This window comes from Mycobacterium zoologicum (genome assembly GCF_020181635.2).
Classification (GTDB): Bacteria; Actinomycetota; Actinomycetes; order Mycobacteriales; family Mycobacteriaceae; genus Mycobacterium; species Mycobacterium zoologicum.
In genome coordinates, this window is the sequence record NZ_JAYJJS010000016.1 from 1 (window position 1) to 114,058 (window position 114,058).

Sequence of the window (114,058 nt, forward strand, 5' to 3'; positions counted from 1 at the left end):
CGGGAAACCGCCCTGAACAGCAGAAAAGCGCCCACGAAAACCCGTGGAGCGCCACTAGTGTTCGATTTGTGGGTAGGGATGCGTTCGGCGATCGGGACACCATCATGGGGTGCCTGGACGCGATGGAGGCGGTCCATGCCCGGTTGGCGCGGTGCTCGTTCGACGCGTTGAGTCCGCAGGAGTTGGTGGAGGTGCTGGCCCGCCGGGAGGCGCTGGCCCGGCAGGCCCCGGTCATCGATCACCAGATCGTGGCCCGCTTCGTGGCCGAGGGCCATTGCGAGGCGCTGGCGGGATGCTCACTGGCCAAGGCCCTGGGTGAGCGGTTGCGGATCAGCGCCACAGAAGCCCGCCGGCGCATCGATGAGGCCGCGGTACTGGGTCCGCGCACCGCGATCACCGGTGAGGCCCTCGCACCGGTGCTGCCCAGCCTGGCTGCCGCCCAAGCGGGCGGGCAGATCGGCCCCGAGCATGTGGCGATCGCGGTCAAAGCGATAGACAAGATCCCGGCCCGGATCGCGGCCGCCGATCGGGAGCGCGCCGAACGCGACCTGGCCGAAATGGCGACACAGTTCGCCCCGGAGACCTTCCGGCGCCTGGCGGTGCACCTGATCGCCGTATTGGATCAAGACGGCAAGGAACCCGACGACCGCCAACGCCACGCCCAGCGCGGCCTGCGACTCGGTCCGCAACGCCCCGACGGGATGAGCAGCCTGTCCGGCACGATCAGCGCGCAGCTGCGGGCCACCCTGGAACCGGTCCTGGCCAAGCTTGCCGCCCCGGGAATGTGCAACGCCACCGACGAGGCCCCCTGTGTCTCCGGCACCCCCAGCCAGGAGCAGATCGAGCACGATCACCGCACCCGCGACCAACGCCAGCACGACGCGCTGCTGGCCGCGCTACGGGCCACCCTGGCCAGTGGGGACCTCGGCCAACTCAACGGCCTGCCGGTCACCGTGATCGTGACGACCACCCTGACGCAATTGCAGGCCGCCACCGGCACCGCCCACACCGGCGGTGGCTCCCTGCTGCCAATGAGTGATCTGCTGCAGATGGCCTCACACGCCCACCAACTTGTTGAATCCATTCCTGGAGGGTCTGGTCTGCAGCCATGCTCTTCGAGGCGGTGGTCGGCTCCGCTCGATGCGTATCTGTCACCTGCGAGGGTTGACTCAGTAGTGACCTGCGTCCGTCCACCGCCGCACCGAGGAGTGGCTTGAGAGAGGCCTGCATAGCCGAAAGTTGATGTGCCCTCCTCGCTTCCAACGAATCGAGAAGGAGCCGCACACATGCAAGCACTATCCAGCATCGATCACCGGGTGGTAATCGCCATCGATCCGCACAAAGCATCGTGGACCGCCGCAGCTGTCGGCGAATCCCTGCAACCATTTGCCACGTTGCGAGTACCCGTGAGCCCAGAGGGCTACCGCTCCCTGCACCGCTTCGCCCGCACCTGGCAGGCCAACCTGTGGGCCATCGAAGGTGCCCATGGAATGGGTGCTCCGTTGACCGCACAGCTGGCCCGCGACGGTGTGGACGTGGTGGACGTGCCCGCCAAACTTGCTGCCCGCGTGCGGCTTCTGTCCACCGGCCACGGACGAAAGAACGACGACGCCGATGCTCTGTCGGTGGGCATCGCCGCACTCAACGCTGCCCAGCTCACCACCGTCACCGTCGATGACGCCGCCGCCGCACTACGGGCCATCGTCGAGCACCGCGAAGACTTGGTGAAGACCCGCACGCAAACCATCAACCGGCTCCACGTCGTCCTCACCCGATTGAGCCCCGGCGGAGCACCGGGCAATCTCACCGCCGACCGTGCCGCGACTCTGCTATCCACGCTCCGACCCCGCGACCCTGCCTTAAAGACCTTTCGCGCCTTGGCTACCGACCTTGTCAGCGAGATACGCCACCTCGATCGCCGCATCGCTAAGGCCGTCCGCGACATCAAATCCGCGGTCACCGCATCCAAGACCACCCTCACCGAACTGCACGGCATCGGAACACTCTCGGCTGCCAAAATCATCAGCCACGTCGGATCCATCGACCGATTCCGTTCAGCGGCCGCCTTCGCCACCTACACCGGGACAGCTCCCATCGAAGTGTCCTCCGGCGATGTCACCAGACACCGACTCTCCCGGGCCGGGAACCGTCAACTCAACTCCTGCCTGCACGTCATGGCACTGACCCAAGTCCGCAACCATCCACCAGCACAGGCCTACTACCAGCGCAAACGATCCGAAGGCAAAAGCAAGCGTGAAGCAATGCGCTGCCTCAAACGACGCCTATCCGACGCGGTCTACCGACAGCTCACCCGCGACGCCCGCCTACATGAGGCGGACCCGGGAGGACACCCGGGGGCGGCTCTATCGTCTCGCGCGGCCGGCTGACACCCCGCACACCGGCACTTCAGACAAGTCACTTCCCGGGCCCGCCAGACCAACCTACAACGCCCCCCTTGACACAGAGAGGCGTCACTACCTGAGCATCTTCGACGGCCACGGCCGAGCGCTGTGGCTGGGCCGGTCCAAACGCCTCGCCACCGCCGATCAGCGCATCGTGCTGCACGCCCGCGACCGCGGCTGCACCCGACCCGGCTGCACCGTCCCGGGATACCTGACCCAGGCCCACCACATGCGCGAGTGGGCCGATGACGGCCACACCGACATCGATGACCTGACCCTGGCCTGCGCCCCCGACAACCGGATGGCCACCGAACAGGGCTGGACCACCCACCTCGGTGACACCGGCCGCGTCGAATGGATCCCCCCACCCAAACTCAACCACGGCCAACCCCGCACCAACCCCTTCCACCTCATCGAAACCACCATCGACTACCACCGCGCCGCACCTGAGGTTGAGCCGCCCGACCCCCAACCACCACCACCGGGTTGGCCGGACCTCGACGAACCCCTACCCGGCGACCCCGGCTACGACGAAGCCTTCGAGGGGCTGCTCCGCAGCTACGAGGCCATGGACTACGACGCCCTCGCCAACCGATTCAGCCTCGCCGACGACTGGGAAGAAACCGGCTGACGAATCGGTGCTCAGCCGCCGTGGCAGCCGGTGCCGCTGCCGGGCCCGCCCGGGCCGCCGCCGCCGGGGTTGGGAACGCAGCCGCCACCACCGCCGGAGTGACTGCCGGGAGTGGTACCCGCGGCGCCCGCCGTTCCGTTGGAGCCGTTCATGCTGCCCGCACCGCCCACGCCGCCGGTTCCGCCCTGACCGCCGGGGGTATCGGGTCCCTTGATCCCGGCGTCGCCACCGTTGCCGTACCACGATCCGGCGTTGCCGCCCGCGCCGCCGGCGCCGCCGTTGCCACCGTTGCCGAACATGCTGCCGCCGTCACCACCGGCCCCGCCCGCCGCGCCGGCCACGCCGGCACCGCCGTCGCCACCGTTGCCGATCATGCCCGCCGAGCCGCCGGCCCAGCCGGCGCCGTCGTTCACGCCGGCCACACCGTCGGCCCCGGCCCCGCCGTTGCCGAACAGGAAGCCCCCGTCGCCGAGGTCGCCGTACAGGCCGGTGCTGCCCAGCAGCGAGGTGTTCGCGTCGGTGAAGTCGTCGACGCCATTGCCGATCAGGTCGCGACCGAACAGGTAGACGAACGGCGCGTTGAGCATTTCGGCCACCTGCGCGCCGGAGTCACTGGCCAGCCATACCTGCAGCGCGTCGTTGACCGACTGCCCGAAGTCGGACGGGTCCAGCGCCACGGCACTGCCGCTGAAATCGGTGAACGAGTCGGCGGCTGTCCCGCCGTCGAAGACGTTCACCAGCGGGTCGACGAACACGTCCCACAGGTCGGCGTGCGCGGTGGGGGCGGCGACCGATGTCATTCCCCCGGCCAGGAAGGCCGCGGCTGTGGCGCCTACGCCGATCATGCGCTTGCTGTGACTAGCCATCGTGCACCTCGTTCTACGGAATCCAGCCAGGTATTACTCAGATTGGTCACACTAATGCCTGAACCCGAAGATGCAAGTTGATCAGTCGCAATTACCCGCTCTTGCGGACAATATCCCGGCCCTTACCCGATGACGCGGTCCGGCCTGGTGTAGACGTTCATCGCGTCGCCGCGCAGAAACGCCACCAGCGTCAACCCGGCTTCGGCAGCCAGATCGACGGCCAGCGACGACGGGGCCGACACCGCGGCCAGCAGCGGCACCCCGGCCATCACCGCCTTCTGGGTCAGCTCGAACGACGCCCGCCCACTGACCAGCAGCACCGCCCCGGTCAGCGGTACCCGACCGTGTTCGAGCGCCCAGCCGATCACCTTGTCGACCGCATTGTGCCGTCCGACATCTTCGCGAACCACCAGCAGCGACCCGTCCGTGTCGAACAACGCGGCGCCGTGCAGTCCGCCGGTACGGGCGAACATGTCCTGGGCGGCCCGCAGTTGGTCGGGCATCGCCGTCAGGGCCGCCGCGCTGACCCGCACCGGATCGTCGCCGGGGCCGTAGCGGCTGGCCAACCGCACCGCTTCCAGAGATGCCTTGCCGCACACCCCGCACGACGAGCTGGTGTAGAAGTTGCGGGTCAGATCCACGTCCGGTCGCGGCACGTGCTCGGCCAGCGTCACCTCGAGCACGTTGTAGTCCTGCGGTGGGTTCTGCCCGGTGCCGCAGCAGTAGCGTGCCGTCACCACGTCGTCGCGGCCGGCGATGATCCCCTCGGTGAGCAGAAACCCCTGGACCAGTTCGACATCGGCTCCGGGGGTACGCATCGTGACGCTGAGCGGAGCGCCGTTCACTCGGATTTCCAGCGGCTCCTCGACGGCCAGAGTCTCCTCACGTTGCGTCGTCGTGCCGGCGCGAAGGTGCCGGGCGTTGCGGCGTATGACCCGACCCATGTTCCCCATCATGCTCGCCGGGGTGGTGCGCCGCGGTTAGGCTCGGACAATGAGTGAGCGAAAGTTCCTTGGCTGGCCGGTGATCCGGCAACTGCGCACCGGTGACCTGCTGGGCCGCGGCCCCGCGGTGACGTCCGAACACACCCGCGAGACCACTCCACGAACCGCGACCGCCGACCGGGTCGTGGCCAGCGTCTGCCCGTACTGTGCGGTGGGCTGCGGCCAACGCGTCTACGTCAAAGACGAGAAGGTCGTCGGCATCGAGGGCGATCCGGACTCGCCGATCTCCCGGGGCCGGTTGTGCCCGAAGGGTGCGGCCAGCGAGCAGCTGGTGAACTCCCCCGGCCGGCAGATCACCGTGCTCTACCGCGCGCCGCGGGCCACCGACTGGCAGCCGCTGGAGCTTGACACCGCGATCGACATGGTGGCCGACCGATTCATCGCCTCGCGGCGCGACACCTGGCAGGACGCCGACGAAAATGGGCGCGCACTGCGCCGCACCATGGGCATCGCCTCATTGGGCGGCGCCACGCTGGACAACGAAGAGAACTACGTCATCAAGAAACTCTTCACCGCCGCCGGCGTCATACAGATAGACAACCAAGCTCGTATTTGACACTCCGCCACGGTTCCCGGTCTGGGAGCCTCCTTCGGTCGCGGTGGGGCGACGCAATTCCTGCAAGACATGGCCAATGCCGACTGCATAGTCATCCAGGGTTCGAACATGGCCGAGTGCCACCCGGTGGGATTCCAGTGGGTGGCCGAGGCCAAAGCCCGCGGCGCGGTGGTGATCCACGTCGATCCGCGCTTCACCCGCACATCGGCTGTGTGCGACAAGCACATTCCGATCCGGGCCGGATCCGACGTGGTGCTGCTGGGTGCGCTGATCAACCACATCCTCACCGAGGGCCTGTGGTTCGGTGACTACGTGCTGGCCTACACCAACGCCGCGACGCTGGTCGGTGAGGACTTCCGCGACACCGAGGATCTGGGTGGGCTGTTCTCCGGGTTCGACCCGGCCACCGGCAGCTACGACAACGCGACATGGGCCTATCAACGAGACGAGGCCGGCTCGCCGGTGACCGACGTGACGCTGCAGCACCCGCGCACGGTGTTCCAGATCCTCAAGCGGCACTACGCCCGCTATACCCGCGACATGGTCCGCGAGGTCTGCGGCATCGACGGGGCAGCATTCGACTATCTGGCCGCCGCGGTGACATCCAATTCCGGGCGGGAGCGCACCACCTGCTTCGCCTACGCCGTCGGCTGGACCCAGCACACCCTGGGCGCCCAGTACATCCGCACCGCCGCGATCCTGCAGTTGCTGCTGGGCAATGTGGGCCGCCCGGGCGGCGGGATCATGGCGCTGCGCGGGCACGCCAGCATCCAGGGCTCCACCGATATCCCGACGCTGTTCGACATGCTGCCCGGCTATCTGCCGATGCCGCACGCCGGCAAGCACGACACCCTGGCGGACTACCTGGCCGCCGTCGCCTCCAAGCAGCAGAAGGGGTTCTGGGCCAACGCCGACGCCTACACTGTGAGCCTGCTCAAGGCGTGGTGGGGCAAGGCCGCGCATGCCGAAAACGACTGGGGCTTCGACTATCTGCCGCGGCTGACCGGCGCGCACGGCACCTATCAGACCGTCACCGGGATGCTGGACGACAAGGTGCAGGGCTACTTCCTGCTCGGCCAGAACCCGGCCGTCGGTTCGGCCAACGGCCGCCAGCAGCGCCTCGGCATGTCGCACCTGAAATGGCTGGTGGTCCGTGACCTCAACCTGATCGAGTCGGCCACCTGGTGGAAGGACGGACCCGAGATTGCCTCCGGCGAGCTGCGCGCGGAAGACATCGACACCGAGGTGTTCTTCCTGCCGGCTGCCAGCCACGTGGAGAAGGCCGGGACCTTCACCCAGACCCAGCGACTGCTGCAGTGGCGGCACAAGGCCGTCGAACCGCCGGGCGACGCCATCAGCGAGCTGGCGTTCTTCGTCGAGCTGGGCAACCGGATTCGCGCCAAGCTGGCCGGCTCCACCGATCCGGCCGACCGGCCGCTGCTGGATCTGGTCTGGGACTACCCCGTTGACGAACACGGCGATCCCGATCCGCAGTTCGTGCTGGCCGAGATCAACGGCCACCAACTGACCGGTGACGAGGCCGGCCGGTGCCTGTCGGGTTTCACCGAACTGCGCGCCGACGGTTCCACCGCCGCCGGCTGCTGGATCTACAGCGGCGTGTACGCCGACGGGGTCAATCAGGCCGCCCGTCGGGTGCACCGTGGCGGGCCGGGCCGCACCCAGTCGCAGTGGGGCTGGGCCTGGCCGGCCGATCGCCGGATCCTGTACAACCGGGCGTCTGCCGACCCGGGCGGCGTGCCCTGGAGCGAACGCAAGAAATACATCTGGTGGGACCCCGAGTTGGGCCGCTGGGTGGGCGATGACGTGCCTGACTTCGTGATCGACCGCGCCCCGGGATCGTCGGGTGATCCGGCGACCGGTGGACCGGCTGCGTTGGGCGGCGACGATCCGTTCGTGATGCAGCCCGACGGCAAGGGCTGGCTGTTCGCGCCCAAGGGCGTCGTCGACGGTCCACTGCCCACGCACTACGAACCGCAGGAATCCCCGGTGGTCAACGCGCTGCACGCTCAACAGCGCAACCCCGCCCGAATCACCTTCTCGCGCAAGGACAATCTGTCCGCCCCCAGCGCCGGGGAGCCGGGCGCCGACGTCTACCCCTACGTGTTCACCACCTATCGGCTGACCGAGCACCACACCGCTGGCGGGATGAGCCGCTGGCTGCCGTACCTGGCCGAGCTGCAGCCGGAGATGTTCTGCGAAGTGTCGCCGGCACTGGCCGCCGAACGGGGCCTGGAGAACTACGGCTGGGCCACCATCATCTCGCCGCGGGCGGCGATCGAGGCTCGCGTGCTGGTGACCGATCGGATGACGCCATTGGTGGTGGGCGGGCACACGGTGCACCAGATCGGGCTGCCGTACCACTGGGGAGTCGGTGGCGACGCGGTGGTCAGCGGGGACGCCGCCAACGACCTGCTCGGGGTGACACTGGATCCCAACGTGCAGATCCAGGAGTCCAAGGCCGGTTCGTGCGACATCCGGCCGGGCCGTCGGCCGCACGGCGAGGAGTTGTTGCGTCTGGTCGCCGAGTACCAAAGTCGTTCCGGCGCAACGCCAGAGACCGGAAACACCGATCCGGAGAGGCAGGACTGATGGGCCAACTGTCCGGACCTACCGACCCCGCCGCCGACGCCGGGTGGTCAGAGATACCCGGAAAGCGGCACCCGCGCAAGGGGTTCCTGACCGACACCTCGATCTGTATCGGCTGCAAGGCCTGCGAGGTGGCCTGCAAGGAGTGGAACCACAATCCGGCCGACGGTGACCTGGAGCTGCTCGGGTCGTCCTACGACAACACCGGCGCGCTGGGCGCCAACACCTGGCGGCACGTGGCGTTCATCGAGCAGGGCCGCGACGCCATCGCCGAGGCGCGGGAGAGCGGACGGCAGCTGATCGACCTGGGCATGCCGAAAATGCCCGGCGCGGCACCGGATCTCACTCCTCCCGACACCGATCAGTTCCGCTGGCTGATGTCCTCGGACGTCTGCAAGCACTGCACGCATGCCGGGTGCCTCGACGTCTGCCCGACGGGATCGTTGTTCCGCACCGAGTTCGGCACCGTGGTGGTACAGGACGACATCTGCAACGGCTGCGGCAACTGTGTGCCGGCGTGTCCGTTCGGCGTGATCGAGCGCCGACCCAACGGCACGGCGGGCGTATCGGCCGAACGCGCCGGTATCGCCCAGAAGTGCACCATGTGCTACGACCGGCTGGTCGACGACGAGATTCCGGCCTGCGCGAAAACCTGTCCGACCGAATCGATCAAGTTCGGCGACCACGACGATCTCGTCGCCGAGGGCCGGGAGCGGGTTGCCCGGCTGCACGCGCAGGGCCGCACCGAGGCCCGGCTCTACGGCGCCAATGCCAATGACGGTGTCGGCGGCACCGGGTCGGTCTTTTTGCTGCTCGACGAGCCGGAGGTGTACGGCCTGCCGCCCGACCCACGGGTGGGCACCGCGGACCTGCCGGAGATGTTCCGGCGGGCCGGACTGGCCGCCGCCGGGATGATCGGCGCGGTGGCGGTGGCGTTTCTGGGGAGGCGACGGTGAGCACCCAGCAGCAGCCCAGGCGGCGTCGGCGTCGCGGCGGTGGCGACGGCGGCCGCGAGATGCCGATGGTGCCCGACGTGACGTTCAGCTCCTACTACGGCCGGCCGGTGGTCAAGCCCGCGCCGTGGTCGCACGAGATCGCCGCGTATCTGTTCCTCGGCGGGGTTGCGGGCGGCTCCGGACTGCTGGCCGCCGGCGCCCAGTTGACCGGGCGAAAGGTGTTGCGGCGCAACTCCCGGCTGGCAGCGCTGGCAGCGGTGGCGCTGAGTGCGGCTGCGCTGATCAGCGACCTCGGCCGCCCGGAGCGGTTCGTCAACATGCTGCGCACCATCAAGCTCACCTCACCGATGAGCGTGGGGTCGTGGATCCTGTCGGCGTTCAGCACCGGTGCCGGGGTGGCCGCGGCCGCGGAGGTCGACCGGCTGACCGGCGAGCGGCTGCCGCTGGGTCCGCTGCGCGGTGTGCTGCGCGCGGTGGAGGGCCCGGCCGGATTGGAGGCGGCGGTGTTCGCGGCACCGCTGGCCGTATATACCGCAGTGCTGTTGGGCGACACCGCAACCCCGACCTGGCATGGCGCCCATCGGGACCTGCCGTTCGTGTTCGTCAGTTCGGCCGGCCTGGCCTCCGGCGGCCTGGCGATGCTGACCACGCCGGTGGCCGAGGCCGGGCCGGCGCGGCGCCTGGCGATGCTCGGCGTCCTCGGCGACGTGATCGCCACCCGGTTCATGGAGCAGCGGATGGACCCGGTGGCCGCCGAGCCGCTGCATGAGGGCCGGGCCGGGGCGATGCTGCGGGCCAGCGAACGCCTGGCGGTGGCCGGCGGTATCGGCACGCTGTTGGGCGGCCGGCACCGTGGGGTGGCGGCGCTGTCGGGGGCGGCGTTGCTGGCGGCGTCGGCACTCACCCGGTTCGGGGTGTTCGAGGCCGGGATCGCCTCGGCGAAGGATCCCCGCTACACCATCGAGCCGCAGAAGCGCAGGCTGGCGGCGCGCCGTGCCGCGGGGATCACCGACGATTCGATCACCACGGCGGGGTAGCCGACTAATCGGTCATCTTGTGCAGCGCCGATCCTTTGTGCATGGCGATGTGGTCGGTCTTGTCGCTTTTGATCTCGTACTGCGGGTCGTCCGGGCTGCAGTGCCGGCGATGCCCCTTGTAATCGGTGTCCGCGGTGTGGACCTCGGTGATCCGGCCGGTCACGTAACCGGCCTCGGAGTTCCACCGCACGTGATCACCCACGTTGAATTCACTCATCGCACCTCGATTCCGCTGCCCGCCACGGTATGCCCGATCACCGGATACCCGGGAAGCTCGCCGACCACCAGCAGGCCCCCGGAGGTCTGCGCGTCGGCCAGCAGTAGCAGGTCGTCCTCGGTCACCCCGGGTCCGGGGCGCAGGTGCGGGCGCACCCAGTCGAGGTTGCGTCGGGTACCGCCGGAGACGAATCCGTCGCGCAGCGCGTCGCGAGCGCCCTCGATCACCGGCACCGCCGCGCGGTCGATCACCGCGCCGATGCCGGAGGCCCGGCACAGCTTGTAGAGATGGCCGAGCAGCCCGAACCCGGTGACGTCGGTGGCGGCGCGCAACCCGGCCGACACCGCAGCCACCGCCGCGTCGCGGTTCAGCGCGATCATGGTGGCGATCGCCTCGCCGAACACCTCGCCGGTCGCCTTGTGCCGGTTGTTGAGCAGCCCCACCCCGATCGGTTTGGTCAACGTCAGCGGCTGGCCCGCTCGTGCGGCGTCGTTGCGCAGCAACCGATTCGGGTCCGCCACTCCGGTGACCGCCATGCCGTACTTCGGCTCCGGATCGTCGATGGAGTGTCCCCCGATCACCGGGCACCCCGCCTGCGCCGCCACCGCCAGCCCACCGCGCAGTACCTCGGTCATCAGTTCCATCGGCAACGTCTCCCGCGGCCAACCGACCAGATTGATCGCGACCACCGGCTCTCCGCCCATCGCGTAGACGTCCGACAGCGCGTTGGCGGCGGCGATTCGGCCCCAGTCGTAGGCGTCATCCACCACCGGGGTGAAGAAGTCCGCGGTGGACAGCACGGCCAGGTCGTCGCGCACCAATACCGCCGCGGCGTCGTCGCCGTCGTCGAGGCCGACCAGCACCCGGCCGCCGGATTGGCCGGTCAGGCCGCGCACCGCGTCTTCCAGCTCACCGGGCGGGATTTTGCACGCACAGCCGCCGCCATGTGCGTAGCCGGTCAATCGGATGCGCTGCGCCGAGCCCATCGGCTTAGGCTAGTCACCGCGTCGTCATCGACGCAGGGAGGCGTCTGAGTCCTGGTGGGCTCCCCGGTCTTCAAAACCGGTGAGGTCGAGCAACTCGGCCTGGCGGGTTCGATTCCCGTCCGCCTCCGCTCGTGTCGAGGAGGTGGGAGTGAACGAGGTGGACCCGCGGCGCGCGATTCCGCGCACCGACGCGCTGCTGATGCTGCCCAGCGTGGCCGCCGCCCGCACCCGACTCGGCGAACATGTGGTGCGCGGGCTTGTGCGCGACGCTCAGGACCTGGCGAGACGCGGTGAACTCGCACCTGATCAGGTGGAATACGCTGTGCTGAAACAGCTTTCAGAACACACCGGGAGCACTTTGCGTCCCGTGCTCAACGCGACCGGGGTGGTGGTGCACACCAACCTGGGCCGGGCGCCGTTGTCGGCCGCCGCGGTCGATGCCCTGGTGGCTGCCAGCGGTTACGTCGACGTCGAGTTGGACCTGGCCACCGGGGCCCGGTCGGCGCGTGGTGTCGCCGCGCGAGCGGCACTGCTGGCGGCATGCCCGCCCGCCGAGGACGCCCTGGTGGTCAACAACGGCGCCGCCGCCTTGGTTTTGGCGACCACCGCACTGGCCACCGGCAGGGAGGTGGTGGTCAGCCGTGGTGAGTTGATCGAGATCGGAGCCGGGTTCCGGTTGCCCGACCTGATCGCCTCCACGGGTGCCAGGTTGCGTGAGGTGGGTACCACCAATCGCACCCACCTGCGTGACTACGCCGAAGCCCTCGGCCCACAGACCGGCTGCATCCTGAAGGTCCATCCCAGCAACTTCGCCGTCCACGGATTCACCGCGGCGGTCGAACTACGCGAATTACGGCCGCTGGCAGCAGAATACGATGTGCCACTGGTGGCTGACCTGGGCAGCGGGCTCCTCGCGCCCGACGCACGGCTGCCCGGCGAGCCGGATGCGACCACAGCCCTGACCGATGGCGCAGACGTGATCACCGCCAGCGGGGACAAGCTGCTCGGCGGCCCACAGGCCGGCGTGGTGCTGGGCCGCGGCGAGATCGTGGCCCGGCTGGCCCGGCATCCGTTGGCCCGCGCGGTGCGCGCCGACAAGCTCACGCTCGCGGCACTGGAGGCGACGGTCTCCGGCGCGGCTCCCCCGGCCACCCGGGCCCTGCACGCCGACCCGGGCCGATTGCAGGCCCGCGCGCAACGGCTGGCCGATGCGGTCGGGGCCACCGTCGTCGCGCACGACGGCCGGGTCGGGGGTGGTGGTGCGCCGGGAGTCCCGCTGCCGGGCTGGGCGGTGCGATTGCCGGAAACGGTGGCCGCGCCACTGCGCCTCGGTGATCCCGCGGTGCTGCCCAGGGTGCATGACGGGGCCTGCCTGCTCGATCTGCGCTGCGTGGCCGAGCCCGACGACGAACGGCTGCTGGCCGCGGTGCGAGCCGCTCTCGACCGGATCAATTGAAGATGTTCGTCGTCGCCACCGCCGGCCACGTCGATCACGGCAAATCCACCCTGGTGCGCGCACTGACCGGAATGGAACCCGACCGGTGGGCCGAGGAACGCCGCCGCGGGCTCACCATCGACCTCGGATTCGCCTGGACCGCACTGCCGTCGGGTCAGCAGGTGGCCTTCGTCGATGTCCCGGGCCACGAACGCTTCCTGCCCAACACCCTGGCCGGCCTGGGGCCCGCCTCGGTCGTCTGCTTCGTGGTCGCCGCCGACGAAGGCTGGCAGGAACAATCGGGCGACCATCGCGACGCCCTTGCAGCCCTGGGCATTTCCCAAGGACTTGTGGTACTCACCCGAGCTGATCGGGCCGGCGCCGCACGCATCGACGAGGTGTCACACCAGGCCCGAAGCGAGCTCGCCCAGACCGGCCTGCACGATGCCCCGCTCGTCGTCGTGTCGGCAGCCGACGGCACCGGCCTGGACACGCTGCGGGCGGTTCTCGACGACATGCCGGCCCGGTCGCCGGCACCCCAAGCGGACGGACGGGTCCGGCTGTGGGTCGATCGATCGTTCAGCATCACCGGCGCGGGGACGGTGCTGACCGGCACCCTGACCGCCGGAACCCTGACCGTCGGTGATCACCTGCAGTTGGTGCATCGCGGACAGCCGCGCGACGTGGTGGTCCGCGGGTTGCAGAGCTGCGGCGAGCCGCACGCGGCGCTCGGCCCCACCGCCCGGGTGGCGGTCAACCTGCGGGGTGTGGCTGCCGGTGACGCCGGACGCGGCGACGTCCTGGTGACCCCCGACGCGTGGTTCACCACCGCTGTCGTCGACGTACGGCGTGACACCGGCGCATCGCTGAACGACGCCCCCGCGTGTCTCGTCGTCCACGCCGGCACCGCCGCGGTGCCCGCCCGACTGCGGTGTTTCGACGGCGAGCACGCCCGCCTGACGCTGGAATACCCTGTGCCGCTGTCCCTCCCGGACCGCCTGCTGCTACGAGATCCCGGAGCGCGCCGCATCCTGAGCGGAGTGACGGTGCTCGACGCCGACCCACCCACGCTGCGGCGTCGTGGCGATGCGGCCCGCCGAGCCACCGCGCTGGCAGGTTTCGATCCGAACGGTGACCCGGCCGCAGAGGTGAGCCGGCGCGGAGCCGTCCGTGAACGACTGCTGCGGACGCTGGGCTTCACCTGGCCGGCGGTACCCCCTGGCGTCCGGGCTCTCGGCGACTGGTGGGTCGATGAGTCCCACTATGCCGGATGGCGGCAACGTCTGATCGATACGGTGCAGCAGCTACAGCATCAAGATCCGTTGGCGGGCGGTCTTTCTCGTGGAGCAGCCGCGGGTCTGCTCACCCTGCCGGATCAGGGATTGCTGGCTGCGCTCATCACCGATGCCGCGCTGGAGGAGCACGCCGGGCGGATTCGGCTGCCGGATGCCGTCGGCGACCTCGGGCCGGCCGAGGCCGCGATAGCCGAGTTGGAAACCCGTCTTGCGGCAACCCCGTTCCATGCTCCGGAGGCCGACGACCTGACCGAACTGCGACTGGGGATACGCGAGCTGGCCGCGGCCGAGCGGGCCGGCCGGCTGCTACGACTGCGTGAGGAACTGGTGCTGCTGCCGAGTGCCCCGGCCCTGGCCATGCGCGAGCTGGCCCGGTTGGATCAGCCGTTCACCGCCAGCACCGCCCGCCAGGCCCTGAACACCACCCGGCGAGTCATGATCCCGCTGCTGGAGCACCTCGACACCCGAGGCTGGACCCGTCGGATCGATGCGGTCCACCGGGAAGTCGTGCACTGAATGGTGCCGGGAAACACGAAATGCCCCGGCGAACCGGGGCATTCTGATGTGCCCTGGGTTGCACGGAGTCGGTTTGCTTGACTTCTGGTCACGACGTCCACGAAGGAGCCGTGTCCGTGCCCAAGCGTTATCCCGAAGAGTTCCGCCGCAAGGTGCTCGACCTGGTGGCCGCTGGCCGTCCGATCGCGCAGATCGCAGCGGATCTGAATGTCAGCGACCAGACCATCTACGGCTGGCGAAAACAGGAACTCATCGACACCGGCCAGCTACCAGGGCTCAACCGCGCTGAGCTGGCCGAGCTCAACGCAGCCAACAGGCGCATCCGCGAGTTGGAAACTGAGGTGGCCGTCCTGAAAAGGGCACGTGAGCTGCTGCGGGAGCCGCACGACCCAAAAGGCGGTACGCGGCCATAGAGACTATGGCCGCAGAAGGACTCCCCGTACAGGTGGCCTGCCGGCTGTTGGAGGTCACCGAGTCGGGTTACTACGCATGGCGCAGCCGGGCGCCGTCGGCTCGGGAGGTCCGCCATGCGTGGCTGACCGAGCAGATCCGGGCAGTACACATAGCCTCGCGGGGTACCTACGGCGCCCGCCGGGTTCACGCCGAACTCACCCTCGGCCTGGGGCTGCAGGTCGGCCACAACCAGGTCGAGATGTTGATGGCTCGCGCGGGCATCAAGGGTCTGCCAGGTACTCGTCGTGCCCGGCCCCGTCACGAGACGCCCACCGCGACTGATCTGGTGGAGCGGATGTTCACCCGTGATGCTCCAAATCGGTTGTGGGTCACCGATATCACCGAACATCGCACCTACGAAGGCAAGGTGTATTGCGCGGTGGTACTGGACACGTTCTCCAGGCGGGTGGTCGGCTGGTCGATCGATTCGAGTCAGACCGCGGCGCTGGTCACCAACGCGCTCGGCATGGCGATCAGCAACCGCGACCCCCATGCCGGTGGGATCATCCATTCCGACCACGGCGTGCAATTCACCTCCTGGGCATTCACCGATCGGGCCAAGCGGTCGGGGTTGGTCCCGTCGATGGGTTCGATCGGCGATTGCTACGACAATGCAATGATCGAATCATTCTGGGGCAGAATGCAAACCGAGCTACTCAACCGCAAACGCTGGAAGACCAGAATCGAACTAGCAAACGCGATCTTCGACTACCTGGAGATCTTCCACAACCGCCAACGCCGCCACTCCGCCCTCGGCATGCGCACTCCGATAGAGTTCGAACTGTTACACCAATCCGCCAAACCCGTGGCCTGAAACCAAGTATGGCGACACCACCGAACCCAGGGCACATCATTCCGTGTTTGTTGCGCGACAGGTGCCGGTTACGGAGCTTCCGGGGTCAGCCCGAGGTCCAGCGCGCTGTACAGCCCGGCGTCGCTCAGATCAGCCAGGGGCGTAGCCGCGACGGCGTCCGAGTAGTCGGTTGGCGCGAACCACGACGCGAGCGACGAGATGTCGAAGTTGCCGAACGGGGTCTTCATGATGTCGATGACGTCCTTGCCGTCGCCGTCCGCGTCGTAGTAGAGGTTGGTGAAGCCCATACCCAGCTGGTTCTGGTTGTAGACGTCGCCGGCCTCGGTCACGAACAGGTTGTTGATGCCGCCACCGAACAGCGACTGCGTGAGGTAGTTCGTACCGGTGAGCTCCACGCCACCCCGGGTGAAGGTGGTGTCTTCCACCCGCCAGGTCTGCGAGAACGGGTCCTTGTCGGCCAGCAGCTGGGCAGCGCCATACGTCGGCGACCAATTCACGTCGGCCGGAGCATTCTTGTCCAGCCCGAGGTTCAGCGCGCTGTACAGACCGGCGTCCTTCAGCAACTCCGCCGGCGAGGCCTCGGTCAGCTTCGACATGTCGGCCGGAGCGAACGTCGACGCCATCGACGAGATGTCGAAGTTGCCGAACGGGGTCTTGATGATGTCGACGACATCCTTACCGTCGCCACCCTTGTCGTAATAGAGGTTGGTGAAACCCATACCCAGCTGGTTCTGGTTGTAGACGTCCTTGTTCTCATCGATGAACACGGTGTTGAACCCGCCGGCCGACGACGTGACGTAAGTGGTGCCGTCGAGGACGGTGGAGCCCTTGGTGAAGGTGGAGTCGACGGCCCAGGTGGTCGGCGAGTTGGCGCCCTGCAGGAGCTCCGCAGTGTCGATCGAGTAGTTCGGCGCCCACGTCGGCGCCGGCGTCGGCGTCACTTCAGCGTTGGCCGCCGCGGCCGTGAAGAACGCGGCCGCAACTGCCCCACCTGCCACAACACCTAGTGCAACAGATTTCATAATTCCCCCCTTGTGGAGTTGTTGAGTGGACGTTTGTCCCGACTGTGAAGTCACCGTTAACTTAGAGACCGGGGCATGGCCTGTCAAACGCAAATCACAGGATCAGCGTGAATTCGCCTTGGCTCGCCGTATCCGCCCGGGGCCGGTTTCGCCTGACCGCGCGACTAAAACCGCAGCTCGGACGATGAATCGGGGAGAGATTCGGGGCCCGATCACATCCGAACGCGCCCGACACACCTTGGGATACGGCAGTGGCGACTCTCAGCTACCGCGGCTCCCGGGCGTCACACCAGCGGGCGCCCTGTCCGCATCCGCCACCGCATGTCGGCCATCAGCGCGTTGAACGGGAACCGCCGCAGCGGCCCGGGAGTCAGTTTGTTGACCACCCGCAACGCAGCGATCAGGGCATCGAACTGTCGCTGCTTGGCCGAGTCCCAGGGCAGCCCCATCTCGTCGCGAAACCGCTGCGGAAGGAATCCGGTGGTGATGAACAGCGACGGCGCCTCCACCAGCTTGTGCAGTGGGCCCGGAAGCGTCACCCCGCGCGCCCGAACCGTCGCTATCCGGTAGAGGTACTTGCGCACCGGGGCGTCGATGGAGATGTTGGTGTCGAGCTGCTGCTGCCAGTACCGGTCGAACGCCTCCCGGTTCGGCGGCCACATCTCGGGGCGCATCTGCAGCGCGGTGCCGAAGATCTTGGCCTCCCGGTATTGCCGCTCGGCCTCGTCGTCATTCATCTCGCCGTAGAACATTCGATACAGGTCCACCGAGCCCTTGTAGAGGCAGGCCGCCACCCATAGCTGCAGGTCCGGGTCGAACGCGCTGTATTTCACCGGACTGTCCTCGGTGGAGCGGACCTGACGGTGCGACCCGTCGATCGCCTTCTTGAAGGCGAGCTGTTCGGTCTCGCTGCCCAGCGCGACCACCGCCAGGTAGCCGATCGTGGTGCGGGCCCGCTTGAACGGGTGCAGATCCGCGCGCCCGCTGTCGACGACGCTTTCCAGCACGCCGTAGCCCACCCCCGGGCGCGCCAGCTGCATGATCACGTTCGCCGTGCCGGCCATCAGCGAGAGTCCGAACAGCCCGTCGGAGAGCTCGCCGGCGTGGCTCGGCGGGGCGGCGCGACGACGCTTCGGGTCGACTGCCGCACTGACTGGCCGCTCTACCTGGTGCATCGCCGTGTTTGCCACTGTCTACCCGCCAATTCTGAAAACGTGCGTTTCCTGATATTGCTCCGCGTTCCAGCGCGATGTCAAGATGGTGAGTATGGTCACGGCCAACACGTCGGGCCCCCGCCCCTACGGCGGGGTGGATGCCGCAGATCGGCAGGCCTCACGCCGCGCACGGCTGTTGGCGGCCGGCCTCGACATGCTCGGCGCCGAGCCCGCCGAGATCGCCGAAGTGACGGTTCGGGGGATCTGCCGCGAGGCCGGCCTGACCGCCCGCTACTTCTATGAGAGCTTCGCCGACAAGGACGAGCTCGTCAGCGCGGTGTTCGACGCCGTCATCGCCGACCTGGCCGCCAAAACCCGGTCGGTGGTGGATTCCGCACCGGCGGATCAACAGACCCACGCCGGCATCTCCAACATCGTGCGGACCATCGCCGGGGACACCCGGATCGGACGGTTGCTGTTCGGCGCGCACCTGAGCAACGCGGTGGTGGTGCGCAAACGCGCGGAATCCAGTGCGCTGCTGGCGATGCTGTCCGGGCAACACGCCGGTGCGGTGCTGCGCCTGCCGGCCAACGACCGGATCAAGGCGGCCGGACACTTCGTGGTCGGCGGGGTCGCGCAGACCATCAGCGCATGGCTGACCGGCGAGGTGCAGTTCACACCGGAACGCCTGATCGAGCATCTGACGGCTCTGCTGGACAGGCTCGGCAATCCCAACCTGTATCGCGATTAGGTGGCTGCGCGCACTCGCCTGTCGGCCGCGGTCTTGGGCGTGACGTGTTCTACGTCGGCGGCGAAGTCCTTTGTCCAGCAGGCGAATTCCAGTGTGATTCCGTCGGGATCCTGGAAGTAGAACGACCGGACGTATACCCCGGGGTGCAGCGTCACGCTGGCCTGCCACTCGGACTCGTCGTGGTTGAGGATCGGGCCCACCCGCACGCCCTTGTCCTTCAGCCGCTGCCGGTAGGCGTCGAACTTCTCGGCCGGCACGTGGAAGGCCAGGTGGTTGAGTGTGCTTACCGCACTGGTGATCTCGCCGATACCGGGGATGGCGTCCGGCGACGAGATACCGGGTACCCGATCGGGGGCGTCGGGGAACCAGAAGAACGCGACGCAGGCCCCATTGCCGGCGTCGAAGAAGAAGTGCTGTCCGCCGTCGGCCGGCAGGTCCAGCGATTTGATCAGCGGCATCCCGAGGATGTTGCTGTAGAAGTCGACGGTGCGTTCCATGTCCGAGCACACCATCGCCACGTGGTTGATCCCGCTGATCTCGAACTCGGTGTTGACCCCGTGGGGTTTGATCATGGCTACTCCTCTGGTCAAGACCGTAATCTGAATCTAACATCAGATTCAGATTCGATCCAGACTCCCAGCGACAGGAATCCGGCTCCGTTGTCGATACCCTCCGAACAACCCGTGCGGCGTGCCCCGTTGCCCACCCACCGGGGTCGGCGCACCCAGGCCGCGATCGACGCGGCAGCGCGCACCGTGATCGCCCGAAAAGGCGTGTTGGCCACCACCATTGCCGATATCGCCGCCGAGGCAGGCCGGTCGGCCGCGTCGTTCTACAACTACTACGACTCCAAAGAGGCCATGGTCCGCGAGTGGGCCCTGCGATTCCGCGACGAGGCCGGCGAGCGGGCAGCCGGCGTGGTCCGCCACGGCCTGTCCAACCGAGAGCGGATCGAGCAGGCCACCGCAGCGCATTGGCACACCTACCGCAACCGCCTCGCGGAGATGGTCGGCGTCTCGCAACTGGCGACCGTCAACGACGACTTCGCCCGCTACTGGGCGGAGATCTGCGCGGTACCGGTCGGTCTCATCACCGACATGATCCGGCGCGCCCAGGCGGACGGGCATTGCCCCGGCGATGATCCGGAGTTGCTGGCGGTGGCAATCGTGTCGATGCTCAACCAGTTCTGCTACGCCCAGCTCGCCGGCGGCGCCGACCCCGACGACGAAGCCTGTATTCGCACCCTGTCCAATGTGTTCTACCGGGCGATCTACACCGGCAAGGACTGCTGACCGTGCGGGTTCTGGCGCACTTCATTCCCGGGCGCAAGGTCAGTGAATTCGTTGCACCCGAATCGGATTGGCTGGACATCCGCTGGTGCGCCGCCGATGACGACGTCACCTTCGCCGCTGAGATCGCCGACGCCGAGGTGCTCTGGCACGTGCTGCGCCCGTTGCCCGGCTCCGACCTGCGCAGTGGGCCGCGGCTGCGCCTGGTGCAGAAGTTCGGTGTCGGGATCAACACCGTGGACGTCGGCACCGCGACCGAACTCGGCATCGCGGTGGCGAACATGCCGGGTGCCAACGCGGCGTCAGTGGCCGAGGGCACGGTTCTGCTGATGCTCGCCGTGCTGCGCAGGCTGCTGCCACTGGATCACGCCACCCGGGCGGCCCGCGGATGGCCCACCGATCCCGAACTGGGCGAGCACTGCCGAGACATCGGCGGCTGCACCGTCGGGCTGGTCGGCAACGGCAGCATCGCGCAGCGGGTGGCCGGGATCGTCGCCGCGATGGGCGCCGAGGTGCTCCATACCAGCACCGGTGACGACGGGCGGCCCGGCTGGCGCCCGCTGCCGCAGCTGCTGGCCGAATCCGACGTCGTCTCCGTGCATGTGCCGCTGACCAGCAGCACCCATCACCTGCTGGACCGGGCCGCGCTGGCACGCATGAAGTCGGGCGCTGTACTGATCAACACCGCGCGCGGCGAAGTGGTCGACGAGCTTGCGCTGACCGAGGCGCTGGTCACCGGACGACTGGCCGGCGCCGGCCTGGACGTGTTCGCCGTCGAGCCGGTGCCCGCCGACAACCCCCTGCTGCGGCTGGACAACGTGGTGCTGACCCCACATGTCAGCTGGTACACCGCCGACACCATGGCGAGGTATCTGACCGTCGCCGTCGAGAACTGCCGGCGGCTGCGCGACGGGCAGCCGCTGACCCACGTAGTAAACCAACCGACTGGTTGTTAGATTCACTTCACGCATCCACTGAAAGGCGCAGCCATGCCGATAGCGATCACCTCTGAACATCAGGACCTGGCCGACTCGGTGCGGTCCCTGCTGGCACGCGCGGTGCCGTCGGAGATGCTGCACGCCGCGATGGACACCCCGATCACGAATCCACCGCCGTACTGGCAGGCCGCCGCCGAGCAGGGCCTGGCCGGGGTGCACCTGCCCGAGGGCGTGGGCGGGCAGGGCTTCGGGATCGTGGAGCTGGCCGTGGTGCTGGCCGAATTCGGTTACGGCGCAGTGCCGGGACCGTTCGTCCCGTCGGCGATCGCCAGCGCCCTGATCGCCGCCAACGATCCGGGTGCCGCCGAACTGAGCGGGCTGGCCGGCGGCGAGGTGATCGCCAGTTACACCCTCAATCCCGGCCTGACCGCCACCGCCGAGGGCTCGGGTCTGGTGATCCGGGGCGAGGCCCGTGCCGTAGCGGCGGCCGGCCAGGCCTCGCTGCTGGTGGTGCCGGTGGCGACCGACGGCGATGAGCACTGGGTGGTGCTGCGCGCCGACCAGCTCGAGATCGTTCCGGTGCAAAGCGTGGACCCGCTGCGCCCGATCGCCCACGTGCGTGCCGACGGGGTCGAGGTCGACGCCACCGCGGTGCTGAGCAACCTCACCGCGGCGCGCGCGCACGCACTGATCTCGACGCTGCTGTCCGCCGAGGCGGTCGGGGTGGCTCGCTGGGCCACCGACACCGCCGCGGAGTACGCCAAGATCCGCGAACAGTTCGGCCGGCCCATCGGCCAGTTCCAGGCGATCAAGCACAAGTGTGCGGAGATGATCGCCGACACCGAGCGTGCCACCGCCGCGGTGTGGGATGCCGCCCGCGCGATCGACGAGGCCGACGAGAGTGGTTGGGACGCCGCCGGTTCGACGGTGCAGTTCGCGACCGCCGTGTCGGCCACCCTGGCACCGAGCGCCGCGCAGCGCTGCGCCCAGGACTGCATCCAGGTGCACGGTGGGATCGGCTTCACCTGGGAGCACGACGCCGGTGTCTACTACCGCCGGGCGCTGATCCTCGCCGCGTCCTTCGGGGCCCGCGGAAAGTACCCGCAGCGCGTCGTCGACACCGCCACCGCCGGTGGGATGCGCAAGATCGACATCGATCTGGACCCCGACACCGAGAAACTGCGCGCCGAGATCCGCACCGACGTCACCGCACTCAAGGCCATGGAGCAGAACGAGCGAACAGTGGCGATCGCCGAGGGCGGCTGGGTGTTGCCGTATCTGCCCAAGCCGTGGGGTCGGGCCGCCGAGCCGATCGAGCAGATCATCATCGAGCAGGAGTTCGTGGCCGGCCGGGTGCGCCGCCAGGCGATGGGTATCGCCGCGTGGCTGATCCCGTCGATCGTGGCATTCGGCACCGATGAGCAGAAGCAGCGATTCCTCCCGCCGACATTCCGCGGTGAAATGATCTGGTGCCAACTGTTCTCCGAGCCCGGCGCCGGTTCGGACCTGGCCAGCCTGACCACCAAGGCCACCAAGGTCGACGGCGGCTGGCGGATCAGCGGCCAGAAGATCTGGACGTCGGCCGCGCAGTTCTCCTCGTGGGGAGCGCTGCTGGCGAGGACGGACTCCAGTGCCCCCAAACACGATGGCATCACCTACTTCCTGCTGGACATGAAGGCCGAAGGCGTGACGGTCAGTCCGTTGCGGGAGCTCACCGGCGGGGCGATGTTCAACACCGTCTACATCGACGACGTGTTCGTGCCGGACGAGTTGGTGCTCGGCGAGGTGAACCGGGGCTGGGAGGTCAGCCGCAACACCCTGACCGCCGAGCGGGTGTCGATCGGCGGCTCCGAGATGCCGTTCCTGGCCAGCCTCGACGGCTTCGTGGAGTTCATCGGCGACGGCGACTTCGATAATGGCGAACAGCGCCGGGCCGGCCAGTTGATCGCCGAAGGGCACGCGGCCAAGCTGCTCAACCTGCGCTCGACGCTGCTGACGCTGGCGGGCAAGGACCCGATGCCGGCTGCGGCGGTGTCCAAGCTGCTGTCGATGCGCACCGGCCAGGGTTACGCCGAGTTCGGAGTGGGCACCTTCGCCGGTGACGCCGCGATCGGCGACCCCGAGCAGCTGCCCGGCAAGTGGGCCGAGTACCTGTTGATGAGCCGTGCCACAACGATTTACGGCGGCACCTCGGAGGTGCAGCTCAACATCATCGCCGAGCGCCTGCTGGGCCTCCCCCGCGACCCGTAGGAGTCCCCGCCTTTGCCGCGAGCGTGCGTGTTTGCGCGCCGACACGCCGGTCCGTTGCGTACAACTGCGCACGCTCGCGCCGGAGATGGAGCCCCTGCTAGCGTCACGGCCGTGACCGACACACCGCCAGCACCCGGACGCCGCGGCATGGCTGCCTGCGGAGAACGTGAAACCCTGCAAGCTTTCCTGGATGACTTCCGGGACATTGTGGTGCGCAAGGCATCCGGGCTGTCCGATGCAGATGCGCGTCGTCATCTTGTGCCCTCCGCGACGACGGTCGGCGGCCTGGTCAAGCACCTGCGCTGGGCGGAGTACGGCTGGTTCGACCAGCTGCTGACCGAGCACCTGGACGACAACCGCCGGCCGCACGACCGCGAGTGGGAGTTCGTGCTCTCCGACGACGAACTGTTGCCGACGCTGGTCGCCGAATACCGCCAGCAGTGCGAGCAGTCCCGGCGGATCGCGGCGAACTATCCGCTGGACCACACGGTTGCGCACCGTCGGCTCGGCCCAGTCTCGCTGCGCTGGATCTACGTGCACATGATCGAAGAGACCGCCCGGCATTGCGGGCAGATCGACATTCTGCGTGAACAACTCGATGGTGCAACGGGTTTCGACTGACGGAACAGAACTCGTGCTGGCACCCTGCGCGAGCGTGCATTGTTGTACGCCAAAACCGGCGTGTCCTCGTACAGACACGCACGCTCGCCAGCCGGGAGGCACCCCCAGCTCGCGGTCGGAACTACAGGTCGCGGAGTTCGCGCTTGAGGATCTTGCCGGTGGGGTTGCGCGGCAGCTCCTCAAGGAAGACCACGTCGCGGGGCACCTTGTAACGGGCCAGGTGCTCCTTGACGTAGACCTTGATGGCGTCCTCGTCGACGTCGGAGCCTTCCTTGCGCACCACGAAGGCGCGCAACCGCGCGCCCCACTCCTTGTCGTCGACGCCCAGCGCGGTCGCCTCGACCACGTCCGGGTGTCCGCTGATCAGGTCTTCGACTTCGGCGGGGAACACGTTCTCACCGCCCGAGACGATCATCTCGTCGTCGCGTCCGGACACGTAGAGCAGGCCGCGCTCGTCGAAGTAGCCGACATCGCCCGACGACAGCAGCCCGTCGATGATCTGCTTGCCGCCGCCACCGGTGTAGCCCTCGAACGGGAAGAAGTTGCCGACGAAGATCCGCCCGACCTGACCCTGCGGCAGTTCGTTGCCGTTGTCGTCGAGGATGCGGACCTTCACGCCCTTGACCACCGGCCCCACCGTCGCGGGGTTGAACTGCAGGTCGGCCGGCCCGGCGATGGTCGCGAACGCGACCTCGGTGGAGCCGTACATGTTGTAGATGACCGGGCCGAGGTCCTTCATCGCCCGGGAGGCCAGCTCGGCACCGAGCTGCGAACCGGAGACGAAAACGATCCGCAGATTCGACAGGTCCGGCTTGTCGTCGGTCTTCTCCAGCTCGTCGAGGATCCGCGACAGCATGACCGGGACGACGACCATCCCGGTCACCTTGTGCTTCTCCAGGTCCTGCAGCACGGTGGCCGGCTTGAAGCGCCGCCGCAGCACCAGCGTCGAGCCGAAGAACATCGCCAGGGTGCCGTGCAGGTAGCCGAGTGCGTGGAACATCGGCGACGGCAGCGAGGTCACCTCACCGGCGCGGAACGGGACGTGCGACAGGATGCCGCCGATCGGGGCCAGCGTGGGCGGGGTGCTGCGGTTGGCGCCCTTGGGGGTACCGGTGGTGCCCGACGTCAGGATGATGATCGACGCATGCTTGGTGACCTTGGGTGCCGGCGCTTTGCTGCTGCGGGCGATCAGCTGCGCCAGCGTCTCGTCGGCGCTGCCGGACGGTTCGGCAACATCGGGGTTGACCCCCAGCGCCCGCAACTTGCCCAGCGGCGGGTCGGCCTGCGCGACGGCGGCGGTGTACTCGTCGTCGTAGATGATCACCTTGGCGCCTTCGCGCTCGGAGACGTCCTTGATCTGCGGGCCGGAGAATTCGCTGTTCAGCATGATCAGCCGGGCCCCGACCCGGGCGGCGCCGTAGTTGGCGATCAGGAACCAACGGTGGTTGCGGGCCAGGATCGCCACCCCGTCGCCGCCCCGCACACCCATGGCGATCAGGCCGTTGGCCACGGCGTTGGCGGCGTCGTCGAGTTCGGCGAAGGTGATGCTTCCGTCGTCGTCGATCACGGCGAGCCCGTTCGGATTGCGGCGGGCGTTGAGCGCGGGGATCATCCCCAGCTCGCCCCAGCGCGCCCCGTCGGCCAGCGCGCTGGCAAGGACCCGCGGCGATTCCAGCTTGAGCGCACCGGACTGGAAGATCTTGCGCAGATAGTGCAGCTCGGCATTGCCGCGTTCGAGATAGCCCCCGAGCCAGGCTGCCGCCTGGTTGGGCAGGTCAGTGAGCTTAGCCATAGAGCAACCTTATGTGACGTAGGTCGCCGACGGGCAGGGGATTCAACCTCTGGTCAGCATTGCGCCGTGGTCCAGCTCATTGTCCTTCTCCTCGCAGGTAGTTCTGGCGGCCGTAAGCGGCGAATTCGGCGTCCAGAGATTGCTTGTCGTCGTCGGTCATGCGGGTGTAGACGGGCGTACCCCTTCCGACCCAGCGGTATACCGGGTCGTCGGTGTGCCAGCGCTCGGCCTGAAGTTCCCGCTTGAGCACCTTGTTCGAGCCGGTGACGGGCAGGCCTGCCGAGATCCGCAGGAACCGCGGTGTGCCCTTGCTGCCCAGATCCGGCTGAGCGGCCAGGTACCCGGCGAACTCCGCCACGTCGAAGCCGGCGGGGTCGGCGACCTCGACCGCCCCCATCACCTGGTCGCCCGAGCGAGGGTCGGGCACCGCGTAGACGCCGGCACTGATGATCAGCGGATGCCGGCGCAGTACCTGTTCGATGGTCAGCGCGGAGGTGTTTTCGCCGTCGACCCGCACCCAGTCGCCGCGACGGCCGGCGAAGTACAGGAAACCCGCCTCGTCGAGGTAGCCGAGGTCGCCGGTCCAGTACCAGCCGTCACGGATCTTCTCCGAATCCGCGGTGTCGTTCTTGTAGTAGCCCTCGAAGTCGCGGGCCCCCGTCCGGTCGACGATCTCGCCTACCGCCTCGTCGGCGTTGGCCACCCGCCCGTGCTCGTCGAGAACCGCCACCGCGCACTCGGCGCGGGTAGCCGGGTCGACGACTGCGATGCCCGGATGCGCCGGGCGGCCCAATGCGCCGGCGGGCGCCGCCGGGTCGGGCAGCGCGGCGTTGCCGCCCTCGCTGGAGCCGTACCCCTCATGCAGGACGGCGCCGAACCGGCGCAGGAACACGGCCTGGTCCTGCGGCGAAGCCTCGGTGCCGAAGCCGCGGACCAGGGTGTTGTCGGCGTCGTCGGGACGTTCCTCGGTGGCCAGCAGGTAGCCCAGCGCCTTGCCCACGTAGGTGAAGAACGTCGCGCCGAAATACCGCACGTCGGCCAGGAACTGCGACGCGGAGAACTTCGGCGTCAGGCAGACCGTGGCTCCGTTGGCCAGCGCCGGCGCCCACAGCGCCATGATCGCGTTGCCGTGGAACAGCGGCATGCAGCAGTAGTCGACGTCTTCGCGCACATGGCCGAATTTGGCGGTGGCCATGTCGGCGATCCGGGCCAGCCGCCCCTGACTGCACTTGACCGCCTTGGAGGCCCCCGTCGTGCCGGAGGTGAACAGCAGCAACAACAACGACTCCGGGCCGACTCCTGCGGCGGCGGCCGGGTCCACCCGGTGTTGCTCGATCAGGGCGGCGTAGCCGGGGGTGTCGATCACCAGGAAGCGATCGGACTCCAAGCCCAGATCCAGGTCGCGCAGCCGGTCTGATCCGGCGGTGTCGGTGACGATCAGCTGACAGTCGGCGTGGCGGACCTCGGCGGCGAGTTCGGCGTCGCCACGGGTCGGGTTGATCCCGACGACGACCCCGCCCGCCAGCGCGCCGGCCCCGAGCCAGAACACGAAGTCCTCGACGTTGTCCAGCAGCACCCCGATGTGAAACGGCCCGTCCCGGCGCATCGCCGACGCCAGCGCGGCGCGCGCGGCCGACTCGCGTACCACCTCGTCCCAGGTCCAATCCCGTTGCCGGGTACGCAGTCCCGGATGCTGGTCACCGAGTCGGGCCAGCAGCATCGACGCGATGTCGGTCGGCCGGTCGACCGTGGCGGGCTGATTCATCAGCCGAGGCTATCGCGGATCCGCGGCGCAGTAGCCTCGTCGTTGTGACCTTCTACTTGGTTATCCGCGACTTCAACAATGCGACCCGCGAGGAAGGGCCGGAACTCGCCCGGGTGGAGCCGGCCGGGGTGAGTGCTGCTCTACAAGCCGTGCGGCCCGGCCAGGAAGCGGTACTGTCCCGACTGCAGCGGGCGCTGGACGACGCACCGCCCCGGGTGTTCGACATCGACGACCCGCAGATCCTGAAGTCCAAACAGCTGCTGCTTTTTGCCGACGACCTGTCGGTGCAGTTCAGCGCCTATGACGACGTGACGAAAGAGGAAGCGCGGTACGCGCATTTCGACCGTCCGGAGGATCCGATCCGGTTTTCCGACCTCAGTTGATCGTGACGCCGCCGTCGACCACGATGGTCTGTCCGGTGACGTAACCGCCGGCATCGGAGGCCAGCCACACCGCCGTGGCGGCGAGTTCTTCGGGATCGCCCATCCGGCCCAACACAATCCGGTGCGCGACGCTCTCCAGATAGCCCGGGCGGTACTGGTCGGTCATCTCAGACTGGAAGAAGCCCGGAGCGATCGCATTGACCCTGATCCCTTTTCGGCCACCCCACTGCTGCGCCAGGTCTCGCGTCAGCCCGATCAGCCCGGCCTTGCTGGCAGCGTAGGCCGCCTGCGGCAGACCGGCCGTGGTCAGGCCCAGGACGCTGGAGATGTTGACGATCGACGAACCGGGTCCCATCACCCGCCCGCAGGCCTGCGCCGCCCAGTACGCGCCGTTGAGGTTGATGTCGATCACCTCGCGGAACTGCTCGGGAGTTTCGCGGGTGGCGGGGTGCGCGGTGCCGACACCGGCATTGTTGATCAGCACATCGACCCGCCCGAACCGCTCCATGGCGGCCTGGACCATGGCCGTGGCCGCGTCCGGGTCGGCGACGTCGGTGGCCACCGGAAGAGCCGTTCGCCCCGTCGCGGCAACCAGTTCGGCGGCGCCGGCCAGCTTGTCCACCCGCCGGGCCGCCAGCACCACGTCGGCACCGGCCTCGGCGAAGGCCCGGGCGAAATACACCCCCAGACCCGAGGACGCCCCGGTCACCACTGCCACTCGCCCGTCCATCCGGAACTTGTCCAGTACGCCCACCCGACTCACCTTTCTCGAATTCGCACGGTCACGTCAATGCTTTTCGTGCTGCGGCAATGAATTCCGGCGCGGCCTGGGCGGCCCCGTCGGCGTGCAACACCTCGCCGGCGCCGTGCTGGGCGCGGTGGGTGATGCCTTCGGCGATGACGCCGATCTTGAAGTTGGCCAGCGCCAGATAGAAATTCCAGTCACCCAGGTCGCGGCCGGAGAGCCGCGCGTACTGCTCGGCGAGCGCGTCGGCGGACGGCAGACGCGGACTGGTCCACGCGGCGGGATGGCCGAAGACCAGGTCGAACGCCGGTGACCGGTACACGCACATCAGGGCGATGTCGGTGAGCGGGTCACCGACGGTGGACAGCTCCCAGTCCACCACCGCCCGGATCAGGTCTGCCTGCCCGGCATCGCAGATGGTGTTGTCGATGCGGAAGTCGCCGTGCACCACCGACGGCGCCGACGCCTGCGGTATGGCCTCGCCCAACGCGGCCGCCAGTTGGGACACGTCGGAGTTCTCGCGGGTCTTGACCAACTCCCACTGGCGGGCCCACAGCCGCACCTGACGCTCCAGGAAACCCTCTGGCCTGCCGAAGGATTCGAGCCCAGCGGCCCGGTAGTCGACGGCGTGCAGGTCCACCAGTGCCCGCACCAGCGCGGCGGCGTTGGCGGCGAGTTCGGCGTCCGAGAGGCCGGCAAGGTCATCGGTGTGCCGGAACACCCGGCCGGCCACGAATTCGGTGACCGTCAGCGGCGCACCGCACACCGTGCCGTCTGCGTCGAACGCGATGGGTTGGGCGATCGGTACGCCGGAGCCGTAAAGCCCCCGGGTGACGGCATATTCGCGACCGACATCGTGGGCCGACGGGGTGAGCCCACCCAGGGGAGGCCTGCGAACGACCCACGCCGATACGTCGTCGCTGACCTTGAAGGTGAGATTCGACCGGCCACCGGCGATCAGTTCGACCGCGAGTTCACCGCGAACCGGAACGTCGTGAGAGATCAGGAACTGCCGCAGGGCGGCCGGATCCAGGCCATCGGCCGTCACCGCGGGTTGTCTTTCAACGCTCGCCGGGTCGCGCCGATACGGCGTTTGGCGATGGCCCAGCGATGCACCTCCGAAGGACCGTCATAGATCCGGAACGGACGCACCTCCCGGGACAGTCGCGCCGGCGGCAGGTCCTCGGTGACGCCGAGCCCGCCGCACATCTGCACGCTGCGGTCGACGATCCGGAAGATGGCCTCGGCGGCGAAGGTCTTCGCGATCGATGTCGCGTCGCCGGCGTGGTCGCCCTGGTCCAGTTCCCAGCAGGCCCGCACCAGCAGCGACCGGGTGGCGGCGATGTCGATCTCGTTGTCGGCCACCATGTTCTGGATCATGCCCAGGTCGCCCAGCGGCGTCCCGAACGCCTGGCGCTGCACGACGTGGGCCAGGGCGGTGTCGTGACCGCGGAGTGCCGCGCCGAGCCAGCGCATCACATGCGTCATGCGGGCGGGCCCCAGCCGCACCTGGGCGTACTCGAACCCGCGGTCCACCTCACCGAGCACGGCGTCGTCGGGAACCCGGACGTCGTCGAAGTGCACCTCGCAGTGGCCGCCGACCATGGAGCGGTCCAGGGTCGGGATGTGGCGGCCGACGGTCAATCCCGGGGCATCGGCCGGAACCAGGAACATGGTGGCGCCGCCGCGCTGCCCGGCTTCCCCGGATGTCCTGGCCATGACGATGAAGAAGCCGGCGCCGTCGGCACCGGTGATGTACCACTTGTGGCCGGTGATGTACCAGTCGCCGGATCGGCGCTGCGCCGTGGTGCTCAGCGCCGACGGATCCGACCCCGCGCCCGGCGCCGGCTCGGTCATGGCGAAGGCGGACCGGATGTCACCGGCCGCCAACGGCGCGAGATAGCGGGCCTTCTGCTCCGGGCTGGCGACCTCGGCCAGCAGATGCACGTTGCCCTCATCGGGGGCGGCGATGTTGACCGCGGCGGGGCCGAACAGTGAGTAGCCGGCGGCTTCGAACACCGGTGCCCGATCGGACATGTTCAACCCCAGGCCGCCGTATTCGAGCGGCGCGTGCGGAGCGAACACCCCGGCGTCGCGGGCCGCCGCCTGCAGTTCCCGTACCGCGGTGTCACCGCCCGCGGCGGCGATGTCCCCACCGTGCCGGTCCTCGACCGGCAGCACCACTTCGTCGATGAACGCTCGCGTCTTCTCGACGAGCGCCGACACCTGCGGCGAGTAACCCAATTCGATCGCCACGACACCCCGATCACCACTCAACAGACCGACCGATCACTCGGCTTGAACACTAGGAACTGTCGCACAACCCGCATTGACCCGTCAAAACACTCATTGATCCCGGGCGCGCTGGCCGTTATAGTTCAGCATTACTGAATATTTGGGAGACTGGACCATGACGGGATCACCCGAGTGCGGCCATGCCATCCGGACCGCGCGCCGCGCCCGAGGCATGACGGTCCGCGAACTGGCGCGGTACCTGCGGGTGAGTGCGGCCACCGTCAGCGCCATCGAGAACGGCAAGACCGGGATCTCGGTTGCGCGCCTGCGTGAGTGCGCCCGGGCCCTGGGTGTGACGCCGGCTCAGATCCTGGCGAGCACCGTCCCGCGATCGACGGCCCTCCCGCGACTCTCCGGCGGCCCGAGTCGAGACTGGCGATCGTTTCCGCCGCTGGCCCTCGACGGGGTACTGCGTGCGGCGATCGATGCCTTCGTCGAGACCGGCTACCACGGCAGCACCATGCGTGATCTGGCTGCGCGGGCGAACATGAGCGTGCCCGGCATCTACCACCACTATCCCGACAAGCAGGCCCTGCTGGTCGCGATACTGGATCTGACCATGTCCGAACTGCACTGGCGGGTCGCCGCCGCCCGCGCCGGCGCCGAAACCGGCCTGCAGGAGGTGCGGCTGATCGTCGAAGCCCTGGCGCTGTTCCACACTCACCGCCAGAAACTGGCCTTCATCGGTGCCAGCGAGATGCGCAGCCTCACCGCGGCGAATCGGCAACGCATCGCCGACTCACGAAACCAACTGCAGCACATACTGGATGCCGCCATCACCCGCGCGTCGCGTGACGGGTGCGTCGGCGGTGCCCCCGGCGAGCGCCGGATCGCCGGCCGCGCCATCGCCACCATGTGCACCTCACTGCCGCAGTGGTTCAACGCCGCCGGACCGTCGACACCGGAGGAGACCGCGCACATCTACGCCGACTTCGCCGTCTCGCTGCTGACGAAGCAGAATGGAACCCGTGTCGGCTGACTGGCAGTTCTGGATCGATCGAGGCGGCACGTTCACCGACATCGTGGCCCGCCTGCCCGACGGCCGCCTGCTCACCCACAAGTTGCTCTCGGAGAACCCGGCCCACTACCGCGACGCCGCGGTGGCCGGAATCCGGGACCTGCTGGAGATCCCCGACGACGCACCGATCCCGGCCGGCCTGATCGGCGCGGTGCGAATGGGCACGACGGTGGCCACCAACGCCCTGCTGGAGCGCGCCGGGGAACGCACCCTGCTGGTGATCACCCGCGGTTTCGGCGATGCACTGCGCATCGCCTATCAGAACCGGCCCCGCATCTTCGACCGCCACATCGTGTTGCCCGAGCAGCTCTACGAACGCGTAGTCGAGGTCGACGAGCGGCTGCGGGCGGACGGATCCGTCTTGCGCGCACCGGATCTGGACACGCTCGGCGAACACCTGCGCGCCGCCCACGCGGACGGCATTCACGCGGTCGCGGTGGTGTGTGTACACAGCTACCGCAATCCGGTGCACGAACGCGCGATCGGCGAGCTGGCAAGGTGCATCGGGTTCACCCAGATCTCGCTGTCGTGCGAGGTCAGCCCACTGCCGAAGCTGGTGCCGCGCGGCGATACCGCCGTGGTCGACGCCTATCTGTCGCCGGTGCTGCGCCGCTATGTCGCGCAGGTGGCCGAGCAGCTCGACGGCGTACCGCTGATGTTCATGCAGTCCAACGGAGGGCTGGCCGCGGCTGACCACTTCCGCGGCAAGGACGCGATCCTGTCCGGGCCGGCCGGCGGCATCGTCGGCATGGTGCGGATGTCGGCCCTGGCCGGCTTCGACTCGGTGATCGGCTTCGACATGGGCGGAACCTCTACCGATGTTTCGCATTACAGTGCCCAGACCGGCTACGAGCGAGTCTTCACCACCGAGGTCGCCGGGGTGCGGTTGCGATCGCCGATGCTGCACATCCACACCGTGGCGGCCGGCGGCGGATCGATTCTGCACTTCGACGGCGGACGCTACCGGGTGGGCCCGGAGTCTGCGGGCGCCGACCCGGGCCCGGCCTGTTATCGCCGGGGCGGGCCGCTGACCGTCACCGACGCCAACGTGATGCTCGGGCGCATTCAGCCGGCGCACTTTCCGGCGGTGTTCGGCCCGAACGGCGACCAGCCGTTGGACGCGGCAGCGGTGCAGCATTCCTTCGCTGCGATGGCCGATGAGATCCGTTCGGACACAGGTGATCACCGTACCCCGGAGCAGGTCGCCGAAGGATTCCTGCGTATCGCGGTGGCGAACATGGCCAACGCGGTCAAGAAGATCTCGGTGGCCAAAGGCCACGACATCACTCGCTATGCGCTGACCACCTTCGGCGGCGCCGGTGGCCAGCATGCCTGCGCCGTGGCCGACCAACTGGGTATCCGCACGGTACTGGTGCCGCCGATGGCCGGAGTGCTCTCCGCCCTGGGCATCGGGTTGGCCGACACCACCGTGATGCGGGAGCAGGCGATCGAGATCAGGCTGGATTCGGCCGCCCTGGCGACGCTGACCGACGCCTCGGATGCCGTGGAGCGGGCGGCGCGCGCGGAGCTTGCCGCCCAGCACATCTCGCCGGCGGCCATGCGAGTTCTGCGTCGGGTTCACCTGCGTTATGCCGGCACCGACACCTCGATTCCGGTCGGCTTGGGCGATGTCGCGCAGATGACCGCGGAGTTCGAAGAGACCCACCGCAGCATGTACTCGTTCTTGATGGATCGGCCGTTGATCGCCGAAGCGGTGGCCGTGGAGGCGACCGGGTTGACCGAGCAACCCGATCTGACACAGCTCACCGATGCCGAAGCTGGTCTCCCAGCGACCGGATCGGTTCGGATGTACGCGCGCGGAGCCTGGCGTGACGCGCCGCTGCGGCGACGGGCGTCCATGAGGCCCGACGACACCGTTCCCGGGCCGGCGATCATCGCCGAGGACAACGCCACCACCGTCGTCGACGACGGCTGGCAGGCCACGGTGACCGCCGACGGACAGCTGGTGTTGCGGCGCACCGCCCCGGCGGCGCCGGCTGATGCCGGGACAGCAGCCGATCCGGTGCTGCTGGAGATCTTCAACAACCTGTTCATGTCGATCGCCGAGCAGATGGGCACCCGACTGGAGGCGACCGCCCAGTCGGTGAACATCCGTGAGCGGCTGGACTTCTCCTGCGCGTTGTTCGACGCCGACGGCAACCTGGTGGCCAACGCACCGCACATCCCGGTGCACCTGGGTTCGATGGGTGCGACGGTCAAGGAGGTGCTGCAGCGCCGCGCCGGGCAGATGCGGCCCGGTCAGGTCTACGCGGTCAACGACCCGTACCACGGCGGCACCCACCTGCCGGACATCACCGTGATCACCCCGGTCTTCGACGAGTCCGGAATCACCGTGCTCTTCTTTGTGGCCTCTCGCGGCCACCACGCCGAAATCGGCGGAACCACACCGGGTTCCATGCCCGCCGACAGCCGAACCGTCGAGGAGGAAGGCGTATTGTTCGACAACTGGCTGCTGGTCGACGACGGGAAGTTCCGCGAGGCGGCGACCCGGGACCTGCTCACGCGGGCGCGGTTCGCCTCCCGCAGCCCCGACACCAATCTCGCGGACCTGCGCGCGCAGATCGCCGCTAATCGCAAGGGCATCGACGAGATCCGGGCCATGATCGGCCATTTCGGGCTCGACGTGGTGCAGGCCTACATGCGCCACGTCCAGGACAACGCCGAAGCAGCGGTGCGCGGCGTGATCGACACCCTCAGCGAGGGCGAGTACCGCTACCGGATGGACTCCGGTGCGACGATCGCGGTGCGGGTGAGCATCGATCGAGCAGCCCGCACGGCCACCATCGATTTCTCCGGAACGTCGGCGCAGCTGGCCACGAACTTCAACGCGCCCTCCTCGGTGGTCACCGCCGCGGTGCTCTACGTGTTCCGCACCCTGGTTCTCGACGACATCCCGATCAACGACGGCTGCCTGCGACCGCTGCGCATCACGATCCCGGACGGATCGATGCTGTCGCCGAACCACCCCGCCGCGGTGGTGGCCGGCAACGTCGAAACCTCCCAGGCGATCACCGGTGCGCTGCTGGCAGCGCTACGTGTGCAGGCCGAGGGCTCCGGCACGATGAACAACGTCACGTTCGGCAACGCCGACCACCAGTACTACGAGACGCTGGGCTCGGGTTCGGGTGCCGGTGAGGGATTCGACGGCGCCTGCGTGGTGCAGACCCACATGACAAATTCGCGCCTCACCGATCCCGAGATCCTGGAGATGCGCTTTCCGGTCCTGTTGCGCAAGTATGCGATCCGGCACGGCAGTGGCGGTATTGGCCGCTGGCGCGGCGGTGACGGCGGCGTGCGACGGATCGAATTCGGTGAACCCATGACCGTCAGCGTGCTTTCGGGGCACCGGGTGACGGCCCCCTACGGCATGGCCGGCGGATCGCCGGGCGCGCTCGGGCGCAACCGGGTGCTGCACGCCGACGGCACCGTGACCGAACTGGGCGGTTGCGCCTCGATCGGGGTCACCCCCGGAGATGTGCTGGAGATCGAGACCCCGGGCGGCGGCGGGTATGGCGCGCCGCGGTAGGTCCACCGCCGACATACCCGCAGCGAGATCCCGCTGACAACACCGTCGCCGTAGGGCAGAGTTGTCCACCATGGCGAACCCGAAGGTTCCGAGGCCCGCGGACATCAAGGCCGCCGCCAAGGCGACGATGGACACGGCCCAGACCGCCCTGGAGACCGCCCAGGCAGCCGCCAACGGCGCGATGCGGGTACCGCCCGCCACGGCGAAGATCGTCGCGGAGCTGCCGAGCCTGGTGGAGAACCTGGCCACCACGATCGAACGACTCAACACCACGATCGACCGCACCGAGCGTTACCTGGCGCTCGCCGACCCCATGTTCGCCACGCTGGATCGCGTCCTGCCGCAGCTGGAGTCGCTGGTGGCAACCGGCAACGACATCTACAACGCGCTGTCCAACCTTCCGGGGATCTCCAAGTTGGGACGGCGCGTCACCGGCCGGCCCGCCGAGCGCGGATAGCGCCGGAGAATGCCTCAGCGGTTGAACCGGCGCGGGTTCCTCACTGCCGCCGGAGCCGCCACCCTGCTCGCCGTCGGCATTGCCGAGTCGACCGCGGCCTGCTCTTCGGACAAGTCCGGCGATGACACCCCCGCCGCGGGCCCGGTCACCATTGCGCATCTGTTCGGCGAGACGACGGTGCCCGAACCGCCCAAGCGGGTGGTGTGCGCGGGTTACACCGGCCAGGACGATCTGCTCGCACTCGGCGTGATTCCGGTGGCCGTCACCAATTGGTTCGGCGACCAGCCGTTCGCGGTCTGGCCCTGGGCGCAACAGCGCCTCGGCAGCGCCAAGCCCGCAGTACTGAACCTGGACAACGGAATCGCGGTCCAACAGATCGCCGACCTCAAGCCGGATCTGATCATCGCGACGAACGCCGGGGTGGACGCCGACACCTACGAGAAGCTGTCGGCGATCGCGCCGACGGTGCCGCAGTCCGGCGGCGACGCGTTCTTCGAGCCGTGGAAGGTCCAGGCCGCGGCCATCGGCAAGGCGGTCCACCAGCCCGCCGCGATGCGCACACTCATCGACGGCGTCGACACCACATTCGCCGACACCGCCGCCGCGCACCCCGGCTTCAAGGGCAAGAGTGCCCTGGTGCTGTCGGGCCGCCTCGACGGCGGCCCGGAGAACCGCGTCGTGGCCGCAAGCACCGGCTGGCGCACGGAGTTCCTGACGCAATGGGGACTCAGCGCCGCGGACGCTCCGGCGGTGATCGAGCACGACCGGATCGGATCGGTTCTCGGTGGCGCCGACGTGCTGATCTGGACCACCGAGAGCGACGACGAACGCCAGGGGTTGCTGGCCGATCCGGCCGTGGCGGCCTACGAGTCCCGCAGCGTCTTCACCAGCAAGGATCTGGCCGGCGCCATCGCGTTCGCCTCCCCGCTGAGCTACCCGGTGGTGGCCGCACAACTACCTGAACTGATCGCCCGGATCACCGGGTAGGACGCAACTCTGCGCATTCGGTAAGACCGCTCTGGCATAGTCCGCAGAAATGTGGCCTGCGTCACTTTTCCGGACTACGGTCGGGTTCATGAGCGTGACACTGGACCACCCCGACATCACCAATGCCGATGCGATCCTCGACTACGGCGACCGCGCGCTGCTACTGCAATGCGATGACACCACCGACGTGCTGGCATGGGCCGCGGCCCTGGCGGCCGCGGCACTGCCCGGGGTCATCGATATCGTCCCGGCATCGAACACGGTCCTGGTGAAGCTCGCCGCACCCCGATACCAGGCAGCTGTCCGGCACCGACTGGCGACCTTGGCTGTCGACTCCGGCTCGGTGCGAACCAGCGCATCCGCCGGCACACCGGACGTGGTCATCGACGTCGTCTACGACGGCCCGGATCTCAGCGAGGTCGCCGCACGCACCGGTCTGAGTGTCGCGCAGGTCGTCAGCGCGCACACCGCAATACCCTGGCAGGTCGGATTCTGCGGCTCCACACCGGGTTTCGCCTATCTGATCGGTGGTGACCCGCGATTGGAGGTGCCGCGGCGCGACGAGTTGCGGGCCGCCGTTCCGGCGGGATCGGTGGCCTTGGCCGGCCGGTTCAGCGGTGTCTATCCGCGGCACTGGCCCGGTGGCTGGCAGCTGATCGGTCGTACCGACGCGGTGCTGTGGGACCTCGACCGGCCCGCCCCGGCCCTGCTGACTCCGGGCATGTCCGTGCAATTCCGGGCCGCCTGATGACCGCCACCTTGGAGATCCTGCGCACGGGCCCGCTGGCATTGGTCGAGGACTTGGGGCGCGCCGGGCTGGGCCATCTCGGTGTCACCCGGTCCGGAGCCGCCGACCGCCGCTCGCACAAACTCGCCAACCGTCTGTTGGCCAATCCCGACGACCGGGCCACCATCGAGGTCGCGTTCGGCGGATTCGCCGCGCGGGTCCGCGGTGGCGACGTCGACATCGCGGTCACCGGAGCCGACACCGATCCGACAGTCGATGGAGTCAGGTTCGGCACCAACAGCATTCAGCACGTCCGCGACGGGCAGTTGATCTCACTGGGCACTCCGCACTCGGGGCTGCGAAGCTACCTTGGGGTGCGCGGCGGAATCGAGGTCACACCGGTGCTGGGCTCGCGCAGCTACGACGTGCTGGCCTCGATCGGCCCGGCTCCGTTGCGCGACGGCGATGTGGTTCACATCGGGGAGCGGTCCGGCGACTACCCCGAACTCGACCAGGCCCCGGTGGCGACCATCCCCGACGACGTGGTGGAGCTGCGGGTTACCCCGGGCCCCCGCGACGACTGGTTCGTCGACCCCGACGTCCTGGTACGCACCAACTGGCTGGTGACCAACCACAGTGACCGGGTCGGGATGCGACTGGTCGGCATGCCGTTGGAGTACCGCTGGCCGGATCGTCAACTGCCCGCCGAAGGTGCCGACCGGGGTGCCATCCAGATTCCGCCGAACGGGTTCCCGATCATTCTGGGACCTGACCACCCGGTGACCGGTGCCTATCCGGTGGTCGGCGTGGTCGCCGAGGCCGACATCGACATGCTGGCCCAGGTGCGTCCCGGGCAGACCGTGCGGATGCACTGGTCGCGTCCGCGCCAGCACCCCTCCGGTCGCCCGAGCTGGTAGGCGAGGAAGTCTGACTTCGCCGAGTTTCCTGCGGTCGCGGACCTCGTGCGAAGTGCGTACCCTCCATTCGGACCATCCGCCAGCCCCGCGCCCCAACTGCTGGCGCGGCTGCGGACACCGACACTGGAGATTTCATGCTGTACGAGTTCTGGCACAACTTCACCCATAACCTGTTCAAGCCGCTGCTGCTCTTCTTCTACATGGGCTTTCTCATCCCGGTGCTCAAGATCCCGTTCGAGTTCCCCTACGTGCTGTATCAAGGCCTGACGCTTTACCTACTGCTGGCGATCGGCTGGCGCGGCGGCGCGGAACTCGCCACCATCGACGCGTCCAGCCTCGGCAATGTCCTGGGCTTCATTGCGCTGGGCTTCATCACCAACCTGGTGATCGGATTCCTCGCCTACGGGCTGCTGAGCCGAATGACGAAGATGCGCCGTATCGACCGGTCCACGGTGGCCGGCTACTACGGGTCCGATTCGGCCGGCACCTTCGCGACGTGCCTGGGCGTACTGGCCACGCTGGATATCGCATTCGACGCATTCATGCCGGTGATGCTGGCGGTGATGGAGATCCCGGGCTGCGTCGTGGCCCTGGGCCTGGTGGCACGGCTGCGTGAGCGCGGAATGGACCCGCTGGGCAACATGCCCGGGGAGCCCGGGTACAACCCCGTCGTTCCGGTCAAGGCCGTTCCGGTCAAGGCCGTTCCGGCCACCCTGACCGCAACGGTCCCCCCGACCCACAAGATTGACGCGGGCCCCGCCGTGCGGGTCAGCGGAGACCTCGTTCGCGAGGTTCTGCTCAACCCGGGGTTGTATCTGTTGTTCGGTGGAATCGTGATCGGCCTGATCAGCCGCCTACAGGGCCCCGATGTCATCGCCGACGGCGACCACGTCTTCGTGACAGCGTTCCAAGGCATGCTGTGTCTGTTCCTGCTCGAAATGGGAATGACGGCGTCCCGCAAGCTCAAGGATCTGCGTGCCGCAGGTCGGGGATTGATCGCATTCGGCATATTGGCGCCAAACTTGTTCGCGGTCATGGGGATCTGCATCATCCATACCTATTCTTTTGTCACCAGAACGCATTTCGATTTGGGTAGCTACGTATTGTTCGCCGTGTTGTGTGGTGCTGCGTCCTACATTGCGGTGCCGGCGGTGCAGCGCATAGCGATTCCCGAAGCCAGCCCGACCGTGCCGCTCGCGGCGTCGCTGGGATTGACCTTCTCCTACAACGTGACCATCGGGATTCCGTTGTACCTGCAGATCGCCAGCGCTGTCACCGGCTGGCTGCCAGTCAACTGACAGGACACTGTTAGGAGTAAGCAACTCCTGAGCAATTCGGCCCTAACACAACCGAAATCAGCTGCGCGTAAACCTGTTACGAGAGGTCGGCTCGCACCATGGTCGATTCTCAGCCGCCGAACCTGGTCAACGACTAAGCAGAGAAGTCTCCGTCCCAAGGCATCTACAGCTTCTGCACCGCGATCTGCCAGACCGGGCCGTTAGGTTCGCACGTTGTTCCAACCGGAGTGAGGAGACCTTCGTGACGCACGCGCACATCACCGATTTCGACCCCGAGGACGGTGCAGCCTGGGAGAACGGCAACGGTGCCATCGCTGGCCGCAACCTGTTCTGGTCGACGGCGACCATGCACATCGCCTTCTCCATCTGGTCCCTGTGGTCAGTGGTAGTGCTGTTCATGCCCGAGTCCGTCTACGGCCTCAAGCCCGGTGACAAGCTGCTGCTGGGCGCGGTCGCCACGCTGGTCGGCGCCTGCGTTCGGGTGCCGTATGTGTCGGCCACGGCCAAGTTCGGCGGCCGCAACTGGGCGGCGTTCTCATCGCTGATCCTGCTGATCCCCACCGTGGGCACCCTGCTGCTGCTGATAAACCCCGGTCAGCCGATGTGGATGTACCTGGTGTGCGCGGCCCTGACCGGCCTGGGCGGCGGCAACTACGCGGCGTCGCTGGCCAACGTGGACGCCTTCTACCCGCAGCGCCTCAAGGGCGGTGCACTGGGATTGTGCGGCGGTATCGGCAACCTCGGGGTGGCCGCCATCCAGTTGGTGGGCCTGCTGGTGCTGGCCACCATCGGTAACACCAAGCCGTACCTGGTGTGTGCCGTCTATCTGGTCCTGCTGGCGATCGGCGGGATCGGTGCCGCCCTGCGGATGGACAACCTCGACCACGGCATGGACGAGGTGGGCGGTATCCGCTCGATCCTGAGCGTGTCGGACAGTTGGGTTATCGCCGCACTGTACTGCGCCGCCTTCGGCTCGTTCATCGGCTTCGCGTTCGCCTTCGCGCAGGTGCTGCACACCACGTTCGAGGAGACCGGCTACGGCCCCGAACAGGCGTCGCTGTATGCCGCCCGAATCGCCTTCATCGGGCCGCTGCTGGGCGCCCTGTCGCGGATCTACGGTGGCCGGGTGGCCGATCGCCGCGGCGGCAGCCGAGTCACCTTCTGGGTCTTCATCGGGATGATCGTGGCCGCCGGTGCGCTGGCGACGGCCAGCACGATCGACGATCGCCACCCGGGTTCGGTGGCGACGGCCAATATCGTCGTCTACATCGCCGGATTCATCGCGCTGTTCATCCTGGCCGGGATGGGCAACGGATCGGTGCTGAAGATGATCCCGTCGATCTTCGAAGCCCGCAGCCGGTCCCTGGACCTCAGCGAGTCCGAACGCCGGCACTGGGCCCGCTCACACTCCGGCGCGCTGATCGGTTTCGCCACCGCCGTCGGTGCACTCGGTGGCGTGGCCATCAACCTGACCCTTCGGCAGGCCTATGCCAGTACCGGTACCGAGACTCCGGCGTTCTGGATCTTTCTGGCCTCCTACTGCGCCGTGGCGGTACTGACCTGGTTCATGTACCTGCGCCGGCCTCTCCGGGCGCGGCAACTGACTGGAAATGCCCAGGTAACACAGCGGAAACCGGAGCCCGTTAAACCTGGTACATGAGCCTAGCCGTGCACGCCGCAGGCCACCTGATCGAGATCGTGGACGGTCGAGTTCTGGTGGACGGGGTGGCCAGACCGGTCTCGCCTGCCGGCCTGGCCACCCTGCGCGTGCTGGCACACCGGCCCGGCTTCGTAGTGGCCCGGGACGCACTGCTGCAGGCTCTGCCGGGGCAGGGCAGCACCAAGCATGCGGTGGACAGTGCCGTGTTGCGACTGCGAATCGCGTTGGGCGACAGACTGATCGTGGCCACCGTGATCAAACGAGGTTACCGATTGGCGGTCGACGAATCGGGGGCGGCATGATTCCGATCCTGGTCGCACACGGCACCCGCCGGCCTGAGGGCGTGGTGATGCTCGGCGAGCTCGCCGAACGCGTCGGCACCCTGCTGGCACGGCCGGTGCGGGTGGCCTTCGTCGACGTACTGGGCCCCACGCCGATGGAACTTCTTGCTGCCGAGGCCAACAGCGGCCAACCGGCTATCGTCGTCCCGGCATTTCTGGCCCGCGGATATCACGTGGGCGTCGACCTGCCCACCCACGTCGCGGCCAGCGGGCACCCCGACGTCACCATCACACCCGCCCTGGGGCCCGACCCCGACCTGGCCACGGTGGTCGTCGCCGGGTTGCTCGAATCAGGCTGGCGGCCGGGAGACTCGGTGATCCTGGCGGCCGCCGGTTCGTCGGACCCCACGGCCCGCGCGGATCTGGAACGAGCTGCGCACATGCTGTCGCAGTTGATCGGCGCACCGGTGGATCTTGCGTTCGCCGCCATCGGTGGGTTCAGCGTCGCAGAGGCGGTCGCGAACTCGCGGCGCCGCGGTGCGTCCCGAGTGGTGATCGCGTCTTATCTGCTGGCCGACGGGCTGTTTCAGCGACGACTGCACGGGGCCGGGGCAGACCTGGTGACCGAACCACTGGGTTCGCATGTTGGTGTCGCTCGAGTGATCACCGACCGGTTCATCACCGCTCAGGCCCGGGTTCCGTTGCGGCTGTTGTGATCGTCACACCGGGTGATCGGAAGTTCACCGAAGGGTGACCTCTGGAAGTATTGCGGTAACACAAGATTCATACCGTGACAGCATGACTCGTTCACACGTCATCGCAGACTGGGATCCCGAAGACACCGTGGCCTGGGAGGCCGGCAACAACAATATCGCCCGGCGCAACCTGTTCTGGTCGACAGTCGCTGAGCACGTGGGCTTCTCGATCTGGGCGATCTGGTCGGTGATGGTGCTGTTCATGCCACAAGACGTGTACGGCTTCACGTCCGGTGACAAGTTCCTGCTCGCGGCCACCGCCACCCTGGCCGGCGGCTGCCTGCGCATCCCGTATTCGTTGGCCACCGCCGCATTCGGCGGCCGGAACTGGACGATCTTCTCGGCGCTGGTCCTGCTGATCCCGACCGTGGGGATAACAGTCCTGCTCGCCCACCCCGGACTGCCGCTCTGGCCGTATCTGGTCTGCGCGGCCCTGACCGGGCTCGGCGGCGGCAACTTCGCGGCGTCGATGACCAACGTCAACGCCTTCTACCCGCACCGGCTCAAAGGCTGGGCGCTGGCGGTCAACGCCGGAGGCGGCAACCTGGGGGTGCCCCTGATCCAGCTGGTCGGCCTGGCGGTGCTGGCAACCGTCGGAAATCGGCAGCCGCACTGGGTGTGCGCGATCTATCTGGTGTTCCTCGCGGTGACCGCGATCGGCGCGGCGGTGTTCATGGACAACCTTCAGATGCAGAAGGCCGACCTGTCCGCGATGCGCTCGATCATGTCCGAGCTCGACACCTGGATCATCGCGGTGCTCTACATCGCGACCTTCGGCTCGTTCATCGGGTTCTCGTTCGCCTTCGGCCAGGTCCTGCAGATCAGCTTCGTCGGCAGCGGGCAGAGCCCCGCGCAGGCGTCGCTGCACGCCGCCCAAATCGCCTTCCTGGGACCGCTTCTGGGATCCGTTGCCCGCATCATCGGTGGCCGAGTAGCCGACCGGATCGGCGGGGGCCCGGTCACGCTGGCGGCCTTCGGCGGGATGTTCGCGGCCTCCGGCCTGCTGGTCGGCGTCAGCACCCTCGATGGCCGGGACGGCGGCCCGTCGGCGGGCGCCACCATGGTGGGTTACGTGATCGGCTTCGTCGCGCTGTTCATCGTGTCCGGGATCGGCAACGGCTCGGTGTACAAGATGATCCCGTCGGTGTTCGAAGTGCGCGGTCACACACTGGGTCTGGGCGAGGCCGACCGTCGCAGCTGGTCGCGGTCGATGTCCGGGGCGCTGATCGGGTTCGCAGGTGCCATCGGTGCGTGCGGCGGCGTCGCGATCAATCTTGCACTGCGGCAGTCATATCTGGCCAACGGCTCTGCCACCGCCGCGTTCTGGGTCTTCCTGATCGGCTATGTCGCAGCCGCGACACTGACCTGGGTGCGGTACGTGCGCCGGCCGCTGCTCGTACCGCAGCCGGCCGGGCTGGTGTTGGCCTCGGGGTAGTCCCGCGCTCATCATCCAATCGCGGAAACAGTGGTGCTCCCCGTAGCGGACCGTAGTCAGCGGCTGCAAACGCCGCTGCGGCTGCCGATATCAACGCCACGATGAGGGCCGGCTGTCGGCTGGCGTCGGCCGGAAAGTCGTAGAACAGCAGCCAGGCCAGTGTCACGGTGGTGATCACGCCAAGGCCTTCGGTCGAGCCGATGATCGAGACATCGGGCCGGTTGAGGCCGATCTGCCCACCGGTGATCGCGGTGGTCAGCGCGCACCCGGCCAAGGCCACGCAGAGCGGGAAGGTGAGCTTCCACAACCCCCAGGCGACGCGGTCCGCGTCCTGAATCTCGCGGGCACAAGGTCGTGCTGTCGATTACCTCGGGGTAATGGAGCCGCCCACCCGATGCGGCTACAGTCGGTGCGAATGGCGACCATCGGCTCCGCTCTCCAGGTCGGACCGCTGCTGCGGGAGTGGCGGCAACGGCGCCGGCTGACCCAGTTGGAGCTCGCGCTCGATGCGGATGTGTCGGCGCGCCATCTGAGTTTCGTCGAGACCGGCCGCTCAAAGCCCGGGCGAGACCTGCTGTTGCGGCTCGGCGAGCGGCTCGACATACCGTTCCGTGAACGAAACCGGCTACTGCTCGCCGCGGGTCACGCTCCAGCGTTCCCCGAGCACTCGTTGGGCGCGCCCGAACTCACGCCGATCCGCGAAGCGCTGGAACGGATCCTGAACAGTCACAAGCCGTATCCGGCGGTCGTCTTCGACCGTCACTGGAACCTGGTCGCCGCAAACGCTGCCATCCAGCCGCTCGTCGCGGCCATCGATCCCGCGCTGCTGAATCCGCCCGTCAACGTCCTGCAGGTCGGCCTGGCGTTGATGCCGCGGATCATCAACGCCCACGACGTGATGTCCTACTTTCGCGATCGCATCCAGCGTCAGCTCGCCGCCACCGGCGACAAGCAGCTCGCGCATCTCCTGGAGGAGTTCGACAACCACCTACCCCGCGACGACCGCTATGCCACAAGCGAATCCGACTTCGCGCGGAATCTCGGTCCGGTCAGGGTCCGGGCACCTGACGGCGGCGAGTGGTCCTTCTTCGGCATGTTCGGCACATTCGACATGCCGTTCGAAGTCACGATCTCCGAATTGGCCGTCGAGCTGCTCTTTCCCGCCGACCGCAGCACCGCGCAGGCGTTTCAAGCGCTCGCGCGGGAGCGCGACGGTTAAGCGGCCCGACCGACCTGAACGTAGCCCTCGGAGGTGATCCGGGTCGGGAACACCTGCACCGAGACACTGGGGTCGTCCACGCAGCTGCCGTCGTCCAGCGCGAAGGCCTGCTTCTTCAGCGGCGAGATGACCGAAATCCGGCCGCCGCGGTCTCCGACGATGCCGCGCGACAGCACCGCGGCCTGGAAGAACGGGTCGATGTTGCACACCGCGTGCACAGAGCCGTCGTCAAGGCGGAACAGCGCGGCCTGGGTGCCGTTGTCGAGCAGCACTCCGACGCCGAGGCCGGGGACCAGACGGTCATACTCACACGCGGTGGTCCAGGACTCGATGTTGGTGGTAGCGGTCATGATTCCTCCTTGGATGAGTGCAACACCGGGATAGGCAACGGGATCTTGCGGCCGTCGCGCTCGGTGAACACGACGGTGGGGTCTTCGGCGTCGGGGGCGTTGACGAACGACACGAAGCGCGACAGCTTCTCCGGGTCGTCGAGCACGCCCTTCCATTCGTCGGTGTAGTTGTCCACGTGGCGGGCCATCTCCGCCTCGAACTCCGCGGCCAGGCCGAGCGAGTCCTCACAGACCACCCGGCGCACGTGTTCGAGGCCGCCCTCGATCGATTCGAGCCACGGCGCGGTGCGCTGCAGCCGATCGGCGGTGCGGATGTAGAACATCAGGAACCGGTCGATGTAGCGGAACACCGTCTCGGTATCCAGATCGCTGGCCAGCAGCTGGGCGTGCTTGGGGCTCATACCGCCGTTGCCGCCGACGTAGAGGTTCCAGCCGACCTCGGTGGCGATCACACCGACGTCCTTGCCGCGCGCCTCGGCGCACTCCCGGGCACAGCCGGAGACGCCCATCTTGATCTTGTGCGGTGCGCGCAGTCCGCGGTAGCGCAGCTCGAGGTCGACGGCCAGCTTGACCGAGTCCTGCTGGCCGTACCGGCACCAGTCGCTGCCCACGCAGCTCTTGACCGTCCGCAGCGACTTCCCGTATGCCTGACCGGATTCCATGCCGGCATCGACCAGCTTGCGCCAGATCGCGGGCAGCTGATCCACCCGGGCGCCGAACATGTCGATCCGCTGCCCGCCGGTGATCTTGGTGTAAAGGCCGAACTCCTGGGCGATCTGGCCGATCAGGATCAGGTGCTCGGGCTTGATCTCGCCGCCGGGCACCCGCGGGACCACCGAATAGCTGCCGTTGCGCTGAATGTTGGCCAGGAAGTGGTCGTTGGAGTCCTGCAGCGCGGCCTGCTCGCCATCGAGGATGTGCTCGGATCCGGTCGAGGCCAGGATGGAGGCGACGGTCGGCTTGCAGATGTCACAGCCGTGTCCCTTGCCGAAGCGCTCCAGCAGCTCGGAGAAGGTGCGGATTCCGGTGACCTGGACGATCTGGAACAGTTCCGCGCGGGACTGCTCGAAGTGCTCGCACAATGCCTTGGACTGCTCCACGCCCTCGGCGATCAGCAGGTCCTTGAGCAGCGGAATGCAAGAGCCGCACGAGGTTCCGGCCTTGGTGCAGTCCTTGAGTGCCTGCACGTCGTGGCAGCCGCCGGCGATGGCGTCGCACAGCTGCGCCTTGGTGACGTTGTTACAGGAACAGATCTGGGCCGCACCGGGCAGTGCACTGATCCCCAACGAGGGCTTGCCGCCGTCGCCGGAGCCGACCGGGGCGATCAGGTCCAGCGGATCGCCGGGCAGCTCACTGCCGACCATCGGACGCAGCACCCCGTAGGAGGAGGCGTCGCCCACCAGAATCCCGCCGAGCAGGGTCTTGGCGTCATCGGAGAGCACCAGCTTGGCGTAGGTGCGCTTCACCGGGTCGTTGACCACCACCGACAGCGAGTTCTCGGTCACGCCCATCGCGTCGCCGAAGCTGGCCACATCCACACCGAGCAGCTTGAGCTTGGTGGACATGTCGGCCTCGCCGAACTCCGCGGCACCCTCGAGCAGCCGGTCGGCGACCACCTCGGCGCTGGTGTAGCCCGGGCCCACCAGGCCGTAGCAGACACCCTCGATGGCCGCGACCTCGCCGATCGCGTACACGTCGGGATCGCTGGTGACACACGAGAAGTCGGTGAGAACACCGCCACGCTCGGCGATCGTCAGTCCGGCTTCACGGGCCAGCTCGTCGCGGGGGCGCACCCCGGCGGCGAAGATCACCAGGCCGGCTTCGATCTCGGTGTCGTCAGACAGCCGCACCGCCAGTGTGGGCGAGCCGAATTCGTGGGTGCGCTGCTCGATCGACTGCGTGCCGACACCGATGTGCAGCGAGATACCCAGGTCAGCGATGATCCTGCCGAGCAGGAAACCGCCCGCGTCGTCGAGTTGCTGCGGCATCAGCCGGGGCGCCATCTCGACGATGTGCGGCTCGATCCCGGAGCTGCGCAACGCGTTGGCGGCTTCCAGGCCCAAGAGGCCGCCACCGATCACCACTCCGGACCTGGTGGTGCCGGCTTCGAGCATGCACTGGATGTCGGTACGGATACCGTCCAGGTCGTCCAGGGTCCGGTACACGTGACAACCGGGCAGGTCATGGCCGGGAACCGGCGGCACGAACGCGCGCGACCCGGTGGACAGCACCAGCTTGTCGTAGCCGTAACGCTGCCCGTCGGCGGCCACCACTTCCTTGGCCGCCCGGTCGATCTCGGCGACCCGGGTGCTCAGCAGCAGCCGGACCTGGTCGTCTTGCGCGTAGTCGTTGCCGGGCAGCGCCAGCCGGGACCGGTCCCAGCCGTCGGTGTAGGAGGTCAGGCCGACCCGGTCGTAGGCGGGGTCGGATTCTTCGGCGAGCACGGTGACGCGCCATGAACCGCTGTCCATCCGGCTACGCAGTGCCTCCACGAAGCGGTGGCCCACCATGCCGTGCCCGACTACGACCAGTTCCCGAATGGGGTCGCCGGCGCGGGGCGTTTCGATGACAGCCATGTACGCGAGGGTAGGAATCGGATATTTCCGGAGTATCGCTACACGTTACAAACATGTTGCGGTGTGACTGCTGTGGCGTGAGGTCGCTCACCGCGCCTGGCGACTGTGGTCCTGTTCACCCAGGTAGGCGCTTTCGCCCACGGCGAACAAGATTTGGAACTTTAGCGTGCCCGACTCAAGTTCTGACCTATGACGGGCCGGCATCCGACCGGCACGCAGCATCGCATCAAGGAGACACCCACATGAGCACCCTGACTCTTCGGACCCGCCCGTTCGACACCGACCGCTGGGTACGCGACTTCTTCAGCCCGGCCACCGCCGGCGACTGGCGGACCCCGGCTCCACGCGGCGTGCATCCGGCCGCCGAGATCACCAAGGACGGCGACGACGCGGTGATCCGTCTCGAACTGCCCGGGATCGACGTCGACAAGGACGTGACCGTCGAACTCGACGCCGGACGGCTCGTTATCCGCGGCGAACGCCGCGACGAGCACGCCGAGACCGACCCCACCGGCGCGAACCGCACCCTGCGAGAGGTGCGCTACGGCGCCTTCCGCCGATCCTTCGGGGTGCCGTCACACGTCACCGGCGACGCCATCTCGGCGTCCTATGACGCCGGCATCCTGACGGTCCGGGTGGCAGGAGTCCACGCCGGCAGCCAGCCGCAGCGGATCGCCATCAAGTAGCGGAGCCAAGTAGGCCCCGTCCGGAAAACCCCCGTACACAGCGTGTGTCGGGGGTTTTTCGTGCGGCCAACACGACTCGGCAACAACGTGATCTGTCTCACGTTCGGTTCGCGGTATGACTAGCATCGGGTGAACGTAATGTGATCCGCAACACCCGAGGAGGTCCGGTGTCGAGCACTACCGAACTCGCCGAACTACACGCCCTGATCGGCGACCTGCGGCGCTGCGTGCTGGGGTTGAAGACCCGCTTCGGCGACATCCCCGGAATGCGCCGCATCGAGATGGACGCCGAGCGCATCCTCACCGACGTCCAACTCCTGGAATCAGACGCCGGCGAACTCGATCTGGAGCGCTGGGCCGCCGAGCGCGCCCACGAGAAGATCGCCATCCCCGACACCGAGTACGACAGCGAGTTCTGGCGCGACGTCGACGACGAGGGCGTCGGCGGCCAAGGCAGGTACTGAACCCATACCGGGTGCTGCTTGCATAGGGGCGCCCTCCGACGAATCCAGCCGAAGGGGAACCCCTAGATGAGCGCACCTGCCGTGAACCGACCAGGAACCGGGGTCTTCTCGGCGACTCGGGCGCGGATCGCCAACCGCACCCTGCGCAGCGACCGATGGTGGTTGTCGCCGCTGCGGGTCAACCTCGGCCTGGACGCGTTCATCATCTACGCCACCATCCGGTCGTTCTGGGGCAGCGGCTACTGGGTGGACAAGTACCACTACCTGACACCGTTCTACTCTCCGTGCATCAGCGCGTCGTGCGTAGAGGGCTCCAGCCACCTCGGCGTCTGGCTGCCGGAGTTCCCTCGATGGATCCCGTTGGGCGCCTTGGTATTGCCGTTCCTACTCTGCTTCCGGCTCACCTGCTACTACTACCGCAAGGCCTACTACCGGGCATTCTGGCAGTCGCCGACGGCGTGCGCGGTCCCCGAGCCCCGGGCCCACTACACCGGCGAGACGCGGTTCCCGCTGATCATGCAGAACACCCACCGCTACTTCTTCTACGCCGCCTTCGCGCTGGCCGCGCTGAACACCTACGACGCGATCGTCGCGCTGCACTCCGATGACGGCCCTGGAGGATTCGGATTCGGCGTGGGCAACATCGTGCTGTTGGCCAACGTGGCCATGCTGTGGGCCTACACCGGCGGCTGCCACTCCTGCCGACACGTCTTCGGCGGCCGGTTGAACCACTTCTCCAAGCACCCAATCCGCTACTGGTTCTGGACGAAGATCAGCTGGTTCAACGGCCGGCACCAGCAGTTCGCCTGGATCACACTGGGCACGCTGGCCTTCACCGACTTCTACATCTGGATGGTCTCCAGCGGCGTCATCACCGATTTCCGTTTCATCGGCTGAGCTCCGCAAACACACGAAGGGTAATCGAGAATTCATGGTTGAAGTCGAACGGCACTCCTACGACGTAGTCGTGATCGGTGCCGGCGGCGCGGGACTGCGCGCGGTCATCGAAGCCCGCCAGCAGGGCCTGAGCGTGGCGGTGGTGTGCAAGTCGCTCTTCGGCAAGGCGCACACCGTGATGGCCGAAGGCGGCTGCGCGGCGTCGATGGGCAACGTCAACGAAAAAGACAACTGGCAGGTGCACTTCCGCGACACCATGCGCGGCGGCAAGTTCCTCAACAACTGGCGGATGGCCGAGCTGCACGCCCGGGAAGCACCGGAGCGGGTCTGGGAGTTGGAGACCTATGGTGCCCTGTTCGACCGCACCAAAGACGGCAAGATCAACCAGCGCAACTTCGGTGGCCACACCTATCCGCGGCTGGCGCACGTCGGTGACCGCACCGGCCTGGAGCTGATCCGCACCATGCAGCAGAAAGTGGTCTCGCTGCAGCAGGACGATCACGCCGAGTTCGGTGACTACGAGGCCCGGATCAAGATCTTCCACGAGTGCACCATCACCGAACTGCTCAAAGATGAAGCCACCGGCGCTATTTCGGGCGCCTTCGGCTACTGGCGCGAGAGCGGCAAGTTCGTGCTGTTCGAGGCGCCGGCGGTGGTGCTGGCCACCGGGGGCATCGGCAAGTCGTTCAAGGTGACCTCGAACTCCTGGGAGTACACCGGCGACGGACACGCGTTGGCGCTGCGTGCCGGAGCGAGCCTGATCAACATGGAGTTCGTCCAGTTCCACCCGACCGGAATGGTGTGGCCGCCCAGCGTGAAGGGGATTCTGGTCACCGAGGGCGTGCGCGGCGACGGCGGGGTGCTCAAGAACTCCGACGGGACCCGGTTCATGTTCGACTACATCCCGCCGGTGTTCAAAGGCCAGTACGCAGAGACCGAGGCCGAAGCCGACCAGTGGCTCAAGGACAACGACTCGGCGCGGCGCACCCCCGACCTGCTGCCCCGCGACGAGGTGGCCCGGGCGATCAACTCCGAGGTCAAGGCCGGTCGAGGATCGCCGCACGGCGGGGTCTTCCTCGACATCGCCTCCCGGCTCACACCGGAGGAGATCAAACGCCGACTGCCCTCGATGTACCACCAATTCATGCAGCTCGCTGAGGTCGACATCACCAAGGGCCCCATGGAAGTCGGCCCCACCTGCCACTACGTCATGGGTGGCATCGAGGTCGACCCCGACAGCGGCGCCGCGGCGGTGCCCGGGTTGTTCGCCGCCGGCGAATGCTCCGGCGGGATGCACGGCTCCAACCGGCTGGGCGGCAACTCGCTGTCGGACCTGCTGGTGTTCGGCCGTCGCGCCGGTCTGGGCGCCGCGGAATACGTTCGGCAGCTGAGCAATCGGCCGTCGGTCACGCCGGCGGCACTGGACGCCGCGGCGGCGCTGGCGCTGGCGCCGTTCGAGCGTCCCGCCGGCACAGCCGAGAACCCCTACACGCTGCACTCCGAGCTGCAGCAGTCGATGAACGATCTAGTTGGCATCATCCGCAACGCCAGCGAGCTGGAGCAGGCGCTGACCAGACTCGAGGAGTTCAAGGCCCGGTTCGCCAACGTCGCCGTCGAGGGCGGCCGGGAGTACAACCCGGGCTGGAACCTCGCCGTCGACCTGCGCAACATGCTGCTGGTCAGCGAGTGCGTGGCCAAGGCGGCGCTGCTGCGCACGGAGAGTCGCGGCGGCCACACCCGCGACGACCATCCGGGTATGGACTCGGGCTGGCGTCAGACCCTGCTGGTCTGCCGAGTCGCCGACGAAAGCGCCGTCCCCGACATCAACATCACCCGCGAACCGCAGTCGGGGATGCGCGAGGACCTGCTGGAGCTGTTCGAGATCGGCGAGCTCGAAAAGTACTACACCGACGAAGAGTTGGCTGGGCACCCGGGACGGAGCGCGAGATGACCAACACCGTGAACATGCGCGTCTGGCGGGGCGACCCCGAAGGCGGCGGTCTGCAGGACTACACCGTCGAGGTCAACGAGGGCGAAGTGGTACTCGACGTCATCCACCGGCTACAGGCCACCCAGACTCCGGACCTGGCGGTGCGGTGGAACTGCAAGGCCGGCAAGTGCGGATCGTGTTCGGCCGAGATCAACGGGTTCCCGCGCCTGCTGTGCATGACCCGGATGTCGATGTTCGAACCGGGCCAGACCGTCACGGTCACCCCGGTGCGGACCTTCCCGGTGATTCGGGACCTGGTCACCGACGTGTCCTACAACTACGAGAAGGCCCGCGAAATGCCGGCTTTCAAGCCGCCGGAAGGGCTCAAGCCCGGCGAGTACCGCATGCAGCAGGCGGATGTGGAGCGCTCGCAGGAGTTCCGCAAGTGCATCGAATGCTTCCTGTGCCAGAACGTCTGCCACGTCATCCGGGACCACGAGGAGAACAAGCCCCGGTTCTCCGGCCCGCGGATGTTCATCCGGCTCGCCGAGCTGGAGATGCATCCGCTGGACACCGCCGATCGGCGCGACTTCGCCCAGGACGACGCCGGGCTCGGGCTGTGCAACATCACCAAGTGCTGCACCGAGGTCTGCCCGGAAGGCATCAAGATCACCGACAACGCCATCATCCCGATGAAGGAACGGGTGGCCGGGAACCGCTACGACCCGGTCGTCTGGCTCGGCCGGAAGATCTTCGGCCGCAAGTCCGACTGAAGGCCCTACCGGGGGATCGGCTCCAACCCGCCCTCGCGATCCAGCAGCGCGAGGAGTTCGTCGGCGATGCCCGGCGCTGCAGCGACCATCACCGCTCCGTCGACCTCCGGGTTCGGCAACAGCACCCGGGCACCCGCCTCGGCGGCGATCAGCGATCCCGCGGCGTGGTCCCACAGGTTGATGCCGTGCTCGTAGTAGGCGTCGAGCCGTCCGGCCGCCACCATGCACAGGTCCAGCGCGGCCGAGCCGATCCGCCGCACGTCGCGCACCGCCGGCAATAACCGGGCTATCAGCGCCGCCTGCACCGCCCGGCGGCCGGCCGAATACCCGAATCCGGTGCCCAGCAAGGCCAACGGCAATGCACTGACTTCATTGCAACGCAGCCTCGTGGTGCCGTGCCGGTCATGGGCGTGCGCACCCAGCCCGACACCGGCGGAGTAGATCCGCTCACCGGCCACGTCGGCGACCGCGCCCGCCACCGACACCCCGCCGACCTGCGCCGCCACCGACACCGCATAGGCCGGGACGTCGTACATGAGGTTGACGGTGCCATCGATCGGGTCGACGACCCAGGTCACGGGTCCCGCGCCGTCGTCGCCGCCGCCCTCCTCGCCGAGTACCGCATCACCGGGCCGCAACTGGGCCAGCCGGTCCCGGATCAGGCGCTCGGCCTCGGTGTCGACCACGGTGACCGGGTCGGTCGGGGTGCTCTTCGTCTGAATATCGGGGTCGGGGGCGTCGGCACCGAACACCTCGGCGCGGCGGCACCGTACGAATTCGGCCGCCTCAGCCACCAGCGCCTCGGCCGTGGCCTGCAACTTCCCGGGGTCACTGTGCAGGGTCGCCATCAGCCCATAGCAACACATCCGCTGGGACGACCGCACCTTCGCCCCATGTCGTGAATTCAGGTATACTCGAACACATGTTCGATTCGATGGCGCCGGCGGCACCTCCCACCGGACCCACCCTGGATTCAGTGGCGCGGTTCAGTGCGTGGTTTTTGCAGCGTCATCCGCGCACGACGCCGGAGTCGGCGGCGTTGGTGGATCGGATCTGTGCGTCGGCTCGGGCGGAGAACCGGGCGGCGGCGGCCCAGTTGGTGGCGATCGGAGAGTTGTTCGCGTTGCGGTTGAGTCACTGTGGTGAGACGCAGGAGTGGGCGGTCGATACCGAGGCGGCGGTGGCCGCTGAGGTGGCGGCGGCGTTGCGGATCAGTCAGGGGTTGGCGGGCAGTCGGCTGTGCTATGCCCGGGCGATGCGGGAGCGGTTGCCGCAGGTGGCTGAGGTGTTCAAGGCCGGGGATATCGGTCTGCGGCTGTTTCAGACGATTGTGTATCGCACGGATCTGATCACCGATGGGCAGGTGCTGGCAACAGTCGATGCCGCGTTGGCGCTCGCGGTGCCACGCTGGCCGTCGCTGACGGCGAGTCGGTTGGCCGGCAAGATCGACAAGATCGTGGCGAAAGCCGATCGGGACGCGGTGCGGCGGCGCAAGGAGCGGCAGGGCGAACGCGAGATCGGGTTTCAGGATCAACAGGGCGGGCTCTCGGAGATCTACGGCCATATGTTCACCGTCGATGCCCGCGCATTGGATAAGGCGTTGGATGCGTTGGCGGCCACCGTCTGTGAGCATGATCCGCGCAGTCGTGAGCAGCGGCGTGCGGACGCGATGGGGGCGTTGACTGCGCGGGCGGATCGGCTGGGGTGCCGGTGCGGGCGGGCCGACTGCCCGGTGGGTTCGCGACCCGGTGCCTCGCTGGTGGTCATTCACGTGATCGCCGAGCAGGCCACCGTCGACGGGACCGGTGACAAGCCGGGATGGCTGGTGGAGGCCGACGGGCTGGTGCCGCCGGAGCTGATCGCCGAGTTGGCCGCCTCGGCGCGGTTGGTGGCGTTGGTGCATCCCGGCGATGCCCCGCCCGAGGCCCGATATGTGCCCTCGAAGGCGTTGGCGGCGTTTGTGCGGTGCCGGGATCTGACCTGCCGCTGGCCCGGTTGCGATGTGCCGGCAATCAAGTGCGACATCGACCACACGATCCCCTACACCGATGGCGGCCCGACCCATGCGTCGAACCTGAAATGTTATTGCCGCACACACCATTTGGCGAAAACGTTCTGGGGCTGGCAAGAGAAACAGCTTCCGGACGGAACGTTGATCCTGGCCGCACCATCGGGCCAGATCTATGTCACCATGCCGGGCAGCGCGCTACTGTTCCCCAGCCTTTGTGCGCCCACCGGGGACCTCGCCCCACCCGAGCCGCAGCCGGATGATCGGTGCGCGGAACGCTCGGCGATGATGCCCCGGCGCCGGCGCACCCGCGCCCAGAACCGTGCAGCGCGCATCAACACCGAACGCAACCAGAACCGCAGAGCCCGCGAAGCCCGCCTTGCCGCCCGCAGCGCCGCGATGTTCCCCAAGGTCGCGCCCGGCGGCGCCGAGGACGACCCGCCACCCTTCTAGGCGACCACTAGCCCCCGAGTCGGCGAAAACAACTGCGGTGAAACACGATCGGCGCGATCTCCGGATCAACCGTCACATTCGAGACCCGCAGCACCACAATGGTGTGGTCGCCGGCGGGTACCAGCTGTTCGATCGCGCTGTCCAGCCACACCCCGGTGCCCTTGATGAACACCGCACCTTCGCTGGTGACAGTCTCCAGCCCGGCGAACCGGTCACCGGTCTTGGCGGCCAGTGAGCGCGCCGCGACGTCGTGGGCCTCGCCGAGCACGCTGATCCCCAGCCGGGGTGAGTCCTTGAGCTTGGGCCACGTGGTCGAGGTGTTCTGCACACAGAAGGACACCAGCGGCGGGTCCAGGGATACCGGGACGAAGGTGCTGGCGGCCAGGCCGACCCGGACACCGTCGACCTCGGCGGCGATGGCGATCACGCCGGTGGGGAAATGACCGAACGCCTCCCTCAGCGACGACGGATCCAGTTTGTTCGCAGAGGTCACGGTGGAACCTTACCCGCCGCAGGTCAGCGGCGCCGGACGGCCCGTGATCAGGACCTCCCCGGGAGTGAGACCAACCGGTTGGTTAATTAGTCGATGACAGGTAGCTCACACTGGCTTGCGCTGCCGGTTCCAGGGAGTATATTTCAGGGCACGTTACTGGTGGGTAACTTAAGCCTGAGTACCCAACCGCAGGTGGCATTCCATGAGGAGGAAGTAGTGAGCCACTACAAGAGCAATGTCCGTGACCAGGTATTCAACCTGTTCGAGGTGTTCGGCCTGGACAAGGTCTTCGGTCAGGGCGAGTACGCCGACCTCGACATCGACACCGCCCGCGAGATGCTCGGTGAGATGGTCCGGCTGGCCGAGGGCCCGATTGCTGACTCGTTCGTCGACGGTGACCGCAACCCGCCGGTGTTCGATCCGGCCACCCACTCGGTGACCCTGCCCGAGTCCTTCAAGAAGTCGGTGCGCGCCTGTCTCGAAGGCGGCTGGGACCGGGTCGGCATCGACGAGGCCCTGGGCGGCATGGCCATGCCCAAGGCGCTGATGTGGGCGCTGCACGAGCACATCCTGGGCGCCAACCCGGCGGTGTGGATGTACGCCGGCGGCGCCGGATTCGCCAACATCTTCTACCACGTCGCCACCGAAGAGCAGAAGAAGTGGGCCGTGATCGCCGCCGAGCGCGGCTGGGGCTCCACCATGGTGCTCACCGAGCCGGACGCCGGCTCGGACGTCGGCGCCGGCCGCACCAAGGCCGTCCAGCAGTCCGACGGCTCCTGGCACATCGACGGCGTGAAGCGATTCATCACCTCGGCGGACTCCGACGACCTGTTCGAGAACATCTTCCACCTGGTGCTGGCCCGCCCCGAGGGCGCCAAGCCGGGCACCAAGGGCCTGTCGCTGTTCTTCGTGCCGAAGTTCCTGTTCGACTTCGAGACCGGTGAGATCGGCGAGCGCAACGGCGCCTTCGTCACCAACGTCGAGCACAAGATGGGCCTGAAGGTCTCGGCCACCTGTGAGCTCACCTTCGGCCAGCACGGGGTGCCGGCCAAGGGCTGGCTGGTCGGCGAGGTGCACAACGGCATCGCGCAGATGTTCGACGTGATCGAGCAGGCCCGGATGATGGTGGGCACCAAGGCCATCGCCACGCTGTCCACCGGTTACCTCAACGCCCTGGAGTACGCCAAGGAGCGCGTGCAGGGCGCCGACCTGACCCAGATGACCGACAAGGCCGCGCCGCGGGTGACCATCACCCACCACCCGGACGTCCGCCGGTCGCTGATGACCCAGAAGGCTTACGCCGAGGGTCTGCGGGCGCTATACATCTACACCGCCAGCTACCAGGACGCCGCGGTCGCCGAGGCGCTGCACGGCGTGGACGCCGACCTGGCGGTCCGGATCAACGACCTGATGCTGCCGATCGTCAAGGGTGTCGGCTCCGAGCAGGCCTACGCCAAGCTCACCGAGAGCCTGCAGACCCTGGGCGGTTCGGGCTTCCTGCAGGACTACCCGATCGAGCAGTACATCCGCGACGCCAAGATCGACTCGCTGTATGAGGGCACCACCGCGATTCAGGCGCAGGACTTCTTCTTCCGCAAGATCGTCCGGGACAAGGGTCAGGCACTGGCCCACGTCGCCGGCGAGATCGAGTCCTTCATCTCCAACGAGACCGGTAACGGCCGGCTCAAGGCCGAGCGTGAGCTGCTGGCCACCGCGCTGGCCGACGTGCAGGCCATGGCGGCGACCCTGACCGGCTACCTGATGGCCGCGCAGGAGGACATCTCCAGCATCTACAAGGTGGGGCTGGGTTCGGTGCGCTTCCTGATGAGCGTCGGTGACCTGGTCATCGGCTGGCTGCTGGCCCGCCAGGCGGCCGTCGCCGTGGAGAAGCTCGACGCCGGCGCCGAGGGTGACGACCGGGCCTTCTACGAGGGCAAGATCGCGGTGGCGTCGTTCTTCACCAAGAACTTCCTGCCGCTGCTGACCAGCACCCGCGGGGTGCTCGAAGGCATCGACAACGAGATCATGGAGCTCGACGAAGCGGCCTTCTGAGCCCGCCCTATCAAGACCGCGTAGGCCCTCGGGGAGATCCCCCGGGGGCCTGCTGCCTTTCCGGAGTCCGTCCGGGCGCCTGTCCTGATTCGTGGGATGTATGACGTAGACGCCATCATGCCGCGCAGTCGACACTGATCGGGTGAGACGCAAGATCGTCATTCTGGGCTACCCGGGCGTCCAGTCGCTGGACGTGTTCGGGCCCTCCGAGGTGTTCGCCGGGGCCTCGCTGGCGCTGTTGGGCGCCGGCCGCGGCGACGACGGCTACGACATCACCGTGGCCAGCGCCGACGGCCGGCCCATCGCCACCAGCTGCGGCCCGGCCCTGGCGGCCGCCGCGCTGCCCGACCCCACCGATGGCTTCGATGCCGTGCTGCTGCCCGGCGGCACCGGCGTCCACGCGGCCCGCTCCGACCCGGAGCTGCTGGCCTGGATCCGGACCGCCGCAGCGCACAGCCGGCGGGTGATCAGCGTGTGCACCGGCGCCTTCCTGGCCGCGTCGGCGGGGCTGCTCGACGGGTGCCGCGCCACCACCCATTGGGCCTTCGCAGACCAGCTGGCACGCGAATTCCCCTCGATCACAGTCGATCCGGAGCCGATCTTCCTGCGGAGCTCGCAGGCGGTGTGGACCGCGGCGGGCGTCACCTCCGGAATCGACCTGGCGCTGGCGCTGGTCGAGGACGACCACGGCATCGAGGTGGCACAGAACGTGGCCCGCTGGCTGGTGCTCTACCTGCGCCGTCCGGGCGGGCAGAGCCAGTTCGCCGCCCCGGTCTGGCTGCCCCGGGCCCGTCGCCGGCCGATCCGTGACGTGCAGGAGCTGATCGAGAGCCAACCCGGTGGGGCGCACCGCATTCCCGATCTTGCCGCCGCGGCCGCGATGAGCCCACGGCACTTCACCCGGGTCTTCACCGACGAGGTCGGCCTGGCGCCCGGCGCCTACGTCGAGCGGGTACGCACCGAGGCCGCACGGCGCCAGCTCGAAGAGACCGACGACACCGTCGTCGCCATCGCCGGCCGCTGCGGCTTCGGCACCGCAGAGACCCTGCGCCGCACCTTCATTCGTCGGCTCGGTGTCTCCCCCGACCACTACCGCAAGACCTTCGCCTGAAAGGACGCATCATGCAGATCGCGATCGTGCTCTACCCCGGCTTCACCGCGCTGGACTTCATCGGCCCCTACGAGGTGCTGCGCAACCTGCCCGATGCGCGGGTGCGGTTCGTCTGGCACGAGCCGGGGCCGATCACCGCCGACTCGGGGGTGCTGATCGTCGGCGCCACCCATTCCTTCGACGAAACACCTTCCCCCGACGTGATTCTGGTGCCCGGCGGGCCGGGCTCCGCGGCGGCCGCCCGGGACACCGGCCTACTGGACTGGCTGCGCCGGGCTCACCAGACAGCCACCTGGACCACCTCGGTGTGCACCGGGTCGGTGGTCCTGGCCGCCGCCGGGCTGCTGGCGGGCAAGCGAGCGACCTCGCACTGGTCGGCATTGACCGCCCTGACAGCCTTCGGAGCCACTCCGGTCCGCGATGAACGCGTGGTGCGCCAAGACGACGTCGTCACCGCCGCAGGCGTATCCGCCGGGATCGATCTCGCGCTGTGGCTGGCGGCGCAGATCGTCGGCGATGGGCGCGCCGAAGCCATCCAGTTGCTGATCGAGTACGACCCGCAGCCGCCGTTCGACTCCGGCCACATGTCCAAGGCGTCGGCGAAGACCAAGGCGGCCGCCGCTGCGCTGATCACCAGGGACCTGGCCAAGCCGGAACCGTTGAAGGCCACCGCGTTGCTGCTGTGGGACCGGGCGATCAGCGCGGCGCGAGCCCGCCGCTGAATCCCCTCAGTCCAGCGGCGGGGCCGGGACTATCCCTCCAGGATCGCGGCGACGCCCTGACCGCCGGCGGCGCAGATCGAGATCAGCGCCCGCACCGGCTTGTTCTTCGAGGCGCCCTTCTTAGCGGCTTTGGCCTCGGCGATCTGCTTGGCGGCCTGCGCCACGATCCGACCGCCGGTGGCCGCGAACGGGTGTCCGGCCGCCAGCGACGAGCCGTTGACGTTGAGCTTGGACCGGTCGATGGCGCCCAGCGCGCCGTCCAGCCCCAGCCGTCCCTTGCAGTACTCCTCGGACTCCCACGCCGCCAGGTGGCACAGCACGGTGGAGGCGAACGCCTCGTGGATCTCGTAGAAGTCGAAGTCCTGCAAGGTCAGACCATTGCGGGCCAGCAGCCGCGGCACGGCGTAGGTGGGCGCCATCAGCAGCCCGTCCGGACCGTTGACGTAGTCGACCGCCGAGGTCTCGGAGTCCACGAAGTAGGCCAGCGGGGTCAGCTTGTGCGCGGCCGCCCACTCCTCGCTGGCCAGCAGCGCCACCGACGCGCCGTCGGTGAGCGGGGTGGAGTTGCCCGCGGTCATGGTGGCGTCGCCGGCCTTCGCGCCGAACACCGGCCGCAGGGTGGCCAGCTTCTCCGGGCTGGAACCGGGCCGCAGATTGTCGTCGCGGTAGAGCCCCTGGAACGGAGTGATCAGGTCGTCGAAGAAGCCGCGGTCATAGGCGGCGGCCATCTTCTGGTGGCTGGCCGCGGCCAGCTCGTCCTGGTCGACGCGCTTGATGCCCATCTGCTTGGTGGTGATCGCCTGGTGCTCTCCCATGGACAGCCCGGTGCGGGCTTCCTTGTTGGCAGGGATCTCCACGCCCAGGGCGGCCGGCAGCTTGCCGACCAGCTTCAGGCGCGCCACGTTGGTCTTGGCCCGGCGCAGCGCGAGCAGCGTGCGGCGCAGTTCGTTGCCGATCGCCAGGGGAGCGTCGGAGGTGGTGTCCACACCGCCGGCGGCGGCCACTTCGTAACGACCCGCGGCGATACCGTCGGCGGCGCAGATCGCCGCCTGCAGGCCGGTGCCGCAGGCCTGCTGGAGGTCGAACGCCTGGGTGTAGGGCGACAGGGCCGAGCCGAGCACACACTCGCGGATCAGGTTGAAGTCGCGGCTGTGCTTGAGCACCGCCCCGCCGATCACGGCGTCCAGCTTCTCGCCGGCCAGGCCGAATCGGTCGACCAGGCCGCCGAGGGCGGCGGTGAACATGTCCTGGTTCGACGCGCTGGCGTAGGCGCCGTCGGAGCGGGCGAACGGAATGCGGTTGCCGCCGAGGACGGCGACGCGGCGACGCTCGCCGGCGGATGTGGGCTTAGCAGCAGGTCCAGATGCCACGATCTCTCCGTCTGATGATGAGGCGCCCCGCATTGCCGGGGGCGGTCGAGGTGATACTACCCAGTATTCTTACTCTGGAGTAAGTTCGTTGTCGACACCGCGGCCTAGACCAGGCGCGCACCCAGATGGAAGGCAGTTAAGTGGCCCCCAAAGTCCCGTCGGACCTGTTGTCCCAGATCGTCAACTCCGCCCCAGGCTCGTTCCTGGCCAAGCAACTCGGCGTACCCCAGGCCGAAACACTGCGCCGCTACCGAGCCGGCGAGCCGGCCCTGGCCGGACCCCTGCTGATCGGCGGCAACGGCCGGGTGGCCGAACCGATGCGCACCGCCCTAGCCGAGGACTACCAGGTGGTCGGCGACAACCTGGGCGGCCGGTGGGCCGACAGGTTCGGCGGGCTGGTCTTCGACGCCACCGGCATCACCTCGCCGGCCGGCCTGACCGAACTGCATGAGTTCTTCACCCCGCTGCTGCGCAACGTGGGGGCCTGCGGGCGACTCGTGGTCGTCGGCACCACCCCGGACCAGACCGGCAGCGTCGACGAGCGGATCGCCCAGCGCGCGCTGGAGGGCTTCACCCGGTCACTGGGCAAGGAGCTGCAGCGCGGTGCCACCGTGCAGCTGGTGTACCTGTCGCCGGAGGCCAAGCCCGGCGCCACCGGCCTGGAATCGACCCTGCGGTTCATCCTGTCGGCCCGCTCGGCCTACGTCGACGGTCAGGTGTTCTACGTCGGCGCCGACGACTCCGACGCCCCCGCCGACTGGGACCGCCCGCTGGACGGCAAGGTTGCGATCATCACCGGTGCCGCGCGCGGGATCGGCGCCACCATCGCCGAGGTGTTCGCCCGCGACGGCGCCAAGGTGGTGGCGATCGACGTGCCGCAGGCCGCCGAGGCGCTGGAGGCCACGGCCGCCCGGGTGGGCGGCACCGCGCTGGCGCTGGACGTCACCGCCGACGACGCCGTCGAGCAGATCACCGCGCACCTCAAAGAGCATGGCGGCAAGGCCGATGTGCTGGTCAACAACGCTGGCATCACCCGCGACAAGCTGCTGGCCAACATGGACGACGCCCGGTGGAATGCGGTCCTGGCAGTCAACCTGCTTGCCCCGCAACGTCTTACCGAGGGCTTGGTGGCCAATGGCAGCATCGGCAAGGGCGGCCGGGTGATCGGCCTGTCGTCGATGGCCGGGATCGCCGGCAACCGCGGCCAGACCAACTACGCCGCCACCAAGGCCGGCATGATCGGGCTGACCGAGGCCCTGGCTCCGGTGCTGGCCGGCAAGGGCATCACGATCAACGCGGTGGCCCCCGGATTCATCGAGACCGACATGACCGCAGCCATCCCGCTGGCCACCCGCGAGGTGGGCCGCCGGCTCAACTCGCTGTTCCAGGGCGGCCAGCCCGTGGACGTCGCCGAGCTGATCGGCTACTTCGCCAGCCCGGCGTCGAATGCGGTCACCGGCAACACCATTCGGGTCTGCGGCCAGGCCATGTTGGGGGCATGACGGTGAGCCAGCCGAGTGGGTTGAAGAACATGTTGCGGGCGGTAGCCGGGGCGTTGCCGTTCGTCCCGCGCGCCGGCACGCTGCCGGATCGCACGCTGCGGGTCGAGGAACTGGCGATCGATCCCGGCCACGTCGCCGAGTACGCCGATGTCACGGGGCTGCAGTTCGGCGACCAGGTGCCGCTGACGTACCCGTTCGCGCTGACGTTCCCGACGGTGATGTCATTGGTCACCGGATTCGACTTCCCCTTTGCCGCAATGGGTTCGGTGCATACCGAGAACAAGATCACCCAGTACCGGCCGATCCGGGTCACCGACACCGTCGGCGTCGCCACGCACGCGGAGAACCTGCGCGAGCACCGCAAGGGCTTGCTGGTCGACATCGTCACCGACATCAGCGTCGGCAATGACACCGCTTGGCATCAGGTGACGACGTTCCTGCACCAGCAGCGCACCAGCCTGTCCGACGAGCCGAAGCCGCCGCCGACCAAGCAGGCAAGGCTGGGCCCGCCGAATGCGGTACTGCGGGTGACCCCCGGCCAGATCCGGCGCTACGCCTCTGCCGGCGGCGATCACAACCCGATCCACACCAGTTCGATCGGCGCCAAACTGTTCGGCTTCCCGACCGTGATCGCGCACGGGATGTTCTCAGCGGCCGCGGTGCTGGCGAACGTCGAGGGGGCGCTTCCGGACGCGGTGGAGTACTCGGTGCGGTTCGGCAAGCCGATGCTGCTGCCGGCCAGTCCGGGCCTGTACGTGGACAAGGCCGACGGCGGCTGGGACCTGGCGCTGCGCAACGTCGCCAAGGGCTACCCATATCTGACCGGGGCACTGCGGGCGCTATAGCGCGACGGCGAATCCCGCCGCCTTCAGCAGATTGGCTTTGCTGACCTCCCAGTGGGCATTGACGAAGTCCAGCCCCCACACCGGGATCGAGATCACCAGTCCGCGGATCAGCACCACCACGGTGTCCATGTAGGCCGCCGCATCGAAACCCGGGGCGGGGGCGGGTAGCGCCTCGGCGGCGGCGACCGCCAGCCCGAAGATGTGTTGCTCCAGCGACTTCACCGTCTCGGCGACCTTCGGGTCGGTCCAGCACGCAGCCCACAGGTGCGCGACCGACAGTGCTTGCGGTGTGGTGAATTCACGCCAGATCAGGTCGAGGTAACCGCTCAGATCCAGTGCGTCGGCCGCGGAGGTCTCCTCAAAGTGCACACGGGCCTGATCGGCCAGTTCGAACGCGAGCTGGGCGACCGCCGCATTCACCAGGTCCTCGCGGGTCGGGAAGTGGTACATCACGGTGCTCTGCGAGACGTCCGCGGCTCCGGCGACCCGGCGCGTGGTCACCGCGGAAATCCCCTCGGCCCGCAGCTGCTCGACCGCCGCGCCCACCAGGGCTTGCCGCGTGGCGGCGCGCTGTTCGGCCCGCGAGGCGCTCGTCATATGGATTCCCCTATTGCAATGACAGCTTCGTCACAGCTAATCTGACTGTTCAGGTGAACAGCCAACCATGTCTTGAATCATTCTAAGGACAAGCGCCATGACCGGTCGGATCGTTCACTCCCTCGGCATCATGCCCCTGGCCATCACGTCCGCCGCCGCCTTGGGTGTAGTGCCGGCGACGAATCCGGCTGTCCCCACCGGGGCGAAGACGGTTTTGACGCAAGTGAACCTGCTGGACACCGAGGCGTGGATCATGGGCGGAAGCGGCCTGCCGATCCCTCCCCCGAGCTACATCGACGCGCTGTTCTCCCGCTACATCGACCCCACCACCCCGTTCTTTCCCGACCAGCCCCGCTACCCGGTGGATGCCACGAACGGACTGTTCACGCCGGAAGGCCTCTACCCCAACAGTGGCGTCAAGAGCCTGGAACTGGACCCGTCGCTGGCCCAGGGGGTCAGCATCCTGCACGACACGATCAGCAAGCAGGTCGCTGCGGGCAACGACCTCGTCGTACTGGGCTACTCGCAGAGCAGCACCATCTCCACCATGGTGATGCGCGATCTGATGGCGCTGCCCGCCGACCAACGTCCGACCGCCGACCAACTGTCCTTCGTGCTGCTCGGCGCCCCCAACAATCCCAACGGCGGGCTGTTCGAACGTTTCAACGTCCTCGATGACGGCAGCTACCCGACCATTCCGAGCCTGGGCATCACGTTCAACGGTGCGATCCCCGACGACACCCCCTGGTCCACCTCCGTCTACACCCTGGAATACGACGGCTACGCCGACTTCCCGAAGTACCCGATCAATTTCCTGTCCGACCTCAACGCCGTGCTGGGCATCATCTACGAGCACACGATCTATCCGACGCTCACACCCGAGCAGTTGGCGACGGCCATCGAGATGCCGATGAGCGAGGGTTACGACGGCAACGCGCACTACTTCATGATTCCCAGCGAGATCCTGCCGCTGCTGATGCCGCTGCAGTCGATCCCGGTGATCGGCCAGCCGCTCTACGACCTGCTGGAACCGGACATGCGGATCCTGGTGAACCTGGGCTACGGCAGCATCACCGACGGCTGGGCGGCCGGCCCGGCCGATGTGGCCACCCCGTTCGAGGCGTTCCCGACCGACCTCAACTGGGGTGAGGTTTTCACCGCCTTGGGCGCCGGGGCGCAGCAGGGTGTGAGCGACTTCATCGACGACCTGTCGCACCTGTCGTTGCCGAGTGCGGCAGATCTGTTGAGCGGCACCGGTGACGTCGCGGCGATGTCGATGCCCAGCTTGACCGACATCGTCAACGCGTTCACCAGCATCACCTCCACGGCGTACGCCGCGCTGCTGCCGACCGCCGACATCCTCAACGCCATGCTCACCACCGCACCGGCATATGCGGCCGGCGTGTTCGCGCAGGAACTGGCTCAGGGCGACATCCTCAACGCGATCGGCCTACCGCTGGCCGGCGTGGTCGGATTGGGCACGCTGGCAGCAGGTTTCGAGTTCCTGGCACTCAACGGCGCAGTCGCAGACATCACCGCGACCATCCAGGATCTGTTCCAGGCGTGACTCGCGCTCGTCAAACCAACACGACGGTGTCGGGGATAGCGTGGGCGAGGGCTGCATCGAAGGTCGCCAACAGGCCACCATTCGCCTCGGCGAGAGACGCCAGATAGGCGTCGGTTAGTTGTCTGTGGCCACGTACATGCGCCAGATCGGCAGCGGCGTACGACAGCGAGTCCGGCCAGAAGTCACAGCGGGGGTGGTGCTTGATCTCGTGGAGCAATTCTGTTGCCGCGCCGATGCTCTCGCCGATCCGAACGAGGAATCGGACGAGCGCCCCTTCGACGATGGGAGACAGGGCGAGTCGATCGACCTGGGCGGCCCATCGAGTTGCGCGGTCATGGTGTTCGTGCTCGGCAATGGTGAGTGCGATCAGCACATTGGCGTCGAGCAGGTATGTCGTCACTCGTCGTCTAAGGCTTCAAGGACGTCCGCGGCTGTGATCCTGCGGCCGATACTCACCACCGGGAATCCGGAACGGTGATCGACACTGATCCGCAGCGGTTCGTCCAGCTGGCCGAGGCCTCGTGCGGTCAGCTCGCTCACCGTTGCCGACAACGATTGGCCTCGTGTCCGGGCAATCTCCATGACCCGTTGATGGATCTCAGGCGGAAGATCGACGGTAGTACGCACGCTATGCATCATAGCCACATCAACATGATGCAACACCGTGGGGGCTAGAATGCATGCATGACTCAGGTGACGTGGCGGGCGCCCGACGAGCTCGTCGAGCGCGTACGCCAGGTGGCCGCGCGGCAGGGGTGCAGCCTCAACGAGTACCTAAGCCGACTGGCTCGTGCCGCAACCGATCCCGCCCTCGAAGGCGATGACGTCGAGCGGCTTCGTGAGCGTCTTGCGCAGGCCGGACTGTTGGTCGAGCCTCAACAGCAACACACCCGGCCGGATCGTGATGCTGTTGCGCGAGCACGGAAGAGTGCGGGTGAAGGCACCCCGCTGTCCGAGCTGATCGCGCACGGCCGGGGATGAGTGCCGGCGTCTTTGCCGACTCGTCCGCGCTCGTCAAGCTCTACGCAGACGAGCACGGTCCGGCCGACGTCAGACAACACTCGCATCTGGTGGTCAGCCAATTGGCCCGAGTGGAGGTCCCGGCCGCGCTGTGGCGCAAGCACCGGATGGGAGAGGTCACGGCATCCGATGCCGGTGTCCTCGTCGCGGATTTCGAGGCGGACTACTTCGGCGATGGCACTGAGCCGCCGCGCTTCTCAGTCATTGCGGTCTCCACGAACATCCTCGACTCCGCCGCGCGCCTGGCGGGCGTACACGGGCTACGTGCCTACGACGCGGTACAACTCGCGAGCGCACTGGCAGCGGCCAACGCCGTGCCAGAAGGTATCGCATTCCTCGCCTACGACAACGCGCTCAACGCGGCTGCCGCAGCCGAAGGGCTGACGTCTGCGATTGAGCACTGAATCCACAGCGTGACAGGCAACCCTTCCGGTCGGTATCAGCCGAACGGACTTACCCGGCAGCGGTGCTCTCCGCGCCGTCGCGCCCGCCCGGGGCGCCCTTGAGGCCCCGCCAGAACAGGTCGATCATCAGCTGACCCGCCTCGTCGACGTCGGAGTCGCCGGTTGAGACCCGGCTGGCGATCGCTTCGCCAGCACCCACCAGCGCGACGGCCATCATGTCGAAGTCGACGCCGGGCTCGGGGTTTCGGGTGCCGGCCCGCAGCAGCCGGCCGACCAGCTCGATGATGCGCTCGCGGCCCTCGCGCACGGTGTGGGCGAACGCCTGCGAACTGGTGGCCTGGGTGTACATCACGATCCAGGACGCCCGGTTGGCGTCGATGTAGTGCAGGAAGGACCGGATCGTGTTGCGCAGCAGGTCTTTCGGGGGCTGCTGTAAGTCGATGTCGGTGCGCACCGCCTCGACGAAGCGGCGCAGCTCCCGGTCCAGGCATGCCCCGAACAGCTCCTCCTTGGAGCCGTAGTAGAGGTACAGCATCGGCTTGGAGATCTGCGCGGCCGCGGCGATCGAGTCCATCGAGGTCTCGTGGTAGCCGTTCATCGAGAACATCTGCACGGCGGCGTCGAGCATCTGCTGTTCGCGCACGGCGCGCGGTAACCGCTTGCTGCCAGCTGCCATGGCTTCGACGTCCTTCCGCGCGCTCCGGCGCAATCTTACCGATGAGTAACGTCAATAGGCGGTCCGGTCAGGCCGGGCAGTGCAGGCCGGGCTTCTTCACCGCGGCCACCCGCGCCAGCGAAGCCTCGACGGCCTCGGCCTTGAGCTCGGCGTCGGCGACGGCCTTCTCCAGCCGATCCAGCACCTCGGGCACCTCGTCGGTGGTCACCCACAGCGCGATGTCGATACCAGCCTTGAGGCTGCGCAGTACCGCCTCGGCCACGCCGTAATGGTCGGCGATCGCGGCCATCGACGACAGGTCGTCACTGAAGATCACCCCGTCGAACGCCGGCCCGTGATAGCCGGTGCCGGTGCGCAGCAGGTTCACCGCGGCCGGGCTCAAGCTGGCCGGCTCGTCGGTCAGACCGGGTACCTCCAGGTGGCCCAGCATGACCGCCACCGGCGCCTGGGTGACCAGCGTGCGGTAGGGCACCAGGTCGTTGTCCTGCAGCTGTGCCAGCGGCGGAGTGGTCACCGCTCCGGCGGTGTGCGAGTCTCCCGATCCGTGCCCGTGCCCGGGGAAGTGCTTGAGCACCGGAAGCAGTCCGCCGTCACGCAGGCCCTGCGCATACGCCCCGGCGTACTCGGTGACCTTGGCCGGATCGGAGCCGAACGAACGGTCGCCGATCACGCTGTCCTCGTCGGTGTCGGCGTCCACCACGTCGACGACCGGCGCGAAGTCGACGGTGATGCCCAGATCGCGCATCTTGCGGGCGCGCTCGGCCGCCAGCTCGCGGACCTGCTCGACAGTACGGTTGCTGCCCAGTTCCTTGGCCGACGGCGCCTTGCCGATCAGCGACGACAGCCGCGCCACCCGGCCGCCCTCCTCGTCGACACTGACGCCCAACGGCAGCAGATCGCCGGTACCGGCGATCTGCTTGAGCGAGCCATCGGTCAGGATCGACATATCGGTCCAACTGCCGATGAAGATGCCGCCGACATGGTGGTCGGTCACCACCGCATGGGCGTCGTCGGCGTCGCGAACGCCGACCATCACCAGCTGCGCCAGCTTGTCGCGCATCGGCAGCGCCGCCAGTTTCTCGCAGGCCGGGTCGACCGGCTTGGCGGTCGTGGTGGCCGTTGACGATGCGGCCTGCTCCGGCGCTTCGGATGTCTCGGTGCGAGACGAGCAGGACGTCATCAAGGCGGGCAGCATCGCGGCGGCAAGCAGCAGACCGGGCAGTTGTCGAGTCAGCGATCGAGGCATCGCACCATGCTGTCACGCCTGCAACAACCGGCCACGCAAGGCCCGCATGCTAGTTTGGCGACCATGCCTCGATTCGTGGTGCCGGCCGCCATCAGCATCGTCGTCGGGGTGTTGCTCGGTGCCGCCGCGGTCTTCGGAGTCACGCTGATGGTGCAGCAGGACACCAAGCCGCAGCTCTCCGGAGGCGACCCGCAGTCCTCGGTGCTGAACCGGGTGGAATACGGCAACCGCGGCTGACGTGCGGACGTCGGCAGGCGCCGGCAACCCGCCGGCGGAGCCGCAGGCCGTGTCGCCGCTGTCTCGGCGCTGGCTGTGGCTGATCGGCACACTGGCCCTGGCATGCAGCTTCGGTCAGGCACCCGGACGGATCTCCCCGGACACCAAACTCGACCTCACCGCCGATCCGCTGCGATTCCTGGCCCGCGCCGTCAACCTGTGGAGCAGTGAGCTGCCGTTCGGCCAGGTCCAGAACCAGGCCTACGGCTACCTGTTCCCGCAAGGTGCCTTCTTCCTGGCCGGCGACCTGGTGGGGATGCCCGGCTGGATAGTTCAGCGACTGTGGTGGGCGTTGCTGCTCACCGTCGGATTCTGGGGCCTGCTGCGGGTCGCCGAAACCCTGCGGATCGGCACGCCGACGGCACGGCTGATCGGTGCTGCGGCGTTCGCGCTGTCACCGCGGGTGCTGTCCACCATCGGCTCCATCTCCTCGGAGACGCTGCCGATGATGCTGGCCCCGTGGGTGCTGCTGCCGGTCATCCGGGCGCTGGGCGACCCGGACCCGGCCACCCCGCAACGCCCCGCACGGATGCTGGCCGGGCAGGCCGGTGTCGCGGTGGCACTGATGGGGGCGGTCAACGCCGTCGCGACGCTGGCGGGATGTCTGCCGGCAATGATCTGGTGGTTGTGTCACCGGCCCAACCGGCGCTGGTGGCGCTTCACCGGCTGGTGGTTGCTGTCGCTGACGCTGGCGGTGACCTGGTGGGTGATAGCACTGCTACTGCTGGGCCGGGTCAGCCCGCCGTTCCTGGACTTCATCGAATCGGCCGGGGTGACCACGCGGTGGACATCGCTGACCGAGATGCTGCGCGGCACCCACAGCTGGACGCCGTTCGTCGCGCCCTCCGCCACCGCCGGATCGCCACTGGTCACCCGGCCGGTGATGATCCTGGGCACCTGCCTGGTGGCCGCCGCGGGGCTGGCGGGGCTGACCGGCATGCTGCGCCGCAACCTGCCTGGTGCCGGACGGCTGGCGACGATGCTGCTGGTCGGGGTGACGCTGCTGGCGCTGGGGTATGCGGGTGGGCTGGGCTCGCCGCTGGCCCATCCGGTACAGGCATTCCTCGACGGCGCCGGCGCGCCGCTGCGCAACGTGCACAAACTCGAATCGGTGCTGCGGATCCCGCTGGCGCTGGGGCTGGCACATCTGCTGGGCCGCATCCCGTTACCCGGAAGTGTGCCGCGGCCGGTGTGGCGGCGCGCGTTCGCGCACCCCGAACACCACAAGCTGGCCGCCGTCGGCACGGTGGTGCTGACCGCGCTGCTGGTGAGCACCTCGCTGGCCTGGACCGGCCGGCTCACCCCACCCGGGACGTTTCGCGCACTGCCGCAGTACTGGCAGGACGCCGCCGCCTGGCTGCGCGAGAACAATGCCGGCGGTCCCACGCCGGGGCGGGTGCTGGTGGCGCCCGGCGCGCCGTTCGCCACCCAGACCTGGGGCACCAGTCATGACGAACCCCTGCAGGTACTCGACGTCGGCCCGTGGGGAGTGCGCGACTCGATTCCGCTGACCCCACCGCAGACCATCCGGGCGCTGGACTCGGTCCAGCGATTGTTCGCCGCCGGGCGAGCCTCCGCCAGCCTGGCCGATACCCTTGCACGGCAAGGGATCTCGTACCTGGTGGTGCGTAACGACCTGGACCCCGACACCTCACGGTCGGCCCGGCCGCTGCTGGTGCACCGCACCGTTGACGGCTCCCCGGGGCTGCATCGGGTGGCCTGGTTCGGCGAACCGGTCGGGTCGGGGACAGTGCCGGGATTCGTCTCCGACAGCGGGTTGCGCCCGTCCTACCCGGCGATCGAGATCTACCGCGTCGGCGACCCGGGCGGAAATCCGGGCATTCCGTATCTGGCCGACCTGGACGCCATGCCGCGAGTCGACGGTGGCCCGGAGGTGCTGCTGCGGCTCGATGAGCATCGTCGGCTGCAGGCGCAGCCGCCACTGGGTCCGGTGCTGATGACCGGCGACGCGCGCCGGGCTGATCTGGGCACGCCGGTGGTCACCGTCACCGACACCCCACTGGCCCGTGAGACCGACTACGGCCGCGTCGACGACCACTCGTCGACGATCCGCGCCGCCGGCGACGCCCGGCACACCCTGAGCCGGGTGCCGGACTATCCGGCGCCCGGTGCCGGCACCGTCTTCGGCGGCTGGATCGGCGGGCGGCTCACCGCGTCGAGTTCTTCCTCGGACGCCACCACGCTGCCCGACGTGGCGCCGTCGACGTCGCCGGCCGCCGCCATCGACGGGGACGCGGGCACCGCCTGGGTGTCCAACGCGCTACAGTCCGCCGTCGGCCAATGGCTGCAGGTGGACTTCGACCACCCGCTGACCAACGGAACCGTCACCGTGACGCCCAGCGCCACGGCCGTCGGCGCGCAGGTGCGGCGGATGCAGGTCTCGACCGTCAACGGCACCACCACGCTGCGGTTCGACCACGCCGGCGAACCCCTCGTCGCGGCGCTGCCCTACGGCGAGACGCCCTGGGTGCGGATCACGGCGTCGGGTACCGATGACGGCTCGGCCGGTGTGCAGTTCGGCATCACCGACCTGGCGGTCACCCAGTACGACGCCTCCGGTTACGCCCATCCGGTAGACCTGCGTCATACCGCCGTGGTCCCGGCTCCGCCGGCCGGCTCGCAAGTGGCGCAGTGGGACCTCGGTGCCGGCCTGCCGGGCCGCACCGGCTGCGCAAAGGCCGCAGACGAGGCCGGCGACACGGTGCGGTGCGCGGCGTCGATGATGCTGGAGCCCGAGGAGACCGCCACCTTCAGCCGCACCCTCAACGTGCCGCGGCCCATGTCGGTCACCCCGACGGTGTGGGTGCGGCCGCGCCAGGGCCCCAATCTGGTGGACCTGATCGCCGAGCCGGATGCCGTGCGGGCCCGCGGCGACGCCGACGTGCTCGACGTGCTGGGGTCGGCCTACGCCGCAGCGGACGGCGATCCGGGCACCTCCTGGACGGCGTCGCAGCGGACGGTGGCCCGGCGCTCCCCGCCGACGCTGACGCTGACGCTGCCGCGGCCGGCGAAGGTGGCCGGTCTGCGGTTCACGGCTGCGCGCTCGCCGCTGCCGGCACGGCCCACCCTGGTGGCCATCGACATCGGGTCGGGTCCCCAGGTGCGGGAGCTGGACGCTTCTTCCGACGAGCAGCGGGTGCGATTGCAGCCCCGCGTCACCGACACCGTAAAGATCAGTGTGCTGGGCTGGGAAGACGTGATCGACCGCACCGCGATCGGCTTCGACCAGCTCAAACCGCCGGGCCTGGCCGAGGTCAGCGCGCTCGACACGGAGGGCCGGCCGCTGGCCGCCGCAGATCCCGCCCGCAACCGGTCACGGCGGATCACCGTCGACTGCGACCACGGCCCGATCATCGCGATCGCCGGCCGGTTCGTGCACACGTCGGTGTCCACCACCGTCGGGGCACTGCTCGCCGACGAACCCGTGGCGGCCCAACCCTGCGATCAGCAGCCGATCGCACTGCCGCCCGGCGCGCAGGAGCTGCTGGTCAGCCCCGGTCCGGCGTTCGTGGTCGACGGCGCGATCCTGTCCGGGCCCACAGCCCGGCCGGCGGTGACACCGGTGGCACCGGTGACGCTCGGGACCTGGACGCCGGCCCGGCGTGAGGTGAGCGTGCCGGCCGCCCCCGGCTCGCGGGTGCTGATCGTTCCGGAGAGCATCAACGGCGGTTGGGCAGCGCGCACCCAGGACGGCGAGCGGCTGGTGCCGGTGACCGTCAACGGCTGGCAACAGGGCTGGGTGCTGCCCGCCGGCACCGAGGGCACGATCACGTTGACGTTCGGACCGAATCGGACCTATCGGCTGGGGATGGCCGGCGGGTTGGCGCTGCTACCACTGCTGGCCCTGCTGGCGTGGTGGCCGGCGCGGCGGTCCGGCGGGAACGATCCGGCGCCGTCGCCCTGGCGGCCGAGCCGGCGGCTGAGGGTCATCGGCCTATTGACGGTCGGAACCCTGATCGCTGGTGTCGCGGGAACGCTGGTGTTCGCCGCCGCCCTGGGGCTGCTGTGGGTGCTGCGGAATCGGCAGCGCGGCTACGACGCGGCGCGGCTGGGCTTGAGCGCCGGTGGCCTGATCCTGGCGGGCACGGTGTTGTGCCGGCATCCGTGGCGCTCGGTGGAGGGCTACGCCGGCCATTCCGCGGGGGTGCAGCTGCTGGCGCTGATCTCCGTCGCCGTGCTGGCCGCAACGACTATTGCGCGGCCTCCAGCCTCTCGATCTGGGTGTTGAACAGCTTCACCAGTTCGTCGGCGTGCGCGGCGTCGTCCTCGCCGTCCTTGCCCATTCGCAGGCCGATGTCGTTGCTGGTCGCGACCACCAGCACCCCCCGGTAGAAGCCGGAGATGGTGGACGCCGTGATCGAGATCGGCAGCCGGATGGCGGCCTTGCTGGAACTGGTGATCACGGTCGCGACCGCCCACGGCGGCACGTCGGGAGCCTCCAATGGCGTCAGCGCGATGTCGGTGGTGACGGTTCGCCCGCCCGCCTCGAAGGTCTGCTTGAACGACTGGCAGGTGTCCAGCAGCTTCTTGAGGTTGGGGTGCTCGGAGGTAAGCGCCAGCCGCACCCGCATCGAGTGCAGGCCACCGGGTTGCAGCTTGGCCAAGGTCGCCGTCGCGGTCTGCCGGGCCGAGGAGGGATTGGAGTACAGGTCGGCGCACTCCGGCGGGTCGACCGTCAGGTTCGGCATCTCCGACGGGGTGTCACCGGCGCTGTCCACCCCACTGATCCATTTGCCGCCGGACGGGTCGGGGAACGAGGCCCGGTCGACCAGCATCTCCGAGGTCAACGCGGTGATGTCGGGTTTGCGCGACGGCTTGTCCTCGCGCGAGAACCGGCCGCCCACACCCAGCACCACTCCGGCGACCAGCACCACCACCGCCGCGGCGGCGGCCAGCGACAGCCACAGCGTCTTGTTGGACCGGGGCTCGTCCACCCATAGCGGCCACCCGGGCGGCGGCGGCGGCCAGGAGGGGTCCGGCGCCCATCCGGCGTCCGGCACCCATCCGGGCGGCGCGGGCGGCCAGTTGGGCGGGGGGTTGAAACGCATCCGGTGACTCCCGTATCGACGTGCTGATGCTCGCTCGTGGCGAGCCTACGCGGTTCGAAAGTGGCAGGGTGGTTACCCACCACCACATCACAGCGCCCCTAGGAGGCCCGCGTGCCCGCCATAGCCACCACCAACCCCGCCACCGGTGAGACGGTGAAGACCTTCGCCGCGGCCACCGACGCGCAGGTCGATGCGGCGATCACCCTCGCGGCCGCTCGCTTCGCCGACTACCGGCGCACCGATTTCGCGCAGCGGGCCCGGTGGATGCACGCCACCGCCGACCTGCTGGAGGCCGAAGCCGACGCGGTCGCCGCACTCATGACGCTGGAGATGGGCAAGACCCTGGCCTCTGCCAAGGCCGAAGCACTCAAATGCGTCAAGGGCTTTCGGTTCTACGCCGACCACGCCGAAGAACTGCTCGCCGACGAGCCCGCCGACCCCGCGGCGGTCAATGCCTCGAAGGCGTTCGCGCGCTGGCAGCCGATCGGGATCGTGCTGGCGGTGATGCCGTGGAACTTCCCGCTGTGGCAGGCGGTGCGTTTCGCCGCCCCGGCGCTGATGGCCGGCAACGTCGGCCTGCTCAAGCACGCCTCCAATGTGCCTCAGACCGCGCTGTATCTCGCGGATGTGCTGTCCCGCGGCGGTTTTCCGGAAGGCTGCTTCCAGACGCTGCTGATCGGCTCCGGGGCGGTCGAACGCATACTGCGTGACCCGCGGGTGGCTGCGGCCACTCTGACCGGCAGCGAGCCGGCCGGTCGGTCGGTGGCGGCGATCGCCGGGGACGAAGTCAAGCACACCGTCCTGGAATTGGGCGGCAGCGACCCGTTCATCGTGATGCCGTCGGCCGACCTGGCGGGCGCAGTGCGCACCGCGGTCACCGCCCGGGTCCAGAACAACGGTCAATCATGCATCGCAGCAAAGCGATTCATCGTGCACACCGATGTCTACGACCAGTTCGTCAGCGAGTTCACCGCACTGATGTCGGCGCTGCGGGTCGGCGATCCGACCGACCCGAACACCGACGTCGGGCCGTTGGCCACCGAGCAGGGCCGCGACGAGGTGGCCGAACAGGTGGACGTCGCCGTCGCCGCCGGCGCGACGATCCGCTGCGGCGGCAAGCGAATCGAACGCCCGGGCTGGTACTACCCGCCGACGGTGATCACCGACATCACCCGCGACATGGCCCTGTTCACCGAGGAGGTGTTCGGCCCGGTCGCATCGGTGTACCGCGCCGCCGACATCGACGAGGCGATCGAGATCGCCAACGCCAGCCCGTTCGGGTTGGGTTCCAACGCCTGGACCCGCGATCAGGCCGAGATCAGCCGGTTCGCCGATGAGATCGAGGCGGGCCAGGTCTTCATCAACGGGATGACGGTCTCCTACCCGGAGTTGCCGTTCGGCGGGATCAAGCGCTCCGGGTACGGCCGGGAGCTGTCCGGCCACGGGATGCGCGAGTTCTGCAACCTCAAGACGGTGTGGGTGGCCTGACCTCAGGCGGACGCGGCGACCAGCAGCTGACGGTCCTCGTCGGCGAAGGTGTCCTCCAACTGCACCGGGCTGTAGTCCAGGTCGATCTCACCGACCGGGCGGCCGCGGGCGCTGCTGATCGTGCCGAACCGCCGCGTCCCCTTGTCCATGCCGTAGTTCAGCAGCTCTTCGCTGGACAGGCCGAACGGGATGTCGTCACCGTAGATCGCGTACCCCTCCGCGGTGAAGCTCGCCAGCATCGGCAGGAGTTCGTTCATCCGGCCCTCGAACACCGTCCAGTTGGCGTCGTCGGCGGCGACGTGCCGGCGGCAGGTGAAGGTGCCCCAGGCCATGTGCCGGCGCTCGTCGTCGGCGATGTGGGAGATCAGCGCCTGCATGCCGGGCAGGATGCCGCGCTGCACGCAGATCTTGTGCCAGGCGTAGTAGCCGGTCAGCGCCAGCGTGCCCTCGACGAAGTGGTTGTAGGTGACCGACGCCCGAACCTGTGCCGCCGGTGACGGATCGCCGGCCAGGGTGTGCAGCGACTCCGGCAGCTCCTCGTTGAATATCTGCAGATACGTCGGAAGTGCCTCGAGGTAGCCGTCCAACTGCTCGGTCATGCCGACGGCGTCGAGCCACATCCGGAACACCTGGGTGTGTTTGGCCTCCTCGAAGGCGAACTGGGTCAGATACATCTCGTCGCCCAGACGCCCTTCGGCGCGCATCGCCGCCATGAACGGCTGGATGTCCTGGGTCACCGACTCCTCGCCGGCGATGAACTGCGCGCACAACCGGGTGGCGTAGTCGCGTTCCCGGTCGGTCAACGCCTCCCAGTCCGCCCGGTCGCGGGAGAAGTCGATGTCGGCGGGATTCCAGAACTTCGCGTTGCCGCCGGCGAACAGCTTGAGCGGCAGGCTGTCCCAGTTCAGGCCGCCAGCGGCCAGCGAGTCGAAGTGCGTGCGCGTCATGTGATTGCCTCCTTCGATGGGTGTCGGAGGCGAGTGGCTTCGCCACCGAATGCCGCGGTCAACACGGCGACCAGTCGGCGTACCGCCAGGACCGGTTGTTCCGGGGTCGGTTCATCGAGGCCGAGGATCGGGTCGATGCCGCGCAGATACGGCGCGAGCGCCAGGTGCGGGAGGATCAGCAGCAACAGCGACAGCAGTGCGCCGGTGTCGGCGTCGGCACGCAGGTCGCCGCGCGTCACGGCGCCATCCACCAGGGGGCGCAGCACGTCCAGGTAGTGCCGGTGCATGACGGTGCGCACGCTGATCCGGGCGTCGGTGTCGACTTCCATGCTGGCCGCCGCGTGCAGGGCACGTTCCCGCGGGTGATCGGCGAAGTAGGCCACCCACACGTCGAGTATGTCGGTGAGGAACTCGAAAAACGGTCTGCCGGAGTCGAGTTCGGCGATCTGACGCTCCATGTGGGTGCGCACCCGCGAAGCGGAGGTGTCGGCGACGAACGCGTACAGGTCGGCCTTGTCGGCGAAGTACTGGAACAGGCTGCCTTTGGCGACCTTGGCGCGCCGCGCGATGGTGTTCAGGCTGCCGTGCGAGTAGCCGTGCGTGCTGAACTCCACCTCGGCGGCCTCCAGCACGGCGGCCCGGCGCGCCGGGTCGACCCGTCCCCACGTCACCGTCGGCATCGGACCACCTCACTGGAATGACCACTGGTCACCCTAGTGTGAGGTCAGTCACATATCAAGACCCCGGCCCGCTATCCGGCGAGCCTGCCCGCAACCCCCACCACCCGGGTGGCCAGGTGATCCAGCGCCGCCAGGGTGGCCTCGCCGAGCTCGTTGCGGTTGTCCGGACCGGTGATGTGTCCGACGCCGTACGGGTTGCCGTCGGCGAATTTGATCGGGTCGGTGTAGCCCGGCGGGACCAGGATGCCGCCGAAGTGCATCAGGGAGACATAGAGATTCAGCAGGGTTGCCTCCTGCCCACCGTGAGCGGTCTGGCTGGAGGTGAAGCCGGCATAGACCTTGTCGGCGAGGGCGCCCTGCGCCCACAGCCCGCCCAGGCCGTCGAGGAAGCTGCGGAATTGTGCTGAGGGAGAACCAAATCGGGTGGGGGTGCCGAATACGACGGCATCCGCCCAGACGATGTCGTCTCCGGTAGCCTCGGGCAGCGCCCTGGTCGCCTCGAAGTTGGCGGTCCACGCCGGGTTGTCGGCGAACGTCGCCGGATCGCGGGTCTCGGCGATGTGGCGCAGGCGAACCTCGGCGCCCGCAGCTTCGCCGGCTCGGGCCACCCGCTGCGCCATCGCGGTGCCATGCCCGGTCGCCGAGTAGTAGATAACCGCCAATTTCGTCATTGCCATCTCTCCTTATTGTTGGGCGCCCGCGAGCAGGCGTTGCAAAACACCGCAGAAATCCTTGGCCGCCCTGGTGATCCGATCGGACAGGCCCTGCGCGCCGAAGTCCGAAGTGGCAGCGAACACCCCTGTCGGCGACACCAGCGCGTGCAGATAGCAGAACATCGGACGCAGGGCGTGGTCGAGCACCAGTGAGTGACGCTCGGTACCGCCGGTCGCCGCGATCAACACCGGCGTGCCCTCCAGGGTCTGCTCGGGCAACACGTCGAAGAACGACTTGAACAGACCGCTGAAGGTCGCGTTGAACGTCGGCGTCACCGCGATCACTCCGTCGCAGCCGGCGATCGCGTCGAACACCTCCTCCAGCTCGGGCGAGGCGAACCCCGCCAGCATGGCGTCGGTGATCGCCCGGGCGAGCTGGCGGAGCTCGATCACCTCGATGTCGGGCTCGATGTCACCCGAGGCCAGCTCGGCGCGTACTGCCGCTCCGAGCCGGTCGGCCAGCAGCCGGGTGGACGACGGCTCACGCAGTCCGCCGCTGATCACGATCAACTTCATGACGCCTCCTGGATCTCGGGCTGCTGCGCGGCCTCGACCAGCGAGGCGTGCGTCGGGGCACCCGGCACATGCGCGGGCCGGCCGATGGCGAACTCCTTGCGCAGCACCGGAACAACGTGCTCACCCAGCATGTCGAGCTGCTCGAGCACCGTCTTGAGCGGCAGGCCCGCATGGTCGATGAGGAACAGCTGCCGCTGGTAGTCGCCGGCGTAGTCCCGGAAACCCAGGGTCTTGTCGATCACCTGCTGCGGCGAGCCCACCGTCAGCGGGGTCTGGGTGCTGAACTCCTCCAGGCTCGCACCGTGCCCGTAGACCGGGGCGTTGTCGAAGTACGGCCGGAACTCGTTGACCGCGTCCTGACTGTTGGGCCGCATGAACACCTGGCCGCCCAACCCGACGATCGCCTGGTCCGCGCCGCCGTGCCCGTAGTGCTCGAAGCGCTGCCGGTAGAGCTGCACCATCCGCTTGGTGTGCGACGCCGGCCAGAAGATGTGATTGGCGAAGAACCCGTCACCGTAATGCGCCGCCAATTCGGCGATCTCGGGACTGCGGATCGAGCCATGCCAGACGAACGGGGGCACGCCGTCCAGCGGGCGCGGCGCCAGAGTGAATCCCTGCAACGGGGTTCGGTACTGCCCACTCCAGTCGACGACGTCCTCGCGCCACAGTCGGCGCAACAACTGGTAGTTCTCCACTGTCAACGGCAGCGCCGTCCGGATGTCCTTGCCGAACCAGGGATACACCGGGCCGGTGTTTCCGCGACCCAGCATCAGGTCCACCCGGCCGTCGGCGAGGTGCTGCAGGACACTGAAGTCCTCGGCGATCTTCACCGGGTCGTTGGTGGTGATCAACGTAGTGGCGGTGGTCAGCTGGATCCGCTCGGTCTGCGCCGCGATGTAGCCCAACAACGTCGTCGGCGACGACGGTACGAACGGCGGGTTGTGGTGCTCGCCGGTGGCGAAGACGTCCAGGCCGACCTCCTCGGCCTTGCGGGCGATGGCCACGGTGGCCTTGATCCGCTCGGACTCGGTCGGCACGCGGCCGGTGGTGGGGTCGACGGTGACATCACCGACGGTGAAGATGCCGAACTGCATGCCGGTGTCTGTCACGTCGGTCCTCCTGGGTTGCTCGTTACAGTACATGATAGTTGTTAACTCAACTATTTATCGGTTCATTCCCTCACTCGATGAACTTCATACTGGGCGTTTTGGCTGGATAACCGTAGCAATATCAACTATATTTGTGGGCATGGCGACGCACTGGCTCAGCGACGACGAGCAGCGGATGTGGCGGCTGTACCTGGAGAGCACCCGACTGCTGATGCGGGACCTGGACCGGCACCTGGCCGCCGACGCGGGCATCAATATGTCCGACTTCGAGATCCTGGTGCTGCTGTCAGAGGCCCCGCAGCAGCGGATGCGGATGAACGAGTTGGCCGATCACACCGTGACGACCCGCAGCGGGGTGACCCGCGCGGTCAAACGGCTGAACGAGGCCGGCTGGGTACGCCAGGCCACGTGCGCCGAGGACAAACGGGGCCTGTTCGCCGAGCTCACCGAAGCGGGCCTGGAGAAGCTGCAGCAGGCGGCGCCCGGCCACGTGAGAGCGGTGCGCACCAACCTCTTCGATCTGCTCAGCCCACGTGAGGTGGAACTGTTCACCCACTCCTACGCGCAGATCCGCGACAACCTGCTGAACAACGCGTAGACCTACCTCGTCGGGGCGTGCTGCAGCATCTCGACGAGATCCAGGGCGTGCCGGTCCAGCCGGCGGTCCTCGTCGGTGACCGGACTCCACTGCCGCACGGTCGTCGCGCCACCGTCGTCGTCGAGCTCGGCGAACAGCGCCATCGCGTGGGCCGAGAGCTCACCGGCACCGGTGCGCACGTCCGACGAGCGAACATGCACGCTGATGTACAACCGCCGGGTCGAGGTGTGGATCAACCGGGCGCTGACCTCGATCATGGTGCCCACCACGATCGGCCGGTAGAACCGGATCCCGACTATCCGCGAGGCGACCACATCCCCACCGGTCCACTGCGCGGCGCACAAGAACGCCGTCTCGTCGATCCAGCGCATCACCTTGCCGCCGTGTACTTTTCCACCCCAGTTGACATCGGTGGGGGCGGCCATGAATCGCAGGATCGCGCGCGGCGCCGGACCGTCGTCGCCGTACTCCTGCGCGGCCACGGTGGCGTCGATCTCGGCGCGCATGGCCGCGCGGTGCGCAGCGGCTCGTTGCAACCGCTGCTCCGACTCGGTCTGCGCCGTGAAGGCCGGCACGCCGACCGCCTTGCCGTCGTCGTCGACGGCGATGAACACCGCCAGGCACTGCGCTGTTCTGACCAGCTCCCCGGTACGTGGATCGCCGGCGGACACCGTGATGACCAGGTGCATGCTGCTGCGGCCGGTATGGGCGACGCGTGCGTTGATCTCGACGAGTTCGCCGACCGCGATCGGTCTGGTGAACCGGATGTCACCGATGAAAGCGGTGACGCAGTAGCGCCCGCTCCACTGCGCGGCACACGCGTACCCGGCCTTGTCCACCCATTCCAGTACGTGCCCGCCGTCGATCCGGTCGCCATAGCCGACATCGGTGGCCTTGGCCAGAAACCTCAACGTGGTGGTCGACACCATCTCCCCCTTCGGCGAATCACCGGTATCCAGATCGATTCTCGGCGCGATCCGTCGACATCTCCCTAGTATCAAGCAATGTCACAGCTACCCACCGCGCGCGGCCCCATCGACACCACCGATCTGGGCGTCACGCTGATGCACGAGCACGTGTTCATCATGACCACCGAGATCGCCCAGAACTACCCCGAGGCCTGGGGCGACGAAGACGCCCGGGTGGCCGACGCGATCCGCCGGCTCGACGAGCTGAAAGCGGCGGGCGTGGACACCATCGTCGACCTGACCGTGATCGGGCTGGGCCGCTACATCCCGCGGATCGCCCGGGTGGCCGCGGGCACCGAACTGAACATCGTGGTGGCCACCGGCGTCTACACCTACAACGACGTGCCGTTCGCCTTCCACTACCGCGGCCCCGGAACCATGCTGGACGGCCCGGAGATCATGGCCGACATGTTCGTCCGGGACATCGAGGAGGGTATCGCCGACACCGGGATCAAGGCGGCGATCCTCAAGTGCGCCACCGACGAACCCGGCGTCACGCCCGGGGTGGAGCGGGTGCTGCGCGCGGTCGCCCAGGCCCACCGGCGCACCGGCGCACCGATCTCCACCCACACCCACGCCGGCCTGCGCCGCGGCCTGGAACAGCAGCGAATCTTCGAAGAAGAGGGCGTCGACCTGTCCCGGGTGGTGATCGGGCACTCCGGGGACTCCACCGATCTGGGCTACCTGGAGGAGCTGATCGCCGCGGGCTCCTATCTGGGCATGGACCGGTTCGGCATCGACCTGATCCTGCCGTTCGAGGAGCGGGTCAACACGGTGGCGGCCATGTGCGAGCGCGGCCACGCCGACAAGATGGTGCTCTCGCACGACGCCAACTGCTACTTCGACGCGCTGCCCGGCGAACTGAGCTCGGTGGCCGCCCCCAACTGGCACTACCTGCACATCCACCACGACGTCATCCCGGCACTACGTCAGCGCGGTGTCACCGAGGAGCAACTGCGCACCATGCTGGTGGACAACCCGCGCAAGATCTTCGAACACTCCGGCGGTTACTGAATCCGCCCCGAACGGGTCCCGGCGTTGAGTTGCAGCGAACCGAGAACCGCCTGCAGCCGCTCGGGGGTGGCCTCGTCGGGGTTGCTCAGTCGCAACTGCAACAGCTCGCGGCCCACGGCGGCGACGATGCGGGCGGTGTAATCCGGGTCGGCCAGATCCGGGATGCTGCGCAACAGCTCGCGGGTGAGAAATGCCCGCACGGCGGACTCGGCGCCGGCCAGCCGCTCGTGCAGTTCCGGGGGCGCCCCCTGCGGCGGAAACAGGAACAGCCGCCAACTCTCCGGGTGGCCGTCGACGGCGCGCAGCACCCGATCGAACACCCGGGCCAGGAAGTCGCCGTACTCGGGATTTCCGGTGCCGGTGATCGCGTTGGCGAACTGGGCGGCCGCCCGGGTGGCTTCCCGATCGATGAGTGCAACGAAAAGGCCGGCGGGACTGCCGAATTGCTGGTAGATCAGCGATCGGTTGACACCGGCCTGCTGTGCGACCCGGTTCGGCGTGGCCGCGTGGAAACCCTCAGCGTCGACGATCGCGTGCGTGACGTCGAGGATCTGCTCACGCCGCGCCTCGCCGGTCATGCGCCGTCGGCTGATCGGGATCACGCTTGACAGCATAACTAACGATCTGTTAGTTGTAACTAACGAAACGTTAGTTAGATCGAGAGGCCGCTTGATGCCCACGCACTACCCCGAGCTGCGCGAGCGGGTCCGCCGTCAGGCCGAGCTGCTGCCGGTGCTCTACGGCGACCTGGACTTCGACTCCCAGCCCTACCGCACCACGACCGATCCCGACGACGTGTCGGCACTGCGCGGCAAAGCCTCCACCCGCGCCAAGATTCTGGCCGACGAAAGCCTGGTCGAACTCATCTCGACCACCACCTGGCTGGGCGACATCGTGTCGGACTCCTACGCGGCCCTGATGGGGCAGTACAGCGTCAGCAGCCTGATCGGCATGCTCAAGACGGCGTGCCGCCAGGGCATCGACGCGGTGGAGGACGCGCCCCCGGAGCTGGCCGCGTTCATCGCCGACATGGAGGCCACGCCGGACTGGCTGGACATGGACCTGGTCCGCCGCGGCGCCGAGGACTCCCGGCTCCCGATGGCGTTGTTGGCGCCGTTCGTCGTCCGCGGGGCGTTCATCGCGACCTTCCTCAACACCTACGCAGCACTGCCGATGGCACTGACCGGGGCCCTGTCGGGCAATCGTGCCGCGCGGCGGGTCAACGAGACGACCAGTTTCTTCGCCGTCACCACCCTGCCCGGCGCGCTGGACCGGTACGGGCCGGGCTTCGAAGCCGCGGCCATGGTGCGGCTGATGCACTCGATGGTCCGGTTCAACGCGCTCAAGCGCTCCCCGAAGTGGGACGTCGGCATCTACGGGCTGCCGATTCCGCAGCTCGACCAGATGCCGGCCGGCATGATCAACCTCTTCGTGATCGCGATGGACGCCCACCGGCGGGGACGCACCGAGTTCACCGACAGCGAGCGCGCCGTCGTCGAGTTCACCCGCTACCGCTGCGTGCTGCTCGGCCTGCCCGAGGAGCTGCTGCCGAGCACCCCCGGCGACATCATCCGGATGTTCAGTGCGCGCGCGGCACTGCTGCGCGACGACTTCGACGATTCCACCTGCGGGGAACTGGTCCGCTCGACGATGGCCACCTACCTGCGACAGCGGGACACCCTGGCCGAGCGCATCGCGGACTCGGTCGAGAAGAGCTACAGCAAGCTCTTTTTCGTCCAGATGTTCAGCGGCGGCAAACGCGAGGTAGCCGCCCGGATGGGCGTCACCCTCAGCGCCGGCGACTACGCACGGATCGCGTGCACGGCGCCGTTCGTCTACGGCCGCGTGCAGCTGGTCGAGCGCGCCGCCCGCATCCCCGCCCTGCGCGGCGTGACGAACGCCTACTTGCTCCGGCTGCTCAAGCGGCGGCTGGAGGCCTACGGCACCGCCGAGTACACCAGCGACGTCGCCGACTACACCCCGGCCGGCAGCGCGGCCTGAACGACGTCCGCGCCCGCCGGCGGCCTGACATGCCGGGTCTCCCAGCCGCGCAGCCGCTCCCGGCACGGCTGCTCGACCAGGGCGTAGCTGACCGACGCGATCGCCACGGTGAACACCATGGTCAGCACCAGCACCACCGCCATATCGCCGGTGAACGCGAAGCGGCCGATCACCGGGAACACCATGTCCAGCGCCGCCAGGTGCCAGATGAAGATGCCGTAGGACCACCGTCCCAACGTCACCATCGGCGCGCTGGCCAAAAACCGGTGCGGCGTGTCCGGACGGTCCAGCACCAGCGGCGCCAGCAGCGCCCAGGCCAGCAGGCCGCCCATCGCGGTGCGGACCATGAACTGGCCGACGGTGGCCGAGGTTAGCCCCTCCGGTCCTGCCAGCGGGGAGGCTGCCACCGCGAACGCGACCAGGATCATCAGCACCATCGGCAGCCGCCGTCGTGCCAGCCGGTGCACCCGGCCGACAGGACTGAACGCCCACTCGGCCAGCAACATGCCCGCACCGAACCAGCAGCCGTAGGCCGGCGCCCAGTTCAGCGGATTCACTCCGACGGGGGTGGGGATGCGCAGGAATCCGAACGTCAGGCTCAGCAGCGACACCGCGGCGATCACCGGCACCCGGGCGCGCACCGGCAGTCGTCGTGCCCCCAGGGCCAGCAGCGGCAGGGCTATATAGAAACTGACCTCGACAGCCAGGCTCCACATCTGGGTCAGCCCCGGCGTCAGCGTCAACGGCACGTAGATCTGCGTCAGCGTCAGGTTGGCCAGCCACACCGTGAGGCTGGCGCCGCCGGCGTCCGGCAGCAAAGCCAGGATCACCACCACCGTCACCAGGTAGGCCGGCATGATCCGCACCACCCGCGAACGCAGGTAGTGCCCCGCGGCGGGCGGCGGTCGCAGGCCACGGGCCGCGCCGGCGTGACCCCGCCACAGCAGGAACCCGCTCAGGGCGAAGAACACCGCCACGGCCATATCGAAGCGACTCCAGAACCGGCCGGTGATCCCGGTGGAGTGCCCGGTCTGAAACGCCACATGGGTGATCACCACTCCGATGGCCGCGCAGGCGCGCATACCCTCGACGGCGGGCAGGAAGCTGCGCACGCCGCCGACCTGCTCGTTCAGCGGTTCATGGTCCAAGGCATCGATGGACACACAGTAGCTGTTTGCGCTACTGCTGTTAGGGTCGAACAGGTTTAGGTGGGCTCAACAGACGGAGGAAGCGGCGACGTGAACCGAGCAGTCATGATGCGTATCGCCGCATGCGCAGTCATGGGCCTCGGCGCCGCCCTGTTGATCGCGGCGCTGCTGCTGTCGACCTACACGTCGGGCAAGATCGCCAAGATCCCGCTGGACATCGAGGTCACCCTGATCAGCAACGGCAGCGGCGCGGCTCTGGACCCGGAATCCCTCGGCGGGGAACACGCCGTCGTCGACCAGGATGTCCCGCTGGTGGACCAGCAGCAGATCGGCGTCGAAGCGCCCGCCAACGCCGACGTCGTCACGCTGCAGGCCGGATCGTCACTGCGGCGCGCGGACCGGCAGAAGGACAGCGGTCTGCTGCTTGCCATCGTCGATACCGTTACGCTGAATCGCACTACCGCCGAAGCGATTTCAGACGACACCCACCCCGGCGGTTCAGTGCAGCGGCCACGCAACTACGACGACGACACGCCGCCGACCAACATCGCGCTGCCGCACGAGGGCCTGTCCTACCGGTTCCCATTCGACACCCAGAAGCAGTCGTACCAGTTCTTCGACCCGATCGCCCAGAAGGCCTACGAGGCCAACTACGAGGCCCAGGACGACGTCAACGGACTGACCACCTACCGGTTCGTCCAGAACGTCGGCTACGACCCCGACGGCAGTCTGAGCGAACCGGTGCGCTACCCGTCGCTGTACGGCCATGACGAGGACGGCGAGATCAGTGCGCCCGCGCGGATGTGGCACATCGAAGACGCCGATCCCGACGAGGACATCACCATGGTGCGGTACTACGCCGCACAACGGACCATGTGGGTGGACCCGGTGTCGGGCACCATCGTCAAGACCAAGGTGCACGCCAATCACTACTACGCCCGGGACCCGCTCAAGCCCGAGGTGGCGCTGGCCGACTACACCGTCACCAGCTCCGAGGAGACCGTCGAGGCTCAGGTCAATGCGGCCCGCAACGAGCGGGACCGGGTGGCCCTGTGGTCGAGGGTGCTGCCGATCACCTTCACCGCGGCCGGCCTGATCTGCCTGATCGGCGGCATCCTGGTCGGCTGGTTCAGCCTGCCTGCCGAGTCCGCACTGGGCCGGCGCTGGCGGGACAGCGGCGACGGCGCCGACACCGGCTTCTTCGGCGGCTTCGCACCCAAGGCGCCGCCGCCCGGGCCTGCTCCCGGCGCCGAAGCCGAGACCGAGAAGATGCCCGCTCAGCGGCCGCAACTGGATCCCCCGGCCGCTCCCTCAGAGTCCAGACCGGCGGATCGCGGTACCGCGGATCCGGGTTCCGATCCGGCGTAGCCCACGGTGGTGCGGGCCGGGCGCTGGATGGCGCCGTGCTATGCACTGGGCCTCACGCTGCTCATCCTGGCGCCGCTGCTGCGCCCCGGCTACCTGTTGCTGCGCGACGCGGTGTCCACGCCGCGGTCGTATCTGACCGACACCGCTCTCGGTTTGGGGGAGTCGGCGCCGCGGGCGGTGCCGCAGGACTACGCGGTGGCACTGGCCTCCCGGCTGATCGACGGCGGCATCGTGGTCAAACTGCTGCTGTTGGCCGGCGTGTGGCTGGCCGGTTACGGCGCCGCCCGGCTGGTGGCCACCCTGCTGCCGACGGCCGGGCTGCCCGGGCAGTTGGTGGCGATCACCGTCGCGATCTGGAATCCCTATGTGGCGGAACGGTTGTTGCAGGGGCATTGGAGCCTGCTGGTCGGCTACGGCTGCCTGCCGTGGGTGGCGGTCGCGATGCTTCGACTGCGTGCCGGTGACGCCGGGCTGTTCGGACTGGTGTTCTTTCTGGCGTTAGCTGGGCTGACCCCTACGGGTCTGCTGCTGGCGCTCGTCGTGGCGCTGGTGTGTCTGGCGGTGCCCGGGGACGGGCCGCCGCTGTGGTGGTGCGCGGTCAGCACCGCGGCGATCGCGGCCACCGCCGCACTGCCTTGGCTGATGGCGCTGGCGGTGGGATCGGGGTCTTCTCGGGGCGAGTCTGCCGGAGTCAGCGCGTTCTCGGCCCGCGCCGAGCCAGGCCTGGGCACCCTGGGCAGCCTCGCCGGGCTCGGCGGGATCTGGAACGCCGACGCGGTGCCGGGTTCACGTACCACGCTCTTCGCGCTGGTGGCGACCGTGGTGTTCCTGGCCGTGGTGGGCCTGGGGTGGTCGACGGTGCGCGACGAGCCGGCTGTGCGGCCGCTGCTCATCCTGGCCGGCACGACGGTGCTGGTGCTGACCATCCTGTCTCTCGGGCCGGCGCTGGCGGTGCTGAGCTGGGCGGTCGATGCCATACCCGGGCTGGGCGTGCTCCGCGACAGCCAGAAGTGGGTGGCGCTGGCCATGCCCGGCTACGCGCTGGCCGGGGCCGGCGCGGTGGCGGCGGTGCGGGACCGGTTGCCCCCGGCGCGCGCCGCGTGCGTGTGCTGCGGCGCGCTGATCATCGTGCTGCCCGACCTGATCTGGGGGGTGGGCGGCAAGGTCTCCTCGGTGCGCTACCCGCCCGGCTGGGCCGCGGTGGCAGCGAAGATCAACGCCGACCCCCGTCCGGTCGCGGTGTTGCCCGCCGATGCCATGCGCCGCTTCTCCTGGACCGGCGATCAGCCGGTGCTCGATCCGCTGCCCCGCTGGGTGCGCGCGGAAGTCCTGACCACCGGCGATCTCGCCGTCGGCGGGCGGACCGTGCCCGGCGAGGGCAGTCACGCCCGGGCGGTGCAGCAGGCCTTGCTGTCCGCCACCGAACCCGTCACCCTCGGCGTCAACGGGGTCGGCTGGGTGGTCAAGGAGTCCGGTACTGAAGGCGAAATGGGTTCTGCCGAAAGAACTCTGGTCCGGTTACCGGTGTCCTACCGGGATCCCGACCTGACCCTGTACCGGGTCGGCGGGCGGGCGCCGAAGGCGTCGGCCGGGGCGCGCCGGGCCGCGCTGGCCGCGCATCTGGTGTGGCTGGCGATGCTGGTGGTCGGCGCGGGCGGGCTGGCGGCGCCGGCGGTTCGGCGGCTGATCGACCGGCGTTAGACGTCCAGGAAGCGGGCGCGCACTTCGGGGGCCGGCAGCGGGCAGGTGTCGTGCCGGCCGCCGAAGCGGTAGCGGGCGGCGGCGAAGCTGTCGTAGAGCCGGTCGCGCAGTCGCGCGGGAATGATGCGGGCCGCCAACAGCATCCGGAATGGGCCTCCCAGGTAGCGCGCAACGTCCAGACCTGCCGCCGTCCGCATGCTGACCCGTTCGTCCGGCCCGCCGGGCTGCTCGACGTACACCATCGAGTCGACGTCGCGCAGCTCCGGATGGCGCTCGATCACCGCGCGGGCGAAATCACTGTCCAGGGCCGCGAATCGCAGGGTGCCGCGGCGGTCGTGGCGAAGGATGGTCTGCACCGAGCGATTGCAGATGCCGCAGACGCCGTCGTAGAGCAGGACGGGCGCAACGGGCTTGCCGGTCACCGCCAGACCTCAGACCACACCGCTGATATAGCGGCGCTCGCGCACTGCCTCCAGCACCAACCGCACGCCTTCAGCGCTTTGCCGCCAAGAGAATTCGGCGCTGCGGTCGCGGGCTTTGACGCCGAGCTGCTCGCGCAATACCGCATCGGTCAGCAGCCGGTGCAGCTGTTCGGCCAGCTCGGCCGGGGAATCGACCAGCGTGCCGGTCACCCCGTCGACGATCGAGTCGGACAGCCCACCCGAAGCCCGGTACCCGATGGTGGGCACCCCGTGCTGGCCGGCCTCGATCACGGCCAGCCCCCAGCCCTCCTTGCGGGACGGCAGGACGTGCACCCAAGAGCGTTGCAGCAGTTGATGTTTGGTGTCTTCGTCGACGTGTCCGTGGAAGGTGACCGAGTCGGTGATCCCCAGCGTGACAGCGTGCTGAGCCAGCCGGTCACTCCACCATCCACCGCCGATGACGTCCAGATGCAGGCCCGGGACCCGGCCCCGCAGTGCCGCAACAGCATCCAGGGCGTCCTCGATCTGCTTGTGCGGCACCAGCCGCGACAGCACCACCACTCGGGGCGTCTCGGCGCGCGGACCGGTCAAGGTGGGCGGCGGAGCCTCATCGAGGCCGTTGCGCACCACCGCGATCCGGCCGGTGTCCACCCCAAGGTCGGCCAGGTCGCGCACCGACGGCAGCGACACCGTCAAGTACTGGTTGCGCCGGTTCAGCCACGGCGACAGCCGCGATTCCACCTGCCAGCCGATCCGGCTGAGCACCGGCCCGGCCACCGGCCACTGCTCGCGGTGGCAGTGGTGCACCAGCACCGCGACGCGCCGGCCATAGGCCAGCCGAGCCAGGAAGGGCAGACCGTTCTGGGTGTCGATCACCGCGTCGGGCCGCACCCGGCGCAGTGGGCCCAGCCCCACCCGCGCGGCGACCATGGCCGCACCGGCCCGCAGGTACACCGTGTAGCGGCCTCCGCGCCGGCTGATGCGCACCCCGTCGACGAGCTCATCCTTGGGCGCGCCCGGATAGCCGGCGGTACGCAGCGTGACGCTGACCCCATCGGCGGCCAACTGCGCGCCGATGCGCTGCAGGTAGGTCTCGCTGCCGCCGCCCTGAGGATGCCCGGTGTCACGCCAGCACAGCAGCAGGACGGAGCGCACAGCGGACACAGGACTACAGGGTAGTCCGCTTAGGCTGGGCCGGGTGGCCCCCACCGACCTGCTCGCCAAACGGGCGACGCTGACACGTTCGGTGCGACTGCTGGCCGGGTTCCGCCACGAACAACGCGATCCGGCCCGGTTCTACGGCGCGCTGGCCGACGACACCGCGGCCATGATCGGCGACCTGTGGCAGGCGGTGCACGGCGTCGCACCGGCGGGAAAAACCCTGCTCGACGTGGGTGGGGGGCCGGGTTATTTCGCCGATGCGTTCGCAGCCGCGGGCCTGCGCTACGTGGGCGTGGAGCCCGATCCGGCCGAGATGCACGCGGGACCGGCCGGCGCCGGCGCGGGGTCTGCGAAAGGCAGTTTTGTGCGGGCCTCCGGGACGGCGCTGCCGTTCGCCGACGCCAGCGTGGACATCTGCCTGTCCTCCAACGTTGCCGAACATGTGGCACAGCCATGGCGGCTGGGCAATGAGATGTTGCGGGTCACCGGGCCGGGCGGGCTGGTGGTGCTGTCCTACACGGTGTGGCTGGGCCCGTTCGGCGGCCATGAGATGGGCCTGACCCACTACCTGGGCGGGGCGCGGGCCGCCGCGCGCTACACCCGCCGGCACGGCCATCCGCCGAAGAACTACTACGGATCGTCGTTGTTCGCGGTCTCGGCAGCCCAAGGTCTGGACTGGGCCCGCCACACCGGTGCCCTGGTGGCGGCTTTCCCGCGCTATCACCCGCGATGGGCGTGGTGGATGACGTCGGTTCCGGGTATTCGCGAGTTCGGGGTGAGCAACCTGGTGCTGGTTCTGCGGCCGAGCCAACCGATTGACTGCAACGTGTTCTAATTCGCCCGCGCGCTAGGTAGGGTGTGCGCCATGACCGTGAGCACCGCGACCGAATACGACCAGCTTTTCATCGGCGGCAAGTGGACCGCCCCGGCCACCGATCAGGTGATCGAGGTCCACAGCCCGGCCACCGGCGAGTACGTCGGGAAGGTGCCGCTGGCCACCAAGGCCGACGTTGATGACGCAGTCGCCGCCGCCCGCGCCGCCTTCGACTCCGGGCCGTGGCCGTCCACCCCGCCCGCCGAGCGTGCCGCGGTGATCGCCGCCGCGGTGAAGCTGATGGAGGAGCGCAAGGAGCTGTTCACCGCGCTGCTGTCCGCCGAGACCGGCCAGCCGCCGATGGGCGTCGAGACCATGCACTGGATGAGCTCGATCGGGGCGCTGAACTTCTTCGCGGGCCCCGCGGTCGACGAGGTCAGCTGGGAGGAGATCCGCACCGGTGCCTACGGGCAGACCATCGTGCGCCGGGAGCCCCTGGGCGTGGTCGGTGCGATCGTGGCGTGGAACGTTCCGCTGTTCCTGGCCGTCAACAAGCTGGGCCCGGCACTGCTGGCCGGCTGCACGGTGGTGCTCAAGCCCGCCGCCGAGACGCCGTTGACCGCCAACGCGCTGGCGCAGGCGTTCGCCGACGCGGGCCTGCCCGAAGGTGTGCTGTCGGTGGTGCCGGGCGGTGTGGAGACCGGCCAGGCACTGACCTCGAACCCGGACGTGGACATCTTCTCCTTCACCGGCAGCTCGGCCGTCGGCAAGGAGATCGGCAAACGGGCCGCCGAACTGCTCAAGCCCTGCACGCTGGAGCTCGGCGGCAAGTCGGCGGCGATCGTGCTGGAGGATGTGGACCTGGCCTCGGCCGTCCCGATGCTGGTGTTCTCCGGGATCATGAACACCGGGCAGGCCTGTGTCGCCCAGACCCGCATCCTGGCGCCGCGCTCCCGCTACGAGGAGATCGTCGAGGCGGTCAAGAACTTCGTGCAGGTGCTGCCGGTCGGCCTGCCGGATGACGCCGGCGCCCAGGTGGGTTCGCTGATCAGCGAGAAGCAGCGCGAACGAGTCGAGGCCTACATCGTCAAGGGGATCGCCGAAGGCGCCCGGCTGGTGTGCGGCGGCGGCCGCCCCGAAGGTCTGGACAGCGGCTTCTTCGTGCAGCCCACCGTCTTCGCCGACGTGGACAACTCCATGACCATCGCCCAGGAGGAGATCTTCGGGCCGGTGCTGTCGATCATCGGCTACGACACCGAGGACGACGCGATCGCGATCGCCAACGACTCGGTGTACGGCCTGGCCGGCAGCGTGTGGACCACCGACGTGCCGCGCGGGATCGAGATCGCGGGCAAGATCCGCACCGGCACCTACGGGATCAACTGGTACGCGTTCGACCCGTGCTGCCCGTTCGGTGGTTACAAGAACTCCGGCATCGGCCGGGAGAACGGCAAAGAGGGCGTCGAGCATTTCACCCAGCAGAAGAGCGTGCTGATGCCGATGGGCTACACGCTGGACGCCTGAGCCGTCTGCCGGGAGCCGTCAGGCCAGGGCCAGGAACAGCTTCTCCAGTTCCGCCTCGGTCAGCGGCGCCTCGCCGGCGTCAGCGCTGCCGTTGAGGCACTCCCGAAGGCCGCAGGCAATGATTTTGAACCCCGCGCGGTCCAGCGCGCGGGACACCGCCGCCAACTGGGTCACCACATCTTTGCAGTCCCGACCCTGCTCGATCATCGAGATCACCCCGGCGAGTTGGCCCTGCGCTCGCCGCAGCCGATTCAGCACGGCGGTGACATTCTCCTCGTCGCCGACCATTGGCGTTCTCCCTTCGTCGTGAGTCCAATCGATGCTACCCCAGGGGGTATCCACACATAGTTTGCTATACCCCCACCCGTATTGATATATTGACACTCATAGCCCCGACCGCCAGCAGAGAGGGAAGCCATGTCCATCGCCATCAGCACTTCGGTTGACGCCACCAAGAACGACTTCGACAAGATCGTCACGAGAACTCGGGAAGTTCTGAAGGACAACGGGTTCGGGGTGCTGACCGAGATCGACATGCAGGCGACCCTGAAAGAGAAGCTGGGCGAGTCGATGGAGCGCTACCTGATCCTGGGCGCCTGCAATCCACCGCTGGCGCACGCCGCGGTGACGGCCCACAAGCAGATCGGACTGCTGCTGCCCTGCAACGTCATCATCCGCGAAGACACCGAGAACCCCGCGACCATCCACGTCGAGGCGATGGACCCGCAGCTGATGGTGCAGGTCGTCGACGATCCCGCGCTGGCCACGGTCGCCGACCAGGCGGCTGAGAAGCTGCGCAACGCGATCAGCACCCTGGCCGGGGAGCTGCGGTGAACTCCGTCGAGCTCTACCTGGACCCGATCTGCCCGTTTGCCTGGGTGACGTCCCGGTGGCTGCTGGCCGCGGCCGCCGATACCCGGCGTGAGGTCACCCTGCGGCAGATGAGCCTGGCCGTGCTCAACGAGAACCGCGAGATGGACCCCGCGCAGCAGGCGAAGATGGGGCGCTCCCGCCGGATCGGTCGGGTGTTCGCCGCCGCTGTCGCCACCGGCGGCCCCGACGCCTTCACCGGTCTCTACGACGCTTTGGGCACCCAGATCCACACCGGTGGAAGGGAATTGACCGACGACATCGTCAACGAGGCACTGGCGTCGCGCGGTATGGATCCCGCTCTGGCTGACGCACTTGATGATCCGAGCTGGGACGCCGCGGTGCGCACGTCGCATCAACACAGCCAGGATCTGCTCGGCGGCGAGGGCGGCAGCCCCATCCTCGCGGTCGGCGACGTCGGATACTTCGGTCCCGTGCTGACCAGCATCCCCACCCCGGACGCCGGCACCGCGTTGCTGGATGCCGTGGTGACCGCGGCGTCGACGCCGGGATTCGCCGTCCTGCAGCGCCCGTATCAGGGTCCGCCGTCGTTCCAACGGTAAGCCCCTATACTCACCACCTGTGGGCGTTCGGCTGGGATTCGCACCGTGGGCCGTCTATTGGGTGCTGGCAGGCAATGCGCCACTGCTGCTCGCCGCGGCGGTAGCGCTGGCTGTTGCCGTCGCAGTCCTGGTGGTCGGCCGTGAGCCCGCGGCACGGTTCCTGGCGATCGGAGCGGTCGCGACGTTCGCCGTGCTGGCGGTGGCCCAGGCGTGGGTGCCGGACGGGATGCTGACGTTGAGCTTCGCCGGCCTGCTGGCGACGCTGCTGGCCGGCATGGCGCTGGGCAGATCCGCGGTGCAGGCGTTGGTGACAGCAGAGCTGCCCGAGGCGGTGGTGAAGACCGACCTGTTCGCCCCCATCACGACGCGGGTGACGTGGATCTGGCTGGCCGCGGGTGCGGCGATGACGGCATCGGCCGCGGTTGGGGCGCTCGTGGGCGGCACCAGCGGCTACCTCTGCTCCTGGGTGCTCCCGTTCGCGCTTCTGGCCGCCGCGGCGATCGCCTCACACACCCTCACCGATCGGATGAGCGCGGGCTTCGGCGACGCGGTGCGCAAGACCAGCTTCGTGGCCTTCGTCGACCTGGAGATCGATCAGCTGTACTACCTGGCCACCGAGCACGCCAACCGTGAGGTGGGCGCCGGCGAGCAGGCCTACAACGTCACCGTCGGCACCAACGCAACGCCGTTGCTGGGCGATGACACCCGGGTGTCGTGGCCGTCGACGTACAAGGTTCGCCGGCTCACCCGTTGAGCCGGCGGCGGTGCTCGATGCAGCGCCCCACCTCGGTCCGGTAGTAGTCCTCGTCGAACCCGCCGGCGGTGTAGAGCCGCACACCGAGCCGGTCCCGCAGCTCGCCGAGGTCGACATCGTCGGTGGTGGCGTTGGCCAGCACCCAGTCGACGGCGGCGTCGCTGCCCTGCGCCCGGCAGATCCGGTCGACCTGCCGGGCGGCGCTGCGCTTGTGGAACCGGGCGAATCCGGCCTTGCTCCACGCCCGCATTTCGCGGGCCTCCAGGTCGAGCAGTTCTCGCAGCACCGACACCGGACCGTCCCGCACGGTCTTGAACGACGCGGCGTCGTCGTAGGCCAGCGCACCGTCGGGGCGACGAATGTTCTCGACATCGGGCTCGACCACCACCGCACCGCGTCCCTTGGCCAGTTCGTGGGCCCAGCGGACAATCGCGTAACCGTGGTCGGGCAGACCGTAACGGCGGGTGTAGATCTCCACGGCGTCGAGAGTACTTAGAAGGCCGCCTCGGGTAGATCCATCACTGCCAGATCCACGTTCTCGGCGATAACCCGCTGGTCAGCAAGCCGCGGAAGGACATTCTTGGCGAAGAAATTCGCCGCAGCCACCTTGCCCCGGTAGAAGTCGGCGTCCTCGGCATCACCGTCGAGCGCCTTGGCGGCCACCTCGGCCTGGCGCAGCAACAGCCACCCGATAACCAGGTCACCGACGCACAGCAGGAACGGCACCGACTGCAGCCCCACCCGGTAGAGCTCACGGGGATCCTGCTGCGAACCGAGCAGATAGCCGGTCAGGGTGGCGGCCATCGCCCGCACGTCATCCAGCGCGGCGGCCAGTAGCTTGCGGGCGTCGGCCAGATCCGGGTGCCCGTCGCTGCTGTCCAACAGTGCCTCGATCTGGGTGACCAGATGGCCCAGCGCCACGCCCCGGTCACGGGCGATCTTGCGGAAGAAGAAGTCCTGCGCCTGGATCGCGGTGGTGCCCTCATAGAGGCTGTCGATCTTGGCGTCGCGGATGTACTGCTCGATCGGATAGTCCTGCAGGAAGCCCGATCCGCCGAACGTCTGCAACGAGTCGGTCAGATACTGATACGCCCGCTCGGAGCCGACGCCCTTGACGATCGGCAGCAGCAGATCGTTGACCCGCTCGGCCATCTCGGCGTCGGCACCGGAGACCAGCATGGCCACCTGCGGGTTCTGGTGGGCCGCGGTGTAGAGATACAGCGCCCGCATGCCCTCGGCATAGGCCTTCTGCATCATCAGGGCCCGCCGCACATCCGGGTGCGCGATGATCGTCACCCGCGGCGCCGACTTGTCGGTCATCTGAGTCAGATCCGCGCCCTGGATGCGGGTCTTGGCGTACTCGAGCGCGTTGAGGTAGCCGGTGGAAAGTGTCGCAATGGCCTTGGTACCAACCATCATTCGCGCGTATTCGATGACGTGGAACATCTGCGCGATACCGTTACGGGTGTCGCCGACCAGCCAGCCCTTCGCCGGGGTGCCGTGCTGGCCGAAGGTCAGTTCGCAGGTCGTCGAAACCTTGAGCCCCATCTTGTGTTCCAGCCCGGTGACGAACACCCCGTTGCGCTCGCCCGGCTCACCGGTCTCGGGGTCGGGCAGGAACTTGGGCACCATGAACAGACTGAGGCCCTTGGTGCCCGGCCCGGCGCCCTCCGGGCGGGCCAGCGTCATGTGCATGATGTTCTCGAACAGGTCGTCACTGTCACCGTTGGTGATGAATCGCTTGACCCCGTCGATGTGCCAGCTGCCGTCGGGCTGCTCGACGGCCTTGGTCCGCCCCGCGCCCACATCGGAACCGGCGTCGGGTTCGGTGAGCACCATGGTGGCGCCCCAGTTGCGCTCGATCGCCAGGGTCGCGAAGTGCCGCTGCTGTTCATTGCCCAGGCCGTAGAGGATATTGGCGAAGACCGGCCCGGCCATGAACATGAACACCGGCGGATTGGCGCCCAGCACCAGTTCGTTGATCGCCCAGGACACCATCGAGGGCGCCGGCACTCCCCCGACCTCCTCACACAGCCCGATCCGGAACCACTCGCCGGCCTGCCACGCCCGCAGCGATGCCTTGAACGGCTCGGGCAGCGCCACGGTGTGGGTGGCCGGGTCGAACACCGGCGGATGGCGGTCGCTCTCGGCGAAGGACTCGGCGACCGGCCCTTCGGCGAGCCGGGCGGCCTCGGCCAGCATCTGGCGCACCGTGTCGCCGTCTAGATCACCGAATGCGCCGTCGGCCAGGCACTGCTCCAGGCCGAGCACTTCGAATAGGTTGAACTCCAGGTCACGGACGTTGCTCTTGTAATGCCCCATCGGCCAAGCATGCTCCGAACCCACCGGCGAATTGCGGAGTTTCGGCGAACTAAGAGGCTCAGCTGTCGAGGACCTGCGCCACCCTGGCCTCCACGTCACCGAGGCCGGTCAGATCGATACCGAACCGATCGGTGAGGGCACCGCACACCTGCGCGGCATCGTCGAAGCGCACCCGTTCGGTCTCACCGTCGCGGTGATGCGCAGTCAGGTTGCGCCCGCGCAGGTTCCACCGCGCGTCGTCGGTAACGGTGGCCGCACTGAGCCCGATGACGAACATCGACTCGGGGTGGGTGGACACATACCAACTGCCCACCTGCATGTCGATCATCGGCTTGGGCCGCAGGCCGAACAGGTACAGCGGCCTCCAGTCCCCGCCGACCAGCGATTCGAGCACGAAGCTCGTTCCCCAAGTGGTGTTTTCGTGCGAGCGCAGCCGGAACGGCTCGTGGGGGGTCTGCTGTTCCTCGCCGACGACGAAGCGCAGTGGCGACGTCGGGGTCTGCCCGCCGAATCCGACGTCGACGAAGTACGGCGTCGCCGAACCCGGAATCCGCACCACCAGGGCCAGGTGCGTCTCGGGGCGCGCGGGGGCGGCCAGGCCGTCCGGGTGCTGCCAGACCACCCGGCCGCCCAACGAGTCGACGTCGAAGCCGAGTTCGGTGAGCACGTAACGCATCAGGTTGTTCTGCTCGTAGCAGTAGCCACCGCGCCGGCGTGCCACCAGCTTGGCCGTCAACGCCGGCGCGCTCAGGTCGAACACCGGCACACCGGTGAGCGGGTCGAGGTTCTCGAACGGGATACGGCGGACGTGGGCGGCCACCAGCCCGGCCAGCGTCTCGTATGTCGGCTCAGCCTTGCCGCGGTAGCCGATTCGATCGAAGTATGCCGCCAGATCGATGCCAGGCGTCCTCAGCTGCCGGTCCACTTCGGCGGACGCTTCTCGGCGAACGCCACAGCACCTTCGCGGGCGTCCTTGGAGCCGAACACCGGCAGCGCGATCTTGAGTTGTTCGGCGAACATCTCATCCGGGCTCCACCCGCGGGACTCGGTGATGATCCGCTTGGTGGCCGCCACCGCCAGCGGCCCGTTGGCGGTGATCTTCTCGGCCAGCATGATCGCGGCGTTGCGCACCGTCTCGTGCTCGGCCAGCACGTTGACCATGCCCAGTTCGTGCGCCCGCACCGCCGACAGGCTCTCGCCGGTCAGCGCCAGTTCCATCGCGAGCGCGTACGGGATGCGCTGCGGCAGCCGCAACAGGCCGCCGCCGGCAGCCACCAGCCCCCGTTTGACCTCCGGGATCCCGAACATGGCGTCACGGGCGGCCACGATCAGGTCAGCGGCCAGGGCCAGCTCGGTGCCGCCGGCCAGGGCGTAACCCTCGACCGCGGCGATCAGCGGCTTGACCGGGGGACGGTCGGTGAAGCCGAGACCGCGGCCGGGCACCACAACGTTCTCCCCGCTGGCGAACGCCTTGAGGTCCATGCCCGCGCAGAACGATCCGCCGGCACCGATCAAGATGCCCACCGACAGCCCGGGGTCCTCGTCGAGGCGGTCCACGGCGGCCGCCAATTGGTGGCTGACCGCGGCGTTGACCGCATTCTTGGCCTCGGGCCGGTTGATCGTGATGATCAGGATCCGGTCGAGCTGTTCGAGCAGGACTTCGGACTTCTCAGGAGACTTCGCACTAGATTCGTCGGTCATGCCGCCGATGCTATCGACCAGCGCCGCGAGCCGGTAGCATGGGTAAAACTAGAACACGTTTCATTTTGAAGGGGTTCGTGGTGGACACACCTGACAGCGACTGGACAACCGAGGTCCCCGGGCCCATCACCAAATGGGATCCGGGCCTGACCGAACGGGTGATGGGCATCCTGCGTCCGCTGATCAAGGGCTACCACCGCTCCGAGGTCCGCGGCCTGGAGTCGTTCCCCAAGGGCGGTGCACTGGTGGTCTCCAACCACTCCGGCGGCCTGTTCGCGATGGACGTTCCGGTGTTTGCCACCGGCTTCTACGACAAGTTCGGCTACGACCGGCCGATCTACACCCTCAGCCACGATCTGATCTTCACCGGCGCCACCGCCGACTTCTTCCGCAAGACCGGGTTCATCCCCGCCAACCACGAAAATGCCGACGAGGCGCTGCGTTCCGGCGGCGTGGTGGTGGTGTTCCCCGGTGGTGACTACGACGTCTACCGGTCCACGCTGGAAGAGAACAAGATCGACTTCGGCGGCCGCAAGGGCTATATCCGCGCGGCGATCAACGCCGGGGTTCCGCTGGTGCCGACGGTGGGTATCGGCGGCCAGCAGAACCAGTTCTATCTGACCCGCGGCACCGGCCTGGCCAAGGCTCTGCGGCTGGACAAGCTGATGCGGGTCAAGATTCTGCCGATCTCGATCGGCTTCCCGTTCGGGCTGTCCGCGGTGCTGCCGGTCAACCTGCCGCTGCCCACCAAGATCGTCATGCAGGTGTGTGAGCCGATCGACATCATTGCCGAGTTCGGCGAGGACCCCGACATCGACGTCGTCGACGCCCACGTGCGCTCGGTGATGCAGGACGCGCTGGACAAGCTCGCGCGCGACCGGCGCCTGCCGATCATCGGCTGAGCGCGATGACTGCTGGTCTGCTCGACTCGCTTGGCCGGGTCGGCTCGATGCTGCAGACGTTCACCCGGGTCGGGCTGCTGGCCCCGCTGCGGCCGGACAAGTACCTGCGGATCGCCGCCGCGGCGGCCCGGGAAGGCGGCACCACCACCACCGGGATCGCTATGGCGGCCCAGCGTTGCGGAGACCGCCCGGCGATCATCGACGAACGCGGCAGCCTGACCTACGCACAGCTCGATCGGCGCTGCGATGCGCTGGCCGCAGCTCTGCAACGGCTCCCGGGGCGCGCCCCGGCGGCCGTAGCGCTGATGTGCCGCAACCACCGTGGCTTCATCGAGGCCCTGGGCGCCGCCAACCGGATCGGCGCGGATGTGCTGCTGCTCAACACCAGCTTCGCCGGACCGGCGCTGGCCGAGGTGGTGGCCCGCGAAGGCGTCGACCTGATCTTCTACGACGAAGAGTTCACCGCGGCGGTGGATCTCGCGGTGCCCACGGACTCCGGCTGTGTGCGGGTGCTGAGCTGGACCGACGGTGCAGCCGCGGGCCTGACCGCCGACGACCTGATCGCCGCGAACACCGGGCGGCGCCCCGCCAAGACGGACCGGGCCGGCAAGCTGGTCATGCTCACCTCCGGAACCACCGGCACACCCAAGGGTGCGCGCCGCTCGGGACGCGGCGGCGGCGGAATCGGCGACCTGAAGGCAATGTTCGATCGAATCCCTTGGCACACCGAGGAAACCGTGGTGATCGCCGCGCCGATGTTCCATGCCTGGGGGTTCTCACAGCTGGCACTGGCCCTGACGATGGCATGCACCATCGCGACCCGGCGCAAGTTCGACCCCGAGGCCACCCTTGCCCTGGTGGAGGCCAATCACGCGACCGGACTGTGCGTGGTGCCGGTGATGTTCGATCGGATCATGGCGCTGTCCGACGATGTTCGGTCTAAATACCCTTGCAGCGCACTGCGGTTCGCGACGGCATCGGGGTCACGGATGCGCCCGGACGTGGTGACGGCGTTCATGGACGCCTTCGGTGACGTGATCTACAACAACTACAACGCCACCGAGGCCGGCATGATCGCGCTGGCGACACCGGAAGACCTGCGCTACTCCCCCGACACCGCCGGAAAGCCGGCACCCGGCACCGAGATCCGGATCCTCGACGCCGAGTTGGGCGAGCTGCCCACCGGACAGACCGGGCAGATCTTCGTCCGCAACTCCTCACAGTTCGACGGCTACACCGGCGGGGACCCCAAGATGTTCCACGACGGCTTCATGGCATCCGGCGACCTGGGCTACTTCGACGACACTGGAAGGCTTTTCGTGGTCGGCCGCGATGACGAGATGATCGTCTCCGGCGGCGAGAACGTCTACCCGATCGAGACGGAGAAGGCACTGACCAAGCACGCTGCGGTCGCCGAGGCCGCGGTGATCGGTGTCGACGACGCCGACTACGGACAGCGCCTGGTGGCCTTCGTGGTGCTGGCGCCCGGGGCCTCGGCCTCGCCCGACGAGCTGAAGCAGCATGTCCGGGAGAATCTGGCCGGTTACAAGGTGCCGCGTGACATCACCATCATGGATGCGTTGCCGCGCAACAACACCGGCAAGGTGTTGCGCCGTGAACTGCAAGCGATGACTGACTGAGCCTAGGCGGGCGCCATCGCTGTGGCCACGGGCGTGAGATCCGCGGAAAGCCCGGCGAGACGCCGGATCTCGACGAACTCCTCGACCATCGCCGAAGTCACCTCATGCGGGTCGTCGACCGTGGCGGTGTCGGTCAGCACCGAGATGTTGAGCTGGTCGACGTAGCTCCACACCGTGATGTTGATCCCGCTGCCGGCGGTCAACGGCCCCACCGAGTAGATCTCGGTGACCTGGGCGCCTCCGACACGGCCGCGCTCCCGCGGGCCGGGCACGTTGGAGATGTTGAGGTTGAGCACCTTGTTCTGCCCGTCGAGCGCGTCGAGTTTCTCGAACATCGACTCGGCCAGCTTCGGCGGGAGGTAGGCCGCCCATTTGCTGACCAGTTCCGGCCCGAGCAACTCGTAGCCCTCTTTGCCGAGGGTGGCCGCCTCGCGGGCCCGCTGGACCCGTTGCAGCGGATCTTCGACGTCGACCGGCAACGCCACCAGCACCCCGGAGAACTTGTTGCCGGAGATGCGATCCGGCGAGAAGTCGTAGCTCATCGGTACCGACGCCAGCAGCGGCTGGTCGGCGTGTCCGTCGTAGTGCAGCGACAGCCTGCGCATCGCCCCGGCCGAAACGGCCAGGACCAGATCGTTGATCGTCACGCCGAGCTTCTTGCTGGTCTCCTTCACGTCGGCCAGTGCCAGAGTGGCGGTGGCGAACCGGCGCTCGGCGGTGATCCTGTGGTTCATGAAGCTCGCCGGCGGCGTGAACGGGCGGGTCAGCTGGGACAGTTTCCGGTTGCTGCGGCGCACCCGCCGCATGCCCTGCGCGGTGTAACCGATGGTGGCCGGGATACGCCGGAGTTGGCGCAGATGGTCCCGGAACGCCGACCGCACCAACTGGGCACCGCTCGGCGGCGGATCGGTCCGATAGGAGTCCTGATCGACCTGCGGACCCGACGTCAGATCCATGCCTTGAGCCATCAGATTCGCCGAGGCGACGCCATCGGCGAGCGCATGGTGGATCTTGCCGACCACCGCGATCCGCTTGTTTGCCAGACCCTCGATGAAGTACATCTCCCACAGCGGGCGGCTGCGGTCGAGCGGGGTGCTGGCGATCTCCCCGATGGCCTCGTCGAGTTCGCGGCGACCACCCGGGGCGGGCAGCGACCACGGCCGGATGTGATAGGTCAGGTCGACTTCGCAGTTCTCCCGCCACATCGGGTGGTGGAACTTGCCCGGGATGTCGACCAATTGGTAACGGAACGGGTCCAGCTTGTAGAGCCGACTATGGATCACCCGGCGGAAGGTCTCCACGTCGAAGCCCTGCCGATCGGCGTCGAGCTCGATGATCGCCACCTTGAGGGTGTGCATGTGCACGTTCGGCGTCTCGCTGTACAACAAGACGGCGTCCCACCCGCTGAGCCGCTTCACCGCCGGATCACTCCCATGCACGGACCCTATCGCGAGTTCTGCGACAAGGCGGCTCAGATGACCTGTTTGCCGCCGATCGTGGTGCGATCGCGGTGAATCTGATTGAGGAACAAGCCGATTGCGGTGCTCACCGCACCGGTGCGGGCGCCGTCGGTCATGTCGAAACCGTGTCCGGCACCGGGCAGTTCCAGGTAGCCGACTTTGGAGCGCGACCCCGCCCGCAACCGGTCTGCGAACTCGCGGGCCTGCTCCACCGGGATCACCGTGTCGGCGCTGCCGTGCACCACCAGGAACGGCGGCGCGTCGGCGTGCACCCGCGCGATCGGCGACGCCTTGCGGTACAGGTCGCGGTGGCGGCGCAGCGACCGGCCGACCACCACCCGCTCCAGGAAGTCGACGAACGCGACGCGCTCGGGGGTGGACTGGTCCTGCCAGTCGTAGCGCCCGTAGATCCCGACCACGGCGTCCACCGAGGTGTCGGCGCCGGCGGGCAGCTTCTCGGCGTACTCCCGGTCTCCGGCTGTGCTGCCGGTCAGGCCGGCCAGCGCGGCCAGATGCCCGCCGGCCGACGCGCCCGCCACGGCTACGAAGTTGCGGTCGCCGCCGAACCTGTCGACGTTGGCGTGCGCCCAGGAGATCGCGGTCTTGACGTCGACGATGTGGCGCGGCCAGCGGTTGTGCGGCGCGACCCGGTAGTCGATCGACAGGCACACCCAGCCCTGCTCGGCCAGGTGGGACAGCATCGCGTAGCCCTGCAGAAACCGGCTGCCGTGCACCCAGGCACCGCCGGGCACATAGATCAGCACCGGAGCCGGGCCGTCGGGAAGGTCCTGGCGCCGCCAGACGTCGAGCACCTGGGCCGGGTCGCTGCCGTACTGCACGCCGGAACGGTAGATGTTCCGGCGGTGCTGCAGCGCCTTCCAGAACGGCGGAGCCTGCTCGGGCTCGGGCCAGTCGATGTCGAGGTCGGAGGCCGAGACCACCCCGCGCAGCGCGGCGTCGCTCACCTCGCGAGTCTGCTCGCGTTCGCGCTTGCGGACGGCGCCGATGCCCGGGGTGAACCAGGACTTGGCCGTGGACGACAGGATCTGCGGCATGTGCCGGGCGCCCCACACGCTCATCGCGGTGACGCCGCCGAGCGGCTCCAGGCTCTTGCCCACCACCGGCAGCGACGCCGAAGCAACACTGACTGCCAGCAGGTAGTCGGCGGGCCGGGCTCGCTTGAACCAACGCAGGCGAGCAGACATCTTGGACCCGGAAGTACGGGTTCCCGGTGATGCGGCCATTCGGGCACCATACCCCGGCGCCGGGCGAGTCCTAAGGGACTCCTGCGGAAAGACGCGGGGTTCGGTTAATACTTGCCGGATGCCGACATCTGCGTTTCACCCTGACCTGCGTCGAATCGCCCGCTTCACGCCCCGCAGTGTGGTCGGCCCGCGCTCGCTGCGGCTGCTGAGGATGCTGAGCAGGCTGCAGCCGTCACCGCGTTCGGTGGACGTCGAGGTGCTGCCCCTGGGCCCGGGCGCGAACGTGCGGGTGCAACGGCCCCGCTCGGCCAGCGGCCCGGGTCCGGCCCTGCTGTGGATCCACGGCGGAGGCTACGTGATCGGCAGGGCCACCCAGGACGACGGCCTGTGCCGCCGGTTCAGCCGCGAACTGGGTATCACAGTGGGTTCGGTGGACTACCGGCTCGCCCCCGAGAACCCCTACCCCGCCGCACTGGAGGACTGCTACGCGGCGCTGTTGCGACTGGCCGGGCTGCCCGAGGTGGACGGGACCCGGATCGCGATCGGCGGGGCCAGCGCCGGAGGTGGCCTGGCCGCGGCGCTGGCGCTGCTGGCCCGCGATCGCGGCGAGGTGGCACCCGTTCTGCAGCTGTTGTCCTATCCCATGCTCGACGACCGCAGCGCAGCCCTGCCCGCCAACCGCGACTACCGCTTGTGGTCACCGGCGTCCAATGCCTTCGGCTGGGCGTCCTACCTGGGCGACGCCGACCCGGCGGTGGCCGTCCCGGCCCGCCGCGAAGACCTGGCCGGTCTCGCGCCGGCCTGGCTGGGCGTCGGGAGCCTCGACCTGTTCCACGACGAGGACGTGGCCTACGCACGGCGACTGCAGGACGCCGGCGTGCCCTGCCAGCTGGAAGTCGTCGACGGGGCATTCCACGGATTCGACCTGTTGACCGCCAAAGCCTGTGTGTCGCAGGCCTATTTCGCCAGCCAGTGCGACAGTCTTCGGGCCGCGCTCAGAACTGCAGCGCCGTGAATCGCCAGTCCAGCACCTGACGATCCGAGTCTTGGCCGACGGCGTACACCAGCGACCGCAGCCCCAGCACGTTGTCGACGGCCGATTCGACGTGCAGTTCGCTGTAGAGAGTGTCGCCTTCGTGGACGGGTCCGGTGTGGTCGCAGGACTGCCAGCCCAGCACCGTCGCCAGGTTCGGCAACGCCCTGCTCGCCTGCGCCAGCGCCAGACCGATGGTGTGACCACCGTAGACCAGCCGCTGACCAGCTACCCGCGAATCATGATGGGTGGCAGCGATATTGAGCGTCAATCGGGCCAGTTCCGGGGCGGAGCTGACCACGTCGCCGGTGCTGGTCAGCACGGTTCCTTTCACACCCGCATCGAAGTGCGGCCCCGGCACCCGCCGGCGGAACTCCGCGGCGTCCCAGTCGGCGGTGACACCGTGCGGCGGCACCAGTCCGGCGCCGACCGCGGACAAGTCGTCGTCATGTCCGGTATCGGGCGCATCCGGTGCCAGCGGCAGCATGGCGCAGCGATAGAAGTCGAGCACCAGCCGGTCCGCCTGGTCCACAGTGGTCACCCGAAGCGCCGCCAGCCCCGTGCGCTCACGCCCGGGTTTGGGTGAATTCTGTTTCAGTCCAACAACTTCGGTACGGGTGAACAGGGTGTCACCGATGATCGGGAACCGGCTGAAGGCCAGTCCGCGGTAGAACAGGTTGGCCTTGACCCGCCGGGTCGCCAGCGTGGACTGCCCGATGGCGACGTCGCACACCAGAGCGGGGTGGGCCAGCGGCGCCGTCGTCCCGGCGACCGCCCGGGACAGCTCGGCGTCCAGCGGCAGCCGCAACCGATCCCCCAGAATCGCCTGGTGCAGCGCGGCCGCGCCGGGGGTCAGCGTCATCGCCGGGGCGGTGTCGAAAACCTGGCCGGTTCGCAATTCGTCGAAGTAGGGGCCACTGGTCATCGCAGAATCCTGACATACGGTGAACCGATGAGCCCCACGCTGACCGACGAAGAGTCACTCCTGGTCGACACCGTGCGCCAGTTCATCGACCGGGAGGTGCGCCCGACGGTCCGTGACGTCGAGCACGCCAACACCTACCCGCAGGCCTGGATCGAGCAGATGAAGCAGCTCGGCATCTACGGACTGGCGGTGCCCGAGGAGTACGGCGGAACACCGGTGTCGATGCCCTGCTACGTGCTGGTCACCCAGGAATTGGCGCGCGGCTGGATGAGTCTGGCCGGTGCGATGGGCGGACACACCGTCGTCGCCAAGCTGCTGACCCTGTTCGGCACGCAGGAGCAGAAGCGGCGCTACCTGCCGGCGATGGCGACCGGGGAACTGCGGGCCACCATGGCGCTGACCGAGCCGGGCGGTGGCAGCGACCTGCAGAACATGTCCACCACCGCCGTGGCTTCGCCGGCCGACCCGGACCTGCTGGTGATCAACGGCTCCAAGACCTGGATCTCCAACGCCCGGCGGTCGGGTTTGATCGCGCTGTTGGCCAAGACCGATCCGGCCGCGACGCCGAGGCATCGGGGGATTTCCATTGTGCTGGTGGATAATCCGATCACCGGGCTGTCGATCTCACGGGATCTGCCCAAGCTTGGCTACAAGGGCGTCGAATCGTGCGAGCTGAGTTTCTCCGACTGCCGGATACCGGCGGCGGCGGTGCTGGGCGAAGCGCCCGGCCACGGCTTCGCCCAGATGATGAAGGGCCTGGAGACCGGCCGCATCCAGGTGGCCTCGCGGGCGTTGGGGGTGGCCACCGCCGCACTGGAGGATGCGCTGGCCTACGCCCAGACCCGGGAGAGCTTCGGGCAGCCGATCTGGAAGCACCAGAGCGTCGGCAATTATCTGGCCGAGATGGCCACCAAGCTGACCGCCGCCCGCCAGCTCACCCGGTATGCCGCCGAACGCTACGACAGTGGACAGCGCTGCGACATGGAGGCCGGGATGGCCAAGCTGTTCGCCTCGGAGACGGCCATGGAGATCGCCTTGAACGCGGTGCGCATCCACGGTGGTTACGGTTATTCCACCGAGTACGACGTCGAGCGGTACTTCCGGGACGCGCCGCTGATGATCGTCGGCGAGGGCACCAACGAGATACAGCGCAATGTCATTGCCGCACAACTGGTTGCCCGCGGCGGGATTTAGCGCACTCCGCTTCAGCCCGAATACTTGGTCACCAGTTCGTTCTTGTAGAGCTTGCCGGTGTCGGTGCGCGGCAGCTGTGCCTCGAAGGAGATCGACCGCGGGCATTTGTAGTGCGCCAACCGATCCCGCAGCCAGCCCAGCAGTTCGTCGGCGAATGCGTCGGTGGCGTCGGCCGGGTCGACCGTCTGCACCGCGGCCTTGACGGTCTGGCCCATCTCATCGTCTGGGATGCCGAACACCGCCGCGTCCATCACCTTCGGGTGGGTGATGAGCAGGTTCTCGGCCTCCTGGGGGTAGATGTTCACCCCGCCGGAGATGATCATGTGGTGCCGGCGGTCGGTCAGGTACAGATACCCGTCGTCGTCGAGATAACCGACGTCGCCGACGGTGGCCCAGCCGCGGCCGTCACGTGAATTCGCAGTCTTGTCAGGGTCATTGAGGTACTCGAAGGCGTTGCCGCCCTCGAAGTAGATCTCACCGGGTTGGCCCGCCGGCAGCTCGTTGCCATCCTCGTCGAGGATGTGCACCACGCCGATCATCGGCTTGCCCACCGAGCCCGGGTGGGCCAGCCAGTCCTCGGCGCTGATCAACGTCGAGCCGTGTGCCTCGGAGGAGGCGTAGTACTCGTCGACGATCGGGCCCCACCAGTCGATCATCTGCTTCTTGATCTCCACCGGACACGGCGCCGCGGCGTGCATCACCCGCTGCAGACTGGAGACGTCGTAGGAATTCCGCACCGCTTCAGGAAGTTTCAGCATCCGGGTGAAGTGCGCCGGGACGAACTGGGCGTGGGTGACCCGGTAACGCTGGATCGCATCGAGGCAGCCCTCCGGGTCGAACTTCTCCAGCACCACGGTGGTGATGCCGGCAGCCTGTGCCTGCATGGACCACACCGACGGCGCGGTGTGGTACAGCGGCGCGGGGCTCAGATAGACCGAGTCGGGGGTCATCCATACCGACACCAACATCGCCATCAGGCCGGGCGCCTCGGCGGGTGGTAGGTGCGGCAGCGCCCGCTTGATCCCCTTGGGCCGCCCGGTGGTGCCCGACGAATACTGCAGCAGGTCGCCTTCGATCTCGTCATCGATGGGCGTATCAGGCTGGTCGGCAACGCATTCCGGGTAACGCTGCCAGCCGTCGAGGTCATCATCGGCGATCAGCAGCAGGCCGGGTAGGCCGTTGGGGAGATGCTCAGCCAGGCCTTGGCAGGTCATGCGCAGCGCCGCGGAACCGATGACGCCCTTGGCGTTGCTGTTGTCGATGATGTAGCCGGCCTCGGCCGCGGTCAGGTGGGTGTTGATCGGCACGTAGTACAGACCGCTGCGCCGCGCCGCCCACATGACCGTGAAGATGTGCTCGTTGTTCTCCATGAGGATCGCAACGGTGTCGCCCTCGGCCAGGCCGGCGCGGCGGAAGAAGTGCGCCAGCCGGTTGGCACGGGCTTCCAACTCGTCGAACGTGACGACGGTGCCCGACGGGTGAAGGATGATCGCCGGTTTGCCGGCACCGACATGTTCGCGGATCTGCATGCGCAGACTGTACCGCCGGCCAACTTGACGGGTGTCAAGTGGTTGGGGTCAGTGGCCGCGAGCGTGCGCAGATGTACGCGGATCAGCAGCGTGTCGCGTACAGACACGCACGGTCGGCGTAATCGGGGGTCAGCCCAGGCGCTGCTTGAGGGCGTCGAACTCGTCGCGCAGGCCGGTGGGCAGCTTGTCGCCGATGAACTCGAACCACTCCTCGATCAGCGGCAGCTCGCGGCGCCACTCGTCGGCGTCGACCTTCAGCGCGGCGTCGACATCGGCGGCGTCGATGTCCAGCCCGGCCAACTCCAGGTCGGAGGCGTGCGGCACGGTGCCGATCGCGGTCTCCTGACCGCCGGCCTTGCCCTCCACGCGCTCGACGATCCACTTGAGCACCCGGCTGTTCTCACCGAAGCCCGGCCACAGGAAGCGACCGTCGTCGCCACGACGGAACCAGTTGACGAAGAACACCTTCGGCAGCTTGGACTCGTCAGCGCTCTTGCCGGTGTCGATCCAGTGCTGCATGTAGTCGCCGGCGTTGTAGCCGATGAACGGCAGCATCGCCATCGGGTCGCGGCGCACCTTGCCCACCGTGCCCTCGGCGGCCGCAGTCTGCTCGGAACCCATGGTGGCGCCGATGAACACGCCGTGCTGCCAGTCGCGGGCCTGGCTCACCAACGGCACCGTGGTCTTGCGCCGGGCGCCGAACAGGATCGCCGAGATCGGCACGCCCTGCGGGTCATCCCACTCCGGAGCCAGGATCGGGCACTGCGACATCGGGGTGCAGTACCGCGAGTTCGGGTGTGCCGCAGGCGTTCCCGCCTCCGGCGTCCAGTCGTTGCCCTTCCAGTCGATCAGGTGCGCCGGGGTGTCGCCGTCGATACCCTCCCACCACACATCGTTGTCATCGGTGTGAGCGACGTTGGTGTAGATGGTGTTTCCGGCTTCGACGGTGATCATCGCGTTCGGGTTCGAGCTGCGGCTGGTGCCCGGTGCCACCCCGAAGAAACCGGCCTCGGGGTTCACCGCGTAGAGCCGGCCGTCCTTGCCGAACCGCATCCAGGCGATGTCGTCACCGAGCGTCTCGGCCCGCCAGCCCGGGATGGTCGGCTGGATCATCGCCAGGTTGGTCTTGCCGCACGCCGACGGGAATGCCGCGGCCACGTAGTAGGCCTTGTTCTCCGGCGAGATCAGCTTGAGGATCAGCATGTGCTCGGCCAGCCAGCCCTCGTCGTGGGCCATCGCCGAGGCGATCCGCAGCGCGTAGCACTTCTTGCCCAGCAGCGCGTTGCCGCCGTAACCCGAACCGTAGCTCCAGATCTCGCGGGTCTCGGGGAAGTGGGTGATGTACTTCTCGGAGTTGCACGGCCACGGCACGTCCTTCTCGCCGGGGGCCAGCGGGGCGCCCACCGAGTGCAGGCCCTTGACGTAGGCACCGTCGGTGCCGATCTTCTCCAGCGCCGCGGTGCCCATCCGGGTCATCACCTTCATCGACGTCACCACGTAGGGCGAGTCGGTGATCTCGATCCCGAGCTTGGGGTTCTCGGCGCCGAGCGGGCCCATGCAGAACGGAATGACGTACATGGTGCGGCCGCGCATGCAGCCCCGGTAGAGCTCAGTCATGGTGGCCCGCATCTCGTCCGGGTCCATCCAGTTGTTGGTGGGGCCGGCGCCTTCGGCGGTGCGGCTACAGATGAAGGTGCGTGACTCGACGCGGGCGACGTCGGCGGGGTCGGAGACGGCCAGGTAGGAGTTGGGCTTCTTCTTCTCGTCCAACTTGACCGCCGCACCGGAGTCCACCAGCTGGGTCATCAGCCGGTTCCACTCCTCCTCGGAACCGTCGGACCACTCCACCCGGTCGGGCTGGGTGAGCTCGGCGACCTCCTGGACCCAGGCGAGCAACTCGGCGTGCTTCGTGGGGGCGGTGTCCAGACCTGGGATGGTCGCTGAGGTCATTGAGCTCTCCTGTGTAACCTGTGTCACTTGTGGGCATTGCCGCAGATCGCGTCGCGTCCCACCTCCTATACCGCCATTAAATAAGAGATTACCGTCAATAGCCACACGGATCGAAACAATCACAACTCGGGCGCTCGGTCACCCGATCCCGCGGTGTCCGCCGGACCTGATTCATGCAGCTCAGCGCAGACAATGGCCAGCGCCCGCCGCAACATCGGCAACTGACGATCCCGCACCGCACTGGCACGGGCGGTGGCCGAGGCGTGTTCAGCGAGTTCCCGGTCCAGCCCGGCGATCCGGTCGGCGGCATCAGTGGCCTCGGTCTCGTTGCGCTCCGCCAGTTCGGCGGTCAGCGTCGTCTCGGCCGCCACCACCCGCAGCGCGACCAGTTCGGCCAGCGCCGACCCCAGCGCCCCGGTGGCCTCGCCCACCCAGCGATCCAGCAGCGCCCGATCGCGCAGCAGCCCGCGGAGCCGCACCACCCACACCGTGACGGCCACCCCGATCACCACACAGGCCACCGCCCCGGCCGCGGCCAGCCCCGGGGCCAGGTGCGCGAACAACCGGCTCAGCGTCAGCGCCACACCCCCACCGAAGCCGACCCCCAACAGGGTCATCAGCTGCGTTTCCAGCCGCCGTGATCGCAATGGCGGCGCACCGGCCTCGACCTGCGGCAGGGCGGCATCGGACGCCGGTACCCCGGACAGGCCCAGTTCGTGGGCGACGTCGGCCAACTGCTCGGTGACACCCTCGTCGACCTCGGCCACGACCTCCGACAACCGCTCGCCGACATAGTCGGCGAATTCGTCCAGCCGCCGACGCGTCATGCCCGCGGCGTCCTCGGCGAGCTCGCCGCGCACCGAGGCGCACCGCTTGCGCGCGAAGTAGCCGAGCTGCACCCGGGCCGTCGCGATCCGGCTGCGCAACGCGATCACCCGCTCCGATTTCGACAACCGCCGCTGCCGCAACACCTCGTCGCGCTGCTCTTGAAGCAGTGCCACCCGCGCCCGCCGCCCGTCCGCGCGGGCGTTGCGGTCGATCCGGTCGGCGTCGGTGCGCAACTGGAACTCCCAGGACCGCAACCGGTTACGTCGTTGCAGATCGCTGTCTTCGAGCTGCTTGGTCAGCTCGGCGGCCAGGTCGTCGATGAGCGGTTCGCCTTGCGCGGGCGCCGCGGCGGCACCCACCCAGGCGACGTCGCGGTAACGCGGCGAATATTCCGACAGCACCTCGCGGGCCACGTCCTGCATCTCCCGCCACTGCTGGTGGGCGTCGATCTTGGACACCACCCCGATCACCACGTCGGTGTGGGCGGCCGCGGCGTCGAGCAGCGCGCAATCCGACCGGGTCAGTGCCGCCGCGGCCGACACCACGAACACCACCGCCGCCGGTACCTCACCCGGTCCCATCTCGGTGGCCTCGACCACCTGCCACCCCGGCAGCCGGTCGGCCAACGCCACCGCCACCGCACTGACCCCGGCCAGCCACGGGCCGGTCACCAGCACCACCTCGCTGCGCCGCACCGCCGGCGGCCGCACCCCGGGGGCTACCTGCGTCACCAGGGCGTCCACCCGGGCTACCGGATCGTCGGTCATGAACGGCCCGCCGTCGCGGCCCATACCCGCAGCGATCCCCGGGCGATATCGCCGGCGCAGGCTCGCCCGGTGGCGTCCAGCGGCATGCTGCGACAGCCGTGCCACCGACGTGCCCGCCGCAGCGACGGTTCACCCGCCAGGCAGTGCGCTGCCATCACGGCTTCGGCCGCGGCCATCCGGGCCGCCACGGTGTCATCGGCGATCAGAAACTCGTGGATCCGGTCGTCACCGACCGCGCACGCCTGCAACCGGGCCACCGCATCGGTCATCCGCCGGTGGTGCACGGCGGCACCGAGCGCCGTCAGGCGCGCGACGACGTCGTCGACGCCACTGAGCGGGCGCAGATCATCGCCGGCCAGTGCGGACAACGCGGACATCGGCACCCACGGCACACCCAGCGCCGCCGCGACGCGCACGTCCACACCGGACACGTCCACCTTGTTCAGCACCGCCAGCACCGGCCGGCGCGACGCGGCCAGTGCGGTCCGGTCCTCGGGTTTGACCACTTCGGCGACCACATAGACGTCGACGTCGGCGTCCCCGGAGGGCTCAGCAGGCGCGACGACATTGACCCCGGCGCCGGCCAGCGCCGCGGCGACGCTGCGCCGGCCCACCCCGCGCCGGCCGCGCACCGCGACCCGCAGCGGCGCGGTGAGGCTCACGGCCATCGCCGACAGCCGCGGATCGCACAGGTCGGCAGCCAGTCCGGTCAGCTCATCGGCGAAGAGCTGGTGCGCCTGTGCCACGACCATGCCTCCCATCGAGGCCATGGTGTCAGCTGCGTCGTCGGCACGCGAGTCACCCGGTGAGTAAGCAACTGTTGGGTATCAATGTGAACCGCGAAGTGGGTCCCGGCGGCTTCATGGGTCACCATGGACGGCATGCATGCGCAGCGCGACGTCGAGCCGGCGGCCGACATCGAGGCCCCGCCGACCCCGCGTCGCGCCCGAAACTTCCATGTCCGCTACCGGCACTCCGCGCTGTCCACCGGCCAGCGCGAGAGGTGGGACCGGCTCTGGCCAGAGCTGGGCGGCGACGCGATGCCCGACCGGCGTGAACCGCTGGACCTGCGCCGCTGGTTCGGTCGCGACGCCCCGGTGGTGCTGGAGATCGGCTGCGGAGCCGGCACCTCGACGGCGGCGATGGCCCAGGCCGAACCCGACCTGGACGTGATCGCCGTCGAGATCTACGAACGTGGGCTGGCGCAGTTGCTGTCCGCGATCGACCGCGACCAGCTGACCAACATCAGGATGCTGCGCGGCGACGGCCTCGACGTGCTCGAACACCTGCTCACGCCGTCGTCGCTGATCGGGGTACGGGTGTTCTTCCCGGATCCGTGGCCCAAAGCGCGCCACCACAAGCGCCGGCTGCTGCAGCCGGCCACCATGGCGTTGATCGCCGACCGCCTGCAGCCGGGCGGAGTTCTGCACGCGGCGACCGACCACGCCGGCTACGCCGAGCAGATCGCCGAGTCCGGTGACGGTCAGCCCGGCCTGCGTCGGGTGCCACCCGGCTCCGACCTGCCGATCTCGGTCGAACGCCCCACCACCAAATACGAGGCCAAGGGACGCAACGCCGGCAGCGCGATCAACGAGTTCGTCTGGCAGCGGCCCCGATGATCGCGGCCGAACTGGACGCCTCGGCGACCGAGGCGATCGCGCCCGAATCGCGGCGGGTGCTGCTGGTGTGGGACGCCCCGAACCTGGACATGGGCCTGGGCGCCATCCTGGGCCGGCGCCCGACCGGGTTGGAGCGGCCTCGCTTCGACGCGCTGGGCCGCTGGCTGCTGAGCCGCACCGCTGAGATCTCGGCGGGTCACCCGCAGACCCCGATCGAGCCCGAGGCGACGGTGTTCACCAACATCGCCCCGGGCAGTGCGGACGTCGTCCGGCCGTGGGTGGAGGCGCTGCGAAACGTGGGTTTCGCCGTCTTCGCCAAACCCAAGGTCGACGAGGACAGTGACGTCGACGCCGACATGCTCGAACACATCGCCCTGCGCAGAGAACAGGGGCTGGCGGGGGTGGTCGTGGCCTCCGCCGACGGCCAGGCGTTCCGGGAACCGCTGGAAGAACTGT

General features: G+C 68.3%; 103 protein-coding genes, 1 tRNA gene and 3 pseudogenes (1 of these 107 cut by a window edge). 62 read left to right on the forward strand and 45 right to left on the reverse strand.

Annotated elements, in window-relative coordinates; genetic code table 11:
- Positions 1 to 68: 68 nt before the first annotated feature.
- The 3 genes and pseudogenes from K6T84_RS13940 to K6T84_RS13950 form a co-directional block, all read left to right on the forward strand.
- Positions 69 to 1,217, forward strand: a complete 1,149-nt coding sequence (locus tag K6T84_RS13940; protein WP_304621304.1) for a DUF222 domain-containing protein — start codon at positions 69 to 71, stop codon at positions 1,215 to 1,217.
- 69 nt (positions 1,218 to 1,286) lie between these two features.
- Complete coding sequence (locus K6T84_RS13945; protein WP_329786694.1) at positions 1,287 to 2,387, forward strand: IS110 family RNA-guided transposase; 1,101 nt, start codon at positions 1,287 to 1,289, stop codon at positions 2,385 to 2,387.
- A gap of 85 nt (positions 2,388 to 2,472) precedes the next feature.
- Positions 2,473 to 3,033, forward strand: a pseudogene (locus tag K6T84_RS13950) (HNH endonuclease signature motif containing protein); the annotation flags it as partial.
- An 11-nt stretch (positions 3,034 to 3,044) separates the two neighbouring features.
- Here the strand turns inward: K6T84_RS13950 and K6T84_RS13955 are convergent.
- Together K6T84_RS13955 and fdhD are read right to left on the reverse strand one after the other, a co-directional pair.
- Complete coding sequence (locus K6T84_RS13955; protein ID WP_304621303.1) at positions 3,045 to 3,899, reverse strand: hypothetical protein; 855 nt, start codon at positions 3,897 to 3,899, stop codon at positions 3,045 to 3,047.
- A gap of 122 nt (positions 3,900 to 4,021) precedes the next feature.
- Positions 4,022 to 4,843 (reverse strand): formate dehydrogenase accessory sulfurtransferase FdhD, encoded by an 822-nt coding sequence (gene fdhD, locus K6T84_RS13960; protein WP_225401147.1) that lies wholly within the window; start codon positions 4,841 to 4,843, stop codon positions 4,022 to 4,024.
- Positions 4,844 to 4,892: 49 nt separating this feature from the next.
- Here fdhD and fdnG point away from each other — a divergent pair, with 49 nt between their 5' ends.
- From fdnG to nrfD, 3 genes are read left to right on the forward strand one after another with little or no spacing between them, the layout of a single operon-like run.
- Positions 4,893 to 8,069: a formate dehydrogenase-N subunit alpha gene (fdnG, locus tag K6T84_RS13965; protein WP_225401146.1), complete on the forward strand. Its 3,177-nt coding sequence runs from the start codon at positions 4,893 to 4,895 to the stop codon at positions 8,067 to 8,069.
- On the forward strand, positions 8,069 to 9,022 hold the full coding sequence (locus tag K6T84_RS13970) for a 4Fe-4S dicluster domain-containing protein (RefSeq protein WP_225401145.1): 954 nt from the start codon (positions 8,069 to 8,071) through the stop codon (positions 9,020 to 9,022). The genes fdnG and K6T84_RS13970 overlap by 1 nt, the downstream gene beginning before the upstream one ends.
- Positions 9,019 to 10,059 (forward strand): NrfD/PsrC family molybdoenzyme membrane anchor subunit, encoded by a 1,041-nt coding sequence (gene nrfD, locus K6T84_RS13975; protein ID WP_304621302.1) that lies wholly within the window; start codon positions 9,019 to 9,021, stop codon positions 10,057 to 10,059. The genes K6T84_RS13970 and nrfD overlap by 4 nt, the downstream gene beginning before the upstream one ends.
- A 4-nt stretch (positions 10,060 to 10,063) precedes the next feature.
- Here nrfD and K6T84_RS13980 read toward each other — a convergent pair whose 3' ends face one another.
- Together K6T84_RS13980 and selD are read right to left on the reverse strand one after the other, a co-directional pair.
- Positions 10,064 to 10,276 (reverse strand): hypervirulence associated TUDOR domain-containing protein, encoded by a 213-nt coding sequence (locus tag K6T84_RS13980; RefSeq protein ID WP_225401144.1) that lies wholly within the window; start codon positions 10,274 to 10,276, stop codon positions 10,064 to 10,066.
- Positions 10,273 to 11,262, reverse strand: coding sequence for a selenide, water dikinase SelD (selD, locus tag K6T84_RS13985; protein ID WP_225401143.1), 990 nt, complete (start codon positions 11,260 to 11,262; stop codon positions 10,273 to 10,275). Before selD ends, K6T84_RS13980 begins: the two co-directional genes overlap by 4 nt.
- A 36-nt stretch (positions 11,263 to 11,298) precedes the next feature.
- Here selD and K6T84_RS13990 point away from each other — a divergent pair.
- The 4 genes and pseudogenes from K6T84_RS13990 (at position 11,299) to K6T84_RS14005 (ending at position 15,775) form a co-directional block, all read left to right on the forward strand.
- Positions 11,299 to 11,390, forward strand: a tRNA-Sec gene (locus tag K6T84_RS13990).
- A 20-nt stretch (positions 11,391 to 11,410) separates the two neighbouring features.
- Entirely contained in the window at positions 11,411 to 12,718 is a 1,308-nt protein-coding gene (gene selA, locus K6T84_RS13995) for an L-seryl-tRNA(Sec) selenium transferase (protein ID WP_225401142.1), read from the forward strand.
- Positions 12,719 to 12,720: 2 nt separating this feature from the next.
- The gene (selB, locus tag K6T84_RS14000; RefSeq protein WP_225401141.1) at positions 12,721 to 14,508 is read left to right on the forward strand and encodes a selenocysteine-specific translation elongation factor; all 1,788 of its coding nucleotides are present in this window, start codon (positions 12,721 to 12,723) and stop codon (positions 14,506 to 14,508) included.
- Between the two features lie 116 nt (positions 14,509 to 14,624).
- Positions 14,625 to 15,775 (forward strand): annotated as a pseudogene (locus K6T84_RS14005) (IS3 family transposase).
- Between the two features lie 68 nt (positions 15,776 to 15,843).
- On the opposite strand, the gene K6T84_RS14010 reads toward K6T84_RS14005, so the two are convergent.
- Positions 15,844 to 16,773, reverse strand: a complete 930-nt coding sequence (locus K6T84_RS14010) for a hypothetical protein (RefSeq protein ID WP_329786695.1) — start codon at positions 16,771 to 16,773, stop codon at positions 15,844 to 15,846.
- 308 nt (positions 16,774 to 17,081) lie between these two features.
- Positions 17,082 to 17,972 carry an oxygenase MpaB family protein gene (locus K6T84_RS14015; protein WP_225401139.1) on the reverse strand — a complete coding sequence of 297 codons (891 nt, stop codon included), beginning with the start codon at positions 17,970 to 17,972 and terminating at the stop codon, positions 17,082 to 17,084.
- Positions 17,973 to 18,054: 82 nt separating this feature from the next.
- Here K6T84_RS14015 and K6T84_RS14020 point away from each other — a divergent pair, with 82 nt between their 5' ends.
- Positions 18,055 to 18,702: a TetR/AcrR family transcriptional regulator gene (locus K6T84_RS14020; protein ID WP_225401138.1), complete on the forward strand. Its 648-nt coding sequence runs from the start codon at positions 18,055 to 18,057 to the stop codon at positions 18,700 to 18,702.
- Here the strand turns inward: K6T84_RS14020 and K6T84_RS14025 are convergent.
- Positions 18,699 to 19,274, reverse strand: coding sequence for a VOC family protein (locus K6T84_RS14025; RefSeq protein WP_225401137.1), 576 nt, complete (start codon positions 19,272 to 19,274; stop codon positions 18,699 to 18,701). The two genes, K6T84_RS14020 and K6T84_RS14025, sit on opposite strands and share 4 nt — an antisense overlap.
- Positions 19,275 to 19,385: 111 nt before the next feature.
- Here K6T84_RS14025 and K6T84_RS14030 point away from each other — a divergent pair, with 111 nt between their 5' ends.
- The 4 genes from K6T84_RS14030 (at position 19,386) to K6T84_RS14045 (ending at position 23,800) form a co-directional block, all read left to right on the forward strand.
- On the forward strand, positions 19,386 to 19,994 hold the full coding sequence (locus K6T84_RS14030) for a TetR/AcrR family transcriptional regulator (RefSeq protein WP_408066112.1): 609 nt from the start codon (positions 19,386 to 19,388) through the stop codon (positions 19,992 to 19,994).
- Positions 19,991 to 20,947, forward strand: a complete 957-nt coding sequence (locus tag K6T84_RS14035; protein ID WP_225401939.1) for a 2-hydroxyacid dehydrogenase — start codon at positions 19,991 to 19,993, stop codon at positions 20,945 to 20,947. Before K6T84_RS14030 ends, K6T84_RS14035 begins: the two co-directional genes overlap by 4 nt.
- A gap of 33 nt (positions 20,948 to 20,980) precedes the next feature.
- The gene (locus K6T84_RS14040) at positions 20,981 to 23,179 is read left to right on the forward strand and encodes an acyl-CoA dehydrogenase family protein (RefSeq protein WP_225401135.1); all 2,199 of its coding nucleotides are present in this window, start codon (positions 20,981 to 20,983) and stop codon (positions 23,177 to 23,179) included.
- 111 nt (positions 23,180 to 23,290) lie between these two features.
- A complete protein-coding gene (locus K6T84_RS14045; RefSeq protein WP_224864099.1) occupies positions 23,291 to 23,800 on the forward strand; it encodes a DinB family protein in 510 nt (169 codons plus the stop codon).
- Positions 23,801 to 23,921: 121 nt separating this feature from the next.
- Here the strand turns inward: K6T84_RS14045 and fadD2 are convergent, their stop codons facing one another.
- Positions 23,922 to 25,592 carry a long-chain-fatty-acid--CoA ligase FadD2 gene (gene fadD2, locus K6T84_RS14050; RefSeq protein ID WP_224864098.1) on the reverse strand — a complete coding sequence of 557 codons (1,671 nt, stop codon included), beginning with the start codon at positions 25,590 to 25,592 and terminating at the stop codon, positions 23,922 to 23,924.
- Between the two features lie 76 nt (positions 25,593 to 25,668).
- Complete coding sequence (gene casI, locus K6T84_RS14055; RefSeq protein ID WP_225401134.1) at positions 25,669 to 27,357, reverse strand: steroid-22-oyl-CoA synthetase; 1,689 nt, start codon at positions 27,355 to 27,357, stop codon at positions 25,669 to 25,671.
- A gap of 44 nt (positions 27,358 to 27,401) precedes the next feature.
- On the opposite strand from casI, the gene K6T84_RS14060 reads away from it, so the two are divergent.
- Positions 27,402 to 27,740, forward strand: a complete 339-nt coding sequence (locus tag K6T84_RS14060) for a hypothetical protein (RefSeq protein ID WP_224864096.1) — start codon at positions 27,402 to 27,404, stop codon at positions 27,738 to 27,740.
- Here K6T84_RS14060 and K6T84_RS14065 read toward each other — a convergent pair.
- Genes K6T84_RS14065 through K6T84_RS14075 form a run of 3 tightly spaced genes read right to left on the reverse strand, consistent with a single transcriptional unit; the run spans position 27,733 to position 30,741 of the window.
- The gene (locus tag K6T84_RS14065) at positions 27,733 to 28,494 is read right to left on the reverse strand and encodes an SDR family NAD(P)-dependent oxidoreductase (protein ID WP_224864095.1); all 762 of its coding nucleotides are present in this window, start codon (positions 28,492 to 28,494) and stop codon (positions 27,733 to 27,735) included. The genes K6T84_RS14060 and K6T84_RS14065 overlap by 8 nt on opposite strands.
- A gap of 28 nt (positions 28,495 to 28,522) precedes the next feature.
- On the reverse strand, positions 28,523 to 29,533 hold the full coding sequence (locus tag K6T84_RS14070; RefSeq protein ID WP_224864094.1) for a phosphotransferase family protein: 1,011 nt from the start codon (positions 29,531 to 29,533) through the stop codon (positions 28,523 to 28,525).
- The gene (locus tag K6T84_RS14075; protein WP_225401133.1) at positions 29,530 to 30,741 is read right to left on the reverse strand and encodes an acyl-CoA dehydrogenase family protein; all 1,212 of its coding nucleotides are present in this window, start codon (positions 30,739 to 30,741) and stop codon (positions 29,530 to 29,532) included. The genes K6T84_RS14070 and K6T84_RS14075 overlap by 4 nt, the downstream gene beginning before the upstream one ends.
- 154 nt (positions 30,742 to 30,895) lie before the next feature.
- Here K6T84_RS14075 and relB point away from each other — a divergent pair, with 154 nt between their 5' ends.
- From relB to K6T84_RS14140, 13 genes and pseudogenes are all read left to right on the forward strand, one after another.
- Positions 30,896 to 31,759 carry a type II toxin-antitoxin system RelB family anti-toxin gene (gene relB, locus K6T84_RS14080; protein ID WP_224864092.1) on the forward strand — a complete coding sequence of 288 codons (864 nt, stop codon included), beginning with the start codon at positions 30,896 to 30,898 and terminating at the stop codon, positions 31,757 to 31,759.
- The gene (locus K6T84_RS14085) at positions 31,740 to 35,345 is read left to right on the forward strand and encodes a hydantoinase B/oxoprolinase family protein (protein WP_329786696.1); all 3,606 of its coding nucleotides are present in this window, start codon (positions 31,740 to 31,742) and stop codon (positions 35,343 to 35,345) included. Before relB ends, K6T84_RS14085 begins: the two co-directional genes overlap by 20 nt.
- 70 nt (positions 35,346 to 35,415) lie before the next feature.
- Positions 35,416 to 35,802, forward strand: coding sequence for a hypothetical protein (locus K6T84_RS14090; RefSeq protein ID WP_224864090.1), 387 nt, complete (start codon positions 35,416 to 35,418; stop codon positions 35,800 to 35,802).
- A gap of 9 nt (positions 35,803 to 35,811) precedes the next feature.
- Positions 35,812 to 36,789 carry an ABC transporter substrate-binding protein gene (locus tag K6T84_RS14095; protein ID WP_224864089.1) on the forward strand — a complete coding sequence of 326 codons (978 nt, stop codon included), beginning with the start codon at positions 35,812 to 35,814 and terminating at the stop codon, positions 36,787 to 36,789.
- Between the two features lie 88 nt (positions 36,790 to 36,877).
- Positions 36,878 to 37,537 (forward strand): 5-oxoprolinase subunit B family protein, encoded by a 660-nt coding sequence (locus K6T84_RS14100; RefSeq protein ID WP_224864088.1) that lies wholly within the window; start codon positions 36,878 to 36,880, stop codon positions 37,535 to 37,537.
- The gene (locus tag K6T84_RS14105) at positions 37,537 to 38,433 is read left to right on the forward strand and encodes a 5-oxoprolinase/urea amidolyase family protein (RefSeq protein WP_224864087.1); all 897 of its coding nucleotides are present in this window, start codon (positions 37,537 to 37,539) and stop codon (positions 38,431 to 38,433) included. The genes K6T84_RS14100 and K6T84_RS14105 overlap by 1 nt, the downstream gene beginning before the upstream one ends.
- A 134-nt stretch (positions 38,434 to 38,567) precedes the next feature.
- On the forward strand, positions 38,568 to 39,731 hold the full coding sequence (locus K6T84_RS14110) for a sodium-dependent bicarbonate transport family permease (protein ID WP_225401131.1): 1,164 nt from the start codon (positions 38,568 to 38,570) through the stop codon (positions 39,729 to 39,731).
- Between the two features lie 241 nt (positions 39,732 to 39,972).
- Positions 39,973 to 41,391 (forward strand): nitrate/nitrite transporter, encoded by a 1,419-nt coding sequence (locus K6T84_RS14115; protein ID WP_224864085.1) that lies wholly within the window; start codon positions 39,973 to 39,975, stop codon positions 41,389 to 41,391.
- Positions 41,392 to 41,399: 8 nt separating this feature from the next.
- Positions 41,400 to 41,693, forward strand: a pseudogene (locus K6T84_RS14120) (winged helix-turn-helix domain-containing protein); the annotation flags it as partial.
- On the forward strand, positions 41,690 to 42,388 hold the full coding sequence (locus K6T84_RS14125; protein WP_224864084.1) for a sirohydrochlorin chelatase: 699 nt from the start codon (positions 41,690 to 41,692) through the stop codon (positions 42,386 to 42,388). The pseudogene K6T84_RS14120 and the gene K6T84_RS14125, both read left to right, overlap by 4 nt.
- Before the next feature lie 82 nt (positions 42,389 to 42,470).
- Positions 42,471 to 43,862: a nitrate/nitrite transporter gene (locus K6T84_RS14130; RefSeq protein WP_225401130.1), complete on the forward strand. Its 1,392-nt coding sequence runs from the start codon at positions 42,471 to 42,473 to the stop codon at positions 43,860 to 43,862.
- 200 nt (positions 43,863 to 44,062) lie between these two features.
- Complete coding sequence (locus K6T84_RS14135; protein ID WP_255612432.1) at positions 44,063 to 44,197, forward strand: hypothetical protein; 135 nt, start codon at positions 44,063 to 44,065, stop codon at positions 44,195 to 44,197.
- Between the two features lie 80 nt (positions 44,198 to 44,277).
- Complete coding sequence (locus tag K6T84_RS14140; protein WP_224864082.1) at positions 44,278 to 45,081, forward strand: helix-turn-helix domain-containing protein; 804 nt, start codon at positions 44,278 to 44,280, stop codon at positions 45,079 to 45,081.
- On the opposite strand, the gene nirD is transcribed toward K6T84_RS14140, so the two are convergent.
- Together nirD and nirB are read right to left on the reverse strand one after the other, a co-directional pair.
- Complete coding sequence (gene nirD, locus K6T84_RS14145) at positions 45,078 to 45,431, reverse strand: nitrite reductase small subunit NirD (protein WP_224864081.1); 354 nt, start codon at positions 45,429 to 45,431, stop codon at positions 45,078 to 45,080. The two genes, K6T84_RS14140 and nirD, sit on opposite strands and share 4 nt — an antisense overlap.
- Positions 45,428 to 48,007: a nitrite reductase large subunit NirB gene (gene nirB, locus K6T84_RS14150; RefSeq protein ID WP_224864080.1), complete on the reverse strand. Its 2,580-nt coding sequence runs from the start codon at positions 48,005 to 48,007 to the stop codon at positions 45,428 to 45,430. The genes nirD and nirB overlap by 4 nt, the downstream gene beginning before the upstream one ends.
- 242 nt (positions 48,008 to 48,249) lie before the next feature.
- Between nirB and K6T84_RS14155 the strand changes: the two genes are divergently transcribed.
- The 5 genes from K6T84_RS14155 (at position 48,250) to K6T84_RS14175 (ending at position 52,757) form a co-directional block, all read left to right on the forward strand.
- On the forward strand, positions 48,250 to 48,693 hold the full coding sequence (locus tag K6T84_RS14155) for an Hsp20/alpha crystallin family protein (RefSeq protein ID WP_225401129.1): 444 nt from the start codon (positions 48,250 to 48,252) through the stop codon (positions 48,691 to 48,693).
- 167 nt (positions 48,694 to 48,860) lie between these two features.
- Positions 48,861 to 49,157, forward strand: a complete 297-nt coding sequence (locus tag K6T84_RS14160; protein WP_224864078.1) for an Rv0250c family protein — start codon at positions 48,861 to 48,863, stop codon at positions 49,155 to 49,157.
- A gap of 66 nt (positions 49,158 to 49,223) precedes the next feature.
- Positions 49,224 to 50,054 carry a succinate dehydrogenase subunit SdhC gene (sdhC, locus tag K6T84_RS14165; RefSeq protein WP_224864077.1) on the forward strand — a complete coding sequence of 277 codons (831 nt, stop codon included), beginning with the start codon at positions 49,224 to 49,226 and terminating at the stop codon, positions 50,052 to 50,054.
- 34 nt (positions 50,055 to 50,088) lie between these two features.
- Positions 50,089 to 52,005 carry a fumarate reductase/succinate dehydrogenase flavoprotein subunit gene (locus K6T84_RS14170; RefSeq protein WP_225401128.1) on the forward strand — a complete coding sequence of 639 codons (1,917 nt, stop codon included), beginning with the start codon at positions 50,089 to 50,091 and terminating at the stop codon, positions 52,003 to 52,005.
- Positions 52,002 to 52,757, forward strand: coding sequence for a succinate dehydrogenase/fumarate reductase iron-sulfur subunit (locus tag K6T84_RS14175; RefSeq protein ID WP_225401127.1), 756 nt, complete (start codon positions 52,002 to 52,004; stop codon positions 52,755 to 52,757). Before K6T84_RS14170 ends, K6T84_RS14175 begins: the two co-directional genes overlap by 4 nt.
- A 5-nt stretch (positions 52,758 to 52,762) precedes the next feature.
- On the opposite strand, the gene K6T84_RS14180 is transcribed toward K6T84_RS14175, so the two are convergent.
- Entirely contained in the window at positions 52,763 to 53,605 is an 843-nt protein-coding gene (locus K6T84_RS14180) for an inositol monophosphatase family protein (protein WP_225401126.1), read from the reverse strand.
- Between the two features lie 74 nt (positions 53,606 to 53,679).
- Between K6T84_RS14180 and K6T84_RS14185 the strand changes: the two genes are divergently transcribed.
- Positions 53,680 to 55,218 carry an HNH endonuclease signature motif containing protein gene (locus tag K6T84_RS14185; RefSeq protein WP_225401125.1) on the forward strand — a complete coding sequence of 513 codons (1,539 nt, stop codon included), beginning with the start codon at positions 53,680 to 53,682 and terminating at the stop codon, positions 55,216 to 55,218.
- Between the two features lie 7 nt (positions 55,219 to 55,225).
- Here the strand turns inward: K6T84_RS14185 and K6T84_RS14190 are convergent, their stop codons facing one another.
- Complete coding sequence (locus K6T84_RS14190) at positions 55,226 to 55,711, reverse strand: flavin reductase family protein (RefSeq protein WP_225398115.1); 486 nt, start codon at positions 55,709 to 55,711, stop codon at positions 55,226 to 55,228.
- 216 nt (positions 55,712 to 55,927) lie between these two features.
- Here K6T84_RS14190 and K6T84_RS14195 point away from each other — a divergent pair, with 216 nt between their 5' ends.
- The 3 genes from K6T84_RS14195 (at position 55,928) to K6T84_RS14205 (ending at position 59,596) form a co-directional block, all read left to right on the forward strand.
- Complete coding sequence (locus K6T84_RS14195) at positions 55,928 to 57,763, forward strand: acyl-CoA dehydrogenase (RefSeq protein WP_224864071.1); 1,836 nt, start codon at positions 55,928 to 55,930, stop codon at positions 57,761 to 57,763.
- A 142-nt stretch (positions 57,764 to 57,905) separates the two neighbouring features.
- Complete coding sequence (locus K6T84_RS14200) at positions 57,906 to 58,874, forward strand: GlxA family transcriptional regulator (RefSeq protein WP_225401124.1); 969 nt, start codon at positions 57,906 to 57,908, stop codon at positions 58,872 to 58,874.
- Positions 58,875 to 58,885: 11 nt separating this feature from the next.
- Positions 58,886 to 59,596 (forward strand): DJ-1/PfpI family protein, encoded by a 711-nt coding sequence (locus tag K6T84_RS14205; RefSeq protein WP_408066113.1) that lies wholly within the window; start codon positions 58,886 to 58,888, stop codon positions 59,594 to 59,596.
- 29 nt (positions 59,597 to 59,625) lie between these two features.
- On the opposite strand, the gene K6T84_RS14210 is transcribed toward K6T84_RS14205, so the two are convergent.
- Entirely contained in the window at positions 59,626 to 60,999 is a 1,374-nt protein-coding gene (locus K6T84_RS14210) for an acetyl-CoA C-acetyltransferase (RefSeq protein WP_224864068.1), read from the reverse strand.
- A 107-nt stretch (positions 61,000 to 61,106) separates the two neighbouring features.
- On the opposite strand from K6T84_RS14210, the gene K6T84_RS14215 reads away from it, so the two are divergent.
- Entirely contained in the window at positions 61,107 to 62,468 is a 1,362-nt protein-coding gene (locus K6T84_RS14215; RefSeq protein ID WP_225401123.1) for a 3-oxoacyl-ACP reductase, read from the forward strand.
- Between the two features lie 2 nt (positions 62,469 to 62,470).
- Complete coding sequence (locus K6T84_RS14220; protein WP_225401937.1) at positions 62,471 to 63,313, forward strand: MaoC/PaaZ C-terminal domain-containing protein; 843 nt, start codon at positions 62,471 to 62,473, stop codon at positions 63,311 to 63,313.
- Here K6T84_RS14220 and K6T84_RS14225 read toward each other — a convergent pair.
- A complete protein-coding gene (locus K6T84_RS14225) occupies positions 63,308 to 63,910 on the reverse strand; it encodes a TetR/AcrR family transcriptional regulator (RefSeq protein ID WP_225401122.1) in 603 nt (200 codons plus the stop codon). The two genes, K6T84_RS14220 and K6T84_RS14225, sit on opposite strands and share 6 nt — an antisense overlap.
- Positions 63,911 to 64,007: 97 nt before the next feature.
- Here K6T84_RS14225 and K6T84_RS14230 point away from each other — a divergent pair, with 97 nt between their 5' ends.
- Positions 64,008 to 65,477 (forward strand): PE-PPE domain-containing protein, encoded by a 1,470-nt coding sequence (locus tag K6T84_RS14230; RefSeq protein ID WP_224864065.1) that lies wholly within the window; start codon positions 64,008 to 64,010, stop codon positions 65,475 to 65,477.
- 10 nt (positions 65,478 to 65,487) lie between these two features.
- On the opposite strand, the gene K6T84_RS14235 is transcribed toward K6T84_RS14230, so the two are convergent.
- Together K6T84_RS14235 and K6T84_RS14240 are read right to left on the reverse strand one after the other, a co-directional pair.
- Positions 65,488 to 65,877, reverse strand: a complete 390-nt coding sequence (locus K6T84_RS14235; protein ID WP_224864064.1) for a PIN domain-containing protein — start codon at positions 65,875 to 65,877, stop codon at positions 65,488 to 65,490.
- Positions 65,874 to 66,104, reverse strand: coding sequence for an antitoxin (locus K6T84_RS14240; protein WP_255612431.1), 231 nt, complete (start codon positions 66,102 to 66,104; stop codon positions 65,874 to 65,876). The genes K6T84_RS14235 and K6T84_RS14240 overlap by 4 nt, the downstream gene beginning before the upstream one ends.
- Positions 66,105 to 66,161: 57 nt before the next feature.
- Here K6T84_RS14240 and K6T84_RS14245 point away from each other — a divergent pair, with 57 nt between their 5' ends.
- Positions 66,162 to 66,458, forward strand: coding sequence for a hypothetical protein (locus tag K6T84_RS14245; protein WP_224864063.1), 297 nt, complete (start codon positions 66,162 to 66,164; stop codon positions 66,456 to 66,458).
- Positions 66,455 to 66,901: a type II toxin-antitoxin system VapC family toxin gene (locus K6T84_RS14250; RefSeq protein WP_224864062.1), complete on the forward strand. Its 447-nt coding sequence runs from the start codon at positions 66,455 to 66,457 to the stop codon at positions 66,899 to 66,901. The genes K6T84_RS14245 and K6T84_RS14250 overlap by 4 nt, the downstream gene beginning before the upstream one ends.
- A 49-nt stretch (positions 66,902 to 66,950) precedes the next feature.
- Here the strand turns inward: K6T84_RS14250 and K6T84_RS14255 are convergent, their stop codons facing one another.
- Positions 66,951 to 67,577, reverse strand: a complete 627-nt coding sequence (locus tag K6T84_RS14255) for a TetR/AcrR family transcriptional regulator (protein WP_224864061.1) — start codon at positions 67,575 to 67,577, stop codon at positions 66,951 to 66,953.
- A 67-nt stretch (positions 67,578 to 67,644) separates the two neighbouring features.
- Complete coding sequence (locus K6T84_RS14260) at positions 67,645 to 68,823, reverse strand: glycoside hydrolase family 3 N-terminal domain-containing protein (protein WP_408066114.1); 1,179 nt, start codon at positions 68,821 to 68,823, stop codon at positions 67,645 to 67,647.
- A 63-nt stretch (positions 68,824 to 68,886) separates the two neighbouring features.
- Between K6T84_RS14260 and K6T84_RS14265 the strand changes: the two genes are divergently transcribed.
- Both K6T84_RS14265 and K6T84_RS14270 read left to right on the forward strand, forming a co-directional pair.
- Positions 68,887 to 69,060 carry a DUF2613 domain-containing protein gene (locus tag K6T84_RS14265; RefSeq protein WP_224864060.1) on the forward strand — a complete coding sequence of 58 codons (174 nt, stop codon included), beginning with the start codon at positions 68,887 to 68,889 and terminating at the stop codon, positions 69,058 to 69,060.
- Positions 69,061 to 69,109: 49 nt separating this feature from the next.
- Entirely contained in the window at positions 69,110 to 73,348 is a 4,239-nt protein-coding gene (locus K6T84_RS14270) for an alpha-(1->3)-arabinofuranosyltransferase domain-containing protein (protein WP_225401935.1), read from the forward strand.
- On the opposite strand, the gene K6T84_RS14275 is transcribed toward K6T84_RS14270, so the two are convergent.
- Positions 73,311 to 74,168, reverse strand: coding sequence for a hypothetical protein (locus tag K6T84_RS14275; RefSeq protein ID WP_224864059.1), 858 nt, complete (start codon positions 74,166 to 74,168; stop codon positions 73,311 to 73,313). The two genes, K6T84_RS14270 and K6T84_RS14275, sit on opposite strands and share 38 nt — an antisense overlap.
- A 111-nt stretch (positions 74,169 to 74,279) precedes the next feature.
- On the opposite strand from K6T84_RS14275, the gene K6T84_RS14280 reads away from it, so the two are divergent.
- On the forward strand, positions 74,280 to 75,656 hold the full coding sequence (locus K6T84_RS14280) for an NADP-dependent succinic semialdehyde dehydrogenase (RefSeq protein WP_224864058.1): 1,377 nt from the start codon (positions 74,280 to 74,282) through the stop codon (positions 75,654 to 75,656).
- A 2-nt stretch (positions 75,657 to 75,658) separates the two neighbouring features.
- Here K6T84_RS14280 and K6T84_RS14285 read toward each other — a convergent pair whose 3' ends face one another.
- From K6T84_RS14285 to K6T84_RS14305, 5 genes are all read right to left on the reverse strand, one after another.
- Entirely contained in the window at positions 75,659 to 76,603 is a 945-nt protein-coding gene (locus tag K6T84_RS14285) for a R2-like ligand-binding oxidase (RefSeq protein WP_224864057.1), read from the reverse strand.
- Positions 76,600 to 77,283 carry a TetR/AcrR family transcriptional regulator gene (locus tag K6T84_RS14290; protein ID WP_225401121.1) on the reverse strand — a complete coding sequence of 228 codons (684 nt, stop codon included), beginning with the start codon at positions 77,281 to 77,283 and terminating at the stop codon, positions 76,600 to 76,602. The genes K6T84_RS14285 and K6T84_RS14290 overlap by 4 nt, the downstream gene beginning before the upstream one ends.
- Positions 77,284 to 77,354: 71 nt before the next feature.
- Positions 77,355 to 77,954 (reverse strand): NAD(P)H:quinone oxidoreductase, encoded by a 600-nt coding sequence (wrbA, locus tag K6T84_RS14295; RefSeq protein ID WP_224864055.1) that lies wholly within the window; start codon positions 77,952 to 77,954, stop codon positions 77,355 to 77,357.
- Positions 77,955 to 77,966: 12 nt separating this feature from the next.
- Positions 77,967 to 78,512 carry a CE1759 family FMN reductase gene (locus tag K6T84_RS14300; protein WP_225401120.1) on the reverse strand — a complete coding sequence of 182 codons (546 nt, stop codon included), beginning with the start codon at positions 78,510 to 78,512 and terminating at the stop codon, positions 77,967 to 77,969.
- Entirely contained in the window at positions 78,509 to 79,606 is a 1,098-nt protein-coding gene (locus K6T84_RS14305; protein ID WP_225401934.1) for an LLM class flavin-dependent oxidoreductase, read from the reverse strand. Before K6T84_RS14305 ends, K6T84_RS14300 begins: the two co-directional genes overlap by 4 nt.
- Positions 79,607 to 79,760: 154 nt before the next feature.
- Here K6T84_RS14305 and K6T84_RS14310 point away from each other — a divergent pair, with 154 nt between their 5' ends.
- Positions 79,761 to 80,219 (forward strand): MarR family winged helix-turn-helix transcriptional regulator, encoded by a 459-nt coding sequence (locus tag K6T84_RS14310; protein WP_224864053.1) that lies wholly within the window; start codon positions 79,761 to 79,763, stop codon positions 80,217 to 80,219.
- Positions 80,220 to 80,221: 2 nt separating this feature from the next.
- Here K6T84_RS14310 and K6T84_RS14315 read toward each other — a convergent pair whose 3' ends face one another.
- Positions 80,222 to 81,148, reverse strand: coding sequence for an acyl-CoA thioesterase (locus tag K6T84_RS14315; RefSeq protein WP_224864052.1), 927 nt, complete (start codon positions 81,146 to 81,148; stop codon positions 80,222 to 80,224).
- Between the two features lie 75 nt (positions 81,149 to 81,223).
- Here K6T84_RS14315 and K6T84_RS14320 point away from each other — a divergent pair, with 75 nt between their 5' ends.
- Positions 81,224 to 82,201, forward strand: a complete 978-nt coding sequence (locus K6T84_RS14320; protein WP_225401118.1) for a phosphotriesterase family protein — start codon at positions 81,224 to 81,226, stop codon at positions 82,199 to 82,201.
- On the opposite strand, the gene K6T84_RS14325 is transcribed toward K6T84_RS14320, so the two are convergent.
- Complete coding sequence (locus K6T84_RS14325; RefSeq protein WP_225401933.1) at positions 82,195 to 82,779, reverse strand: TetR/AcrR family transcriptional regulator; 585 nt, start codon at positions 82,777 to 82,779, stop codon at positions 82,195 to 82,197. The two genes, K6T84_RS14320 and K6T84_RS14325, sit on opposite strands and share 7 nt — an antisense overlap.
- A 94-nt stretch (positions 82,780 to 82,873) precedes the next feature.
- Here K6T84_RS14325 and K6T84_RS14330 point away from each other — a divergent pair, with 94 nt between their 5' ends.
- Entirely contained in the window at positions 82,874 to 84,202 is a 1,329-nt protein-coding gene (locus tag K6T84_RS14330) for an oxygenase MpaB family protein (protein ID WP_225401117.1), read from the forward strand.
- Here K6T84_RS14330 and K6T84_RS14335 read toward each other — a convergent pair.
- Positions 84,175 to 85,284, reverse strand: coding sequence for an acyltransferase family protein (locus K6T84_RS14335; protein ID WP_224865626.1), 1,110 nt, complete (start codon positions 85,282 to 85,284; stop codon positions 84,175 to 84,177). The two genes, K6T84_RS14330 and K6T84_RS14335, sit on opposite strands and share 28 nt — an antisense overlap.
- A 156-nt stretch (positions 85,285 to 85,440) precedes the next feature.
- On the opposite strand from K6T84_RS14335, the gene pgfA reads away from it, so the two are divergent.
- Positions 85,441 to 86,718, forward strand: coding sequence for a cell envelope lipid trafficking protein PgfA (gene pgfA, locus K6T84_RS14340; protein WP_224864049.1), 1,278 nt, complete (start codon positions 85,441 to 85,443; stop codon positions 86,716 to 86,718).
- A 27-nt stretch (positions 86,719 to 86,745) separates the two neighbouring features.
- Positions 86,746 to 88,419 (forward strand): MmpA family trehalose lipid delivery protein, encoded by a 1,674-nt coding sequence (locus tag K6T84_RS14345; RefSeq protein ID WP_225401932.1) that lies wholly within the window; start codon positions 86,746 to 86,748, stop codon positions 88,417 to 88,419.
- Here K6T84_RS14345 and K6T84_RS14350 read toward each other — a convergent pair.
- Positions 88,416 to 88,841, reverse strand: coding sequence for a thiol-disulfide oxidoreductase DCC family protein (locus K6T84_RS14350; RefSeq protein ID WP_224864047.1), 426 nt, complete (start codon positions 88,839 to 88,841; stop codon positions 88,416 to 88,418). The genes K6T84_RS14345 and K6T84_RS14350 overlap by 4 nt on opposite strands.
- Positions 88,842 to 88,850: 9 nt before the next feature.
- Positions 88,851 to 90,005, reverse strand: a complete 1,155-nt coding sequence (locus K6T84_RS14355; protein ID WP_225401116.1) for a glycosyltransferase family 4 protein — start codon at positions 90,003 to 90,005, stop codon at positions 88,851 to 88,853.
- 34 nt (positions 90,006 to 90,039) lie between these two features.
- Here K6T84_RS14355 and K6T84_RS14360 point away from each other — a divergent pair, with 34 nt between their 5' ends.
- The gene (locus tag K6T84_RS14360; protein WP_225401115.1) at positions 90,040 to 90,837 is read left to right on the forward strand and encodes a class I SAM-dependent methyltransferase; all 798 of its coding nucleotides are present in this window, start codon (positions 90,040 to 90,042) and stop codon (positions 90,835 to 90,837) included.
- 30 nt (positions 90,838 to 90,867) lie between these two features.
- Complete coding sequence (locus K6T84_RS14365; RefSeq protein ID WP_225401114.1) at positions 90,868 to 92,340, forward strand: aldehyde dehydrogenase; 1,473 nt, start codon at positions 90,868 to 90,870, stop codon at positions 92,338 to 92,340.
- 18 nt (positions 92,341 to 92,358) lie between these two features.
- Here the strand turns inward: K6T84_RS14365 and K6T84_RS14370 are convergent, their stop codons facing one another.
- Complete coding sequence (locus K6T84_RS14370; protein ID WP_224864043.1) at positions 92,359 to 92,628, reverse strand: metal-sensitive transcriptional regulator; 270 nt, start codon at positions 92,626 to 92,628, stop codon at positions 92,359 to 92,361.
- Positions 92,629 to 92,757: 129 nt separating this feature from the next.
- On the opposite strand from K6T84_RS14370, the gene K6T84_RS14375 reads away from it, so the two are divergent.
- Genes K6T84_RS14375 through K6T84_RS14385 form a run of 3 tightly spaced genes read left to right on the forward strand, consistent with a single transcriptional unit; the run spans position 92,758 to position 94,527 of the window.
- Positions 92,758 to 93,174, forward strand: coding sequence for a DUF302 domain-containing protein (locus K6T84_RS14375; protein ID WP_224864042.1), 417 nt, complete (start codon positions 92,758 to 92,760; stop codon positions 93,172 to 93,174).
- Positions 93,171 to 93,773: a mycothiol-dependent nitroreductase Rv2466c family protein gene (locus K6T84_RS14380; protein WP_224864041.1), complete on the forward strand. Its 603-nt coding sequence runs from the start codon at positions 93,171 to 93,173 to the stop codon at positions 93,771 to 93,773. The genes K6T84_RS14375 and K6T84_RS14380 overlap by 4 nt, the downstream gene beginning before the upstream one ends.
- A gap of 19 nt (positions 93,774 to 93,792) precedes the next feature.
- Positions 93,793 to 94,527, forward strand: coding sequence for a hypothetical protein (locus K6T84_RS14385; protein WP_225401113.1), 735 nt, complete (start codon positions 93,793 to 93,795; stop codon positions 94,525 to 94,527).
- On the opposite strand, the gene K6T84_RS14390 is transcribed toward K6T84_RS14385, so the two are convergent.
- From K6T84_RS14390 to K6T84_RS14405, 4 genes are read right to left on the reverse strand one after another with little or no spacing between them, the layout of a single operon-like run.
- The gene (locus K6T84_RS14390) at positions 94,517 to 95,005 is read right to left on the reverse strand and encodes a hypothetical protein (RefSeq protein ID WP_224864039.1); all 489 of its coding nucleotides are present in this window, start codon (positions 95,003 to 95,005) and stop codon (positions 94,517 to 94,519) included. The genes K6T84_RS14385 and K6T84_RS14390 overlap by 11 nt on opposite strands.
- A 14-nt stretch (positions 95,006 to 95,019) precedes the next feature.
- Positions 95,020 to 96,849, reverse strand: a complete 1,830-nt coding sequence (locus K6T84_RS14395) for an acyl-CoA dehydrogenase (RefSeq protein WP_224864038.1) — start codon at positions 96,847 to 96,849, stop codon at positions 95,020 to 95,022.
- A 58-nt stretch (positions 96,850 to 96,907) separates the two neighbouring features.
- The gene (locus K6T84_RS14400; protein ID WP_225401112.1) at positions 96,908 to 97,774 is read right to left on the reverse strand and encodes an arylamine N-acetyltransferase family protein; all 867 of its coding nucleotides are present in this window, start codon (positions 97,772 to 97,774) and stop codon (positions 96,908 to 96,910) included.
- Positions 97,759 to 98,550, reverse strand: a complete 792-nt coding sequence (locus K6T84_RS14405) for a crotonase/enoyl-CoA hydratase family protein (protein ID WP_224864036.1) — start codon at positions 98,548 to 98,550, stop codon at positions 97,759 to 97,761. Before K6T84_RS14405 ends, K6T84_RS14400 begins: the two co-directional genes overlap by 16 nt.
- Before the next feature lie 161 nt (positions 98,551 to 98,711).
- On the opposite strand from K6T84_RS14405, the gene K6T84_RS14410 reads away from it, so the two are divergent.
- Together K6T84_RS14410 and fadD12 are read left to right on the forward strand one after the other, a co-directional pair.
- Positions 98,712 to 99,452: a 1-acyl-sn-glycerol-3-phosphate acyltransferase gene (locus tag K6T84_RS14410; RefSeq protein WP_224865625.1), complete on the forward strand. Its 741-nt coding sequence runs from the start codon at positions 98,712 to 98,714 to the stop codon at positions 99,450 to 99,452.
- Between the two features lie 5 nt (positions 99,453 to 99,457).
- Positions 99,458 to 101,092, forward strand: coding sequence for an acyl-CoA ligase FadD12 (gene fadD12 / locus K6T84_RS14415; RefSeq protein WP_225401111.1), 1,635 nt, complete (start codon positions 99,458 to 99,460; stop codon positions 101,090 to 101,092).
- A gap of 2 nt (positions 101,093 to 101,094) precedes the next feature.
- On the opposite strand, the gene K6T84_RS14420 is transcribed toward fadD12, so the two are convergent.
- Both K6T84_RS14420 and K6T84_RS14425 read right to left on the reverse strand, forming a co-directional pair.
- Positions 101,095 to 102,510, reverse strand: coding sequence for a WS/DGAT/MGAT family O-acyltransferase (locus tag K6T84_RS14420; protein WP_225401110.1), 1,416 nt, complete (start codon positions 102,508 to 102,510; stop codon positions 101,095 to 101,097).
- Positions 102,511 to 102,563: 53 nt separating this feature from the next.
- Positions 102,564 to 103,796: an alpha/beta hydrolase gene (locus K6T84_RS14425; RefSeq protein ID WP_225401109.1), complete on the reverse strand. Its 1,233-nt coding sequence runs from the start codon at positions 103,794 to 103,796 to the stop codon at positions 102,564 to 102,566.
- A gap of 79 nt (positions 103,797 to 103,875) precedes the next feature.
- Here K6T84_RS14425 and K6T84_RS14430 point away from each other — a divergent pair, with 79 nt between their 5' ends.
- Positions 103,876 to 104,772, forward strand: a complete 897-nt coding sequence (locus K6T84_RS14430; RefSeq protein ID WP_225401108.1) for an alpha/beta hydrolase — start codon at positions 103,876 to 103,878, stop codon at positions 104,770 to 104,772.
- Here K6T84_RS14430 and K6T84_RS14435 read toward each other — a convergent pair.
- Positions 104,753 to 105,715: a MaoC family dehydratase gene (locus K6T84_RS14435; protein WP_225401107.1), complete on the reverse strand. Its 963-nt coding sequence runs from the start codon at positions 105,713 to 105,715 to the stop codon at positions 104,753 to 104,755. The genes K6T84_RS14430 and K6T84_RS14435 overlap by 20 nt on opposite strands.
- A gap of 27 nt (positions 105,716 to 105,742) precedes the next feature.
- Here K6T84_RS14435 and K6T84_RS14440 point away from each other — a divergent pair, with 27 nt between their 5' ends.
- A complete protein-coding gene (locus K6T84_RS14440; RefSeq protein WP_224864030.1) occupies positions 105,743 to 106,909 on the forward strand; it encodes an acyl-CoA dehydrogenase family protein in 1,167 nt (388 codons plus the stop codon).
- A gap of 11 nt (positions 106,910 to 106,920) precedes the next feature.
- On the opposite strand, the gene fadD4 is transcribed toward K6T84_RS14440, so the two are convergent.
- From fadD4 to K6T84_RS14460, 4 genes are all read right to left on the reverse strand, one after another.
- Entirely contained in the window at positions 106,921 to 108,438 is a 1,518-nt protein-coding gene (fadD4, locus tag K6T84_RS14445) for a fatty-acid--CoA ligase FadD4 (RefSeq protein ID WP_224864029.1), read from the reverse strand.
- Between the two features lie 129 nt (positions 108,439 to 108,567).
- Positions 108,568 to 110,388 (reverse strand): phosphoenolpyruvate carboxykinase (GTP), encoded by a 1,821-nt coding sequence (locus tag K6T84_RS14450; RefSeq protein WP_225401106.1) that lies wholly within the window; start codon positions 110,386 to 110,388, stop codon positions 108,568 to 108,570.
- 119 nt (positions 110,389 to 110,507) lie between these two features.
- Positions 110,508 to 111,983, reverse strand: a complete 1,476-nt coding sequence (locus tag K6T84_RS14455) for a hypothetical protein (protein ID WP_225401105.1) — start codon at positions 111,981 to 111,983, stop codon at positions 110,508 to 110,510.
- Positions 111,980 to 112,744 (reverse strand): hypothetical protein, encoded by a 765-nt coding sequence (locus tag K6T84_RS14460; RefSeq protein WP_224864026.1) that lies wholly within the window; start codon positions 112,742 to 112,744, stop codon positions 111,980 to 111,982. The genes K6T84_RS14455 and K6T84_RS14460 overlap by 4 nt, the downstream gene beginning before the upstream one ends.
- A gap of 120 nt (positions 112,745 to 112,864) precedes the next feature.
- Here K6T84_RS14460 and trmB point away from each other — a divergent pair, with 120 nt between their 5' ends.
- Both trmB and K6T84_RS14470 read left to right on the forward strand, forming a co-directional pair.
- Positions 112,865 to 113,602 carry a tRNA (guanosine(46)-N7)-methyltransferase TrmB gene (gene trmB, locus K6T84_RS14465; protein WP_225401104.1) on the forward strand — a complete coding sequence of 246 codons (738 nt, stop codon included), beginning with the start codon at positions 112,865 to 112,867 and terminating at the stop codon, positions 113,600 to 113,602.
- Positions 113,599 to 114,058, forward strand: the 5' portion of a protein-coding gene (locus K6T84_RS14470; RefSeq protein WP_224864024.1) for an NYN domain-containing protein. It continues 212 nt past the right edge of the window; 460 of the gene's 672 nt are visible here — the first part of the coding sequence; it begins with the start codon at positions 113,599 to 113,601; its stop codon lies beyond the right edge, outside the window. The genes trmB and K6T84_RS14470 overlap by 4 nt, the downstream gene beginning before the upstream one ends.

Excerpts from the sequence above, each read along its gene's own strand:
- K6T84_RS14455 (WP_225401105.1), bottom strand. The coding sequence starts at position 111,983 with ATGACCGACGATCCGGTAGCCCGGGTGGACGCCCTGGTGACGCAGGTA.
- fadD4 (WP_224864029.1), bottom strand. The coding sequence starts at position 108,438 with ATGCAGATCCGCGAACATGTCGGTGCCGGCAAACCGGCGATCATCCTT.
- K6T84_RS13955 (WP_304621303.1), bottom strand. The coding sequence starts at position 3,899 with ATGGCTAGTCACAGCAAGCGCATGATCGGCGTAGGCGCCACAGCCGCG.
- K6T84_RS14330 (WP_225401117.1), top strand. The coding sequence starts at position 82,874 with ATGCCCACGCACTACCCCGAGCTGCGCGAGCGGGTCCGCCGTCAGGCC.
- K6T84_RS14225 (WP_225401122.1), bottom strand. The coding sequence starts at position 63,910 with ATGACGAGCGCCTCGCGGGCCGAACAGCGCGCCGCCACGCGGCAAGCC.
- K6T84_RS14300 (WP_225401120.1), bottom strand. The coding sequence starts at position 78,512 with ATGAAGTTGATCGTGATCAGCGGCGGACTGCGTGAGCCGTCGTCCACC.
- K6T84_RS14435 (WP_225401107.1), bottom strand. The coding sequence starts at position 105,715 with ATGACCAGTGGCCCCTACTTCGACGAATTGCGAACCGGCCAGGTTTTC.
- K6T84_RS14110 (WP_225401131.1), top strand. The coding sequence starts at position 38,568 with ATGCTGTACGAGTTCTGGCACAACTTCACCCATAACCTGTTCAAGCCG.
- K6T84_RS14020 (WP_225401138.1), top strand. The coding sequence starts at position 18,055 with ATGGTGAGTATGGTCACGGCCAACACGTCGGGCCCCCGCCCCTACGGC.
- K6T84_RS14125 (WP_224864084.1), top strand. The coding sequence starts at position 41,690 with ATGATTCCGATCCTGGTCGCACACGGCACCCGCCGGCCTGAGGGCGTG.
- K6T84_RS14285 (WP_224864057.1), bottom strand. The coding sequence starts at position 76,603 with ATGACGCGCACGCACTTCGACTCGCTGGCCGCTGGCGGCCTGAACTGG.
- K6T84_RS14245 (WP_224864063.1), top strand. The coding sequence starts at position 66,162 with ATGACTCAGGTGACGTGGCGGGCGCCCGACGAGCTCGTCGAGCGCGTA.
- K6T84_RS13945 (WP_329786694.1), top strand. The coding sequence starts at position 1,287 with ATGCAAGCACTATCCAGCATCGATCACCGGGTGGTAATCGCCATCGAT.
- fadD12 (WP_225401111.1), top strand. The coding sequence starts at position 99,458 with ATGACTGCTGGTCTGCTCGACTCGCTTGGCCGGGTCGGCTCGATGCTG.
- K6T84_RS13980 (WP_225401144.1), bottom strand. The coding sequence starts at position 10,276 with ATGAGTGAATTCAACGTGGGTGATCACGTGCGGTGGAACTCCGAGGCC.
- nirB (WP_224864080.1), bottom strand. The coding sequence starts at position 48,007 with ATGGCTGTCATCGAAACGCCCCGCGCCGGCGACCCCATTCGGGAACTG.
- selB (WP_225401141.1), top strand. The coding sequence starts at position 12,721 with ATGTTCGTCGTCGCCACCGCCGGCCACGTCGATCACGGCAAATCCACC.
- K6T84_RS14275 (WP_224864059.1), bottom strand. The coding sequence starts at position 74,168 with ATGCGTTTCAACCCCCCGCCCAACTGGCCGCCCGCGCCGCCCGGATGG.
- nirD (WP_224864081.1), bottom strand. The coding sequence starts at position 45,431 with ATGACCGCTACCACCAACATCGAGTCCTGGACCACCGCGTGTGAGTAT.
- K6T84_RS14015 (WP_225401139.1), bottom strand. The coding sequence starts at position 17,972 with ATGCACCAGGTAGAGCGGCCAGTCAGTGCGGCAGTCGACCCGAAGCGT.
- K6T84_RS14440 (WP_224864030.1), top strand. The coding sequence starts at position 105,743 with ATGAGCCCCACGCTGACCGACGAAGAGTCACTCCTGGTCGACACCGTG.
- fdhD (WP_225401147.1), bottom strand. The coding sequence starts at position 4,843 with ATGGGTCGGGTCATACGCCGCAACGCCCGGCACCTTCGCGCCGGCACG.
- K6T84_RS14130 (WP_225401130.1), top strand. The coding sequence starts at position 42,471 with ATGACTCGTTCACACGTCATCGCAGACTGGGATCCCGAAGACACCGTG.
- K6T84_RS14095 (WP_224864089.1), top strand. The coding sequence starts at position 35,812 with ATGCCTCAGCGGTTGAACCGGCGCGGGTTCCTCACTGCCGCCGGAGCC.
- K6T84_RS14430 (WP_225401108.1), top strand. The coding sequence starts at position 103,876 with ATGCCGACATCTGCGTTTCACCCTGACCTGCGTCGAATCGCCCGCTTC.
- K6T84_RS14320 (WP_225401118.1), top strand. The coding sequence starts at position 81,224 with ATGTCACAGCTACCCACCGCGCGCGGCCCCATCGACACCACCGATCTG.
- K6T84_RS14155 (WP_225401129.1), top strand. The coding sequence starts at position 48,250 with ATGAGCACCCTGACTCTTCGGACCCGCCCGTTCGACACCGACCGCTGG.
- K6T84_RS14185 (WP_225401125.1), top strand. The coding sequence starts at position 53,680 with ATGTTCGATTCGATGGCGCCGGCGGCACCTCCCACCGGACCCACCCTG.
- K6T84_RS14135 (WP_255612432.1), top strand. The coding sequence starts at position 44,063 with ATGATCGAGACATCGGGCCGGTTGAGGCCGATCTGCCCACCGGTGATC.
- trmB (WP_225401104.1), top strand. The coding sequence starts at position 112,865 with ATGCATGCGCAGCGCGACGTCGAGCCGGCGGCCGACATCGAGGCCCCG.
- K6T84_RS14335 (WP_224865626.1), bottom strand. The coding sequence starts at position 85,284 with ATGCGCGCCTGCGCGGCCATCGGAGTGGTGATCACCCATGTGGCGTTT.
- sdhC (WP_224864077.1), top strand. The coding sequence starts at position 49,224 with ATGAGCGCACCTGCCGTGAACCGACCAGGAACCGGGGTCTTCTCGGCG.
- fadD2 (WP_224864098.1), bottom strand. The coding sequence starts at position 25,592 with ATGGCTAAGCTCACTGACCTGCCCAACCAGGCGGCAGCCTGGCTCGGG.
- K6T84_RS14025 (WP_225401137.1), bottom strand. The coding sequence starts at position 19,274 with ATGATCAAACCCCACGGGGTCAACACCGAGTTCGAGATCAGCGGGATC.
- selD (WP_225401143.1), bottom strand. The coding sequence starts at position 11,262 with ATGGGCTCGGCGCAGCGCATCCGATTGACCGGCTACGCACATGGCGGC.
- K6T84_RS14100 (WP_224864088.1), top strand. The coding sequence starts at position 36,878 with ATGAGCGTGACACTGGACCACCCCGACATCACCAATGCCGATGCGATC.
- K6T84_RS14460 (WP_224864026.1), bottom strand. The coding sequence starts at position 112,744 with ATGGGAGGCATGGTCGTGGCACAGGCGCACCAGCTCTTCGCCGATGAG.
- K6T84_RS14105 (WP_224864087.1), top strand. The coding sequence starts at position 37,537 with ATGACCGCCACCTTGGAGATCCTGCGCACGGGCCCGCTGGCATTGGTC.
- K6T84_RS14090 (WP_224864090.1), top strand. The coding sequence starts at position 35,416 with ATGGCGAACCCGAAGGTTCCGAGGCCCGCGGACATCAAGGCCGCCGCC.
- K6T84_RS14425 (WP_225401109.1), bottom strand. The coding sequence starts at position 103,796 with ATGGCCGCATCACCGGGAACCCGTACTTCCGGGTCCAAGATGTCTGCT.
- K6T84_RS14040 (WP_225401135.1), top strand. The coding sequence starts at position 20,981 with ATGCCGATAGCGATCACCTCTGAACATCAGGACCTGGCCGACTCGGTG.
- K6T84_RS14175 (WP_225401127.1), top strand. The coding sequence starts at position 52,002 with ATGACCAACACCGTGAACATGCGCGTCTGGCGGGGCGACCCCGAAGGC.
- K6T84_RS14410 (WP_224865625.1), top strand. The coding sequence starts at position 98,712 with ATGGGCATCCTGCGTCCGCTGATCAAGGGCTACCACCGCTCCGAGGTC.
- relB (WP_224864092.1), top strand. The coding sequence starts at position 30,896 with ATGACGGGATCACCCGAGTGCGGCCATGCCATCCGGACCGCGCGCCGC.
- K6T84_RS14140 (WP_224864082.1), top strand. The coding sequence starts at position 44,278 with ATGGCGACCATCGGCTCCGCTCTCCAGGTCGGACCGCTGCTGCGGGAG.
- K6T84_RS14395 (WP_224864038.1), bottom strand. The coding sequence starts at position 96,849 with ATGGGGCATTACAAGAGCAACGTCCGTGACCTGGAGTTCAACCTATTC.
- K6T84_RS14310 (WP_224864053.1), top strand. The coding sequence starts at position 79,761 with ATGGCGACGCACTGGCTCAGCGACGACGAGCAGCGGATGTGGCGGCTG.
- K6T84_RS14255 (WP_224864061.1), bottom strand. The coding sequence starts at position 67,577 with ATGGCAGCTGGCAGCAAGCGGTTACCGCGCGCCGTGCGCGAACAGCAG.
- casI (WP_225401134.1), bottom strand. The coding sequence starts at position 27,357 with ATGAATCAGCCCGCCACGGTCGACCGGCCGACCGACATCGCGTCGATG.
- K6T84_RS14370 (WP_224864043.1), bottom strand. The coding sequence starts at position 92,628 with ATGGTCGGCGACGAGGAGAATGTCACCGCCGTGCTGAATCGGCTGCGG.
- K6T84_RS13970 (WP_225401145.1), top strand. The coding sequence starts at position 8,069 with ATGGGCCAACTGTCCGGACCTACCGACCCCGCCGCCGACGCCGGGTGG.
- K6T84_RS14450 (WP_225401106.1), bottom strand. The coding sequence starts at position 110,388 with ATGACCTCAGCGACCATCCCAGGTCTGGACACCGCCCCCACGAAGCAC.
- K6T84_RS14265 (WP_224864060.1), top strand. The coding sequence starts at position 68,887 with ATGCCTCGATTCGTGGTGCCGGCCGCCATCAGCATCGTCGTCGGGGTG.
- K6T84_RS14260 (WP_408066114.1), bottom strand. The coding sequence starts at position 68,823 with ATGCCTCGATCGCTGACTCGACAACTGCCCGGTCTGCTGCTTGCCGCC.
- K6T84_RS14230 (WP_224864065.1), top strand. The coding sequence starts at position 64,008 with ATGACCGGTCGGATCGTTCACTCCCTCGGCATCATGCCCCTGGCCATC.
- K6T84_RS14250 (WP_224864062.1), top strand. The coding sequence starts at position 66,455 with ATGAGTGCCGGCGTCTTTGCCGACTCGTCCGCGCTCGTCAAGCTCTAC.
- K6T84_RS14205 (WP_408066113.1), top strand. The coding sequence starts at position 58,886 with ATGCAGATCGCGATCGTGCTCTACCCCGGCTTCACCGCGCTGGACTTC.
- wrbA (WP_224864055.1), bottom strand. The coding sequence starts at position 77,954 with ATGACGAAATTGGCGGTTATCTACTACTCGGCGACCGGGCATGGCACC.
- K6T84_RS14365 (WP_225401114.1), top strand. The coding sequence starts at position 90,868 with ATGACCGTGAGCACCGCGACCGAATACGACCAGCTTTTCATCGGCGGC.
- K6T84_RS14405 (WP_224864036.1), bottom strand. The coding sequence starts at position 98,550 with ATGACCGACGAATCTAGTGCGAAGTCTCCTGAGAAGTCCGAAGTCCTG.
- K6T84_RS14170 (WP_225401128.1), top strand. The coding sequence starts at position 50,089 with ATGGTTGAAGTCGAACGGCACTCCTACGACGTAGTCGTGATCGGTGCC.
- K6T84_RS14345 (WP_225401932.1), top strand. The coding sequence starts at position 86,746 with ATGGCGCCGTGCTATGCACTGGGCCTCACGCTGCTCATCCTGGCGCCG.
- K6T84_RS14180 (WP_225401126.1), bottom strand. The coding sequence starts at position 53,605 with ATGGCGACCCTGCACAGTGACCCCGGGAAGTTGCAGGCCACGGCCGAG.
- K6T84_RS14085 (WP_329786696.1), top strand. The coding sequence starts at position 31,740 with ATGGAACCCGTGTCGGCTGACTGGCAGTTCTGGATCGATCGAGGCGGC.
- K6T84_RS14375 (WP_224864042.1), top strand. The coding sequence starts at position 92,758 with ATGTCCATCGCCATCAGCACTTCGGTTGACGCCACCAAGAACGACTTC.
- K6T84_RS14325 (WP_225401933.1), bottom strand. The coding sequence starts at position 82,779 with ATGACCGGCGAGGCGCGGCGTGAGCAGATCCTCGACGTCACGCACGCG.
- K6T84_RS14210 (WP_224864068.1), bottom strand. The coding sequence starts at position 60,999 with ATGCGGGGCGCCTCATCATCAGACGGAGAGATCGTGGCATCTGGACCT.
- K6T84_RS14315 (WP_224864052.1), bottom strand. The coding sequence starts at position 81,148 with ATGGTGTCGACCACCACGTTGAGGTTTCTGGCCAAGGCCACCGATGTC.
- K6T84_RS14305 (WP_225401934.1), bottom strand. The coding sequence starts at position 79,606 with ATGCAGTTCGGCATCTTCACCGTCGGTGATGTCACCGTCGACCCCACC.
- K6T84_RS14290 (WP_225401121.1), bottom strand. The coding sequence starts at position 77,283 with ATGCCGACGGTGACGTGGGGACGGGTCGACCCGGCGCGCCGGGCCGCC.